Origin of the sequence: Runella sp. CRIBMP, assembly GCF_009905605.1 — a bacterium.
Classification (GTDB): Bacteria; Bacteroidota; Bacteroidia; order Cytophagales; family Spirosomataceae; genus Runella.
This window is the reverse complement of the sequence record NZ_JAAAKZ010000005.1, coordinates 115,344-230,686: the sequence shown is the minus strand read 5'-3', so window position 1 is coordinate 230,686 and position 115,343 is coordinate 115,344. Positions and strand designations below refer to the sequence as shown.

90 protein-coding genes (2 of these 90 cut by a window edge) are annotated in these 115,343 nt (G+C 45.9%); 35 read left to right on the top strand and 55 right to left on the bottom strand.

Features of this window, described 5'->3' with window-relative positions:
• The 5 genes from GVN20_RS15875 to GVN20_RS15855 form a co-directional block, all read right to left on the bottom strand.
• Nucleotides 1-261: the start of an NAD(P)/FAD-dependent oxidoreductase gene (locus GVN20_RS15875; RefSeq protein WP_166559287.1), read on the bottom strand. It extends 648 nt beyond the left edge of the window; only the first 261 of its 909 coding nucleotides appear in the window; the start codon lies at nt 259-261; its stop codon lies off the left edge, out of view.
• A 107-nt stretch (nt 262-368) separates the two neighbouring features.
• Nucleotides 369-1,013, bottom strand: coding sequence for a YdcF family protein (locus GVN20_RS15870; RefSeq protein ID WP_166559286.1), 645 nt, complete (start codon nt 1,011-1,013; stop codon nt 369-371).
• A gap of 7 nt (nt 1,014-1,020) precedes the next feature.
• Nucleotides 1,021-3,441: a TonB-dependent receptor gene (locus GVN20_RS15865; RefSeq protein ID WP_166559285.1), complete on the bottom strand. Its 2,421-nt coding sequence runs from the start codon at nt 3,439-3,441 to the stop codon at nt 1,021-1,023.
• Between the two features lie 36 nt (nt 3,442-3,477).
• Nucleotides 3,478-4,551 carry a DUF4249 domain-containing protein gene (locus GVN20_RS15860; protein WP_166559284.1) on the bottom strand — a complete coding sequence of 358 codons (1,074 nt, stop codon included), beginning with the start codon at nt 4,549-4,551 and terminating at the stop codon, nt 3,478-3,480.
• A gap of 249 nt (nt 4,552-4,800) precedes the next feature.
• On the bottom strand, nt 4,801-6,282 hold the full coding sequence (locus GVN20_RS15855) for a sodium:solute symporter (RefSeq protein WP_166559283.1): 1,482 nt from the start codon (nt 6,280-6,282) through the stop codon (nt 4,801-4,803).
• A gap of 98 nt (nt 6,283-6,380) precedes the next feature.
• On the opposite strand from GVN20_RS15855, the gene GVN20_RS15850 reads away from it, so the two are divergent.
• On the top strand, nt 6,381-6,668 hold the full coding sequence (locus GVN20_RS15850; protein ID WP_166559282.1) for an ATP-dependent Clp protease adaptor ClpS: 288 nt from the start codon (nt 6,381-6,383) through the stop codon (nt 6,666-6,668).
• Nucleotides 6,669-6,778: 110 nt separating this feature from the next.
• On the opposite strand, the gene GVN20_RS15845 is transcribed toward GVN20_RS15850, so the two are convergent.
• Complete coding sequence (locus GVN20_RS15845) at nt 6,779-8,284, bottom strand: thioredoxin-like domain-containing protein (protein WP_166559281.1); 1,506 nt, start codon at nt 8,282-8,284, stop codon at nt 6,779-6,781.
• Nucleotides 8,229-9,659 (bottom strand): TlpA family protein disulfide reductase, encoded by a 1,431-nt coding sequence (locus GVN20_RS15840; RefSeq protein ID WP_166559280.1) that lies wholly within the window; start codon nt 9,657-9,659, stop codon nt 8,229-8,231. Before GVN20_RS15840 ends, GVN20_RS15845 begins: the two co-directional genes overlap by 56 nt.
• A gap of 100 nt (nt 9,660-9,759) precedes the next feature.
• Here GVN20_RS15840 and GVN20_RS15835 point away from each other — a divergent pair, with 100 nt between their 5' ends.
• Nucleotides 9,760-10,527, top strand: coding sequence for a YdcF family protein (locus tag GVN20_RS15835; RefSeq protein WP_166559279.1), 768 nt, complete (start codon nt 9,760-9,762; stop codon nt 10,525-10,527).
• Nucleotides 10,528-10,534: 7 nt separating this feature from the next.
• Here the strand turns inward: GVN20_RS15835 and GVN20_RS15830 are convergent, their stop codons facing one another.
• The 3 genes from GVN20_RS15830 to sbcD are packed head-to-tail and all read right to left on the bottom strand — an operon-like array spanning nt 10,535 to nt 16,408.
• Nucleotides 10,535-13,576, bottom strand: coding sequence for an SbcC/MukB-like Walker B domain-containing protein (locus GVN20_RS15830; protein WP_166559278.1), 3,042 nt, complete (start codon nt 13,574-13,576; stop codon nt 10,535-10,537).
• A gap of 27 nt (nt 13,577-13,603) precedes the next feature.
• The gene (locus GVN20_RS15825; RefSeq protein WP_166559277.1) at nt 13,604-15,160 is read right to left on the bottom strand and encodes a hypothetical protein; all 1,557 of its coding nucleotides are present in this window, start codon (nt 15,158-15,160) and stop codon (nt 13,604-13,606) included.
• Between the two features lie 36 nt (nt 15,161-15,196).
• Nucleotides 15,197-16,408 carry an exonuclease subunit SbcD gene (gene sbcD, locus GVN20_RS15820; protein WP_166559276.1) on the bottom strand — a complete coding sequence of 404 codons (1,212 nt, stop codon included), beginning with the start codon at nt 16,406-16,408 and terminating at the stop codon, nt 15,197-15,199.
• A gap of 231 nt (nt 16,409-16,639) precedes the next feature.
• Between sbcD and GVN20_RS15815 the strand changes: the two genes are divergently transcribed.
• From GVN20_RS15815 to GVN20_RS15795, 5 genes are all read left to right on the top strand, one after another.
• Entirely contained in the window at nt 16,640-16,921 is a 282-nt protein-coding gene (locus tag GVN20_RS15815) for a nucleotidyltransferase family protein (RefSeq protein WP_166559275.1), read from the top strand.
• Nucleotides 16,918-17,253: a DUF86 domain-containing protein gene (locus GVN20_RS15810; RefSeq protein ID WP_166559274.1), complete on the top strand. Its 336-nt coding sequence runs from the start codon at nt 16,918-16,920 to the stop codon at nt 17,251-17,253. Before GVN20_RS15815 ends, GVN20_RS15810 begins: the two co-directional genes overlap by 4 nt.
• A 12-nt stretch (nt 17,254-17,265) precedes the next feature.
• The gene (gene serA, locus GVN20_RS15805; RefSeq protein ID WP_166559273.1) at nt 17,266-19,173 is read left to right on the top strand and encodes a phosphoglycerate dehydrogenase; all 1,908 of its coding nucleotides are present in this window, start codon (nt 17,266-17,268) and stop codon (nt 19,171-19,173) included.
• A 103-nt stretch (nt 19,174-19,276) separates the two neighbouring features.
• Nucleotides 19,277-20,089 carry a 4-(cytidine 5'-diphospho)-2-C-methyl-D-erythritol kinase gene (gene ispE, locus GVN20_RS15800; RefSeq protein ID WP_166559272.1) on the top strand — a complete coding sequence of 271 codons (813 nt, stop codon included), beginning with the start codon at nt 19,277-19,279 and terminating at the stop codon, nt 20,087-20,089.
• A 27-nt stretch (nt 20,090-20,116) separates the two neighbouring features.
• Complete coding sequence (locus GVN20_RS15795) at nt 20,117-20,731, top strand: heme-copper oxidase subunit III (protein ID WP_166559390.1); 615 nt, start codon at nt 20,117-20,119, stop codon at nt 20,729-20,731.
• A gap of 28 nt (nt 20,732-20,759) precedes the next feature.
• On the opposite strand, the gene GVN20_RS15790 is transcribed toward GVN20_RS15795, so the two are convergent.
• Nucleotides 20,760-21,884, bottom strand: coding sequence for a glycosyltransferase (locus tag GVN20_RS15790; RefSeq protein ID WP_166559271.1), 1,125 nt, complete (start codon nt 21,882-21,884; stop codon nt 20,760-20,762).
• A 64-nt stretch (nt 21,885-21,948) separates the two neighbouring features.
• On the opposite strand from GVN20_RS15790, the gene GVN20_RS15785 reads away from it, so the two are divergent.
• The 3 genes from GVN20_RS15785 to GVN20_RS15775 all read left to right on the top strand — a co-directional run bounded on the left by GVN20_RS15785 (nt 21,949) and on the right by GVN20_RS15775 (nt 26,261).
• Nucleotides 21,949-23,769, top strand: a complete 1,821-nt coding sequence (locus GVN20_RS15785; RefSeq protein ID WP_166559270.1) for an alpha-amylase family protein — start codon at nt 21,949-21,951, stop codon at nt 23,767-23,769.
• 167 nt (nt 23,770-23,936) lie between these two features.
• A complete protein-coding gene (locus GVN20_RS15780) occupies nt 23,937-25,046 on the top strand; it encodes a family 20 glycosylhydrolase (RefSeq protein ID WP_166559269.1) in 1,110 nt (369 codons plus the stop codon).
• 18 nt (nt 25,047-25,064) lie between these two features.
• Nucleotides 25,065-26,261: a DUF5009 domain-containing protein gene (locus GVN20_RS15775; RefSeq protein ID WP_166559268.1), complete on the top strand. Its 1,197-nt coding sequence runs from the start codon at nt 25,065-25,067 to the stop codon at nt 26,259-26,261.
• A 148-nt stretch (nt 26,262-26,409) separates the two neighbouring features.
• Here the strand turns inward: GVN20_RS15775 and GVN20_RS15770 are convergent, their stop codons facing one another.
• From GVN20_RS15770 to GVN20_RS15760, 3 genes are read right to left on the bottom strand one after another with little or no spacing between them, the layout of a single operon-like run.
• Entirely contained in the window at nt 26,410-27,564 is a 1,155-nt protein-coding gene (locus GVN20_RS15770; protein ID WP_166559267.1) for a hypothetical protein, read from the bottom strand.
• 53 nt (nt 27,565-27,617) lie between these two features.
• Nucleotides 27,618-28,532 carry a DUF58 domain-containing protein gene (locus GVN20_RS15765; protein WP_114462109.1) on the bottom strand — a complete coding sequence of 305 codons (915 nt, stop codon included), beginning with the start codon at nt 28,530-28,532 and terminating at the stop codon, nt 27,618-27,620.
• An 18-nt stretch (nt 28,533-28,550) separates the two neighbouring features.
• Nucleotides 28,551-28,997 (bottom strand): septal ring lytic transglycosylase RlpA family protein, encoded by a 447-nt coding sequence (locus tag GVN20_RS15760; protein WP_166559266.1) that lies wholly within the window; start codon nt 28,995-28,997, stop codon nt 28,551-28,553.
• Nucleotides 28,998-29,265: 268 nt separating this feature from the next.
• On the opposite strand from GVN20_RS15760, the gene GVN20_RS15755 reads away from it, so the two are divergent.
• Both GVN20_RS15755 and ychF read left to right on the top strand, forming a co-directional pair.
• Complete coding sequence (locus GVN20_RS15755; protein ID WP_013925848.1) at nt 29,266-29,586, top strand: DUF3276 family protein; 321 nt, start codon at nt 29,266-29,268, stop codon at nt 29,584-29,586.
• Between the two features lie 238 nt (nt 29,587-29,824).
• Nucleotides 29,825-30,922, top strand: coding sequence for a redox-regulated ATPase YchF (gene ychF, locus GVN20_RS15750; protein WP_166559265.1), 1,098 nt, complete (start codon nt 29,825-29,827; stop codon nt 30,920-30,922).
• Nucleotides 30,923-30,983: 61 nt separating this feature from the next.
• On the opposite strand, the gene GVN20_RS15745 is transcribed toward ychF, so the two are convergent.
• Both GVN20_RS15745 and greA read right to left on the bottom strand, forming a co-directional pair.
• Entirely contained in the window at nt 30,984-31,469 is a 486-nt protein-coding gene (locus tag GVN20_RS15745) for a hypothetical protein (protein WP_166559264.1), read from the bottom strand.
• 276 nt (nt 31,470-31,745) lie between these two features.
• Nucleotides 31,746-32,219 (bottom strand): transcription elongation factor GreA, encoded by a 474-nt coding sequence (gene greA / locus GVN20_RS15740; protein ID WP_013925845.1) that lies wholly within the window; start codon nt 32,217-32,219, stop codon nt 31,746-31,748.
• Between the two features lie 305 nt (nt 32,220-32,524).
• Between greA and fmt the strand changes: the two genes are divergently transcribed.
• Both fmt and GVN20_RS15730 read left to right on the top strand, forming a co-directional pair.
• Nucleotides 32,525-33,421, top strand: coding sequence for a methionyl-tRNA formyltransferase (gene fmt / locus GVN20_RS15735; RefSeq protein ID WP_166559389.1), 897 nt, complete (start codon nt 32,525-32,527; stop codon nt 33,419-33,421).
• Nucleotides 33,390-34,562, top strand: coding sequence for an MFS transporter (locus tag GVN20_RS15730; protein ID WP_206023279.1), 1,173 nt, complete (start codon nt 33,390-33,392; stop codon nt 34,560-34,562). Before fmt ends, GVN20_RS15730 begins: the two co-directional genes overlap by 32 nt.
• 10 nt (nt 34,563-34,572) lie before the next feature.
• Here GVN20_RS15730 and GVN20_RS15725 read toward each other — a convergent pair whose 3' ends face one another.
• The 3 genes from GVN20_RS15725 to apaG form a co-directional block, all read right to left on the bottom strand.
• Nucleotides 34,573-35,010 (bottom strand): MarR family winged helix-turn-helix transcriptional regulator, encoded by a 438-nt coding sequence (locus GVN20_RS15725; protein WP_166559262.1) that lies wholly within the window; start codon nt 35,008-35,010, stop codon nt 34,573-34,575.
• Nucleotides 35,011-35,092: 82 nt separating this feature from the next.
• Nucleotides 35,093-35,881 carry an O-methyltransferase gene (locus tag GVN20_RS15720; protein WP_166559261.1) on the bottom strand — a complete coding sequence of 263 codons (789 nt, stop codon included), beginning with the start codon at nt 35,879-35,881 and terminating at the stop codon, nt 35,093-35,095.
• 146 nt (nt 35,882-36,027) lie between these two features.
• On the bottom strand, nt 36,028-36,414 hold the full coding sequence (gene apaG / locus GVN20_RS15715; RefSeq protein ID WP_114069547.1) for a Co2+/Mg2+ efflux protein ApaG: 387 nt from the start codon (nt 36,412-36,414) through the stop codon (nt 36,028-36,030).
• Nucleotides 36,415-36,583: 169 nt separating this feature from the next.
• Here apaG and ung point away from each other — a divergent pair, with 169 nt between their 5' ends.
• Entirely contained in the window at nt 36,584-37,249 is a 666-nt protein-coding gene (gene ung / locus GVN20_RS15710) for a uracil-DNA glycosylase (RefSeq protein WP_166559260.1), read from the top strand.
• Between the two features lie 14 nt (nt 37,250-37,263).
• On the opposite strand, the gene GVN20_RS15705 is transcribed toward ung, so the two are convergent.
• The 3 genes from GVN20_RS15705 to GVN20_RS15695 form a co-directional block, all read right to left on the bottom strand.
• Entirely contained in the window at nt 37,264-37,539 is a 276-nt protein-coding gene (locus tag GVN20_RS15705; RefSeq protein ID WP_166559259.1) for a 2TM domain-containing protein, read from the bottom strand.
• A 21-nt stretch (nt 37,540-37,560) separates the two neighbouring features.
• The gene (locus tag GVN20_RS15700; protein ID WP_166559258.1) at nt 37,561-37,833 is read right to left on the bottom strand and encodes a 2TM domain-containing protein; all 273 of its coding nucleotides are present in this window, start codon (nt 37,831-37,833) and stop codon (nt 37,561-37,563) included.
• A 159-nt stretch (nt 37,834-37,992) separates the two neighbouring features.
• Entirely contained in the window at nt 37,993-38,943 is a 951-nt protein-coding gene (locus tag GVN20_RS15695; protein ID WP_166559257.1) for a hypothetical protein, read from the bottom strand.
• Nucleotides 38,944-39,395: 452 nt separating this feature from the next.
• Between GVN20_RS15695 and GVN20_RS15690 the strand changes: the two genes are divergently transcribed.
• A complete protein-coding gene (locus GVN20_RS15690) occupies nt 39,396-41,165 on the top strand; it encodes a DNA polymerase/3'-5' exonuclease PolX (RefSeq protein ID WP_166559256.1) in 1,770 nt (589 codons plus the stop codon).
• A gap of 78 nt (nt 41,166-41,243) precedes the next feature.
• Here the strand turns inward: GVN20_RS15690 and GVN20_RS15685 are convergent, their stop codons facing one another.
• Entirely contained in the window at nt 41,244-42,515 is a 1,272-nt protein-coding gene (locus tag GVN20_RS15685) for a DUF937 domain-containing protein (protein WP_166559255.1), read from the bottom strand.
• A 278-nt stretch (nt 42,516-42,793) separates the two neighbouring features.
• Here GVN20_RS15685 and GVN20_RS15680 point away from each other — a divergent pair, with 278 nt between their 5' ends.
• Entirely contained in the window at nt 42,794-43,810 is a 1,017-nt protein-coding gene (locus GVN20_RS15680) for an NAD-dependent epimerase/dehydratase family protein (RefSeq protein ID WP_166559254.1), read from the top strand.
• Between the two features lie 34 nt (nt 43,811-43,844).
• Nucleotides 43,845-44,771, top strand: a complete 927-nt coding sequence (locus tag GVN20_RS15675; RefSeq protein WP_166559253.1) for a M23 family metallopeptidase — start codon at nt 43,845-43,847, stop codon at nt 44,769-44,771.
• Between the two features lie 60 nt (nt 44,772-44,831).
• Here GVN20_RS15675 and ettA read toward each other — a convergent pair whose 3' ends face one another.
• A complete protein-coding gene (gene ettA, locus GVN20_RS15670) occupies nt 44,832-46,502 on the bottom strand; it encodes an energy-dependent translational throttle protein EttA (protein ID WP_166559252.1) in 1,671 nt (556 codons plus the stop codon).
• A 154-nt stretch (nt 46,503-46,656) separates the two neighbouring features.
• Here ettA and GVN20_RS15665 point away from each other — a divergent pair, with 154 nt between their 5' ends.
• Nucleotides 46,657-47,925 carry a DUF349 domain-containing protein gene (locus GVN20_RS15665; protein ID WP_166559251.1) on the top strand — a complete coding sequence of 423 codons (1,269 nt, stop codon included), beginning with the start codon at nt 46,657-46,659 and terminating at the stop codon, nt 47,923-47,925.
• A gap of 86 nt (nt 47,926-48,011) precedes the next feature.
• On the opposite strand, the gene GVN20_RS15660 is transcribed toward GVN20_RS15665, so the two are convergent.
• The 4 genes from GVN20_RS15660 to GVN20_RS15645 all read right to left on the bottom strand — a co-directional run bounded on the left by GVN20_RS15660 (nt 48,012) and on the right by GVN20_RS15645 (nt 55,196).
• Nucleotides 48,012-49,205, bottom strand: a complete 1,194-nt coding sequence (locus tag GVN20_RS15660; RefSeq protein WP_166559250.1) for a S9 family peptidase — start codon at nt 49,203-49,205, stop codon at nt 48,012-48,014.
• A gap of 69 nt (nt 49,206-49,274) precedes the next feature.
• On the bottom strand, nt 49,275-50,723 hold the full coding sequence (locus GVN20_RS15655; RefSeq protein ID WP_166559249.1) for a DUF3748 domain-containing protein: 1,449 nt from the start codon (nt 50,721-50,723) through the stop codon (nt 49,275-49,277).
• 10 nt (nt 50,724-50,733) lie between these two features.
• The gene (locus GVN20_RS15650) at nt 50,734-52,968 is read right to left on the bottom strand and encodes a hypothetical protein (RefSeq protein ID WP_166559248.1); all 2,235 of its coding nucleotides are present in this window, start codon (nt 52,966-52,968) and stop codon (nt 50,734-50,736) included.
• A 17-nt stretch (nt 52,969-52,985) separates the two neighbouring features.
• Nucleotides 52,986-55,196 carry a hypothetical protein gene (locus GVN20_RS15645; RefSeq protein ID WP_166559247.1) on the bottom strand — a complete coding sequence of 737 codons (2,211 nt, stop codon included), beginning with the start codon at nt 55,194-55,196 and terminating at the stop codon, nt 52,986-52,988.
• A 443-nt stretch (nt 55,197-55,639) separates the two neighbouring features.
• Between GVN20_RS15645 and GVN20_RS15640 the strand changes: the two genes are divergently transcribed.
• Nucleotides 55,640-56,950 carry a DUF4062 domain-containing protein gene (locus tag GVN20_RS15640; RefSeq protein ID WP_166559246.1) on the top strand — a complete coding sequence of 437 codons (1,311 nt, stop codon included), beginning with the start codon at nt 55,640-55,642 and terminating at the stop codon, nt 56,948-56,950.
• A 142-nt stretch (nt 56,951-57,092) separates the two neighbouring features.
• Here the strand turns inward: GVN20_RS15640 and GVN20_RS15635 are convergent, their stop codons facing one another.
• The gene (locus GVN20_RS15635) at nt 57,093-58,481 is read right to left on the bottom strand and encodes a hypothetical protein (protein WP_166559245.1); all 1,389 of its coding nucleotides are present in this window, start codon (nt 58,479-58,481) and stop codon (nt 57,093-57,095) included.
• A gap of 210 nt (nt 58,482-58,691) precedes the next feature.
• Here GVN20_RS15635 and GVN20_RS15630 point away from each other — a divergent pair, with 210 nt between their 5' ends.
• Complete coding sequence (locus GVN20_RS15630; RefSeq protein ID WP_166559244.1) at nt 58,692-59,516, top strand: SGNH/GDSL hydrolase family protein; 825 nt, start codon at nt 58,692-58,694, stop codon at nt 59,514-59,516.
• 92 nt (nt 59,517-59,608) lie between these two features.
• On the opposite strand, the gene GVN20_RS15625 is transcribed toward GVN20_RS15630, so the two are convergent.
• From GVN20_RS15625 to nhaD, 8 genes are all read right to left on the bottom strand, one after another.
• Entirely contained in the window at nt 59,609-60,796 is a 1,188-nt protein-coding gene (locus GVN20_RS15625; RefSeq protein WP_166559243.1) for an exo-alpha-sialidase, read from the bottom strand.
• Nucleotides 60,797-60,944: 148 nt separating this feature from the next.
• Entirely contained in the window at nt 60,945-62,000 is a 1,056-nt protein-coding gene (locus GVN20_RS15620; RefSeq protein ID WP_166559242.1) for a polysaccharide deacetylase family protein, read from the bottom strand.
• Nucleotides 62,001-62,155: 155 nt separating this feature from the next.
• Nucleotides 62,156-64,525, bottom strand: coding sequence for a GH92 family glycosyl hydrolase (locus GVN20_RS15615; RefSeq protein ID WP_229599083.1), 2,370 nt, complete (start codon nt 64,523-64,525; stop codon nt 62,156-62,158).
• 105 nt (nt 64,526-64,630) lie between these two features.
• A complete protein-coding gene (locus GVN20_RS15610) occupies nt 64,631-66,556 on the bottom strand; it encodes a PfkB family carbohydrate kinase (RefSeq protein ID WP_166559241.1) in 1,926 nt (641 codons plus the stop codon).
• A 107-nt stretch (nt 66,557-66,663) separates the two neighbouring features.
• Entirely contained in the window at nt 66,664-67,116 is a 453-nt protein-coding gene (locus tag GVN20_RS15605; RefSeq protein WP_166559240.1) for a DUF3592 domain-containing protein, read from the bottom strand.
• 156 nt (nt 67,117-67,272) lie between these two features.
• Complete coding sequence (locus GVN20_RS15600; RefSeq protein ID WP_166559239.1) at nt 67,273-69,957, bottom strand: PQQ-dependent sugar dehydrogenase; 2,685 nt, start codon at nt 69,955-69,957, stop codon at nt 67,273-67,275.
• A 313-nt stretch (nt 69,958-70,270) separates the two neighbouring features.
• Nucleotides 70,271-71,797, bottom strand: a complete 1,527-nt coding sequence (locus tag GVN20_RS15595; RefSeq protein ID WP_166559238.1) for an aldehyde dehydrogenase family protein — start codon at nt 71,795-71,797, stop codon at nt 70,271-70,273.
• A gap of 79 nt (nt 71,798-71,876) precedes the next feature.
• Nucleotides 71,877-73,142: a sodium:proton antiporter NhaD gene (gene nhaD, locus GVN20_RS15590; RefSeq protein ID WP_166559237.1), complete on the bottom strand. Its 1,266-nt coding sequence runs from the start codon at nt 73,140-73,142 to the stop codon at nt 71,877-71,879.
• 116 nt (nt 73,143-73,258) lie between these two features.
• Between nhaD and GVN20_RS15585 the strand changes: the two genes are divergently transcribed.
• Nucleotides 73,259-74,194 carry a sodium:calcium antiporter gene (locus tag GVN20_RS15585; RefSeq protein ID WP_166559236.1) on the top strand — a complete coding sequence of 312 codons (936 nt, stop codon included), beginning with the start codon at nt 73,259-73,261 and terminating at the stop codon, nt 74,192-74,194.
• 18 nt (nt 74,195-74,212) lie between these two features.
• Here the strand turns inward: GVN20_RS15585 and GVN20_RS15580 are convergent, their stop codons facing one another.
• From GVN20_RS15580 to GVN20_RS15565, 4 genes are all read right to left on the bottom strand, one after another.
• Nucleotides 74,213-75,589: an HAD-IB family phosphatase gene (locus GVN20_RS15580; RefSeq protein ID WP_166559235.1), complete on the bottom strand. Its 1,377-nt coding sequence runs from the start codon at nt 75,587-75,589 to the stop codon at nt 74,213-74,215.
• 254 nt (nt 75,590-75,843) lie between these two features.
• Complete coding sequence (locus GVN20_RS15575; RefSeq protein WP_166559234.1) at nt 75,844-76,158, bottom strand: hypothetical protein; 315 nt, start codon at nt 76,156-76,158, stop codon at nt 75,844-75,846.
• Nucleotides 76,159-76,343: 185 nt separating this feature from the next.
• On the bottom strand, nt 76,344-77,717 hold the full coding sequence (locus GVN20_RS15570; RefSeq protein WP_166559233.1) for a HAMP domain-containing sensor histidine kinase: 1,374 nt from the start codon (nt 77,715-77,717) through the stop codon (nt 76,344-76,346).
• Nucleotides 77,718-78,398, bottom strand: coding sequence for a response regulator transcription factor (locus GVN20_RS15565; protein WP_166559232.1), 681 nt, complete (start codon nt 78,396-78,398; stop codon nt 77,718-77,720).
• A 222-nt stretch (nt 78,399-78,620) separates the two neighbouring features.
• Here GVN20_RS15565 and GVN20_RS15560 point away from each other — a divergent pair, with 222 nt between their 5' ends.
• Complete coding sequence (locus tag GVN20_RS15560) at nt 78,621-79,412, top strand: murein L,D-transpeptidase catalytic domain family protein (protein ID WP_166559231.1); 792 nt, start codon at nt 78,621-78,623, stop codon at nt 79,410-79,412.
• Here the strand turns inward: GVN20_RS15560 and GVN20_RS15555 are convergent.
• From GVN20_RS15555 to GVN20_RS15545, 3 genes are all read right to left on the bottom strand, one after another.
• A complete protein-coding gene (locus GVN20_RS15555; protein ID WP_166559230.1) occupies nt 79,361-80,524 on the bottom strand; it encodes a L,D-transpeptidase family protein in 1,164 nt (387 codons plus the stop codon). The two genes, GVN20_RS15560 and GVN20_RS15555, sit on opposite strands and share 52 nt — an antisense overlap.
• 242 nt (nt 80,525-80,766) lie before the next feature.
• A complete protein-coding gene (locus GVN20_RS15550) occupies nt 80,767-81,267 on the bottom strand; it encodes a hypothetical protein (RefSeq protein WP_166559229.1) in 501 nt (166 codons plus the stop codon).
• A 110-nt stretch (nt 81,268-81,377) separates the two neighbouring features.
• Nucleotides 81,378-82,169, bottom strand: a complete 792-nt coding sequence (locus GVN20_RS15545) for a (Fe-S)-binding protein (protein WP_166559228.1) — start codon at nt 82,167-82,169, stop codon at nt 81,378-81,380.
• Nucleotides 82,170-82,433: 264 nt separating this feature from the next.
• Between GVN20_RS15545 and GVN20_RS15540 the strand changes: the two genes are divergently transcribed.
• Nucleotides 82,434-83,051 carry an inorganic pyrophosphatase gene (locus GVN20_RS15540; protein WP_114069579.1) on the top strand — a complete coding sequence of 206 codons (618 nt, stop codon included), beginning with the start codon at nt 82,434-82,436 and terminating at the stop codon, nt 83,049-83,051.
• Nucleotides 83,052-83,701: 650 nt separating this feature from the next.
• Here the strand turns inward: GVN20_RS15540 and GVN20_RS15535 are convergent.
• Nucleotides 83,702-84,682 carry a carboxylesterase gene (locus tag GVN20_RS15535; RefSeq protein ID WP_166559227.1) on the bottom strand — a complete coding sequence of 327 codons (981 nt, stop codon included), beginning with the start codon at nt 84,680-84,682 and terminating at the stop codon, nt 83,702-83,704.
• Nucleotides 84,683-84,795: 113 nt separating this feature from the next.
• Here GVN20_RS15535 and GVN20_RS15530 point away from each other — a divergent pair, with 113 nt between their 5' ends.
• The 4 genes from GVN20_RS15530 to GVN20_RS15515 all read left to right on the top strand — a co-directional run bounded on the left by GVN20_RS15530 (nt 84,796) and on the right by GVN20_RS15515 (nt 91,795).
• Entirely contained in the window at nt 84,796-87,573 is a 2,778-nt protein-coding gene (locus tag GVN20_RS15530) for a glycoside hydrolase family 2 protein (protein ID WP_166559226.1), read from the top strand.
• A gap of 68 nt (nt 87,574-87,641) precedes the next feature.
• Nucleotides 87,642-89,228 carry an arylsulfatase gene (locus GVN20_RS15525; protein ID WP_166559225.1) on the top strand — a complete coding sequence of 529 codons (1,587 nt, stop codon included), beginning with the start codon at nt 87,642-87,644 and terminating at the stop codon, nt 89,226-89,228.
• Between the two features lie 56 nt (nt 89,229-89,284).
• Nucleotides 89,285-90,151, top strand: coding sequence for a PHB depolymerase family esterase (locus GVN20_RS15520; RefSeq protein WP_166559224.1), 867 nt, complete (start codon nt 89,285-89,287; stop codon nt 90,149-90,151).
• Nucleotides 90,152-90,385: 234 nt separating this feature from the next.
• Nucleotides 90,386-91,795 (top strand): sialate O-acetylesterase, encoded by a 1,410-nt coding sequence (locus GVN20_RS15515; RefSeq protein ID WP_166559223.1) that lies wholly within the window; start codon nt 90,386-90,388, stop codon nt 91,793-91,795.
• Nucleotides 91,796-91,877: 82 nt separating this feature from the next.
• On the opposite strand, the gene GVN20_RS15510 is transcribed toward GVN20_RS15515, so the two are convergent.
• Genes GVN20_RS15510 through GVN20_RS15500 form a run of 3 tightly spaced genes read right to left on the bottom strand, consistent with a single transcriptional unit; the run spans nt 91,878 to nt 94,366 of the window.
• Nucleotides 91,878-92,987, bottom strand: coding sequence for a hypothetical protein (locus GVN20_RS15510; protein WP_166559222.1), 1,110 nt, complete (start codon nt 92,985-92,987; stop codon nt 91,878-91,880).
• A gap of 49 nt (nt 92,988-93,036) precedes the next feature.
• Complete coding sequence (locus tag GVN20_RS15505) at nt 93,037-93,834, bottom strand: hypothetical protein (protein WP_166559221.1); 798 nt, start codon at nt 93,832-93,834, stop codon at nt 93,037-93,039.
• Nucleotides 93,812-94,366 carry an RNA polymerase sigma factor gene (locus GVN20_RS15500; protein WP_166559220.1) on the bottom strand — a complete coding sequence of 185 codons (555 nt, stop codon included), beginning with the start codon at nt 94,364-94,366 and terminating at the stop codon, nt 93,812-93,814. The genes GVN20_RS15505 and GVN20_RS15500 overlap by 23 nt, the downstream gene beginning before the upstream one ends.
• A 158-nt stretch (nt 94,367-94,524) precedes the next feature.
• On the opposite strand from GVN20_RS15500, the gene GVN20_RS15495 reads away from it, so the two are divergent.
• From GVN20_RS15495 to GVN20_RS15475, 5 genes are all read left to right on the top strand, one after another.
• The gene (locus GVN20_RS15495; RefSeq protein ID WP_166559219.1) at nt 94,525-96,963 is read left to right on the top strand and encodes an outer membrane beta-barrel protein; all 2,439 of its coding nucleotides are present in this window, start codon (nt 94,525-94,527) and stop codon (nt 96,961-96,963) included.
• Between the two features lie 38 nt (nt 96,964-97,001).
• Nucleotides 97,002-98,888 (top strand): 7TM diverse intracellular signaling domain-containing protein, encoded by a 1,887-nt coding sequence (locus GVN20_RS15490; protein ID WP_166559218.1) that lies wholly within the window; start codon nt 97,002-97,004, stop codon nt 98,886-98,888.
• 3 nt (nt 98,889-98,891) lie between these two features.
• Nucleotides 98,892-100,745, top strand: a complete 1,854-nt coding sequence (locus GVN20_RS15485; RefSeq protein WP_166559217.1) for a histidine kinase — start codon at nt 98,892-98,894, stop codon at nt 100,743-100,745.
• The gene (locus GVN20_RS15480) at nt 100,742-101,377 is read left to right on the top strand and encodes a response regulator transcription factor (protein WP_166559216.1); all 636 of its coding nucleotides are present in this window, start codon (nt 100,742-100,744) and stop codon (nt 101,375-101,377) included. Before GVN20_RS15485 ends, GVN20_RS15480 begins: the two co-directional genes overlap by 4 nt.
• A gap of 81 nt (nt 101,378-101,458) precedes the next feature.
• A complete protein-coding gene (locus tag GVN20_RS15475) occupies nt 101,459-101,893 on the top strand; it encodes a nuclear transport factor 2 family protein (protein WP_166559215.1) in 435 nt (144 codons plus the stop codon).
• Between the two features lie 3 nt (nt 101,894-101,896).
• On the opposite strand, the gene GVN20_RS15470 is transcribed toward GVN20_RS15475, so the two are convergent.
• From GVN20_RS15470 to GVN20_RS15460, 3 genes are all read right to left on the bottom strand, one after another.
• Entirely contained in the window at nt 101,897-102,709 is an 813-nt protein-coding gene (locus tag GVN20_RS15470) for a DUF6973 domain-containing protein (RefSeq protein WP_166559214.1), read from the bottom strand.
• Nucleotides 102,710-102,944: 235 nt separating this feature from the next.
• The gene (locus GVN20_RS15465) at nt 102,945-106,022 is read right to left on the bottom strand and encodes a PVC-type heme-binding CxxCH protein (RefSeq protein WP_166559213.1); all 3,078 of its coding nucleotides are present in this window, start codon (nt 106,020-106,022) and stop codon (nt 102,945-102,947) included.
• A gap of 109 nt (nt 106,023-106,131) precedes the next feature.
• Nucleotides 106,132-107,214: a hypothetical protein gene (locus tag GVN20_RS15460; RefSeq protein WP_166559212.1), complete on the bottom strand. Its 1,083-nt coding sequence runs from the start codon at nt 107,212-107,214 to the stop codon at nt 106,132-106,134.
• A 198-nt stretch (nt 107,215-107,412) separates the two neighbouring features.
• On the opposite strand from GVN20_RS15460, the gene GVN20_RS15455 reads away from it, so the two are divergent.
• Together GVN20_RS15455 and GVN20_RS15450 are read left to right on the top strand one after the other, a co-directional pair.
• Nucleotides 107,413-109,236: an ABC transporter ATP-binding protein gene (locus GVN20_RS15455; RefSeq protein ID WP_166559211.1), complete on the top strand. Its 1,824-nt coding sequence runs from the start codon at nt 107,413-107,415 to the stop codon at nt 109,234-109,236.
• A gap of 99 nt (nt 109,237-109,335) precedes the next feature.
• Complete coding sequence (locus GVN20_RS15450; RefSeq protein WP_229599082.1) at nt 109,336-111,852, top strand: TonB-dependent receptor; 2,517 nt, start codon at nt 109,336-109,338, stop codon at nt 111,850-111,852.
• A gap of 137 nt (nt 111,853-111,989) precedes the next feature.
• Here the strand turns inward: GVN20_RS15450 and GVN20_RS15445 are convergent, their stop codons facing one another.
• The 4 genes from GVN20_RS15445 to GVN20_RS15430 all read right to left on the bottom strand — a co-directional run.
• Entirely contained in the window at nt 111,990-113,162 is a 1,173-nt protein-coding gene (locus tag GVN20_RS15445; RefSeq protein ID WP_166559209.1) for a sialidase family protein, read from the bottom strand.
• Between the two features lie 109 nt (nt 113,163-113,271).
• On the bottom strand, nt 113,272-114,213 hold the full coding sequence (locus tag GVN20_RS15440; protein ID WP_166559208.1) for a serine hydrolase: 942 nt from the start codon (nt 114,211-114,213) through the stop codon (nt 113,272-113,274).
• 24 nt (nt 114,214-114,237) lie between these two features.
• The gene (locus GVN20_RS15435) at nt 114,238-114,687 is read right to left on the bottom strand and encodes a GNAT family N-acetyltransferase (RefSeq protein ID WP_166559207.1); all 450 of its coding nucleotides are present in this window, start codon (nt 114,685-114,687) and stop codon (nt 114,238-114,240) included.
• Nucleotides 114,684-115,343, bottom strand: partial view of a 2-hydroxyacid dehydrogenase gene (locus GVN20_RS15430; RefSeq protein ID WP_166559206.1) — the 3' portion only. 333 nt of this gene lie beyond the right edge of the window; only the last 660 of its 993 coding nucleotides appear in the window; its start codon lies off the right edge, out of view; its stop codon occupies nt 114,684-114,686. Before GVN20_RS15430 ends, GVN20_RS15435 begins: the two co-directional genes overlap by 4 nt.

The following is a 115,343-nucleotide window of genomic DNA, read 5'->3' as shown; positions in this document are numbered from 1 at the left end:
TTGGGCGCTTTGTACGGTATCGGCCACAAACTGAACGGTGGGATAAACTAGTACTTGGTCTTTGGCTTTTTGCGCAATGGCGGCGGGCGGTTCCCCATCTTGCGTGATGAAATTATGCGAATGAGGAGCGGTTTGATTACAAGGTTTTCCGCTGTCAATAATCAATACTGAGCGTAATGAGCGCCCCAAAGCCATGCCGGCCGAAAGCCCCGCGTAACTGCCGCCAATGACGATAACATCGAAATGGTTAGTTTCAATCATGTGGTTAACGTTTTAATGATAAAAATAGATTGCTTTCATTTGCAACATTGTTGCAAATGAAAAAAGTTCACAGTAAAACGAAAGAGCCACGCCGAGAGCTACCGAATTTAGATCAAATGCGAAGTATAACCCAATGCCACCAATTGGTCATATGCGTTCCAAACATCACTGGGGATTTCCTGATAAATCTGGAAGCCTTTTTCGGGATAGACTTTCACGCGTTGAAGGTCGCCGACCATGATGTGAATTACTTCTTCAAGCGAGATTTCAGCATTGGGGTATTGCTCAAGCGAGATTTGCGGAGAGGTTACAATGAGTTGTTTATCAGGCCAATGCTTCTTAAAAGTGGCATAGCTACGGCGCTCCATGTAAGGCTTTTGGACCACGATAAATGTCTGAGGATTTAGACCGTGGGTGGCGAGGAGTTGCTGCGTAAACAGGATATTTTCGCCAGTGTTTGTAGATTTATTTTCGATGTAAATGGCTTCTCTCGGGACGCCCATTTCCAAGGCGATGGCCGCAAATTTATCGGCTTCGGCGTCTTTCCAAAGGTCTTGGGTGAGTCTACCCAATCCTCCCGAAAAAATCAAGATGGGAGCCCAACCTTGCAGATATAACTCCGCCCCGCGCTCCGCAACCCGCAAATCATGGCTACCCAACACCAAGATGCAATCGGATTTTTGAAGCGTGTGATTGACGTGGTGGTAATCCCAAAGTTTTTGGGCCAAGGCCATGGTGTTGGTGGAGAGCATGGGTGCATTACATGAATTTGAAACTGTACGCCAAAGATACAATCGGTGACGAGAAAATTTGGAGTTGGTACGTGGTATAGGCGGTGCCTTGGGTGCGCATGAAGACCGAGTACTGGTTTTTGCGTCCGTATAGATTATAGACCGTAAAAATCCAGCTTCCGGTCCAACGGTTGTTTTTGAGATTGGGATTATTGATTTGCCACGAGAAGTCGAGGCGGTGATAATCTTTGATTCGGCCTTGGTTACGTTCGGCATAATACGGGTAGGCTTTGCCCTGAAAACTCACAAAACCATTTGGTATCGTGTAGGGCCGGCCGGTGCCGTAAGTAAATGTCAGCGAAATATTGTGGTACTTGTTTTCGGAATAATTGAACGACATGTTGACGTTATGGGGGCGGTCAAAATTGGCGGGATACCATTTGCCGTCGTTGATTTGCTCGGTAAATTGCTGCCCTTCATTGACCTGATTCAGTACCCTTGAATACGTATAATTGACCCAGCCCGTGATTTCTCCCTTTTTCTTCGTGACCATCAGCTCGGCTCCGTAGGCACGGCTTTGGCCTTGAAGTACCTGCGTTTCGATGTATTTTTGGAGTAAAAAATCCGCACCCGGTTTAAAATCCATGATGTTTTGGGTGGTGCGGTAGTAGCCTTCAATGGAAAACTCGTAAATATTATTTTTCAAGTTTTTGAAATAACCCGCTGACCACAATTGACTCACCTGCGGACGGATGTGCGCGTCGCTCATTTTCCAGCGCGAGGTGGGCAGGGGAGTGGTGGTATTGGAAACAACCTGTAAATACTGACGCATGAGGTTGTAGCCAAACTTGATGGAAGATTGCTCGTCGATGTTGTAACGTAGGCCCAACCGTGGTTCAAAGCCTCCGTAGGTTTTGGTCACTTGCCCAGCTCCGTAAGAAACGGAATCAATAATGGTCAACTCGGTGCGGGGGCCGCCGGGCGCGTAGAGACGAACGGTGCTCGGTCCGAGCGCCATAAAGTAAGAGTATCGCAACCCCGCCGAAACCGTCATCTTGGCATTGATGGTCATTTCATCTTCAGCGTGTAAGGCTAGTTCAATCCCGTTTTCGGTCGGAACACTTTGGGGGTTCACACGTTGGTTGCTTCCCGGATTAAGCGTACCTGGTTGCAGTTGATAATGCGTCATGTTGACCCCCAATTCAATTTTATGGCGGGCGTTGGGGGCATAATTAAAATTGGTTTTTAGCTGACGTTGCAGGATTTCGGAGCCAATGCTCACTTTATTGTCGCTGTCTAACTCTGGCAACAAAATACGTGGTCGGTACTTGCTATAAACGCCCGTCGTTTGCACGTTGAGTTTATCGCTAATCGCGTGAAACCATTTTGCCGTGAAGTTGAGCGTTTTGTAATTGTACTGGGTCGAGGTAGAATTAATATCGTTGATGCCGCCCAGAAGGTCGGTCTGAAAGAAATCGGTGCTGTAATAATTGGAGAGCGAAAAGGTGTTTTTGGTATTGATACGCCAAAATAGTTTGGCGGCGGCATCGCCGAAACTCGCCCGAATATTTTTGAGTTTTTGCGGGCCCCACTGAAAAGCAAAGTCATTGAAAGCCCCGCGCCCTGTCACCAAAAGCCCTACTTTGCCTTTGACGAGCGGGATTTCGGCCGTGAGTCTGTTTGCCACAAAACTTACGCCCCCTTGCAAACTGAATTTTTCCAGACTTGGGTTAGACATCGACACGTCCAACACCGCCGCGGCCCGGCCGCCAAACCGCGCGGGGGTGGTTCCTTTGTACAACTCCATGCCAGAGACAGCATCGGGTGGGAAAACCGAAAACAGCCCGAAAAGGTGCGTGGGGTTGAAAATAGGGGCATCGTCGAGCAGAATCAAATTTTGATCAACGGCCCCGCCCCGAATATTGACCCCGTTTGACGCTTCTCCCACCGACGTTACACCGGGTAGCATTTGCAGGCTACGCAGCACATCCACTTCGCCCATGATAGCGGGCAACCGTTTGATGGTTTTGATGTTCATCTGGGTTACGCCCAGCAGTGGCCGCGATACGTTTTGGTCAACGGCTTGGGTCGAAATGATGACCTCCTCTAGCTCTTCGGCGATGTTCATCAACTTGATGTCCAACCGAATGTTTTTATTCATTTTTACTTTAATACGAAACGGCCGGTAGCCCAATCGGCTGACCGTTACCACATAATCGGCATCAATCAGATTGACCGAAAATGTACCCGTGGTATCGGTGAAAAGGCCGATTTTATCAAAATTTACGCGGACGACGGCGTTGGCGATGGGTTCTCCCGTTAGAGAATCACGTACCATGCCACTCAGTTCATTGGGGCGGGCCGCCTGAAATTTGGGCCGTTGTTGTCCCCAAATGCTTAGGCTGGTGCTGAGTACGAATATAAAAAGGAGTAAATGTTTCAAAGTCATCAGATACATGAAATTAATAATAGTCCAGAAAATCATTTACTGCCAGCCTTCGGGGCGAATCGGGGTGCGTGTCCTGCTCAAAACACAAGGATAGGCGGACGGAGGAAAAGAGGTGATTTCATAGTTGGGCGCGCGCCCGAGTAGGGTTTTGACCAGTGGATTGGGGTACAGCGCCCGATTGATCCAATACTGTACTTTACGGGTGCCCGCAGCGCCAAAAAAACCAACCACTTTGTCCTGAGAATCAGCTACGTTTCGGATATTACCGATGATGGCGGCGGGCGGTGTATCGGTCAGCGTACCCGTATTTTGGGCTTGGCTACTCAACAATTGAAAATACTGATATGCCTGTGGAGAGAGCGCCAACTGCTCGATTTCGAGCAGGCACCCCTGAGAAGGAGAATAAAAAGGGATTTTTCCGATGAGCCTGCCCGTAATGCTCCTACCGTTCACAAATTTGTCGTCCAGAATATTAATGGTGCTGTTGTAGATAAGTTCCCAGCATTGTTTGTCGCATTGATAATCGTAGTCGGGAGGATTGCGTGAATTTATCTTTACGCATTGTCCATTCACCAGTCGCCCACCCGTACAAGTGATGCAGATACTTTGCTCTTCGTAGAGTTTCCAGCGCCAGAGATAGTAGTTCTGGGTTTCTTTGGGGTCGTCAACATCGAGGTACACATCTACCGTTGAGCTGACCACGTTTTTGCCCAAGTTGTCTAAAAGCCCGTTTGGGTCAAATTGCTGGTATATCTTTTTGATTTCAGGGGAGGTGCTCAACAGTTCTTTGGACGACTCGTAGGTTTTGCCATCGGGCGTTTTGAAAGTGAGTTGGTAGGTTTGTCCGATTTTTCCTTTAAAATTGGCGGGGGCTGCGTAGATGCCATCGGCTACTTCCTGAAGCTGTATAGTGCTGCCATCGTTGGCTCTGATTTCGGCAACACATTTTTTTAGTGGCTCTGAGTAATAACTGTTGTTTGAATTACGGGCGATGTTAATACTGACGGTTGTCCCTGCTTGGTCAGACACAAAGCCTTCTACGCTCAAGACGTTGGCATTGAGTGAATAGGTAATATCGTAAGGTTCTACGCAACCGTAGAAAGCACTCATTGTCAGCAGCAAACAGATGAAAAGGGTTGTTTTTGGGCGGATATTCATGAATTGCAGGCAGTAGAAAAAAACGGTTGATTAAGGGTATTCGTTGAAAAAAGAGTGTATACCCCTAAAAATACAGCGAATGAAAGTAGAGATTTTCTCAAAAACATCCTGAAAATTAGTGGTTTCAGTAATAAACCACTAATTTATTTCATTTTACCTACAAAACAGGATTAAAATCGACCAACGCCCAAAATTGTGGAACTAACCAGCCAATACCGATTTTTTTGGCTTGGAAATGAGCAACAACCCAAGAAATACAATGGCTCCGTTGAGCATGAGCCGTTCAAAGCCGATTTTGTAGCCGTCGAACCAGACCTCTGAATTTTGATTGAGAATATACGTAATGAGGGGCCCCGCCACGCAAACCAGCGGCGTAAGCCGGTCATTGACGGGGCGTTTGGTATAAAGGCCAAAAGCAAAGAGTCCCAATAAAGGCCCGTAAGTATAGCCCGCAATGTCAAAAATCGCCGTGATGACCTCCTTGCTGTTCATCTGGTTGAAAAGTACAATGACAATATAAAACAACACCGAAAAGCCGATATGAACCCAGTGCTTGATGCGGGCGCGCTCGGTTTCGGGTTTGTTGGCTACGTTCATGAAGTCGATACAAAATGCCGTAGTCAGGGCCGTCAGGGCCGAATCTGAACTAGCGTAAGTAGCGGCCGTAATTCCAATCAGGAACGTAATGGCCACAATGACGCCGGCGGTCCCTTCGTGCACACCAAAGTGGTTAAGCGCCAGCATTGCATACAAATCATCGGTTTTGGCAGGAATTACAATGTTTTTGCTTTGGGCGTAAAAATAGAGCAGCACCCCAAGGCTCATAAACATTAAGTTGACGAACGTAAGCGTGATGGTAAACCAAAACATGTTTTTCTGGGCTTCACCGATGTTTTTGCAGGTGAGGTTTTTTTGCATCAAATCCTGGTCCATTCCAGTCATGGTGATGGCAATGAACGCGCCCGATAAAAATTGTTTCCAGAAATATTTATTGTCTTTTGGGTCATCAAAGAAGAAAATTCGAGAATATTCGCTGTCGGCAATGGCCGAAACCATACCCCCAAACGAAAAATCAAGTTGATTGGCTACCAAATAAATGGTCAGTGCCACGGCCGTTACCAAAAAAGTAGTTTGGAGGGTATCGGTAATGATAATGGTTTTGATACCGCCTTTGAAAGTATACACCCATATCAGCGCAATGGTGATTGCCACCGACACCTCAAACGGAATCCCCAGGCCGTTATACATGGCTAATTGCAGCACTTGCGCCGCTACATAAAGCCGAACCGCCGAGCCGAGCGTACGCGATAGCAAGAAAAAAGCCGAACCCGTTTTGTACGCCCAGAAGCCAAAACGTTGTTCGAGATAACTATAGATTGAGACCAGATTGAGACGATAATACAGCGGCATGAGTACCGTACCGATAAAGAGATACCCCAAAATATACCCCAATACTACCTGAAAATAGGAAAACTGGATTTTGCCCACGGCGCCCGGAACAGAGATAAAAGTAACCCCCGACAATGAGGTCCCAATCATGGCAAAAGCAACCAAATACCAAGGCGACTGTTTATTAGCCGTAAAGAACGTGTTGGTGTCCGCTCCCCGTGAGGTATAAATCGAAACGGCAATCAAAACAATGAAATAAACGATTAAAATACTAAGGGCAATGTAGGGGCTCATTGGTCAAAATGGGTTAAAACTTTTTTTTATTTGCAAACCTATTAAGGTTTTTTGTAAATTTGTTATAACTATATTAAAACCAAAAAAAACTTTGCCCAATGCAACCGTTTGAGATGCCCGAAATTGACGTGTTAGAGGAAATTGAAGATAAGATAGTAGAAACCGACTTGTACAGTTTAGTCGTTTTCAATGATGAAGTTAATACGTTTGACTGGGTGATTGATACATTGATGGAGGTTTGTAGCCACACGCCCGAACAAGCTGAGCAATGTACCATTATCATTCACTACAAAGGAAAATGTAAAGTAAAAAATGGTTCGTGGGAAGAACTCGTTCCCTTGCGTCAGGAAATATGTCGGAGAGGAATTTCTGCGGAAGTGCTCTAATCAGGTATTCGTCGTACTGATTAAAATATACCAAAAAAGTAAAAAAGCCTGCCTTCTTATAAATGTTATAGGAAGGCAGGCTTGTCTATGTCTATACTGAAATCACCGTTTTATTTTACTTTCATAGATTTCTCTCGGGCGAGCCGCTGCTCATAAAAATCCATAAATCCGTCCAATTCTTCGGCAGGAAGGCGACGGGCAATGATTTTTTTGTCTTGGTCTAAGACGTAAATCATAGGCGTATTGATTACGTCAAAATCTTTCCGAAAATCAATACGGAAGCTATAATCATAACCGTGAACCCATTCCTGTACGCCAAACTCCCGAATGTATTTTTTCCATTGGTCGGGCGCTCGTGCCACCGATGCCGCAAAGATTTGAACGTCTAGCGTTTTTTTGTTCTTTTCGTAAAACGTCTTCAATGCAGGGGTAGATTTTCGGCAATGACTGCAGTCGGGATCGTAGAAAACTACGACGGTGTATTTGGCTTTCACATCGGCTACTGAGCGCAGTTGGCCTATCGTATCTGTTAATGAGAGTGCTGGCATGGTTTTGCCCACCAAAAGCGGCTTCATGACGTTGACTTTTTGGCGGATATTCTGCAACGTACTCGAATCGGTCATGGGCATGATGCCCCCCAAGTAATATTTTTCGGCCAAATGCACAAACACCTGCTCAATACCCATCACCGACGGGTTTTCGGCTTTGTTGGTTAAGTACCAAATACAGTAAGCCTGCATTTCTTTACTGCCTCCTTTAAGGGCTTTTTCAATCACCACATCCGACGCTTGAATCAGTGAATCAGGATGCTGAAAGGTGAGCTCGCCCATATACCGGTCTAGCTTTCGTTGCAGGGTAGGGGTACGAACGAGGCGCTCTTCCGAAAAATCAAAATTATCCCAAAAATGGGCCTTATAATATTGGAACAACCAAACTGAATCCACCCGACCGTCGGGACGCTTAGGGGCGGGTGGAAGGTCCACCTCGGCGTTGGCCTTCATGATTTTGCCCGTCAGGGTTGTGGCATTTTCCTGCGCAAAACTGCGGTAGTAGTCAAATATCTGTCGCCGCAGGTTATTGATTTTTGTTTGGGTCAACACATCTTGGCGCATTTTCATTTGCGCCGCCAAAACGTTTATTTCGGTGTTGTAGCCCGCAATTTGCTGTTGGTATTTATAATACAGCTCATTGTCGGGCGAGTTCTCAATCTTCATATTGCCGACCACATTGAGGGTGTCGGAGCTAAACGAAAAATGCTGCTCATTGCCAATGATAAACTCCGCGACGCGGCGCTTGGTGGATGAAAGTAGCATATAAACTCCTCCAGGAAGGGGTTTGTCGCCCGTGAAAGTCAAGTGGCCATTTGCATCGGCAACTGCCGTGTCTTTTACCACGTATTGCGAAAAACCAAAATAATGGGCCAAGGTAAACGGCTCAGGTCGAAGCCCTTTGATGGTTCCTTTGATGCTGTAGCCGCCGTTTTGGGCGAGCGTGGTCAGACCCATCAAAACCAGAAAAGGCAAAAAATACAAAGTGCGCATTGGATACATAAAAGCTTGTTTATTGCCGGCTGCCTGCGGGTTTTGATTCCAACGCAAGGCGCTTTTTATAAACATTCAAAAATGGTTCCAAATCTTCGACACCCAGCCGACGCGCAATAATTTTTTTGTTTTTGTCTAATACATACACCGTTGGCGTTGAAAAAACATCATAATCGTTGCGATATACCACCTGACGAGAAGCCACCAGGCCAAACCCGTTGGTCATACCTTCGAGCTTAAACTCTTTGATAAATTTGCGCCATTCGTCTTCTTTGCCTTCAATGGCAACGGTCATTACGTCGACGCCCTGCGCGTGCATCTTGTCGTGAAAGGCTTTCAACTTAGGGGCCGATTCGCGGCAGTGGCCGCAGGTAGGAGAGTAAAAAAACAGCACCTGAAAGTCAGCTTTGCTGCCGTGAATATACTCCAGCTTGTCGGGGGCACGGTAGCTCATCACGCCCAAGTCGGGAATGATTTTGTTGACCAACAACGGCTTCAACACTTTGATACGCTCAGACATATTTTTGAGGGTGGCCGTATCAGAAACGGGCATGATGCCAGTGAGGTAGTATTTTTCGCCCATGTGCACAAAAACGCCCTCTGTTCCGACGGTCTTCGGCATTTCGTATTGGTTGGTGATGTACCAAATACAATAAGAAATGATGTCTTTTTGATTTCCTTTGATGGCCTTATTGACCACCAAATCAGCTTCTTTGATGAGTGAGTCTTCTGTTTGAAGAGTCAATTCTTTGATGTAGCGGTCCAGCTTTTGGTGGAGAAACGGCGTCTGAAGCATCCGAGCATCCGAAAAATCGAAGTTGTCCCAGTAGTGACTTTTATAGTAATTGAAGACCCAAGCAGAATCCGTTTTGCCATTAGGAAGTCTGGGGGCAGGTGGTAACTCTGGTTCGGCCGACGCTTTGAAGAGTTTGACTGTAAAAGTACCCTCGTTGACCTTCATGAAATTGTCGTAAAAGGCTTTCCGCTGGTCCTGAATATCTTTGTAGCGCTTGTCGCTGTCGGGTACTTTTTGGGCTTTGAGTTTTTGATATTCCGTTTCTTTGTCTTTCATGAAACGCTGGAACTCATAAAAAAGCTCGTTGTCGCGGCTTCCTTTTACGCGCATACTTCCCACGATGTCGACCGTATCGGCGGTAAAACTGAAGTCTTGGTCGTCGGCAATGAGCATTCGGTAGAGCGTTTTTCGGTCGGGCAGTACGATTTCATACACCCCACCCGCAAGTGGTTTGTTGCCTTCAATGACAAAATGCCCGTCTTTGTCGGCTTGGGCGGTGTCTTTGGCGTATATTTGGGCGGCGTAATAGTTGGCTAAAATGCAACTACCTCCGTTGAGACCTTTGATTTGGCCTTCGATTCGGTAGGCAGATTGGGCAAAAACTAAATGCGTAATACAGAAAAATAAAGGAAGAAGGATACGTTTTAATTTCATCGCTTTGTGCGTTTTATAGGCCTCAAAATTAGAACTTTTATTTTAGTCAGTTAAACGAATTTTTTACACTTTTAGCGTCTCTACCCTCAAAACAGACTATATGTTTTATATTCTATCCAAAACCATTGATGTGTTGCTGATGCCGCTGACCATGGCGTGTATTGCTTTTCTTTACGCCATCCTAACCAAAAACCGTGCCCGAAGCCGAAAAGTTTTGATTGGGGCGTTGGTAGGGCTTTATCTGGTCAGTAGTCCTATTTTGGTTAATGAATTGCTGAAATGGTGGGAGCCGAGGGCTTCTAACGAAGAAAAAAAATACGAAGTAGCGGCCCTCTTAACGGGCGGGATTATTAAACGGTATCATCAACCTACCAAACACGTTTGGTTTGGAAAAAGCGGCGACCGAGCATTACAAGCGTTTGAATTATATAAACGAGGTAAAATCAAGAAAATCATCATCAGCGGGGGAGAAGGCTCGTTGAGAGGAGGGAGAATCAACAATTCAGAAAACAACGGTATCCGACAATACCTCATTGAGTCGGGGGTAGCTGCGGCCGATATTGTGCAGGATTCTTTGTCGTTGAACACGCGTCAAAATGCGGTCAATACCGCCAAAATCTTAAAAACACAGTTCAATACCGACAAATGCATGTTGATTACCTCGTCTTTTCATCTGCCCCGGGCCGAGGGTTGTTTTAAAAAAGAAGGCATTACGGTTTTTGCGTGCCCAGCGCATTATCTTCAGGAAGACGGCGGCGCGATTTGGTTTGATAAGCTCTTCCCTTCCGAAGAAGCTCTGGCCCATTTTTACCTCGTTTGGCACGAAATGATTGGGTACGTAGTGTACAAAATAGTAGGGTATATTTAATAATTGTTTACCCTACAATCTCCAGCTTACTGAGGCCATTGACGTTTTTGAACAACCGAATCTGCGTGCCGATGCGCTCTTTGAGGGCCTCCACGTGCGAAATGATACCGATGGTTTTGTCACTTTCTGACTGAAGTCGCTCCAACATACTCAAGGCCATATCGAGCGACTCGGGGTCGAGGGTGCCGAAACCTTCGTCAATAAATAGGCTTTCAATGCTGACGTTTTTGGAAGCCAAATCCGACAGCGCCAATGCCAATGCCAGACTCAACGTAAAAGTTTCGCCGCCCGAAAGCGTGTTTACGGCTCGTTGGGCATTGCCCTGGTACATATCAATCACAAACAAACTCTCGGTATCTTCTTTGGGTTTATCCAAAACATAGCGGTCGGATAGGTGGCTGAGGCGCTGATTGGCCAAGCCAATGAGGTTTGACAGCGTCAGGTTTTGGGCAAAATTGCTGAATTTATTGCCTGTACTGTCGCCAATGTAGCGATTGAGCAAATCCCATTTCCGACGCTGCGTACGGAGTTGTTCAAGCTCAGATTGCAACCCCGAATAGATTTCTTTTTGCTTGGTGTGATTGTCTAATTTTGTACCTATTTCCGACGATTCACTTAAATATTTGTCGCGCAGTTGGCGGCATGAATTGAGTTTAAATTCTGTTTCCTCTGCGTTGAGTTCGGTGGCTCGTTGTTGCGTGAGCAAGTGTAGTTGTTCATGCCAAGTTTTCTGATTGATTTCCAGTTCTTTTTCCCGGTCATCCAGTCGTTTTCGGGTGTTTTTTAGGGTTTCAATCTCGGAGCTTGAAAGCAACAATTCATTGGCGATTTGGATGCTTTCGATGCCTTTTTGCTGCAATTGCTGCGTCAGAGACGCCGCCTCAGCGTCAGTTTTCTGGGTTTCCTCCATGAGCGTTTTGTCCGTTTCAGTCCATGCTTTTTGGGCAATGCTGAGCGCAGTTTGGGCATTGCTCAGTGTACTTTTTAACGATTGACCATCGGCTCTGATGTCTTTGCCTGCGTAGCGCCGTAGCTTTTCTTGCTCTTTATCGACTTTTTGGGTTCGTAACTCAAATAGGGCTGCATAATTTCTCGTTATTTTTTGAATGACATTGTTTAAATCTTTGATTTTTAGCCAATTGTTGACCGTAGATTGCTGTTGTATTAATTGGTTTTGCTCAAGCACTAATTGCTCTAGGGTGGTTTCAAGTGGGAGTTGTAGCGTTCCTAATGCATTTTCACAATCTTCTTTGGCCTTTAAGAAATCTTCGCGAAGTTTCTTCAAATCAGCTTCGGCCTGCGTCACGAGCGCCTCGGCTTTGTTGAATTCAGTGCCGTAATTTTTGGCTTGCGTATCAGCCTCTTTTTTTTGTTTTTCCAACAAATCCAGATCCACCTGCACCTGCGACAAAGCGTTGATGTAGGCGTGTACGTATGGATGGTGCGTAGAGCCACAAAGCGGACATTCGTCGCCGTTTTGCAGGGCGTTTCGTAAGTCTTCCAGATTGAATTTTTGCTGTTCTTTCTCCTTTTTTAACTGTAATTCCTTGATTTTTAGTTCTAAATTTTGAGCCGTTGCCTGTGCCAACTCCCAGAGAGGCTTTTTTTCGGCAACAATTTTGGCGTTTTCGGCAACTGCTTTTCTGGTATCTTGACCCTTGGCCACGAGGTCATTTCTTTTTTCCAATTTTGCGCTCAGCTCAATCAATGCTTTTTCGCGTGTCGACAATCGAGAAAGCTCATTTTGTGCGTCAAAATCAGGTCCGAAGCGTGTTACTTCGGTTTGGATTTCTTGTTGTTTTTGGAGAAGAAGAGCGTTGGTTTCGTCCAATTTTTCCAACCCTAATTGTTGCAGCCAGTCGTTGCTCGCTTGAGCTACTTCCTGACGGATAGTGTTAAAAATGGGTCGAATTTCGGCGTTTAGTTTTTCGATGTCCTTTTCCAGTCCCAAAATTTCTGTTTCAAAGGCGGTCAATTCCTGCTCCAGAAGTGCGTAAGGAACGGTTTTTTGAATCAGATTTTCAATCTTTTCCGCCGTCTCTTTTACAATCGTTTGTTGGGTATCGGCTTCTTCTTTAAGGGCTTTTTGTTTTTTTTGTAAATCGATTAACTGATTTTGTCGTGCCCTAAGTGTTGCTAAGTCAACGGCCCATTCGCTCACGAGTTCGTGGTGTTGAAGGCGGAGTGCCTGCGGGGCAAAGAGGCCCTGTTCCTGCTTCAAAAGCTGTTTGTTGCTTTCGACTTTTTCCAGTTTTTGGAGAAGTTCGGTACAGCGGTCGAGCGTATTTTTTTCTTTTTCCCAAAAAATCAGGTCTTTATCGGCCTGAATACGGTGCGCTTGGGCAATGTTGAGTTCGTCTTTTAGCTGCTTTACCTGTTCATCGGTTAGCATAGATACGAGTTGTAACTCCTTCTCTTTCAGCTTCAACTTTTCTTCGTGTTGGCGGTCTCTTTCAAAAGAGGCCCGGCCGAGTTGGCGGTAAATGTGCTGCCCTGTAATATCTTCCAACAACTTAGAACGGTCGTGGGCTTTGGCGCGCAGAAACTCCGCAAAACTCCCCTGTGCCAGCACGATGGATTTTACAAACTGCTCATAATTAAGGCCGATGATTTCGGCGTTCTTTTTGGGGAAATTCGCCAATCCCTTGATGTCCAGTAGGTTGCCAGAAGGTAATTCCGCAATTTCCATTTGGTAGTTGTTCCACTCGTTGTTGCGGTTGCGGGCAATGCTCCAACGAGAGCGGTACTGACGGCCTTTGACTTCGTATTCTACCTCCGCGTAAGCTTCGGACTTGGGCTCGCCAGCGGCTTTGAGATTGACGATGGAACCGAGGGTTTTGATGTCGGTTTTTGAAATACTCCCAAAGCGTGGAATTTCATTGTACAACGCCAACGTAATCACATCCAGTAGGGTAGATTTGCCCGCGCCCGTCGGTCCAGAGATAATAAACAACCCCGACACCGCCAATGGATTGATGGAAAAATCAACGCAGCAAGGTTCGTTGTAAAACGAATTGATATTTTTAAAACGGGTACGAAGAATCTTCATTTACGGCGAATATTTTTTGGTGGGATTTTACCTTTTCAACTCGTAGATATAATAGTTTTCGTCGTGAACGATTGATTCATTGAAAACTTTTACACAAAGAAATTGGTAATTTTTCCCTTGCAAACTTACAGATTTGAGGTGACCTTCCGTGTAAGCCACGGACGAATTGTACTCACACAGCCAGACTATTTTTTTATTTTTCTGTGCATTTGCCACTTGTGCGGCCCGCTTTAGTAAAGTTGAATCGGTCATGCCATAAACCGAGGGGTTCCACAAGTCGGCCCGCCAAACGGAATAAGCGGTGTTTTGCAAAATATCCAACGAAAATATCTTTTGTCCTAAATAGCCAGCCACGGGGGTATTCAGATAATGATAATTACCCATCAACAGATACGGAGTGCCCGCGTAGTTGGTTTCAAGAAAAGTGGCGGCGGCTTTGGCGTTGGAAAAAGGGTAGGCAAGGTCTTTAGAATAGGCGAATAGACCCGCAATTGCCTGTCCACACAGAATGGCTAAAAATGCAAATCGTGTGTATGGTGCAGAAGTGCCTGCCGGCACATAATTCTTTTTTCGGTCCAAAAATATCCAAAAGCAAAACAATATACTGATGGTATATATTTGATAGTGTCTAACACTGCCCACGTAGGCGCTCAGGTAAATAAAACCACCCAATGCAGCATATATCAATCCTGAAAGTAAGAGCACGGGCCGGTCTTTTCGCAAGTGCCACCACAGGCCTAGCCATGCGGCCATGCCAAGGCTCGCCATCCGGTATTTATTCTCCCTAAAAAACGTGTTCCAAAAGTGAAAATAACCTATTTCGGGAAAAGAAAACGTGCCTTTATACACATTCTTTAACACAAAACCGATGCGTTGCAGGTCAAAATTCAGGACAAATCCAGCTTCAGCTGACGCATCTTTTGGCGGAATAATCGTGATGATACTGATCAACGAGCCGATGATGATAAGCAATGAGCCAATCCAAAGGTTAGAATCTCGGTAATGAAGCCCTTTTTCTGAGACATAAAAAAGGATTACTCCCGCGCTGACCGCACAGGCAAACACGAATGCATAAGCGTTTGTGTTGAACAGTAAAGTCAATAAAAGGCAGATAATCAGGATGTTTTTGCGGAGGTTTTTCCAATAAATGGCAATAAGAAAAATTAGAAAAACGGCCAAGATGTAGTTGCGGCTAATCAACCCAAATTCAAACAACAACGGATAGCTTACCAAGATGAGGATTTTTTCAAACATCTTAAACGGACTCTTGAAAACCACTAAATAGGCCGTTCCCAAAACAAATGCGGTGTGGATGAGCTGCATCCAATGGGGGGCAATAGAAATTTTATTGATAGGCCACAGGATAAGGTGCCACAACAACGGATGCCCTTCATAAGCGGCATTGTGAACCAACGAGGTCAAACTGCCCGAGTACGATAAAATATTCCAAAGGTGCAGCTCGTCACGCCACATTTCGTGGTGGTATACCCCTAAAATAATGAGAAATGAATAGATAAGAAAGATACCCCACTCTAAACCAGACGAAGTTTTTGGTGGATTGAGCGTTGCTTCATCGTTGGACATTAGGGCGTATTTTTAAATGAAAATAATGGAAAATCATTACGTTTCCGATACATCACGCCACAATTCTTCAAACGCTTCTTGTAAAAGTAAACGGGTTTCTTCGTCGAGATTTTCGGACAACAGCCGTTGGTTAAACACGTCGCGCGGGGTTAAATCTTGGATAGAAGTTCCCGTTATGAAAAGCTCGTCGGCCCCTTTGGTTCGGTTGGTAAAAGATAATCTGGGTTTAATAATTTGGAAAGGAACATTGCTGAATTCGCGCAGTAACTCGTTGAAATACATCTCTTTGTGAGGGTCAGCAAACGGCTCTGTTACGTGTATTTCTACGTAAGAAGGTAGTGGATTTGTAAAAACGTAGGCTTTCAAGCCCGCTTCCACTTCGTCGAGGCTGCCCGTAAAGCAACGTAATTCTCGATAAGCGGGTACTGGAAGCGCCTCCACTGACGTGATTTTTGTATTGTCGACGGTCAATTCCAAGACGTATTTACGGTCGTCGCGCTCGCTGAAACTGAGCGGGATGGGAGAGCCCGAATACCTAATAAAATCCGAATTGCTGATGCGTTGGGGTTTATGAATGTGGCCAAGTGCTATGTAGTCAAACCCCGACGGAAAAAATTCTGCTGAAAAAGCGGCCTCGCCGCCCACCACGTGAATGTCGCGTTCGCTTTCAGATGTGGAGGCACCGTTGACAAATAAATGCCCCATGGCAATGGAGGGCAAATCGGCAAATTGGGAGGATTTTAAATCAGCAAGTTGCTCATAATGCCCCCGAATACCCTGCCGAAGGGTCGCGAGTCGGTTTTCGTAACCTTCACCCGAAACAGACTTACGTAAGTCCGCTTCTCGCAGGTACGGCACTGCTGCCACCACGATTTCGCCGCTGGGAGTGGTTAGGTGAAGCAATTCATCTTCAATGGATTCGAGGGCGTTTCCCACTACTTTAATATCCAGAAATTTAAGCAGTTCGCGCGGGGCATTGAGCACACCGGGAGAATCGTGATTGCCACCCGTTACGACCACCTGACAGCCCGTACCGATTAATTTTTTCAGAAAACCGTAGTATTGCGCCAACGCCTGATTGGAGGGATTGGTGGTATCAAAAACATCGCCTGAGATGAGTAAAACGTCAATCAAACGCTCCTGAATCGTGAGAGCCAGCCAATCCAAAAACAAGCGGTGGTCTTCTTCGAGACTGTATTTATGGAGCTGTTTTCCCAAATGCCAATCGGCTGTATGTAGGATTTTCATTTACAATTATTTTTAATTGTCCAATCTGGGACATTTACGTTCTTAAAGTTTCCCAAAACAGCAAGAAGGCATTATTTGCACGCCAAAGTATAGGGTTAAAAGGGTGCTTTTTTGCCTATTTTGGAGGTTTTAAAGATTTAAGGGAATGGATAAATATCGAAACTTCACATAACTCTGCAAAAATGACAAAAAGGAACGGTAAATTTGCAGTAAACTTAGAGAGAGAAGCTAATGGAAGTGCCTTTTGTTTTTTTTGATTCGGTCCGTGGGTATTTGCAACAACGAAAAGTGAGTCGCGCAGCTTTGTTTGGCTCGTTTGCACGTGGAGAAGAAAACATCCATAGTGACATTGATTTATTAATTGAAAAAGAAGGACTAACTTTCTTTGAAGTATTACAGATGGAAGAAGATTTAGAAAAACTAACCCATCGAAAGATTGACATTGTAGAGTTTGGGGCTGTTAAAGCATCGTTGAAACCCCACATTTTCAAGGATATAATCAAATTGCTATGAGAGACGATCGCGTCTATTTGAAAGATATTATCGAAAGTATAGAACTCATTTTTAGCTATATCGGCGATAATTCGAATTATGAATTTAGCCAAAATTTGTTGATTCAAGATGCGGTTTATCGCCGTTTTGAAATAATAGGAGAAGCTTCTGGCAATGTTTCAGAAGAGCTTCGACAAGCATACCCCGAAATAGAATGGCGACTTATGAAAGCAATGAGAAACAAATTATCGCATGAATATTTCGGAATCTCATCTCACACCATCTACAATACAGTAAAACAAAATCTCCCACCCTTGTTGGGAAAACTCCAACATATTTACCTCAGTTTATAATTAATTTGCAGAATGCTCACCACCAACACTATTGAACAAACCTATTACGTCATTGACTTTGATAGCACCTTTACGCAGGTCGAAGGCTTGGACGAATTGGCCAACATTGCTCTTGCCGGCAATCCCAACCGCGAAAAAGTGGTACAACAGATTCGTGACCTGACCGAAACGGCCATGAATGGCGATATGTCATTTGCTGAAGGACTTCGCCGTCGTATCGAACTTTTACAGGCTAATCGTTCGCACATTGATGCTTTAGTTGATTTTTTACGTACCAAAATATCCGATTCCTTCCTGCGGAATCAGGCTTTTTTGCACGACTACGCCGACAGCATTTTGATTCTGTCGAGCGGGTTTAAAGAATTTATTGTGCCGATTGTGACTGAATTGGGAATCAAAGAAGAAAACGTATACGCCAATACATTTCGTTTTGATGCCGAGGACAACATCATCGGGGTCGATAATGACAATGTACTCTCGACCGACAAAGGAAAGGTAAAACTGCTCCAATCTCTCAACCTTGAAGGCGAGGTGTGTGTCATCGGCGACGGTTATACCGACTACGAACTCCGTGAGTCGGGTTTGGCCAGCCGTTTTTATGCGTTTACGGAAAATGTTGAACGGGAAAAAGTGACCAAAGTAGCCGACCACATTGTGCCGTCGTTGGATGAGTTTTTGTTTTTGAACAACCTTCCCCGTTCGCAATCCTATCCTAAGAGTCGTATTAAGATTTTATTGCTCGAAAACGTTCACCCCGTAGCCCGTGAAGCCTTTGAAGGTGAAGGGTTTAACGTTGAGTTTGTGAAAGGAGCGCTGGACGAAGACGAATTGATTGAGAAAATTAAAGACGTAACCATCTTAGGGATTCGCTCCAAAACGATGGTGACACGTCGGGTGCTCGAAAATGCTCCGCGCCTGATTGCGATTGGGGCGTTTTGTATCGGGACCAACCAGATAGACTTGAAAACCGCGACCGAAAAAGGGATTGCGGTATTCAATGCACCTTATAGCAATACCCGCTCGGTGGTGGAGCTCGCCGTGGGTGAAATGATTATGTTGATTCGGAACGTATTCCCCAAAAGTGTGGGAATGCACGCTGGAAAATGGGATAAATCAGCCAATAATAGCTTTGAAGTACGCGGCAAAAAACTGGGCCTCGTGGGATACGGGCACATCGGTACGCAGCTGTCGGTGATTGGAGAGGCCTTGGGGATGGAAGTGTATTTCTACGACGTAGTGGATAAAATGCCCATTGGCAACGCCAAGAAACTCAAGTCATTAGATGAACTGTTGCAAGTAGCCGACGTGCTGAGCCTGCACATCGACGGTCGGAAAGACAATAAAAATGTGATTGGCAAACGTGAATTCGGACTCATGAAAGATGGCGTAGTGTTTCTGAACTTAGCACGCGGTCACGTAGTGGATGTGGAAGCCTTGGTAGAAGCCCTTAAAAGTGGTAAAGTAAGTGGAGCGGGGTTAGACGTGTTTCCGTATGAGCCTAAAACCAACAATGAAGCCTTTGAAAGCGAGTTGCGTGGCCTGCCCAATGTCATTCTTACTCCGCACATCGGCGGTAGCACCGAAGAGGCACAGGAGGGCATTGGTCATTATGTGCCAGAGCGGTTGTTGGAGTACGTAAACAATGGCAGCACCACGGGGAGCGTCAACGTTCCAGAAGTGCAATTGCCGTTGCTGAAAGGCTCTCATCGCCTGTTGCACGTACACCGCAATGTGCCTGGGATATTGGCCAAACTAAACAATATTTTTGCTCGCTACAATGTCAACATAACGGGACAATACCTCAAAACCAACGACCAAATTGGCTACGTTATCATGGATGTGGAGCGCAGTTACGTTGACGGTTTTGTGCAAGAAATCAAGGACATGGAAGAAACCATTAAGTTTCGGATGTTGTATTAAATAAATTCACGCAAAGAAGCAGAGGAGCAAAGACGCAGAGAGTTTACTTTGCTGCAGTAACTTATCGCTCCTTTGCGGCTCTGCGTGAGACACTTTTATAAGTATGGTTGTCTTTCCAAACGCCAAAATCAATATTGGCCTGCATATCACCGAAAAACGTGCCGACGGTTTTCATAATCTTGAATCTTGTTTTTATCCCGTGGGTTGGAGTGATGTGCTGGAGGTAATTCCCGCCCATGAATTCAGCTTTTCATCGTCGGGGATTGACATTCCTGGCGACCCCGCCAAGAACCTGTGCGTGAAGGCCTACGAATTGCTCAAAAATGATTTTGCACTGCCGCCTTTGGCCATGCATCTTCTCAAAATTGTTCCGATTGGGGCGGGGATGGGCGGTGGTTCTGCCGATGCCGCGTTTACACTTACGTTGTTAAATCAAGTCTATAATCTACAACTTCCAACGGAGACATTGGAAAATTATGCGCGTAAATTGGGCAGTGATTGTGCCTTTTTTATTCAAAACAAACCCGTTTATTGCTACGAAAAAGGCGACCAATTTGCCGATATTTCTCTATCTCTCAAGGGGAAATACATTGTTTTGGTCTATCCTAATCTTCATATTTCAACGGCCGAAGCCTATGCGGGGGTCAGACCTCAGGCCCCTTCGGTAAATTTGCTGGAAGCTTTGCAACGCCCGCTGTCGGAATGGCGTCATTGTGTACAGAATGATTTTGAAAGAGGTCTATTTCTGAAATATCCGATTTTGCCTGAATTGAAGAACTTTATGTATGAGCAGGGCGCGGAATACGCCTCTATGACGGGGTCAGGTTCAACAATTTACGGAATTTTTGAGAAAGAGGTCAATTTTCAGAACATTTTGCCACACTACACCGTTTGGCAAGGAGAGTTAACATCGTAAATCAGCCGTTTGGACGCAGGCATCATCATGGGGAAGGCTTCAATCGTTAAAGAAAATCGCTTTACTAAGCGGCGCGAGCCGTTCAACTTTATGCTTTGGTTGGGCATTGGAGGGAGTGTTCTGATTTTTACGATTCTGTTAGCGGTCTACATCATGCGCAAATCGGCAGGTGTATACTGGACAGATGTGCCGCTCCCGGGCCTTTTTTGGGTCAGTACGGTTGCCATTTTGGTTAGTAGTCTCACGCTACATTTGGCCAATCACAGCCTGCGCACCGATCGTTATCCTGAGTTTAGAAGGTACATTGCTGCCACGCTTTTTTTAGGAATTTTGTTTGTGATTCTTCAGTTTTTGGGATGGTATCAACTCATCAAGGCGGGTATTTCTACCCTTAATAACCCCTCGGCGGGGTTCATTTATTTGTTTTCTGGATTGCACATTTTTCATATCTTGATTGGCATTGGTGTACTGAGTTGGGCCGTATATCAGTCGCTCAAAAATAGCAACTATGTCGACGCTTTTGTTTTTAGCGTTAACCCTCCCAATCAACTCAAAATCAAGCTCATTACTATCTATTGGCATTTTGTAGATGTGCTTTGGCTGTATTTGTTCGGCTTTTTGCTGTATCATCACGGGCTGTAATGAACGATAGTGACAGTTTGACTAGTCTTTATTGCCTGTATAATTCCAGTAATTTTTTTGCTTCATTTTCCCAGTTATACGTTGTTTTAACGGCTTTACGACCATTTATTCCCATTGCTTGTAGCGTTTTAGGGTTTTCAATGCTCGATAGCATTACGGCGGCCAATGCTTCTGCGTCGTAGGGAGAAACGCAAAAACCGCATTGATTTGGCTCAATAACCGCCTTCAATAAAGGTAAGTCGGATGTGATAACGGGCAAGCCCAAGGCCATGTAATCAAACATTTTGGTGGGGTAAGAATCGACATAATCGCCGACGGGTTTGAGCAGGGCAATGCCCGCAAGGGCTTTTTGGGCGTACAAAAACGCTTCATCCTGCGGGGCGTATCCGTGAAAAATCAATTGTTCCTTTACTGCTCGGTAGTCGCTTCGTTCCTCCAAGGATTTTTGTGCAATGCGCAGGTGGCCAAAAAGGTGCAACCGTACGCTTGGATGTTTCCTTTTCACAATGACTAAGGCATGCAACAGAGTATCAAACGCCCGCTCAAAACTGATGACACCCGCGTAAAAAAAGGTGGGTTGTTGGACATCTGGTGCGGGAAAAGGCCATGAAAGCCATTCGGAAGACGCAAAATTGTGAACAATGGCGTGGGGCTTCCTAAGATTTTGGTACTCATTCAAATAGGCATCTTCGGTAAAAACAAACTTGAATACGTGCCGCGCTTGGTGGTCGAAATACCGAAAAAGACGCTCGAAAAACCACCCTCGATTGTACGATTTGAGAGGAAATTTTTTGTATAAATTCTCCTGAACTTCATACACCACTTCAGCCCCCAACCACCGAAACAAAAAAGCCAACGGCAACAATTCAGCCACGAAAAGGTGCACAATTTGCGGCCTGATAAATAGGAACTTCCACAGAACGATGGGGTGAACAAAAAACACACGCCAAAGGAGCTGACGGAAGTAGGGCAGACCAATAAAACGTTGGTTGGTCGGAGATTTTCGTTGGTCGTTTTGGTCAACAGCTAAGGCAACAAAAAGGTCAAAATGAGTGGATAAGCTTGGAGCAATTTTCCCCGAAATGCGCGGATCTGTGGCCGTATGAACCGTACTGAGTAATAAAATTCGCGGACGCGGGGTTGGTTTGTGCATGTTGCAAATATGGGTGAATCCCCGTATTTTTGAAAAAAGTACCTATTTTTTTAACCTATGATGAATGAAAACTACAATAAAAGCCGCTTTGTGGCTTGCTGCTAATGTGCTTGTTACAAGTGTAGTAGCTCAGCCGTCACCTAACTCTCAACCTCGCATGAACCCACCTCAGACTGACAAAATTGTACTCTATCAAATCTACACTCGCCTGTTTGGTAACCTGAATTCAACCAATAAATTTTACGGCACGCGTGACGAAAACGGCACTGGCAAATTCAATGACATTACCGACAAAGCCCTGAAAGAACTGAAAAAGTTCGGTATTTCACACGTTTGGTACACTGGGGTGATTGAACATGCCACCATGACCGATTATTCGGCCTACGGAATTCCCAAAGATAACCCGTATGTAGTGAAGGGAATTGCGGGTTCGCCGTATGCCATCAAAGATTATTACGATGTCAATCCTGATTTGGCGGTAGATGTACGCAATAGAATGGCGGAGTTTGAGGCGTTGGTGGCCCGCTCTCATAAAGCCAATCTGAAAGTTATCATTGATTTTGTGCCCAATCACGTGGCACGGCAGTATAAGTCAGACATGAAACCCGAAGGCGTAAAAGACTTTGGGGAAGGCGATAAGGTAGAAGAGGCGTTTAATCCGCAAAATAATTTTTACTACCTGCCCAATCGAAAATTCCTCGTTCCCGACAACGTGCCTGTGCCGCCGGGGATTTCAACTTTTCCGTACGAAGAATTTCCCGCCAAAGCTACGGGAAACGACGTGTTTTCGGCTAAACCCAGCATCAATGACTGGTTTGAAACCGTTAAGTTAAATTACGGCGTCGATTATCTCAACAATCGCAGCCGTCATTTTGACCCGATTCCGAGTACTTGGCTCAAAATGCGGGATATTTTGCTCTATTGGGCGGCCAAGGGTGTCGATGGCTTCCGTTGCGACATGGCCGAAATGGTGCCTTTTGAGTTTTGGGGGTGGGTGATTCCTGAAGTTAAAAAGGCAAATCCTGCGGTGATTTTTATTGCCGAAATCTACAATCCTGCCGAGTACCGCAATTATCTTTTTAACGGCAAGTTTGATTACCTCTACGACAAAGTAGGTCTCTACGATTCGCTGCGCCGCTTGATGGAAGGGCACGGGCATACCGCTGATATAACGCGGGTGTGGCAACAAGAATCGGGCGATTTTGCCAATCGAATGCTACGTTTTCTGGAAAACCACGACGAGCAGCGCATTGCCTCCCAGTATTTTGCTAAAAACCCGTTTTATGCCATTCCCGCCATGGTGGTTTCGGCCACGCTTCATACGGGGCCTTTGATGTTGTATTTTGGGCAGGAAGTGGGCGTGACACCCACCGTTGCCGAAGGTTTTTCGGGAGAAGACGGCCGCACAACGATGTTTGATTATTGGGGCGTGCCCGAATACCAAGCGTGGGTCAACGGTGGAAAATTTGACGGTGGCAAACTCACCGAAGACCAACAAAAGCTGCGTAAATTTTACGCTGATTTATTAAAATTGATTAACAAAAGTGATGCCATCCAAAATGGAGCGTTTTACGACTTGCAGTACGCCAACAACAACGGCCAAAGTGCTGGTTACAACGACGCCAAACACTATGTATACCTGCGTCATTCTGACAAACAAAAATTGTTGATTGTTTGTAATTTTGATTTGCATAATGGCGCACAGACCACCGTCAAAATCCCCGCCCATGCGTGGGAAACAATGGGACTTTCGGCAACGGGGAAATACACGCTGACAGAAATTTTTAATCATCCCCAAACGCTCACCGTCGAAGCCGCGCAGGGTGTACCAGTCAACATGAGTGAAAACAGCGTTCGGATTTTTGAGATAAAATCATCGAAATAATACTTAAAGCGCGTATTTGTCAGGCTTTTCTCCGAGATTTTTTTGGTTGGAGAAAAGCCTGATGTATTTATACAAAGTCCATTTGTTACGAAAAGTGTTAGCAGTAGCTTGCGGGCTATATTCACTTTTATTTTCAGGATTCTTTGCTTGCCAAACCCTTCTCATCAATGAAAAAACGCCTTTTATCTTTCTTCTTTTTTCTTTCCTTTTTTAGCCCAATTCTGAGGGCACAGTCCACAAAATTGGATAGTTTATTGCCCATTCGGGGTTTTTGCATTGGGGCTCCGCAGTCGAAGCAAGTGGATGCTTTCGTTAAATTTATTAACGAAGAATTGGCTCCCCGTCAAGTTAATACGCTGATTCTTCGCGTGGATTTTAATTATCAATTTGAAAGCCACCCCGAGTTGCGGGACAGTATTGCTTTGTCGCGCCGAGAGGTAAAAAAGTTGGTGGCGGCTTGTCGGAAAAATAACATCCAGATTATTCCACAAATCAACTTGCTGGGCCACCAATCATGGGCTACAACGACTTATAACCTGCTGAGGGTCTATCCTGAATTTGATGAAACACCTCACGTAAAAATGCCCGAAAAGTACGTGTGGCCCAACGCCGACGGTTTGTACTGCAAAAGCTACTGCCCCCTGCATCCCGGTGTGCATAAAGTGGTGTTTGATTTGGTCGATGAAATCTGCGATGTTTTTGAAAGCAATGCTTTTCACGCGGGAATGGACGAAGTTTTTTACATCGGCGACGATAAATGTCCGCGTTGCAGCGGCCGCAATAAAGCAGAGTTGTTTGCGGGAGAAGTCAACGCCATTAGGAATCATTTGGCTTTGAAAGACCGAAAACTTTGGATATGGGGCGACCGCCTCATCGACGGCAAAACCACGGGACTAGGTGAATGGGAGGCAAGCATGAACAATACGCATCAGGCGGTTGATTTGATTGCCAAAGACGTGGTCATTTGCGATTGGCATTACGAACGCCCCGACCAAACTGCTGTGTATTTTGCCATGAAAGGCTTCAACGTCATCACGTGCCCTTGGAGAAAACCAAAAATTGCCGTGGCCCAGACCCATGACATGCTAAAATTCAGAACAACGGCCACCAAAGAAATGAAACCGCGCTTTTTTGGCATGATGCAAACCGTATGGTCGCCTGCGGGGGCGTTTTTGGATGAATTTTACGGGATAAAAGTCAACGAAAAGGCGGGTGAAAATACGCCTTCCAATTGCTTCAAAACCATGTATGAAGAAATCAAGAAAGTAAGCCAATAAACAAAACCCATATCTCACGTGCAAGTTGCCCTAAAGCGAGTACCGTCAATCGACGCATTTCGTGCCCTGACCATGCTTCTCATGATTTTTGTCAACGATTTTTGGTTATTGTCAGGAATCCCGTACTGGCTCCAACACGCCAAAGCCGATGAGGATTTGCTGGGGTTTTCAGATGTAATTTTTCCGTGTTTTCTGTTTATTTTGGGAATGGCGATTCCTTTTGCCATTCAAAACCGCATCGCAAAGGGAGACAGCCAAGGGCTGATACTCAAACATATCATTTTGCGCTCCATTGCCCTGATTATCATGGGAGTTTTTACGGTCAATGTCCCTGAAATTAACTCAGCCGCCACGGGTATGGAGAGCGAATGGTTTCAGATTTTGATGGTTGCGGGCTTTTTCCTGATTTGGAATGTGTATCCAAAAAGTGAGGGTGCACAAAAGTACCTCTTTATTGGGCTACAAATCTTGGGAATCATATTGCTGTGTTATCTGGCGTATATTTTCAGAAGCGGTGAGGCCGACGCACTCGTAGGTATGAGGCCGCAGTGGTGGGGTATTTTGGGCCTTATCGGTTGGACCTACCTGACGTGTGCGATTCTCTATTTATTTGCTTACAAAAGCAGCATTGGGTTACTTATTGCCTGGGGTGTTTTTACTTTTTTTACGATTGCGGGTCATGCGGGGTGGTTGAAAGCCCTTTGGCCTTCAGGACCACAAGACTGGATATTGGGCAACGGAGCCTTTCATGCCTTCGCCATGACGGGCTTGTTAGCTACGCTATTGATGGAATGGTTGTACAAAAAAAATAGAAAAATACAGGTTCCTTCCATTTTTACGACGATTGGCGTGGCTATGGTATTGATAGGATTATTGTTGAGAAACTTCTTTATCATTTCTAAAATTCAGGCTACACCTACGTGGGTGTTCTTATGCAGTGGTATTGCCTTTATGCTGTTTGCGGGGATTTATTTTTGGGTGGATTTGCGGGGAAAAGCCAAGTGGTTTGCTCCCATTAAGGTCGCGGGAACTGCCACGCTGACGTGTTATTTGATTCCTTACGTTTATTACAGCGTGGCCAATTTACTGCCGTTCCGCCTGCCCGAAGCGCTCAGTTATGGGGTAGTGGGGCTTCTAAAGTCCTTGATTTATGCCTTTATTGTGATTGGTATTGCGGCAGTTTTGGGAAGAATGAGAATCAAATTGAAGCTATAAACGGTTTGTTCTTATCAAAAAGCCCCCCTCTGGAATCATTTCCAGAGGGGGGCTTTTTGATGAAAATACTTGTGTCCTCGGCTGCTTACAGTGTTGGTGTGCTTGGTTGCTCACAACCCAACGCAATCAAAATTTTTGCTATACCCCCTCAATAATTCTTATAATAATCCCGAATTTTGCTCGTAAGGCGGTCGTAAATGGGCTTACTGAACTCAATGAAAAGCTGTTGTGGGGGCGGAGGGTTGATTTCTCGAACACTGCATAGACGTTTCTGTTCAGCGGTCAAAGCACGCTCATCGCCGTTAAAATTGGCCCATTCGCATACCCACGTAAAATCTCCTCTGAATTTCTCCTGCGTTACCACCGACTTGTTGCGGAAATCCATCACTTGCATGTCCAACAACCCTGACGACAGCACCGATTTACGGGTGCGGGTCAGTTTGGCCGTCACTTTGTTATAAACTGGTATTTTCTTGCCATTAACGGTCGTTTCGCCCACTTTAACGGAGTCTTTGCTGGTCACTAGGTCGGTATTGGATTGAATGAGGGTCTGACCCACTACAAAATCATCAAATTCTAGCTTTATGACGTGGTCGGGTTTGAGGCGCGTACTTGAGGCCTCTTGTGGAGAATAAAACCGTACAAATTTATTGAGACGCTTATTGGTTTGTAAAAACTCGTTGACCTTATTTTGAAAGTATTCGTTGCTCAATTGATACGCCCGCGAGGTGACCAATACCTGCTCTACAACTACTTTAAACGAAGCGTATTCGTACGACTCATCCAGCATAGATTGAACGTTTTTAAAGCCGCCGAGCAAGGCGTTGGCAGATTCAAAATGTTCATACGCCTGACGCGCCATCTGTCGATTTTCTTTGTTCTGCATCGACAGCATACCCGCTTCATAACGTTCAGATGCCGCTTTTTCGCGGGCTTCTCGTTCTTCTGGAATGAAACTCCGAACGGTAACCAAACGCTCGCAAGCTGGGCATTTGCGCAAGGCATCATATAGCCGATTGAGACGTACGTAGGCGTCAACCACTGGCTCAAAATGAAAGGCTTCAGGGGCGTTTTGGTAGCGAGCTACGTCGTCCAAGTTTTGTTGAAGTGCCAATGGATAGGCCTGCTTGAGAATCTCTCCAGCAGATGAATTCGTTGGGCTGTCACGAAGTTTTTCGGCAGCTCTTAGCACCGATTCATCATAATCACCGCGTTTGAAGGCTTTTTTTGCGGATTTACAACCGATAAAACAAAACGTAAATAAAAGAAGGAAGACAAAAATGGCGGTAAAAGAGTGCTTCATATTCGTTGGATGTAAAGGGGCAAAAATAAACAGGTTTTTGGTAATTTCCCTTCTCAACGCATCTTGTTTCTCTTTACCAAATAAGCCGACAGGATTTGGTCGTAGCCTTTGGCTACGTCGGCTTCTATAAAGTCAATTTTATACTGACCGCATTTTAATTTTAACTCCTGATAATATTTTTTGACCGCTTCTTGGTACTGCTTTTTGACTTGTCCGGGCTGAACTTTTACTTTTTCTCCCGATTCCAAATCGATGAACTCGTACGGACGGTCATCAAACGCAAATTCTTCTTCGGTGCGACGGTCAGTAACGTGAAACAACAGTACTTCGTGCAGGTTGTGACGCAGGTGCTGCATGGCCGAAAAAATGCGCTCTGTTTGATTAATATCTTCAAACATATCGCTGAAAATGACAACCAGCGACCGTTTGTGGATTTTCTCAGCAATCAAGTGTAGCACATCAGCCACGGCCGTTTTGCGCTGTTCTTTGGGTTTTTGAAGAATCCCTTCCAAGTCCAAAAAAATCTTATGGACGTGGGAAGGAGTTGATTTAATCGGCGTCTGAATTTCAATTGTATCCGAAAAAGTACACAGACTGACGGCGTCTTTCTGGCGCTGGAGAAGATTGGCAATGCTCGCCGCTGCCATCGCACTGAAGGTAATCTTATCGTGATTAGGCTCAGGATAATACATCGACGACGACGTATCAATCAACAAGTGACAGCGTAGATTGGTCTCTTCTTCGTAGCGTTTTACAAACAGCCGGTCGGTTTTGCCGTACACTTTCCAGTCGATATGCCGTGTACTCTCGCCCGTATTGTAGAGTCGGTGTTCGGCAAACTCGACCGAAAAACCGTGGAAGGGAGACTTATGAAGACCCGTGATAAAACCTTCAACCAACTGCCGAGCTAGAAACTCTAAATTACCGTATTGTCTTACTCTTGCAACATCCAGCGTTCGTGTGCTCATTGGCAGTTTTGGGAAAGGTTAAAGTTTATTGGCCTTTTCGATGATATCTCCAGTATCGGTGATGATTTCATTTTGTCCGAGCAAAATCATTCCTTCCATACCGACCACTCGAAGCTTGACCGAAGCGATACCAGATTTAATAAAATCTAGGTGTTCGGCAGCGGCGCGCGTCAGGTCAATCAGACGTTTATGATGAAAAGGGCCTCGGTCATTAACTCTTACAATCACCGATTTATTGTTTGATAGATTCGTTACTTCAATCATGGTGTTGATTGGGAGTGAACGATGTGCGGCGGTTAATTCTTTCTGGTTAAATTTTTCGCCAGAAGAGGTCTGCCGACCGTCAAACATTTTGTTGTAAAAAGACGCTTTTCCCTGTTCTTCTTTACCTAACAATTGTGCTGAAGCAGAATTTAATGTGAAAAACGACAACAGTAAAATTAAATAAAATGGGGTATAATACATAGGTTTTTTCGGGTTTAATTCCACTAAAAGAATGATTTCCACAGAGCTTTCACCTCGAAGCCTACTCAAAAAAATGCAACCTAAAAAAGGGTTATAGGTTGATAATAAGGCACAAATTTAATATAATCTATGTTTTTTACAAAACCAATTTTAAAAGGCATGTTTTTATCAACGTAAAAGTTGGTAACTTTATTTTACAAAAATTTTGAAAGGCAACAACAAAACATGTACTTTAGCGTTTGCTAAAACTCTAAACCTACTAAGTATAGTGGAAGATAAAGACCGAGAAAAAATCTACTCTAAGCGCGTAAAAGCCGGCAAAAGAACCTACTTTTTTGATGTGCGTTCGACTCGTTCCAATGATTATTATCTTACAATCACTGAGAGTCGCCGTTTTCCTCAGGGAGACGGATTTGCGTATGAAAAACACAAGATGTTTCTCTACAAAGAAGATTTCGACAAATTTGTTGACGCACTTCAAGACACCGTAAATCACATCAAAACAGAATTAATGCCAAATATTGATTTCTCGCAGTACGCCGTACGTGAGGAAGAAGATTATAGCGGTAGCGATTTGAAGTGGGAGTAATACCTGTTTTCTAAAAGTATCCAATAACTTGCCTCTGGTATCTACCGGAGGCCTTTTGGTTTTGTAGGTACGTCTAAATGTACTAATTTTGCAGCCTCACTTAAGTGAGTTATATTATTATTTGTTCATAATGAGGGAGGAGAGGTCGTTGGAAATGAAGTTGAAGATAAGGCATTTGCCTATTGATGAACTTTCTGTCTAACCCGCAACTCAAAACTCAAAACTCAAAACTCCCGGAATGTCTCTCCAATGTGGTATTGTCGGATTGCCAAATGTGGGCAAATCCACCCTTTTTAGTGCATTGTCAAGTGCAAAGGCTGAAGCAGCCAATTATCCCTTCTGTACCATTGAACCCAACGTAGGCGTGGTAGAAGTACCCGACGAGCGGATGAAAGTCTTGGAAGGCCTGGTGAATCCACAGCGTATGGTGCCAACCATCGTTGAAATCGTTGACATTGCCGGCCTCGTAAGGGGGGCGAGCAAAGGTCAAGGCCTAGGGAATCAGTTTTTGGCCAATATCCGGGAAGTGGATGCCATTATCCACGTGGTTCGTTGCTTTGCCGATGATAACATCGTACACGTAGAAGGGCGCGTCAATCCCGTCAGCGATAAAGAAATCATTGATTTAGAGCTTCAATTGAAAGATTTGGATTCCATCGAGAAGAAATTTGCGCGGGTTGAGAAAGCGGCCCGCGTTGGAGATGCCAAAGCCAAGGTCGAGCTTGAAATCATAACGCGCGTGAAAAATGCCTTGCTACACGGTAAAAGCGTAAGGGCAGTAGGGCTTACGGAAGACGAAAAAGCGGCGATTGCTGACTTGCAATTGTTGACCATCAAGCCGGTTATTTATGTGGCAAACGTCGACGAATCGGCCATCATCAACGGCAATGAATACGTGGACCAATTGAAAGCGGCCGTGGCCGAAGAAAATGCCGAAGTGATTGTACTTTGCGCAGCCATTGAATCAGAAATTGCCGAAATGGAAGACCCCGAAGAGCGCGCTGTGTTTTTGGAAGAATACGGTTTGAAAGAATCTGGTCTGAATAGATTGATTCGGGCGTCGTATCACATCTTAAATCTGATTACGTACTTTACGGCGGGCGTCAAAGAAGTACGGGCGTGGACCATTCAGCGGGGCTGGAAAGCACCGCAAGCCGCTGGGGTTATTCACACTGACTTTGAGAAGGGTTTTATTCGGGCCGAAGTCATTAAACTGAGCGATTACGAAAAGTACAAAACCGAGGCGGCCTGCCGCGATGCCGGTAAGATTTCGGTAGAAGGAAAAGAATACGTGGTGCAAGATGGCGATATCATGCACTTCCGTTTTAACGTATAATTATTTAACGTCGGTGAGGGCTACGCATCCTCGCCGACGTTCATTTTCGACGTTTTATAGTTTACCAATCGTCGGTTTCTTCCGCTTTTTTCTTACCAAACAACGCCCGAAAAGTACCTGACATGTGAATCATGTTATCGACGCGATTTTTGGCTTGACTGAGTAGATGCACATTGATGCCTTCTCCAATCATTTGCGTAAGTGAATTGGAGAGCATCCACATTTCTTCGACATTTACCGAAAAATCACTGACAACATACTTCTGAAAGCCTCGGTCTTTAAGGTCAGCAAAGTAGAGAACAAGGCAAAAATCTTGCCCTTCAAAATAGGTAATGACTCGATTTGAATCAAATTGTTTTGGCATTTCCTGATGGTCTACCAATCCATCTACAATCGCAACTTCTTCGTTGGTCATGTATAAATGAGGAGTCAAATATACTGGTGGCTGATAATTCATTTTACTTTTTCTGATTTTGGAATACTTAGCGATATTACTCAATAAACGCGCTTTGTTGAGCAAATCTTGTAAGTAAAACTCATTTATCATAATTTTTTTTAGAATATATTTAATTATTTTGAGATTTTATCAAGTGTGTTTTTAAAGTAATTTTACTTGAAAACACAGTAAAAATCCATAAACCACCGTTAGCCAAATTATATTTGGCAGTATTTAGCAAAAAAAACGAATAAATGGTTTGTTTTTGAAACTAATTATCTAAAATAAGAAATTTTGTTTGGGAATAAAAAAAGTGGGCAGCTTTTGGAAGCCTGCCCACTTTTAGTTCAAAATCTATGCCAGCACGTAACTGGGGTATTTTGAGGTCTACCGTGATATTTCTAATACTTCAAACTCCATAGCTCCCGCAGGAACCTGAAATTGGGCTACATCGCCGACCTTTTTTCCGAGCAGACCTTTGCCGATGGGAGAGCCAACGGAGATTTTTCCGAGTTTCAAATCGGCTTCTTCTTCAGACACGAGGGTGTAGGTTACAACGGCGTTGTTTTTACGGTTTTTTATCTTGACTTTAGACAACACCGCCACCTGCGACGTATCGATTGACGATTCGTCGAGGATGCGGGCATTGCCCAAGACTTCTTCTAACTTAGAGATTTTTGCTTCGTGCAATCCCTGTGCTTCTTTGGCGGCATCATACTCGGCATTTTCGCTTAAATCACCCTTATCGCGAGCTTCAGCTATTGCTCTTGCTATTTCTTGTCGGCCCCGCGTTTTTAAGTCCTGCAACTCAGCCTTAAGCTTGTTGAGACCTTCTTCGGTGTAGTACTGTATTTTAGCCATTTTGCTTTACTGTACGTTAATTGTTATAGAATATTTGTTAGTGGTAAAGAAATTTCTGGGACTATGGACAAAAAAAAAGAACGGTGAAATGACCGCTCTACAAAAGGATGGTAGAATCTGTCACTTCTTCAGCAAGACCGAAAAGTATTCGTCGTGTCGGTTCATAGTCGAGAATTGAATCACAAAATTAGCAATATTTGCAACTGAAATCAATATCTCCAAAGGCTTTATCCTAAAAAATAGCCTTATTGTACTACTTTAAACGTAGAAATTAATTTCTTATGACAGGTCTTCGGATTATTTTTATGGGCACACCCGAATTTGCGGTGAGCAGTCTTCAAAAGCTCGTGGAAAGTGGCTCAAATGTGGTGGCGGTGGTGACCGCCCCCGATAAACCCGCTGGACGCGGTTTGATATTGACGCCTTCGCCCGTGAAGCAGTACGCCTTAACGCAGGGGATTCCTGTTCTTCAGCCCGAAAAACTTAAAAACCCCGATTTTTTGGAGGAATTGCGGAGCTACCAGGCCGATTTACAGGTCGTGGTGGCTTTTCGAATGTTGCCCGAAGTTGTTTGGAATATGCCTCCCAAAGGCACATTTAACCTTCATGCGTCGCTTTTGCCGCAGTATAGAGGGGCGGCCCCCATCAATTGGGCCATCATCAACGGCGAAACGCAAACGGGCGTAACTACTTTTTTTCTACAACACGAGATAGATACAGGTCAAATTATTTTTCAGGAAACCGAGCCAATTCATGAAAATGATACGGTAGGTACCCTTTACGAGCGTTTGATGCAAAAAGGAGCGGATTTGGTCGTCAAAACGGTGCAGGCGGTGGAGCGTGGCAATTATCCCCAAATTCCACAACCTGAGGTTGAGGTGTTGAAAAGTGCCCCCAAAATTTTTAAGGAAACTTGCGAAATCCAATGGACGCAATCAGCCTCTGCTATCCGCAACTTTGTGCGTGGATTATCGCCGTATCCAACTGCTTGGACTACCCTGAATGGAAAAACCTGTAAAGTGTATAAGGCATCAGTGGCCAATCAAGAATCCAGTGAGCGGGAAATCGGAGATTTTGTGACCGATAATAAATCATTTCTTCATTTCAAGACCGGTCATGGTTGGCTGGCGATTGAGGAGTTACAACTAGAAGGAAAAAAACGAATGGGAATTGAAGAATTCCTACGTGGTGCTAAACTATAATTTCATTTTCTTAACCTACATCTTCATGCCTCCGAGTCGAATATCCGTCAGTTTGATCTTCTTCATTTGTGGATTTATTTATACCAATTGGAGTACCCGATTACCCAGTATTCAAACACTTTTTTCGCTCAATAACAGCACTTTGGGCCTGATGCTCCTTTGTGTAGCAGTGGGCTCACTTACGTCAATGCCGCTCACGGGTTGGCTCATTGCGCGTCGTGGCAGCAAATTTGCCACCACGCTGTCGCTTTTGCTGTTTTGCTGTTCGTTATTTCTGTTTCCGTTGCTGTCCTTAAAATGGCACATAGCGGTCTTTTTTTACATAATTGGGGCATTTATGGGGGCGCTGGATGTCGCAATGAACGCCCAAGCGGTGGCGATTGAGCAACGCTACAATGCCCTGATGATGTCTTCTTTTCACGCCATTTTCAGCGTAGGAATGATGCTTGGTGCATTGAGTGGTTCTTTTTTTGTTCCATTTACCACCACGTTTCACTTTACGGTCGTATCGGCGGGGTCGTTGGTGGTGGCGGTGGTTTGTGTATTCTTTTTGATTCCTGATACGGTCAAACCATCGAACGAAGGCGTGGCTTTTCGGTTACCTGACCGCTCCATGCTTTTTATGGGCCTGATTGCGTTTTGTGCCATGTTGGGGGAGGGCGCAATGGCCGATTGGAGCACCAATTACCTCAAGAATGTTCTCCAAACCAATGCCGCGATGGCACCACTTGGCTTGTCGGCGTTTTCGGCTGCCATGACAATTGGGCGTTTCGGAGGGGATAAAATCCGAACAGTTTTTGGAGATAAACGCCTTATTTTGGCAAATTCTGCTTTGGCAATGCTCGGCTTGGTGGTTGCTTTGATGATTCCCTCCGTGTGGGTGGCCATCGGGGGCCTTTTTTTGGTGGGCTTGGGGCTGTCAACCGTTATTCCCATTATTTACAGCAACGCTGGTCACAACACATCCTTACCCAACGGCGTAGGATTGGCTATGGTGAGTACGCTGGGCTATTTTGGTTTTTTGTTTGGGCCGCCAGTCATTGGGTTTCTGGCAGACTCGCAGGGATTGCGGGCCGCGTTGGTGTTTGTGGTGCTACTGTTTGGAGTAATGGTGGTTTTGGGCCGAAAAATTGAAACTTAGAAGAAAGCTGTTATTCGCTGAAATTCTGATAGATAGAGTCCATAATTCTAACAAAATGGGCGTAGTCTTCTTCGTTAAGTTCTCCCCAGCCTTGACGACGGATTTCTTTGACCACGGGCAAAACCATCTCAAATGTTTTGGCACCTTCGGGCATCAAAAAAATGTTGAATTTACGGCGATCTTCGTCCGACATACGGCGCTCTACCAGTCCTTTTTTTACGAGCAAATCCAAAATACGCGTCACCGTGGGGGCGTCTTTGGTGGTGAGCTCGGCTAACATATTTTGACTTATTCCTTGATTTCGGGCTACGTGGTCAATCAATACCCATTGGTCCACCGTCAAGTCAAAGCCCGAATCGTTGAAACGTTTTTGTAAAACGCTGCGGATTTTCTTGATGGTAGTATCAATTTTGAAAAAATAAGCACGAGAATCGGAAGGGTGAGTCATGAGTTAATCATACAAAAGGTTAAAGTATTAGCCTGCTAATAATTGCTCTGCAAATTAAGATAGGATTTTTAAAAGAGCAAACCTAACGCCAAAATCGCCAACGCAATACGAAATTTTGTTTGGGTTGTTTTTTTCGGAAGAAAACCAACCCGACCGAAAACAAATCAATCGTGACCGTAACGGACGAATGTTGGGTGATATACTGCCATGCGGCTTCCATCTCTGGCGACCAATGAATATCATCAAATACAAAGAGGCTGTTTTCGTGGGCTTTGGTCAGGCAGGTTTCGAAGTAGCGGACGGTAGGCTCGTACCGATGATTGGCGTCAAAAAAGGCAAAGTCGATGCTAGGGGTAGCGGCTACCTGAGCATTCAGGGTTTCGTCTAAATTTCCGACAATGACTTCAATCGGGGCCAACGCGTCAATTTTTTTGAAATTACGTCGGGCCAAATTGGCCGTTTCGGGGCATCCTTCAAAGGTAAAAATGTGTGCATCGGGCTTGGCAGATGCCAAGTAGAGGGTGGTCAGGCCCAATGATGTTCCCAAATCAAAAATCGTGGAATAATTAAAATGCTGAATCAGTCGGTAGAAAAGCCGCCCCAACTGAGCTGATTTTTTTGAGTGTTTTGCCACGTCGCGCACTTCCCTAATGGGGGAAGCATTCACCTTTGAACCCGCCCCAAAATCGGTGATGGTGAGGGTTTCACGGCTTTGAAGCATTTCGTTGCGCAGCGCTTCAATGGCTTCAAAACGAGGCTTTAAAGTGTCTTTTTTGATTGTATTTAGATATAGATCGAATACAAAAGGAGAATGAAGGCCGTGTTCGTTTTGGGCAGTAAAAAAATAGCGAAAAATAGGACTAAGGAACAAAATGGGGGAGGTTTAGTAACCAAAAAATGGAAAACTGCAAAATGAAAACTGCAAAAGGGTAAATGGCTTATTTGCAGTTCATTAGATTTTTTCTTTTCGGTTTTCTTTACACAGTGTTTGAGATTGTGACGGAGATCTAATGAGGCCTAATTGAGACGATAGGGGGCAATCATCGTAAACTCGGGTATCGTTACGTTAAATTGTTTGCCGTCCATGATGCGCTCCATCAGGTAAGTGCCGCCCATTTTCCCCATGCTGGTGCGGAGGTTGCAGCCCGATACGTATTCGTGAACTTCGCCGGGCTCAAGCACGGGTTGTTGGCCTACTACACCTTCGCCTTCTACTTCCCGAACGGTGCCGTTTGAGTCGTGAATGAACCAGTGCCGACGCAACAATTGTACTGTATGCTCGCTGTGATTTTCGATGGTAATGCGGTACGTAAACACAAAATGGGCCTGCATCGGGCTCGAATATTCGGGCTGATATTGCGTCAAAACGCTTACTCGAACGCCTTCTGTAATCGCGGATGTCATGGTTTTATGAAGCTTTACTAACTTTATAACCAAAATTAGGTTTTAATCGTTAAAAAAACCAAATCTTTGTCAAAAAAGTATCTCAATGCTTACAACGAACAGTGTTGCCATACTGTTTTAGGCATGGGGTCATTTTAAACCATAAATTTTCAACCCGTCATTATTTTGTATGGATATTAAGATTGAAGCTTCTTGGAAGGCTCGATTGCAGACCGAATTTGAAAAGCCTTATTTTGCCGATTTGGTGGCGTATGTGCGGCAGGAGTATAAAACCCAGCAAATCTACCCGCCTGGTAAACTGATGTTTAACGCATTTGATAAATGCCCTTTTGACAAAACCAAAGCGGTCATTTTAGGGCAAGACCCTTACCATGGTAGAGGGCAAGCCAACGGGCTTTGTTTTTCGGTCAACGACGGTGTTACTATCCCTCCTTCGCTCATTAATATTTTCAAAGAAATCCAAAATGACTTGGGTAAGCCTTTTCCGCGCAGCGGAAACTTGGAGCGGTGGGCTGAGCAGGGAGTACTGCTCCTCAATGCCACGCTTACCGTGCAGGAAGGCAAACCGGGGTCTCATCAAGGGCACGGCTGGGAACAGTTCACTGATGCCGTTATTCGTCATTTAAACGACGATAAAGAGGGGCTGGTCTTTTTGCTGTGGGGAAGATACGCGCAGGACAAAGGCAGAATCATTGACCCAAAAAAACATTTTGTGCTGAAATCAAAACACCCTTCGCCGATGTCGGCCAACTCTGGTGGATGGTTTGGCAATAATCACTTTAGTCAAGCAAATAATTATTTGAAAGCGAGAGGGTTGCAGGAGATTGAATGGTAAGTGATTGAGCAATTTTATAAACCATTCTGTTTTTCTTTCAAGAGCTTTTGATATTCTTGTTCGGCGAGGTCATCGTCGTTGGGGCGGATATAGGCGCGGTAATATTGGGTGACGAGGCCAATACCCCAAAAAACAAGTACCCAACCTGGCCAAAAATGACTCTTGGTTCCAGAAGTAAGGTACCAAATAGTGATTAAAATGGCGTTTGTGAACAGATAAGACATTAAATCGCGCTGGAAATGGGCCCTTCGCTTGGCGATTCTCCAGAGCTTTTCGTCACGAGGTTTCATCTAAAAGCAGGGTTAAAGTTGTCATTCTTTGTTCAAAAGCTTCTGATATTCGCGTTCTACCATGTTTTTTTCACTGTAAGTGTACACCGAAAAATAATGAGACACCAGCCCGATTCCCCAACCAAAAGATGTCCATACGGGCCAAGGATAGGTATTGCCACGGCTCCACACTAGGCCAAAGGCCCACAATGCCCAAAGGCTAGCGTTGACAAAAAGGTACACATAAAGGTGGCTTTTGAACGAAGCTCTTGCTTTTGCCATTTTCCAAAGTTGGGGGTCGCGTTGCGTTTCCATTGCATTTCAGGATTTAAGGATGATTAACCGTTTGTTTGTTTTCGGCTGACTGATGCAACAAAAATAAAATGCGGTTGGGAGTTCCCCAACCGCATTCTGACAGACTTGACTTTCAAGAAGATGAATCAGCCTTTTTAAAGAGTCAATTGCCTTGTCAAGTTATTTAATCGTGAAATTGCTTGAGCCAATGCGGAATCCTTCCGAATATACTTCCACGCTGTATTTACCTGGGCGAAAGCGTTGTGCATTGTCATAGGTCATTTCAACCATCTGATTTGTATTTTGATAAGCTACGCGGTCTTTGGTCGTAAACATCATTTCTTGGCCTTTCCAGTTGAATTTGCCCGAGCCCATTGCTTCGTCAGAGATTACGGCGCCATCTGGATCAAGTACACGTACATAAATCTCTTTTTCTTCTGGCTGCGTCAATGGATTAGAGGGCAGGGTAAACTGTAATTTGATTTTGTCTACGCGCTTTGCCTTATAGCTGTCGTCATTTTTAATTTTTCCTTTAGGAGTCACGGCTAGCACTTTAATATTTTCGGCTTTAAGTGCAGCGCCAATGGCAACTTTTTCGCTCAATTCCCGATTTTGGCTGCTGTAAGTCATTACAGAGTCGGTAAGCTGTTGTTTTACCTGAGTCAAGGCTTCTTTTTCGGTCTTAAGACCTGTATTTTCGGTACTTAAATTTTGATTGGTTGCTGCCAATACACCATTTTCTTCTCTGAGTTTTACGAGTTCGACGTCTTTATCGGCCAGAAATTGCTCGTATTCTTTGATTTTTGCGGTGTATTTACCAATCTCAAATCGCAAGTTTTTCTTCAAGTTGGCTTTGTCTGCTTCTAGTCGAGCCTTTACTTTCATCAGCTCTTCAATATTGCCACCAAGTTGCTGTGTTTCGGCGATTTTCGCGTCTAAATTACGTGATACCGAATCTAATTTCGTTTGAGTAAACGCCAGTTCTTTTGCTTTTTCAACAATCGCGACCTCCTTTGTTTCAGTTTGGCCCTTTTGATCGAAGTACATAAAACCGAATGCACCCGCCGCCAACGTCATGATAACCAGTCCTACCCAAGCGAATGTACCCTTGTTTTGCTGATTGTTTTCCATAATTGTAATTGTTTGATTAGTGAAACATGAGTTAAAATAAAGGTAAAGTGATATATCATACGTAATTTTTGGGGTGATAGTGATGCAATACTTTTATAAAATTCTGTTCCACGGTGTTTCTGCAACTTTTCCGAGGGTTATCGTGCATAAGGTGGGGTGTTTTTTTCCCAAAATGGGCAACTATCGTTGATTTTTCGCCCAAAATGACTGGTTCTATCCTTTAATTGGGTACTATAAAAGATAAATTTACACCGTTGCTAACGAAGGAGTCTGTTGAACTAATATGAAAAAGGTGATGAATAAAGGGACAGCCTACGCTAATGGGGCAGTGTTTTTGGGATTATTTGACCGTTAAATCTTCTTTTACTTGGGTTATCTGCGTTTATTTACAAATATTTTTGCTGGTTAAAAACCCTCGCAATAAGTAAACATCCTTAATTCTTATTTTAGTTATGTCTAACGACGAAATCGTAGAAATCCTTGAACTGACGACCAAATTGCTTGAACTGCACGATGCAGATACTTTTAAAATCCGCACCTATTCGTCGGCGGCTTTTAATCTGAGTCGGCTCAATGACCAAGAATTGGCAACATTGTCGACCGCCGCATTGACGCAATTGCCGGGTGTGGGGAAAAGCATGGCCGCCAAAATTCAGGAAATCGTACAGACGGGCCGCTTGAACGAGCTGGAGCAACTCATGGCTCAAACGCCCGTGGGAGTGCTCGAAATGTTTAAAATAAAAGGAATTGGTGCTAAAAAAATTGGGACAATCTGGCGACAATTGGGCATTGACACCATTGCGGGCTTGCAAGAAGCGTGTGAGACGGGTCAAATTGCAAAATTGAAAGGATTCGGCGAAAGTACCCAGCAGAAGATTCTGGCTTCGATGGCGTTTTTGCAAAGCCAAATGGGCAAGGTTCGTATGGACAAGGCCGCAATTTTGGCGGAGTTAATCAGAGATGAGCTTCAGAAATACTTTCCAAATGTGGTGATAACGGGAGAGGTAGCGCGTAAAAATGAAACGGTTGAAACGATTCAGGTGTTGGTCGGTACGGAGTCGCCTGTGGCGGCTATACGTCAAATCAATGAAATAGGGTGGTTGTTGCAAAATGAAAAAATATCATCTCCTTTTACGTGGCGGGGCAAGATTGTTGACCGCAGTACCACCACCGAGTTGCCACCACAGGGCGAAGAAGTAGAGCAAAAAAAAACGCTGGAAATTCAGGTAGAAATTGTTTTTGTATATCCCGATAAGTTTGAAAGTGAGCGATTTATTTTAGAAAGTACCGAAGCGCATTTAAGTCATCCGACGGCGTTGGGGACTTCTTTGTTGGCAGTAGCCTATACCAATTCCCGTGAAGAATCTGCCGAAGCCATTTATCAAAAAGCAGGGTTGCCGTACGTAGTGCCCGAAATGCGCGAAGGTTTGGGTGAATTTGAGTGGCTGACCCAGCATAAAAATGAAGACCTGATTACGTGGGATGCACTGCGGGGAATTTTACACAACCACAGCACCTATTCCGACGGGAAGCACAGCTTAGAAGTGATGGCGCGGTATTGTCAGGAATTAGGATTTGAATACCTTGGCATTGCAGACCATTCCCAAACGGCAAGCTATGCCAATGGCCTCCGGGCCGACCGTGTCAAATTGCAGCATGAAGAAATTGACCGCTTGAATCAGGCGCTGGCTACTAATGCCTCCAAACCGTTTAAAATCCTAAAAGGAATTGAGTCTGATATCCTTGGCGACGGCTCGTTAGACTACCCAGAAGAGGTGCTGAAAACCTTTGATTACGTGGTGGCGTCGGTCCACAGTAACCTCACCATGAGCCTCGAAAAAGCAACTGGACGTTTGTTGGCGGCGGTTGAAAATCCGTACACTACGATATTGGGCCATCCCACGGGGCGGTTGTTGCTAGCCAGGGAAGGGTATCCGATTGACCATAAGGTAATTATTGAGGCTTGTGCGCGTCACGGCGTAGTCATTGAAATCAACGCGAGTCCGTGGCGATTGGATTTGGATTGGCGTTGGATTAGGTATTGTATGGATAAAGGGGTAATGCTCAGTATCAATCCTGATGCCCACCAAAAAGAAGGCTATTTTGACATGCATTACGGCGTAAACGTAGCCAGAAAAGGTGGCCTGACCAAAGAGATGACATTCAACGCATTGAGCTTGGCGGAAATAGAAGCCTACCTCGATAAACGAAAAAAGGGGTAGAGGCAAAGGCGAATTACCAGAAGTTAAAAAGGGAGAAGCGAACACTCGCTTCTCCCTTTTTGATTACGTATCAGGTGATTATTTTTTCACGAAACGTACATAAATCTCACGCAATGGCTTTTGCCCCGGTGCGCTGTCTTTGCTTATACCCGTGCCGCGCCCTTCGGCATCAATCCGGATGTAACTGATTCCCGATTTAATTAATATGTCTTTAATGGCAAAAACCCGTTTGACCGATAGCACTTTGTTGGTTACGGGTTGCTTGGCATCGTTGGCATAACCTACCAATTTTACCTGCGCGTTGGGGTATTTTTTGAGCAAATCAGCCAAAGCTGCGATGGGTGCATTGGCCTCTGCTTTCAGTTGTGTAGTATTGTCTTCGAAGTCTACATTGTCAAACTTAAATACTTTTCCTGCTGGTGCGGTAGCATTTTCGAGGTAAGCCGACATGGGATTTGCCGTGGCCGTTGCTGGGGGAGTAGTCGCTGCTACGGCCGTAGTAGTATCTTTAACAACCGAATCTTGGGTAACGGGCGGCTCCTGAATAGTTCTTGCCTCAATCATGGTAGAGTCGGTTTCAGAAGCACTATTTTCCAACGCAGTCTGTCGCTGATTCCAGAAATAAACCCCCACCGCAATGGCCCCAATGACCAACGCTCCAATGCCAAACCACTTTAGATAAGGTTGATAGTCAGCTTGTTGTTGCATATCTACTCCTACCAAAAAAGGCTGAGACGCGCTTCCTTTCTCAGTGCCGGCTCCTCTGGATACCACGCCCGATTCTTCGGTACGCGGAACCGAAAAGTTCTGCAATAGGTACTGGATGCCCATTGTTTCAATTAGCTTGTCATTCAAATCGGGAAGTATGGTGAGCATTTCTTCGCGCTGGTCACCTAAGTAAGCAGCGAGCGACTCCGCATCCAGTTTTTTCTCGGTTATTTTTTGTTTAATGACCGACATCACGATGGGCATGGCTACGCCGCAAAGCGAAGCGACCAACGAATTTTGGGTTCCAGCATACTTGGAAACCATACTGCTGATGGCACTTTTGAGGCCGGGCAGCACCGTATTCAAATCTTTTTCTCCAACGGCTTTCAGCTTTTCAAATTCAGCCTCATTTTTTAAAATACCTTCGATATTTTGGGGTCCAAATTCAATTTTCTGCGCTTGGTTGTACACGAGCTTCATGCCAGATTCCGTAGTCACCCGTTTGATTAATCCGCCCACAAGAGAGACGCCCAACGCATCAAAAATCTTTTGTATCTTTTCGGGTTTTTCTAGTTTTTGTGCTGCAATTTGACTTATCACCCCCTCAGTCAAAGCCTCTTTCAACGATGCAAAAAAGTTCATTATAAAAAATCAGTTAATTAATTGGTTAGAGTGTAAGGGTAAAAACGAATGAAACGGCCGAAACTGTTAAAATTGCCGCGATGTTTTTAGACCTTGCTTTTGTTCTCTTTCTGAAAATGGGCGGAAAGTTACTTAAAATAGTAGACAGTCTCACAGACTGGAGCTGACAGTTTTTGTGTATTCTTACGAAACCCTTCGTCAATCCTGAGAAAGATAGGCTGATGTGGAACTAGATTCTTTACCTTTGCGCTACTAAAAATAACCAAACTGCTTGATACTTGAAACACCTAACTGATTCTAATCCGATTGTATTTGTAACGGGCACAAATGGCCTTATCGGCAGCGTCGTGGCTCATCATTTGTTGAAGGAAGGCTATCGTGTCAGGGGGTTAAAACGTCCCGACAGCGATATGCGTTTAGTGAAAGACATTCAGGCGGAGATTGAATGGATTGAAGGGGATGTGTTGGACGTACTATCGCTCGAAGAAGCTTTTGCGGGAGTGACGTATGCCATTCATACCGCCGCAATTGTTTCTTTTATTCCCCGCGATCGTACCCGAATGTACGATATAAATGTAAACGGAACCGCCAACGTGGTCAATGCTGCGTTGGAAGAAGGAATCAAAAAACTGGCCTTTGTAAGTTCGGTGGCGGCGTTGGGAAGACCCGACCCCAACAAGGTTGCTCCGGGGGCTGTGAGTGTGATTGATGAAAATCAAAAATGGGAAGAATCGCCGCTGAATTCAAACTATGGCAAAAGTAAGTATTTGGCCGAACTGGAAGTATGGCGAGGAGTGGCAGAGGGACTAGCGGCGGTGGTGGTCAATCCAAGCATGGTATTGGGGGAAGGCGATTGGCAACGCAGCAGCACGCAGTTGTTTAAATACGTATACGACGAAAAAAAATATTACACCGAAGGGCTAATCAACTACGTAGACGTGGAAGATGTTGCCGAGTCGATTGTAAAGTTGTTGTTTTCTGACATTAAAAATGAACGCTACATCCTGAGCGCTGGTCACGTGACGTACCGGGAGTTGTTTACCAAAATAGCCACGGCCTTTGGCAAGCAACCGCCTTCAAAAGTGGTATCTTCTTTCATGGCCGAGACCATCTGGCGGGTGGAAGCGCTCCGCTCGTGGCTCACGGGCAGCAAACCGCTCATTACCAAAGAAACGGCCAAAACGGCCCGAACCAAACTTGTTTATGACGGGCAGAAAATTAAACAAGCCCTGGGCATTGACTACAAAACATTGGATGAAACCGTGAATCGGGTGTGTGCGTTTCTGACAAAATAACAATCCTCTACTAAACAATCTCTCTTTATTACTTATGCAAAGGACACTTTTAATCCTGATTTTTTTAAGCAATTGGTCAATCACGCAGACTTTTAGCCAATCAAATCCGATTGAAATAACTTATACCAGAGACGAGACCAAGAATGAATACACGTTCCAATACAAAAACCCCAATTACTGCGACTACGCCGTTAGGGTGGAGTTTACGAGTTTGCAGGGAGGAAGTTGCTCTTGTGTATTGCCTTATTTAAACTCTGTTTCGTCGGGCAACGGGAGCTTATTTACCATTAAACCCACGCAGGCTAACCAAGGAGTGTCTTTTCAATTTGGTTACAAAACCCTAAAAGGTCGCTTGCTCAACAAACCGCCCAAACCTTTTATTTACTTATTTCCTTTTTCAAAAAAAGAAGCTCACCGAGCCAATCAGACCCAAAATATTGTTGAAGTGTTGGGTGGGAAGAAAGTGACTAACTTTTATGGGATGTCATTTCAAATGCAAAAAGGAGATACCGTTTTTGCGGCGCGGCGCGGGGTCGTTAGTGAGATTAAAAACGAATTTGCGACGCACTCAGAAGAGGTTTGGTTTTCTACCAATACCAATTTTGTCGAAATCTTTCATCAAGATGGCACTTTTGGACGCTACAATCGCTTCAAAATGGGCACAATCATGGTGAAACCGGGCCAATTGGTGGAAGCGGGGCAGCCGCTTGGTACTGTGGCTGATGATACTTTTGAAGGAAATACGCTTGCGCAATTTACGGTTTACTATTTAGATAAAGCAAAGGCTTTTACCGAAGCCCATTCTTTTAGCTACTTAGTTCCTACTTTTTATACCACGACCCATCCAGCGGGGGTGGTTCTTCAACAGGGGGCTTTTTATACGTCTGATTTCCCAGAAAGCATTGTGACGCAGGAAATGTCGAAGCGCGAATTGAAAAAGTGGAAAGGGGCGAAAGAATAAAAACAAAAGCGCTGACAAGATTCAAAGTTCTGTCAGCGCTTTTTGCATTAATGGGGCATCTTAGGCCATCAATTTTTTGTATTTGATACGCGTCGGAGTGGCGTCGGTGCCGAGACGCTTGCGGCGGTTTTCTTCGTAATCTGAGAAGTTTCCTTCAAACCAATACACTTGAGAGTCGCCTTCAAAAGCCAGAATGTGCGTACAAAGTCGATCCAAGAACCAACGGTCGTGGGAGATGATGACCGCACAGCCTGCAAAATTTTCAAGACCTTCTTCAAGTGCGCGTAAGGTGTTGATGTCCAGGTCGTTGGTTGGCTCATCGAGCAGCAAAACGTTTCCGCCTTCTTTGAGCATCATTGCTAGGTGAACGCGGTTGCGCTCGCCCCCCGAAAGGTTGCCGATTTTCTTTTCCTGATCGCTGCCCGAAAAGTTAAAACGGCTCACGTACGCCCGGGCGTTAGACTGCTTACCGCCCAAGATAATCCATTCGTTGCCTTCCGAAATCTGCTGAAACACCGTTTTTCCCGCTTCCAGTTGATTGTGTTCTTGGTCGGCGTACGCGATCTGGACCGTGTCGCCGATGGTGATGGTTCCTTTGTCGGGTTTTTCCTGACCCGTAATAAGTTTAAAGAGGGTGGATTTACCGGCACCGTTTGGCCCGATGATACCCACAATCCCAGCAGGAGGGAGAGAGAAAGTTAAGTTTTCGAAGAGCAGTTTGTCGCCGTAGGCTTTCGAAACGCCTTCCATTTCAATCACTTTGTTGCCCAGACGCGGTCCAGAAGGGATATAAAGTTCTAATCTTTCTTCTTTTTGCTTGCCATCTTCGTCGAGCAGTTTTTCGTAGGCGCTCAAACGCGCTTTCGATTTGGTCTGACGTGCTTTGGGAGCCATTCGTACCCATTCAAGTTCGCGTTGCAGGGATTTTTGGCGTTTTGATTCCTGCTTTTCTTCCTTGGCTAAACGATTTTGTTTTTGTTCCAACCAAGAAGAATAATTTCCTTTCCACGGAATCCCCTCACCACGGTCTAGTTCGAGAATCCAACCGGCCACATTGTCCAGAAAATAGCGGTCGTGGGTAACGGCAATGACCGTTCCTTCGTATTGGCGGAGGTGCTCTTCCAACCACAACACCGACTCGGCATCCAAGTGGTTAGTAGGCTCGTCGAGGAGAAGCACGTCGGGTTTTTTGAGCAACAAACGGCAGAGGGCCACGCGGCGTTTTTCACCACCCGAGAGATTGGCAATGAGAGCATCTTGTGGCGGACAACGGAGGGCATCCATGGCGCGTTCGAGTTTGCTGTCCAAATCCCATGCGTCGAGGGTGTCGAGTTTTTCCTGAACTTCGCCTTGGCGTTCGAGCAGTTTGTCAAAATCAGCATCGGGGTCACCAAATGCTTCATTTATTTGATCAAATTCTTTCAATAAATCTACCACTTCTTGCGTTCCTTCCTGTACTACTTCCAGAACGGTTTTGGTGGGGTCAAATTGGGGCTCCTGGTCGAGCATTCCGACGGAATATCCCGGTGAGAAAACTACCTCTCCGGTATAATTTTTGTCTACACCCGCAATAATGCGGAGAAGAGTGGATTTTCCCGCACCATTTAAACCCAAAACGCCTATCTTGGCACCGTAGAAAAAGGATAAGTAGATGTTTTTAATAATCTGTCGGTTGGGGGGGATTACTTTACTTACCCCCGACATTGAGAAAATAATAGTTTCGTTACTCATTTTTTGCTTATTTTGTGGAGGCAAATATCGTTAAAAATAGGAGTTAATTGTTAAACAGGGCAGGTAAATGGGTTTTTTCTGATTACATTTAGGCCCGAACGTTTAACTTTACACCCACCAAAACCTTTAAAGCAGATAAAAAAGTAAGATTGCAATGGAAAACGCCACCTTAATGGACGAATACGGCTATGTCAAAGACGGCAAGGTATTCTTAAAAGGGTATTTAGGTAACCCAGATCGCCAAATCGGCGAAGTAAAACGAACAGAGCAGGAAGCCATTGATTATTTCAAAAACCGCTTCAATATTGCTTCCGGAAAAGTAGAACAACTCGAACATGACGTTGAAGAAGCCCAAAACAAGGGCTCTTACCTGACCAAACTGGTACAACTTCGTAAAAAATTACTCAGTTTTGACGGACTGGGAGATTTTATCCCGTTGCTAGAACGCTTGGATAAGCTTGAAACGGTACTCGAAGATTTAATCAAAATTAATCAGGAGAAAAATCTCGAAATCAAACGTGCTTTGTTGGATGAAACCCGAGCCGTAACGGTAATCGGGGATGATTGGCAAGGAGCCACTGACCTGCTTCAGGAAATCAAATCCAAATGGATTCGTACTGGTCCTGTTGATAAAGAGTACCAGGAAGAAATTGAAGGCACATTTCAAACCTTGTTGGATACTTTCTTCCAACAGCGCCGGGATTTCTTCTCGGAGCAAAATCGCACAATTGCCGACCGTATTGAACGCTATACCGAATTGATTGCCAAGTCGGATATGTTGGTACGGATGTATGACGTGGAAGAAGCCAGTCGTCAGTTGCGGCAAATTCGTGCTGAATGGAAAGAAGTAGGCGAAATTCCGGTAAAACGCTCGGCAAAACTGTACAAGCAATTCAAACGGTCTAACCAACGAATCGTTGACAAGTACAACCGCGTCAAAGGTATCGTGGTACAGACCTACGAAAACCCGCTCGTGACCAAGCAGCGTGAAATGTGCCGTGAAGCGGAGCAATTGGCCCGTTCAAGTGATATTATTCAGGCTTCCGAACGTGCAAAAGTGTTGCTTAATCAATGGAAGGAGATTCGCCTTCCACCCCGCGTGGGCGATAAAATGGTGGCGGAGCGTTTTCGTTCGGCCTGTGACAAAATTTTTGAATTAAGCTATCTCGCCCGGGTTATTTCGCGCAAATACCCTGCGTTTGAGATTCGCTCACCTGAAGATCAGCTCAATATCAAAACGCGTGAAATGGAATGGCTCATCAAACGCGAAAAAGCGGATTTGGAAGTGACCATTGCCAGCGCCCAAAACATGCCGCCCGACCCCGAAGCTGAACGCCAGATGATGGGTAAAATCAATATTCAGCGTCGTAAAATTACGATGAAGGAGAAGATTTTAGAAGAGTTTAAGGCGCAGATGAAGTAGTATTTAAAAAAAATTAACTCACGCAAAGACGCAGAGTGGCAAAGTTTATTGCTTTGCTTCTCTGCGTCTTTTTTGTGTGCGTTTTATTACTGTGTTGAAGAGAAAAACTCATACGTACCCAAAAGAAAATCCTGAATGGCCGTGGCGTGATCTTTGCCCTTGAGGGTGATAAGGGATACGTTGGTGGCACCCCGTGCTTTCATGGCATTGAGGGCGTTGACCGAGTTGAAATAAAACACCAATTGGTCGGCGTCTCCGTGATAGAGGCGCGTGGGCGTTTTTGGCTTCCAATCATACACATCGTTGTCTTTGACGGCGTTCAGAAATCCAGTATCGGTCCCGTCCGCGATTCCTTTGGCAAAAGCATCCGTAAAAATGGTGTTGAAACTAACGTTTACATTTGCTTTCTCTTTATCTTTCTGAATCAAGCCAGCCCATGGCTCCTTAAAGTATTGCGTTAAAGGCCGATTCAGGTTATAAATGCGGTCGTAAGTCAGGGTGACCCATATATAAAGCTGGTTGTAATTGACCGTGCCGCCCGTTTTTGTACTGATTAAGTACTTCATAAAGGCGGTTTTGTCATAAGCACCTGCGCCACAACTGGAGGCTCGTAGGTTGAATTCAGTGCCCGTTTCTTCTTCAATTTTCTTTTGCAACGACATGGTGGCGTATCCACCCGCCGAATAGCCCGCAATGTATAACCGTTCATCCCAAGCGATACTCTGCTGACGGATGAACTCCTTGGAAGCGCGTATCATATCCAAAGACGCCGATGCGAGACTTTCGCGGTGCTCGTACGGGTGCGGAACGTTATTGGAAGCTCCAAATCCGATGTAATCTGGGTACGCAATAATATATCCCAAAGCGGCAAACAAAGAACCCGCAATGTTGGCTTCGCTATTGGTAGCGAAGTAAGAGGGAGCTTCTTGGTCGTTGCGAATGGTGCCGTGTTGGATGCTAATCATAGGTGTGGCACCTGATTTTACGGGAAACAAAAACGCCCCCGATGCCTGAATTTCTTTGCCATCGGTGTTTTTCGTTTTGTAAACCAGTTTGTAGACTTTGATGCCATTCTGAAGGAAAGGGGCGATGCCCGCAAGGCTAGGGTCACCAGAAGTGATACGTTGGGCCAATTGTTCCTTGGTAAATTCACCGATAAGGGTGCTGCTGACCAAATATTGGTCTTCAGGAATGAGGTCGTTGGCGTTTCTGTTACAACCACTAACCAGTACAACGACGACAAGGAAAAGAGCGTAAAAGCGTTTTTGGGTAGATTTCATGCGATATTGGGCAATAAACGTTGGTTTATAATCTTAAACTAAACGCATAAACAGCCCCGAAAGTTGCCTCTAATTTCCAACATTTGACGGCTTAATAACGAAAATTTGCTTGGATTTGCCCGCTTTTGCGTCTTCAATGATTCGATTGAAAGCAAGGACGGCGCCATCGTGCGACCAAACAAGATTGGATGGCGATGGATTTGTTGGTTTTGTCAGTACCTGAAACCGATTTTCAAAAGGCTCGTTGCCGATTTTACACAAAACAATGCTGCCTTCCCAAACGTAGCTAATCTGTTTTTCACGGGGATGCCAACGCACGCTGCCTTCTACGTTTTTGTCGTGAAACGTGACTTGAACAGGGGTGCCACCTTGGGGCGAAACAGTAAAAATCTGTTGAATCCCTTGCGCATCTTTTGCTAAAAAAGCCAACATACTACCATCGGCCGACGACCTAACAATGCCTGTACAACCCGCCTGAGGGGTATTGGCCGTAAAAGTAAGTCGGCGCTGAACGGTGCCTTTGGGTGGCATCGGAAAAGTCGTATCTGTTCCTTCCAAAGGACCAAATTCGCTGGGGATGGTGATGTCGTTTGGAATATCTACAACGAATACTTCATCTACGTCTTTGCCGTTTTTGTCTTTCAATTTTCCGATAAACGCCCGGGCGATTTGGTGCGTTCCGTCAGGTTTTAAATAACCTTTTGTTCCGACCCAACTGTCTCCTGCTGCATGGCTGATTTCGTCTGAAGCGGGTCTGGGGTTGGGCGTTACCCGAACCACCAACGCACTGAACCACTCGCCCGAAACATTGTCTCCTTGGGCATCTTTCTCCAATTTTACGGGCATGTTTCTTTTAGAAACGCCGATGGTGCGTAAGTTGTGTTTTACGCCCGTTTTGTCTTCCAATTCTTTTAGAACCGCGTCGTTGTAGGTGTAGCCAATCCACTGCCCGTCGCCGCTCCACTCATGGCGGTGGGTGCCACCGCGCAATGCGCCTTTGGTATAAGGTGGTGTAATATCGCGGGCATCCATAAAGACGGGCACATTGGGAGCAGAATCGTTGATAATGACGCCCGTACGCCGCCATTGTTGATACGGATTTTCTTGGGTTACACTCATCAACCCGTGAATAAACACCACGGCATTATCGACGGGAGAATAACTTACGGCTCCCGCGCCTGGGCCCCATTCTGCGTTGTTAGGAAGTGCATACAATACTTTCTTTTCGCCCGTTTCGACGTTTACTTTTTCAATTTTACCCGACGCCGCAATGCCGCCTTCTTCGGTGCGTGTGTCGTAAGCCAGCCATTGGTTGTCGGGCGAAAAGTTGTCGTTGTTGTCTAAGTCGTGGTTGTAACTTAGGTCATGGGTAAGCTGTTTTTCAGCTAAATAAGTGGAGTCATTGCAGGAATACATAGCAAGGGAGAGGAGTAAGATAGAGACTTTCCAAGACTGGGCGTCCCCTTTTTTAAAATCTTGGAAAGTCTGCTGATTTTGGAAAAATGGTTGAATATTCATTGGTTTTAAATCAACGAGTTGGCGCACTGATTACTTTCAAATATCGTCCCATCCAGTAAGGCAACAAAAACGAATCACCTGCGCTCAACTCGCTTTGTCCGTTGGTGCTACGGTCGAGTTTGAAGAGATTTCGATTGTGTTTTAGTTCTGGACGTTCGTCGGGCGGCAAAACTTGCTTAATGGTTTGACCACGAAAATTAGCAGGAATCGGCTCAATGTCTTTACGGTGGCTGTTTATGACCTGCCATTCAATCATATCCAGCGGAAATTCTTTCAAAAACCAGATGGTTTCGGCTTTGTCAAATTCCTTGGCTCCCGTCATGGCGTAGCAGAGGTTCCATAAACCATTTTTTTCGGGGCGTTCTAGGTTCCAATGTTCTTTGATGGCAGCGGCATATTGCTTCTTCAATTCGGGCGTAAAGGCGTAAGGGTACAGACACCAGTAAGCCAAAAAATACATTTCGTCGTCGGAGTGGTTCCATTCTTCCGAGAGCTCGGCCGCCAGTTTTCCATGGGCTTCGGTCACTTGGCCGAGTTCTTTCATGGGGCGGAGCAAGTTTTCCAGATAGCCATGTTTGTTCATCAATTCGTAGGCTTTCTGCTTGTAGATTTCTTTTTTGGTGAAATGATACGCCGTTTGCAAAAACCCGATGATGTTGGAAGCGTACAGCTTTCGGTCGCCTACATTTTTAGGGAAACCGTTGACGTATTCGGGATTCCATTTGCCCCAGAGGGTGGGTTTTCCGTCAAAATCAATCAAATACCAGTCGTTTTCGATGATGTTGGTCATAAGTTGGTCCATCATTGTCACGGCTTTTTGTTTGACTTCGCCCTCCATGGTTTGAGCCAAAAGTGTCAGCGCAAACATCTGCCCGACGGTTTGGTCACTGCTCGTAGTGCCGCGCCAGTCCCATTCGTCATTCGAAGATTTTACCCAACCGTTGGTCATGCCTCCGTCCCAACGTTCGGGTTTGAATTTGAAGAAACCGCGACGTTCGAACCCCCGTGCAAAATAACCTTTCACACCCGTAATGCTGAAAAGGCGATGCATGGCCTCAAAGGATTCGAGACAATTGTCGAGGGCTTCTTTGTCGCCTGTGACCTTGTAACGAAACAATTGGCTGACCAAATACATAGAGGTCCATAAGTTATCGCTGTCGCGCTGGCCCATTTCGAAGGTGGATAAATCGCCGTGTTTCAGGGTCGATACGTCGCAATTAAACCCGTACCGTATGTGTCGTTGACGAACCTGTTTTTCGTACACCAGGGCTTTATCGTACAGCGTCATGGGTTGAAAATGTATTTCGCCCAATCCTTTGGTGGTCAAGATATTTACGTTTTTGTTTTCACCTGCCGAAATATGAACAACGCGATTGTCAGGAATCCATCGTTCACCAAAATAATAATTAAAACCACCCTCGGGCCTCAGCATAAATGCGCCCAATGTGGAGCCAAACCAAACTTGCCCCTGAACCACGGCTATGGTGGTCAAATCGGTACTGGGAAGTTTTCGCTGAATATCGCCCAGGGGTTTGAAAGAATCCGCCTGAAGCACAAAATAACCGTTATGGGTTCCGACGTAAATCTTACTGTTAGCGACTTCAAAACAGGTAAAATCTTTTCCCTGAAAAACGGTTTTTAGTTCTTTGGTCGCCAGTGAATAAGCTTCAATGGATTGATTGCTGAGAATCAAAAAGCGATTGTTGGGCGCATCAAAACGGATGTCTAAGGCTTCCTTGTCCGAAAGCATTTTTTCATCCCAAACTCTAGAATCCTGAATGATTTTCAAGTTTTTACCGTCAGACACTAGAAAGGTAAAATTAGGGGCGGCACAAAAAAGTCGGGCGTTGGATGTCTCGTGTTTTGCGTACAAATTTCCTGCCCAAGCGTTGCTGAATACGGCTTTGTCGTCCAAATACACAAACTGTTTTTCATGCACAGTCATATCTACGAGTTTCTTTTCGACCATCGGGAGGTACGAACGGTCGGTGCGGAGCGTGCCGGGATATTGAAATTGTCCGCCGTGGGGCTGTAAAATTCCCGCCGAGGAAAGAATCCGCACTTTGCCATTTTTATCGGTAAAAACCCTTTGAAGTTTGACGGAACTGTCTTGTAAATAATGCTTTACGCTGAAATCTTGCAAAAACGGTCGGTCAGGGTAAGCGGTATTGGCCGTAGTTTGGGCAGACATACTGCTCCAAACTACGGCACTGAGAAACACTAAAAAATACTTTCTAAAGTTCATAAACGGTAAGCGTTAAACTACTTTTTGGTTGCCGTTGTGGGGCCGCTGATGACGCCCAGATACCGCCCTGCCCAATACGGCAGCAACCATGTATCGCCAGCGCTTAATTCGGAGCTTCCCCGCCCGTTTCGGTCCAAAAGAAAACGGCTGTTGTTGTGGCGAATCATGCCCACTTCATCGGGTGGAAGCACTTCTTTGGTAAGCTGTTCGATAAAATTGGGCGGCAACATTTCGATGTCTTTGCGATGGCTGTTTTTGACCGTCCAATCAATCATGTCCAACGGATATTCCTGCAAAAACCACACAGACTCCTCCAGATCGAAATCCTGAATGCCCGTCATCGCCGTCAAAATATTCCAAAGTCCGTCTTTTTCAGGACGTTCAAACTGCCAATGGTCCACGATGGCTTTTTTGTAGTTGGCCTTGAGCGTGTCGTTGAAAGCATAGCGATACAGTCCCCAATAGCCCATGTAATACATTTCATCGTCGGAGTGATTCCAGTCGCCGGATAGGTGCTTGCTCCATTCGTCGGCGTTGGCCGGGGCTTGGCCGATGATCTTCATGGGGCGCATCAGGTTTTCGTAGTACCCGTGTTTTTTCATGAGTTCAAACGCCTTGGCTTTGTATTTCTCTTTTTTGGTGAAGTGATAGGCCGTTTGCAGCATGGCCACGATATTGGACGAATTTAGTTTACGGTCGCCAACGTTAATTGGAAACGAATTGACGTAATCGGGATGCCACTTTCCCCACAGCGTAGGTTTGCCGTCCCAGTCCACCAAGTACATGTCATTTTTGATAATGTGACTCATCAGCGTATCAATCAGCGCAATGGAGCGCGATTTGAGGTCTTTGTCCTCAATCAATTCGGCCATGGCCCCAAAGGCAAAAATGTGCCCAATGACCTCGTCACTGCTCGTGGTTGACTTCCAGTCCCATTCGGGGTCAGAAGTGCGACGCCACGGCTTGTCTTCGTATTTATAACCAGTGCGCTCAAATGACCGCGATGGAAAGCCGGGTACGCCGTTGATGGTGTAAAGTCGCTCCATCGCATCCAAAGATTCGCGGCAGTGTTGGAGGGCTTTGTGGTCTTTGGTGACCGCGTAGCGGAAAATCTCGCCGCCCAAATACATGGAAGTCCACAGGCCGTCGTTGTCGGAATCCTGCAAAGTACCCGTGGCCAAATTGCCATTTTTCATGCGGCCCAATGTCCCGTTGAAGCCGTTGCGGATGTGGCGGGTGCGTACCTGCTTGTCGTAAAATTCGGCTTTTTCTTGCAAGGTCATTTTGGTAAACACCAATTTTCCCACGCCTTTGTCGGTTAGGATCAGTACCGAATTTTCGTCACCTTTGGAGATGTGCACCACCTTGTCGGAGGGAATCCAGCGCTCGGAGGCGTAGTAATTAAACTTGCCATCGGGCTTGCGCATAAACGCTCCCATAGTAGAGCCAAACCACAACTGATTGTCAATGACCGAAATACAGGTCAGTTCCGTCCAAGGGAGTTTTTGTTGAAGCGGTGTGACGACCTTGCCCGTTTTGTCCAATTCGAGGTAGCCATTTTTGGTGCCGACCACAATTTTTCCCGAAAACAACTCAAAGCAGGTCAGGTCATTGGCGGAATAGATTTTTTGCAGTTTTTTGTCTTTGCCCGAAACCGAATAAACGGCGTTTTCGGATAGTGCGTAAAACAAATCGCCGCTTGCGTCGTATTTTAAATCCAGCACCTTACCGTTGCTGATGCTCTCTTTCCACGACGTTCCTTCTTTGGGTAAATATTCCAATTGCGAGCCGTTGGAAATCAGAAAGCTGAAATCCTTTCCTCCCGCCAACAGATACGCGTCTGACAATGAATGTTTTGTGTAAAGTTTTCCCGCCCAAGCGTTGCTCAATACGGCTTTGTCGTCAATCATCACAAACTGGTGTTGGTACAAGCCTAAATTGGCGATTTTCTTGTCGGCAATGGGACGGTACGAAACGTCTTTTTCCAACGTGCCTGGGTACAAAAATTGCCCCGCGTACAGTTGGTACAAGCCCGATTTGGTGCTGACTTTGATGCCTCCGTTGAGATCGGTATAGGCTTTGAGCGGTTCGGCGGCGTCTTTGAAATAGTATTTGATGCTGTACTCCTGCACAAACGGAATATCTTGGTGTACAGCTTGCTTGGGTTTTTGAGCAAAAAGTACGGGCGAACTCAGCAGTGCGCCCAAAAGGAGAAAGTGACACTTCATAAAACGGGAGTATTGGTGTTGAATAAAACAGAACGATTCAGCGAATCGCATTTACGTTTATAGTACGCAGTATGCGGGCGTTAGGGCTATTTGGGAGGGAGAAAAATGGGGGGAGGTATGAGGGCATTCGCTCGCTTCTAGCGAGTGACCGGTATTCAAAGGCCTCAGACCGTACAATCATAAAAGAGGCCGGAGGCTTCAAAATAGTCGTCACTCGCGGGACGTGAGCGACTGCGGAGGAGTGAATGCAAGTGAAAAATATTAAATTTAACAAAACGATATGTGTAAGTAATTAAACAGAATTAAACGAGACTTTTCAAGTTTTAATACCTATGATTATCAGCAACTTAAGCCTTAAACTTGGAAAGTCTTATTTTGCTTCAAAACTTAAGTGTGGATATTATAGAATTTAATATTAAAATTGAAATAAATTTTATAATGGAATGAGCATGTTAGAAAAAAAATATCAAATTTTCATAAGTTCAACTTATACGGATCTTATTGAAGCCCGACAAGAAATTATTAAGGTGATACTAAATATGTATCATATACCAATAGGAATGGAAATGTTCAGTGCAGATAATGCCGACCAATGGGAAACAATTCAGGAGACTATTAATAACAGTGACTATTATTTACTTATTATTGGTAATCGTTATGGTTCAGTAACTAATGAAGGGGTTGGATATACAGAAAAAGAATTTGATTATGCTAAAGAAATGGGAGTTCCTATTTACGCATATATCCGTAAGAGGGAAATACCGACTACTCCCAATGAACGCGAAACAAATCAAGATAAAAATGTTAAGCTTGACGCATTTATTGAAAAAGTTAAAAAAAACTCTATGGTTGAATTTTGGGATTATCCAAGTGATTTAGGGCAAAAAGTTTCTATCGCTTTACCGAAAGCCTTTAGAAAATACCCAAGGGTAGGCTGGGTAAAGAGTGACTCTGCTGTCTCAGTAGAAGTTCTCAATGAGATGGCTAAATTGAGCAAAGGATATAGAGAGTTAAAAGAAGAGAACGAGAAGCTAAAACTTAATTTTAGTAATAAGCCTAAATTCAATATTAAATTGAATAATATTGAATCAATAGAACTCTGTTTGTTAAAAAATTTTTCTACTTCTAAGGTTTTAAATAAAGTACCTATTATACCTCCTTCTTATTTGTCTAGTGATGAAAAAGAGTACTATTACCAAGATGATGCCATTAATTATAATAATTGGATTGAGAATAATCCTCAGATAGTATCAGAATATAATAATAAAATTCATCATTATGAGCGTTCAAAAGCAGGTATTGATGAACTTAATCTAAAAATTATCAATGAGGGGAGTTTAAAAGCAAATGATATAAATATTACGATAACATTCCCAGATAATGTCAAATTATTAAATGAAAAGATTAAAGAAAATTTAAAGGATTGGAATTATCCCGCCGATATTCCTGAAAGCCCTTTAAAAATCGCTAAGGATGCAGTAAATAGAAGTCTTGGAATTAATAAATATTCTACATTAGGATCAAGGATTGATACTATGCCTGTTCCTTCATTTCATGATTCTGTAAAGATTGATAAGAATACATTGAAAATATGGATTAAGAGTTTATTACATACAAAAAGTTTTGTTGCCAATAATGTATATATTATGCCAATCAATGAAGGCTTTTTTTCTGCAAAAATAAGTGTTATATGTGAAGAATTTGGCAGCCCAGTTGAATATGATATTCCAATTAATGTTTCCCTTAAAGAGTAATCTTTGATAAAATTAACCAATTAAAGTCCAAGTTGTTCGCAACCTTCCCAAGCCTGACAGTGAACACAAAATAACAAGCCTGTTTATAACACGGTAAATGACAATCAAGTAGCTTAAAAGCAAGGATATTGGCAAAAAAACATTAATCAATTGGCTTTCGAACAATCCCTTTATAACGGTTAGCCACGGAATCCAAATCAGCGCGTTTATCGTTCAGAACACCCTGAAAGAAAGTATTTAGAAGGGCTATGGTGGCAGTATGCGTCTTTGTTGGGATGTTGCCAAATCCTAAAACAGCCCCGGCCAAAAAGCGAGTAGGGGGTGCCAGCAGAAGCGGTGCATCTGTAAAACTATAATGGTCAGCTTCCAATAGCTCATACCGATATCCTCCCCCAAATTGTTTAAAGAACCGTTGATTTCCATTTTCATACCTCCGATAGCGTTCACCTTGCTCTTTGTTACTTTCTATGAGTAGGAAAGGACGCGGACCGGTAGGTGTTGGCAGTTCTCCATAGAGTGTACCGTCTATATTAACCGCCGCTTTCAATCGTGAATCAGACGCCATGGCCACCGCGGCCGTAGCGCCTCCCAACGAATGTCCTGCAATCACCATACGGTTTTGATTAAGAGATCCTAAAAATGGGTCGGGCCAAGCTTTTGGATTGTTCAGTTGATTCAGTACAAATTTTACATCGGCAATTCGGAGGTCGAGGCGACCTTTCATGAATTGAGTGAGGTCAGGAGCATTATTTGGATGATTTTCGATGGTAGTGGCGATTGTGCCATCTGCCAATTGGGTAATCATGGCCTCGTAGGGATGGTCAAGCGCCAGAACAACATACCCATGGCTTGCCAGCCCGGCAATAAGGCTTGTATAAAACGCACGTGAGGCCACATTCCCGGTTAAAAAAATAACCACAGGCCATTGATGTTGTGCTTTAGAGATGGGAGCATTCAGTATCCCATAGGTATTGATTTGGTCATAGTGGTCAAATAGTCGTTTGGGTAGCATACCGATTTTTTCCGGCAAATGATTCAGTCCGTCGAGGTAGGGGGAATGAGCGCCTTTTGCGTTTGCTTCGGTGGGGTACCACGCTTGAACCACCACATTTCTTCTGTCATGAGGGTCTGAAGTTATATGCTCAAACCGATCAACGTCGACCCAACGAAAAATTCTGGTTCCTACCGGGTAATTCCCCTGAGGTTTGATCAATGTGGGAATGGGTAGAAAAATGGCCCACGGAACAATGGAGGCCAAAAGCAAAAACAGCAACGTAAAGCGCAGGAGCCTGATTTTTAGTTTACTGGTGTTTTCTTTTAAGAAAATCGACTGCATGACCATCACCAATAGCAGTAGATAGCTGGGTACATATTGCCAATAGTACCCTTCCGTGAAAAGCTGTACAAGAGCCAAGATGACAGTCAACGCGACTAAGAATTTTAAACTACCATTCGTCCGCTTGGGGAAGATGATCAACCATAGTGCGGTGATTATGATACCGGCTAAAAGAAGTACGTCGATACTTTTCATTGGAAGGGATTCACTTTAGTTAAAACGGCTGTTTTATAAATGACGAGCAGGCGGGGGAAATATTGTTTTTCGGAAAATGAAATAATTTATCAGCGCCCGAAAAAGGACTTAATTGTGCCTTTATGGGGGATAAAACCTGCAAAGTGTGCAAGGATAAAAACGCGCTTGAAGGCTTTTGGGAGAAAGTATACACCCAATTTAACTTTAGGCATGAAAAAAATCATTGCGTTGATTGTCCTCGTTGGACTGTTCAGTTCATTCTCTCCCGAAAAGATCACCTGGGTGGCCATTGGCGACTCCATCACCTACCTGAACGAACACCAAAAGGAAACTGGCAACCGAATTACGAAAGGGTACATGACGCGGGTGGTGGAGAAACTGCCTCATGTTGAGTATGTTAACAAGGGATACAACGGCTGGACGGCTGCCCGAATCGCGGAAAAAATAGAAACGCTCAACCTGACCAAAGCCGATGTGTACACCGTTTTTCTGGGGACGAATGATTGGTGGGGCGGACGACCGTTGGGCACCTTTGCCGACTATGAAAATAACGGTGGCTACCAAACGTTCTATGGTTCGTTTCGCATCATCATTGATAAATTACGCCGCCTTAACCCGGATGCCAAAATTATATTGATGACGCCCATGCAGCGGGTCGATTTTGTGTACATCGCCAATATGAAAAACAACGCGTACGGTTCGTACAAAGAGAAAAAAGGGCAAATGCTCGGTCAGTTTGCGGAGGCCATCAACGCGATTGGGAAGCATGAAAAACTGAAAGTGATTGATTTGTACAACACCAAACGCTTAAGCGTGAAGAAGTTGGTAAAGTACAAACGGCTGAAAGACCCGCAAACGGGCGTGTACAAAAACTACGCTTACCCTGATTTTATTGACGTTCCTTTCAACCCCGAAACCGACGAATATCCTTACCCCGTCGAGTCCATTGCCATGACCTACGACGGCCTCCACCCCTCCGACGAGGGCTACGAAGTGATTACAGAAAAGTTGGTGAAAATTTTGAAGAAGTTGTAGGTTTTTATAACCATTAAGGCACTAAGAATCATTAAGGGGGTTAACCTCTTCTTAATGGCCTTTAGTGCCTTAGTGGTTAAAGATAAAGCCGATTACTTCATCTTCTTAGGGTCAACTACTACGTACTTAATGGACTTGTTTTTGTTATCGGCGTGGGCGGAGTAGGTAATGTGCAATAAACCGTCAGGCGTTTGAATCAGGCAGGGGTACGAATAACCGCCCTTGTCGCGGGCGTGATCTTCGAGGCGTGTTTTCCACTTCCACGTTTTCCCTTCATCATCAGATAGATACAGGCTCACGCGGTAGCGACCGTCGTCGATGTCGTTGCCCAAAAAAGCCCATTTACCGTCCTGTAACGTCAATATTTCAACGCTTGCGGTATTGGGGATGTCGGTTTTGAGGGAAGCCGTCCAACTTTCACCTTTGTCGGAAGATTCGCTGATGTGAACACGCGTAGGCTCGTCGCCGCTGTCGCGCAGGTACGCCACCAAGTTCCCGTTTTTACGTTTTGCCAACGCCGGCTGAATCGGCCCACGCCCTACGAGCGGCAGGCTTGGTTTCCAGGTCGTTCCAAAATCGTCGGAAATAGCCATGAGCGAAAAATTATACCCGTCGGAATACAGCGGCAACACAATGCGACCATTTTCCATCAGCATCGGTTTGATACGCGTCATCCACCCGATGCTGCGTTTGGGGGCATCTTTGGCGGCTTCGATGATCATGTTGTCGTATTTGGGCGCATACCCCGCCCAACCTGCGGTATTTTCGGGCAGTTTCTTGAATTTTTCGGCTACCTCTTTGGCAAAATTATCGTCAGGTTTGAGTAAAATATTGTCCTGCCAACTCCAAATAGGTGGGCCGCTTTTAGCGTAATCGGTCGAAGTTTTAAAACGCAAGATTGATTGTTCCCATTGGTTGGCCTGCACTGCAATCCAGACCAAAAACAATTTGCCCTGTTGGTTTAGAAACAACACGGGGTTGCAATCGGGAAGGTGGGGCGTGTCGGCCATTTCAAATGGCTCACTCCAAACGGTTTCGCCTTTTTTCAACCGTGCACCCATGATTTTGACGTCGTCGGCGGTACGCTCTCCGCTCCCATAAAACCACACGGACAGAAAATCTCCATTGGGTAAATGAACCAAGCTGCTGCCGTGAACGTGTTTTTCCTGACCCGGAAAAATCAGCATGGAGCGGACAATGGGGGAGGATTGCGCAAAGGTGATTTGCAGGGAACCAAAGGTGAAAAGGAGAAAAATGGAGAAAGGAAAACGGAATTTCATTAAGATTTAATTTTTTCATGCTGTAAGCATCTAAGAGCCTTTGCATGGTGGTATAATTTTATATTCTCGGTGAGTATTTAGGTGTTAATTCGTTCGATTTAGACCCGTTCAGCCAGGCGGCCGGTGCCGGTGCCGGTGACAAATCAAATTACTTTACTTTCTTCCGGCGTTCCATCACCTCACGCCATGTAGTGAGGATGACGCCCTGCGATTGAATATAGGCTTTCAGTTCGGGATTCATCATGGATAGCATATCCGCATAGCGTGAACCGCCCGATGCGCTGATGTGCTTGAAGGCATCGGTCACGTCGCTGCTGTGAACGATGAACATGGCCAATCCGGGCTGCATGTTGTTGAGGGTTTCGATGAATTTTTGGGCTTTGTACTTGCCCCATTCTTCGGGTGTTGGGTTGGGGGTAGAGGGTTTCCAATCGCCACTGATGGTATGCAAATCATCCAACACTGGTAAGCCCGATTGCCAGATTTTTTGTCCTACGGCTCCCGACATTTTGGTTAATTCGGGTTCAGGCAATTTCATGCCTTCCTGCCATTTACCTTCGGCCTTCATTCGTTTGATGATGGGGTATTGCTGACATTCAATCAGTAACTTGTTGTTACCGCCCGGAAACATGACTGGAATGCCGTATTCAACGCCGACTTTGATGTAACGCTCCATGAAAGGAATGTGTGCAAAGAGTGTTCCCATGTGCGAGTCCAGGTGGGTGGGTTTTAGGCCCATCCGCAACGCTTTTTCTACTTGCGCTCTGATCTCTTTTTCTACGTCGTCGGCGGTGCCGTTTTTCACGACTTGGGCTACTTCGTGCCACAGATTCCCTTCTTTATCTACCAAACTCGGTACGTTTTGAAAGCCCGCCACGGGGCCCCAACGGTAATCGCGCCACTCCGATGTCAACGTCAAATGCACCCCCGCGTCGAGATTGGGGTTGCTTTTTTGGATATAGTTGACAAAACTCGCTGACCATGAGCACGGAAACATGATGCTGCACGACGTAGCCACGCCCTGCTCTACCGATTTGATGGTTCCTTGGTTGGAAGAATACGACATGCCCGGGTCGTCTACGTGGAAAATCACGACTTTGGCTCCTTTGGGCCAGCCGAGTTTCTCGGCGTAGGTTTGCTGGGCTTGGCTGATGAAGGCCGTTGCCAACAAGAGGAGGATGGTTTTTAAGGTGTTGGTTATCATGGGGTTTGGTTTTTATTAAAAGTAAAGTGCGAATTTGTCATTATACATGGCAGTTGCTCGCGTCCCGCGAGTAATGGCTATTGGTAGGCCTCCGGCCTATTTAATTACTTAGGCCGGAGGCCTGATAATAATCTTCACGCGGTAGAACCGAGCGACTACTTACTCTGCGAATACGGCGCGGCATCTTTCCCAGTTGCCCACGATTTATTGGGTTCGGGGCCCATGACAAACGTCAATTCTCCACCCGCCATGATTTCGGAATGGTCGATCCAACTTCGGTCCAAGGCTTTGCCGTTGAGCGTGGCAGATTGGATGTATCGGTTTTTGGAGGAGGTGTTTTGGGCAATGATTTTGAAGGTTTTATCTTTCCCGACATTAAATTCAAGTTCTTCAAATACCGGACTGCCGATGGCGTATTGGGTACTGCCCGGAGCTACGGGATAGATGCCCATGCTGCTCAATAAGTACCAAGACGATAGCGAGCCCATGTCTTCGTTGCCGCATAGGCCGCCTGGTCCAGTGCGGTAAAAACGCTCCATGATTTCGCGGGCCCAATACTGGGTTTTCCACGGAGTGCCCGCATAATTGTAGAGGTAAGCTACGTGATGCGATGGTTGATTTCCGTGGACATATTGCCCGATGGTTCCCACTACACCCACGTATTTGGGCGTACTGATGGAGACATCCATGGAAAAGAAGGTATCAAGACGTTGGTTAAATGCTTGATTTCCACCCAATAATTGAATCAGACCTGCGGGGTCGTGTTGCACAGACCAGAGGTATTGCCACGCGTTGGACTCGGTGTAATGACGGTTGGGGCGACGGCCCACCAATAGCGGGTCAAAATATCGGTAGTAATGATGTGCTCCCACAGAATCAATGGTTTGTTGATTGGTGCCGATGGCTTCCAACCACGTGCCGTTTTCGCGGCGCGGACGCATAAAAGCCGTAGACGCATCAAATACGTTTCGGTAATTCTGGGCGCGTTTGTAAAACAATGCCGCGTCTTCCTTTTTGCCCAATGCTTCGGCCAATCGGGCAATGCACCAGTCGTCGTAGGCCAATTCCATGGTATTGGGAACGGATTCGGTGGTGCGGTCGGCGGGGGCGTAGCCTAAGCGAATATAATCGGCCAACCCAGCGCGTCCAGCTGAGGCCGGAATGTCGGCAGGGGGCGATTCTAAGGCTTTACGACGCATAGCGGCGTACAACCCTTCAATGTCCCAATCACGGTATCCCTTAAAATACGCATCTACGATAACAGGAATTAGGTGGTCACCGACCATGCTGGGCCGATACGTATTACGGAAATGTTGCGCCGGAAGCCAGCCGAATTCAGTGGTTTTGGCGGCAATGGATTTAACAAAATCGTTGACGTGGTCGGGGGCGATAAGCGTCAACAGGGGATGTTGGCTACGGTAGGTGTCCCAGCAAGAAAACGATGGATAAAAGTCGTATTTTTGTGCGGTATGCACTTTTTTGTCCATGCCCATGTACTGCCCATCCACGTCTTGCCCGATGTATTGGGCCAATAGACTACGGTAAAATGCCGTGTAGAAAATCTGCTTTTGGGCTTCATCGTTGCCTTTGATGGCTACGCGTTTGAGTTCTTCATTCCACGTCTCGCGGGCGTCATTTTTCACTTTGTCAAAATCCCAATGCGCAACTTCGGCCTGTAAATTCTTTTTTGCACCTTCTACACTCACGTGCGAAATGGCCACTTTGACCGTGACTTGGTCGCCTTTTTTTGTTCTGTAACCTACAAAAAAGCCTACATTCAACCCTTTTTCTTCGTTTTTGTACGGCCAATAGCCTTCCGAAGATTCGGGGGTAATGTAGTCATTGTCCCACGTACCGTAATACTCAAACGGGCGGCTGAATTTTGCTACAAAGTAAACCATCGTGCCGTTGGCATCTTTGTAGCCTTCAAGGGTGGAATCATTGGTCATTTTTACCAACGATTCGCCGCTTTCCGCATTGCCGCCGATTTCGTGGCCGATGTCGAGCAGAATAGTTGATTTTCGTGATTCGGGGAAGGTATAGCGGTGTACACCTACGCGTTTTGTGGCGGTGAGTTCGGCTTTGATGTTACCGTCTTTTAACAACACAGAGTAATAACCCGGTGAGGCCGATTCGTCTTTTTTATCGTAACGAGAACGATAACCCGAATCAGGATTCTCTTTGCTGCCAGCTGAAGTTTGGATTTTGTCGCCTACGGTGGGCATCACCAAAATATCACCGCCCGTAGTCATGCCGACACCGCTGAAATGCGTGTGGCTGAAGCCGATGATGGAACTGTCGGGATAGGCATAGCCAGCCGCGTAGGTCCACCCTTTGACGTCGTGGTCGGGGCTGAGTTGTACCATTCCGTAAGGGAGTGTAGCCCCAGGAAAGGTATGACCAAAGAAATCTGTCCCGATAAACGGGTCTACGTAATCAACGGGTTCTTTGTTGGATTCGGAACAGGAAAAAAGGGAGGCCGTCAGAATGCCTAAGGCAACGTATAGTAGATTTTTTTTCAACATTGGAGAGGTGATTGGAACACTGATAATTAAGATTTTTAAGATTAATTATGTGGCTTTTTCAATCATAATTATCTTAAAAATCAGCGTTCCATAGTTGTAGTTATATTATACGGCTTCGGAAACTTCCGCTTCTTTGAAGAGCAAACTCACGAGCTTGCGGTATTGCGAGAAATCAGGAATAATCAACTGCGCACCAGCTTTCACGAGGCGCGGACGCTTGTCGAAATTGTGTCCGTGGCGTTGTACTTCGTTGCTCGTAATTCCTATCGAAATACCGCCAAAACGACGCCCTTCACGGATTTCGTCGGGACCGTCACCGAATACAGCCAATTCGTTGCCATTCAGGTTGTTGTCGCGGATGATTCGCTCAATAATCATCTTCTTGGAAAACTTAGTGTACTCGCGCAAAGCACCGTAAATACCGCCGTCGAACAAATCTGCGTAACCGAGCACAGTGGCTTCGTGGCGAACGTCATCTACGTCGGTGCCGCTGGCCAGATACATCACTACGCCGCGCTCTTTGAGCTGGTGCAAAAAGGAAACCGCGCCCTTCATGGTATAGTCTTCCCAATCCAACTCGCCTGCCTGCAATTTGGCCATGCGTTTGTTGACCAATTCCATCAAGGCATCGTTGTAAATTTGTTTGTACTGAAACTTATCCAAAATTTGGTCTTCGGGTACGTAGCCTGCTTCACGTACCATATTGACCAGTCCTTCCATTTGATAAATGGTCTGAATACCAGTGGTTTTGTGAATAAACTCTTGCGTTTCCCGTTGTACTTTTTTGAAACTTGCCGCGTCGATAGTATCGTAAGAGTCGCCCAAAATCGCCTTCATCATTACGGGCTCCATGATTTCTTCCCAACCGTGGCGGAGGGTGCTGATGGTGCCGTCGTGGTCAAAAACAGCGTATTTGATATGGCCGAGTTTTTCCAACACCGATGGGTCACAGAGCTCCGTTTCGGAGTCGGGTAAATAGACGGCCTGACGCGGATTTTCGGCCAAATCGGCTTGGTAGATATAATTGGGGTCTTGGCTGATGGCTAGGATTTCTTCGCCGTTGGCGGTGCCCGTAATAAACAGTTTTTGAACCGTAACGGCCGCCGCAAAGTTGGCGAATTCAGCGGCTTCGTTGGGGCTAATTCCTGCCGCCAGACACAACGTAATGGCGCTGATGACGGTGTCGCCCGCGCCCACGGTGTCGAGTTGAACGTTCAGCTGTAAACCCAGATGCTCATGATAACCCGTTGAATCAAAGGCGGTAATGCCCCTTGCCCCGCAGGTGACAAAGACGGGTTTTTGGGATTGGGCAAATAAAGCCTGACCGTATTCCAGCACGGTAGTGCGCGGCAACATCGTACGCGGCTCTACCTGAACGCCGTTGAGGTGGGCAGCCTCTACGTCGTTTACTTTGCGGTATACGTTGGAGAAACGGTCGTTGAAATGGCGGGAATCAACCAAGATGATTTTGTTGTTGTATTGCTCAAAAAGTGCATTGGCTTTTTCAATAAAGCTGTCGTTTGTAATACTTCCGACGACTTGCTGATTGAAAATGACAGCATCGTGGGTTTCCAAAGCAGATTTTAAACTGTTTAGAATTAGCTCGTCAATTTCTTCCGAACGTTTGTTGTACACTCCAAAGTCAATACGCGGTTCTTCTACGCCTTCGATGTATCTTTTGAGGTATGCGTAGGTTTGAAAATGCTCTTTTTGAATAAATAGCGAACTTGTATCCGCTCCGAGATTTTGCAACTGTGCGGCCAATTCACGTCCGTGAATATCGTCGCCTACTACGCCGATAACCTTGAGTTGGGCAGGTTGAAGGGCCGAAAGATTAGCGATGACGTTGGCCGCACCGCCCGGCGAATAATAATGCTTGGCCACTGACTCGGCTTGTAGGCCCGTTTCGATTGATACTTCTGATTTGCGCGTATCCATGATCCAGTACGCGTCCAAACAAAAGTCTCCATACACCGCCACTTTGACGGTTTTTATTTTTTCAAGAATAGATTGAATTTGAAGGGTGTCCATAAAATAAAATTGGAATAGCTACTGTACGTTTAAGTAAATACTCCAATTGCACTACTCAAGGCTATTCTTTAATTTATTAAATATTTGGGATGAATCGTCCACGACTTTCAATTGGTTCCCCCCAAAAGCATCAGTTTTTTGATGAGAAACGGGTAACTGATGAGACACAGTGCAATGCCCCAACGAAACAGCGTTTTGGGCAACGTTCCCGCATCTTCGTCGGCTAAAAGCACTTCTCTGATTGATTTGTAGAAATAATACCAAACTTCCACTTTCTGCCCCACTTGATAAGGACAGGGGCTTTGGTAATGGGTAGAATAATGCCGATGCGAGCCATTGTTGGTGACGAAATCTACCACTGGAGCTTGGCCTTCGCCCTCTTTTGAACCAAATAATTCACCAGGGTTTTGACGAATTTCAACCACTGTTCCTACGGTTTTGATGCCTTTAGATTTGACTCGTTCTACCATTTTTGATTTGTCGTAAGCGATGATAAGCAGATACGTGCCAATAAATGCCAAAAGCGGCATCCATTGGATTATATAGGGGAGAGGGTTCATTATTTTCATTCTTTTTGGTGAAAAACAATTTTATTCAAAATAAGAATGGACGCAAAACTTACTGAAAGATTAGTAACAATCTTCTGCTAAGAGAGAGGTTATAAAGTTGAAATACAAGAATAAAGCGGAGAAAAAACGGCTTAGTAGTTCCTTCTGTTAAGGGCATCCTGCAATTTCCATTTTGAAAGTACTGTTGGTGCCAGTAGAAAATGAAGTGCCCGCCGTGGGTTGGATGGTGATAGAACCGCCAGCTCGCAATAAAAGTGATTGATTGGAAGGTGTAACCAACGTAGCTCCCGTCACTGTAAGAGCGGTTTGGGCTTGGTACACGTTATATGCCAAACTATTTACGGTTTGGGTGGAAGGGCAAGGGTATACTACTTGAAAACTCCGATCGAAATAGACCCCGTCGGTGGAGTAAGTGCCTGAGGCATAGGCACGGATTGTTACTTGTCCCGCGGTGCCAGTGAGTGTAACGGTATTTCCGATTACGGTAGCTGGACCAGAGACCACAAGAAACTTAGGGGGGTCTGTTGAGGCTGATGCACTCAGCGTAAAAGGGGCCGCATTGACATTTTTGCTCGAGATAGGCGAAAATGCAAAACTTTGTGAATCCAACGGGCGATTTACCTGAAAACTGCGTTCAACGGGAGCGGCTTGATTGTGGGTCCCGTTGCCGTGCTGGGTTGCCCGAAGGACCACCGTGCCGGGTATGCCAGAAAGAGTCACTTGATTGCCTATTACATACGCGGGCCCCGAAATTGAATAATAAGAGGGCGACAGGCCCGAAGATGTAGTTGCACCTAAGACAAAGGGGGTGTTTGTGGTTTGTTTGTCGTTGATTGTTGGAAAAGTAATGGTTTGAGCAATACCGCCACACTGAGGAAAGAGGTCTTTGATGAGGGTGGTGGTTAGACCTAGTGAGTCTGATACTGTGAGATAAACACGGTACCAGTACGAGGCCGCTCCCAATTCACAATCCAAAGGGGCAAGGGTAGTATTGATATTATTGCCCGAATAAGATGAACTCAAGTGTTGGTGGTCATTGTGGGCAAGGTATATTTTCCAATTCAGACTCAGCGAAGCAGGGCTCTGCTCATTGTCTTGGACTGTTGCATTTAAAGTAATAGGATAGTTTTGATTGAGTGGAAAAGAGGCGATGGCGTCCAACGAAGTTGCTGCAATAACAGGAGGAGTATTGTTGAGAAATATGTATAGCGAGTCGGAGGCAGATGCCCCGTTGGCATCGGTGACCGTCACCTTTACGGTATATTTTTGGGGTGCGCTGGAGTTAGATACAAAACGGTGGTGGGGCTTGAGCCCGCTTTCGGTAGGGCTGCCGTCGCCAAATTGCCATAAATATGTCAGGCTAGTACTGTCGGGGTCGTATGATTTTGCCGCACTGAACCGTACAACTAAGGGGCCCGCTCCGTGTGTATTGTCAGCTTCTATCTTGGCAATGGGGGCACTGTTGGTCGTTGGGAAAATTCGTAGGATTTCGTTAGCAGTACAGTAAAAAATACCGCTAGTGGTAGGTGAAACACTCAACGAAATGACATTGTTGCTGAGATTTGAAGCAAAATTTTCAACAGCGGTTACTTGATTGGTCATGTCTAAATTGACCATTTTAATCCATTTTTGGGAATAGTCGGCAATGTAGAGCTTGTTGAGGTATTGACTCGATAAATCTGTTCTTTTGTAAAAATCACCAATCAATATGCAATGCCCGCTGATTTCTCCAGGAACTTGTATACCCCCTACCGTATACGTAGTACTGCCTACAATGCTGTATCCTGTTGTGGAGTTATAATAAAGCTGAGGTTTTTTTTTGTTGCTGCCGGGGTCCCAAGTAGCACTAGGGTGTTCGGCGCGGGTGTTCTCTCCTTCGTAACGCGGCCAGCCAAAATTTTGCCCCGGGCTAGTAGCGAGATTGACTTCTTCAAACAAAATACTGCCGACATCTCCAATCAACAGGCTTCCTGGGTTTCCCTCATCAGGATTGTGAGAGCCAGTTTCGGGGATGGGCAAGATACCATAAGGATTGCGGAGCCCGCTGGCCCAGATACGCGACCGAGGTGAGCGGGGAGAATCCCCTGAATAATAAGGGTTTGAAGAGATACCGTTGCCGTTGGTAGCGTTTATTCTAAGAATTTTTCCGCAATGGGAATCCAGATTCTGACTGCGGTAAGAGCCGATGTTTTCGGCTGCCGTCATAATGCCCCGTGAAACCGTACGTGAACCATAATCAAACCCTCCAATGTCGTTGTTGGCGGCTGTGGCGGCATCCCCAACGGAGATAAAGAGCGTGCCGTCTTTGGCGAATTTCATACTCCCTCCCATGTGAAAAAATGACGTACAAGGTATCCCCGTGCTTGCCGTTTCTCCAATCAAGATGGTGCGCGTATTGGCTACTATCGTGGTAAACCCGGTGGCGGCGTCTGCTTGGTACCTCGTGACTCGGGCCATTGTCCCGCCATTACCTGCATCATCGTATTGGCTTCCAATGTTCAATAAATGCTTGGGGTCAACGATGTAATAAATATAAAATAAACCATTGCTCAGAAAATTGGGATCTAGTACTAGGCCGATGAGCCCTAAATCAGTGACGTTGTACACTTCCTGATTAATATCCAACAACGTAGTACGTACACCGTTGTTGATAACATACACTTTCCCTTCCTTTTCCCAGCAGAATAATCTTCCACTATTGTCGAAAGTGAAGCCCATCAGCGAATTAAAGTTGGAAGCATAGACTTGCTGAGCAAAACCTGACGGAAGGGTTTGGGATTGGCCTTTCACAAAAAAAAGCGTCAAATACAAAAGTAAACAGCCTTTTTTCATTTCAAAGATACGGGCAAAGGTGAATAAAAGTAGGGTCTTTAGAGCGGAATTGTAACAATGCAAAAATACGGACTACACTCCTGTCTTTTGGAAATTTTATTGCTCAAAAACGACCGTTTGATAACTTTTTATCCAAAAAAGACAACTTTTGTCATTTAAATATATAGTCTATATACTTAAATATTAAAATAAACAACTACGCTGTGTAGTATAAAAAAGATTAAAAATAAAGGCTAGAAAACAGAAATCACCGCTGCTTGGGCCCGTAAATTGGACCGTACAGCGGTGACCTGTAATTGGGGAAGTGGTTTTTTTATATTTCAAATTTAATTCCTTGCGCCAACGGCAACGTGGTGCCGTAGTTGATGGTGTTGGTCTGACGGCGCATGTAAGCTCGCCACGCATCAGAGCCAGATTCGCGCCCGCCACCCGTTTCTTTCTCGCCGCCAAATGCCCCACCGATTTCGGCGCCTGAGGTGCCGATGTTGATATTGGCAATGCCGCAATCAGAACCCGCATGACTCAAAAACAACTCTGACTCGCGCAAATTAAGCGTAAAGATGGCCGAGGAAAGCCCTTGTGGAACGCCATTTTGTAAGGCAATGGCTTCCTCTAAAGTACTGTATTTGATAAGATATAAAATGGGGGCGAAGGTCTCGTGCTGTACAATCGGCCAGTGATTTTCAACTTCGGCAATGCAGGGTTGTACGTAGCAGCCCGACGCAAAATCGGCACCTGTCAAAACGCCAGGTTCTACCACAAACGTACCACCCACAATGCGTACTTCGTCGACCGCCGACTGGTAGTTTTTGACGGCCAGCGTATCAATCAATGGGCCAACGTGGATGTTGCTATCGAGCGGGTTGCCGATGCGCAGTTGACCATAGGCTTTGACCAAACGTTGTTTTACGTCCTCATATATGCTTTCATGGATAATCAACCGGCGGGTACTGGTGCAGCGCTGCCCTGCCGTTCCTACGGCCCCAAACACAATCGCTGGAATTGCCAATGGCAGGTCGGCATGTTGCGAAATAATGATGGCGTTGTTGCCGCCCAATTCCAATAAACTGCGCCCCAAACGGCCACCCACGGCTTGCCCTACGGCTTTGCCCATGCGCGTACTGCCCGTGGCTGAGATGAGCGGTATCCGTTCATCGTGCGAAAGCCATTCGCCTACTTCGCGTCCGCCAACAATGAGGCCCGAAACTCCTTCCGGAACATCGTTGGTTTTCAGTACTTCCTGAATGATATTTTGGCAGGCAATGGCCGTTAAAGGCGTTTTTTCGGAAGGTTTCCACACGCATACGTCGCCGCATACCCACGCCAGCATGGAGTTCCAAGACCACACCGCCACGGGAAAATTGAATGCCGAAATAATACCCACAATGCCCAGCGGGTGCCACTGCTCATACATTCGGTGCGAAGGGCGCTCGCTGTGCATGGTGAGTCCGTATAATTGGCGTGAGAGCCCGACGGCAAAATCGCAGATGTCAATCATTTCTTGCACTTCGCCGAGGCCTTCCTGAAGGCTCTTGCCCATTTCATAACTGACCAAGGTGCCTAGTTCGGTTTTGTATTTGCGCAATTGTTCCCCCATTTGCCGAACGATGTCGCCGCGCTTGGGAGCGGGCACGAGCCGCCACGTTTTGAAAGCTTCCTGCGCCTGACCGATGACGGTATCGTAATCTTCACGGGATGCCGCGTGAACTTTGCCGATGAGTTGACCATCTACCGGCGAAAACGAAGACAACTCTTCGCCCCGACCTTCCCAAGCGGCCAAGCCCGTGCTGATGCCGTGATTTGTGCTGGAAATGCGCAGTGTTTCTAAGATTGTTTGCATCTGATAAATTTGGAAATTGGATTTGTTGATGATAAAAACCGCTTGAAGAGTTCTTCAATTCCCAAAGGTAAATCCAATCTTACACAAACAAAAACACCAGCGCGCCTGCCACGTACCCAATCAACGCCAGAAGGCTGATGCGCTTGAGATACCAGAAAAAGCTGATGCGCTCCATGCCCATCACCGCCACGCCCGCCGCCGAGCCAATGATCAACATACTGCCGCCCGTACCAGCGCAGTAGGCCAAAAATTCCCAGATTCGGTGGTCTTGGGGGTAAGTTGCCAAATCGTACATACCCATGGAGGCCGCCACGAGCGGCACGTTGTCAATGACCGCCGAGGCAATCCCGATGATAAAAACGATGGCGTCGAGGTTGCCGATGGTATCGTTCATCCACGCCGCTAGGTCGGTCAATACATGCGTAACTTCCAAGACGCCAATGGCTAGAAGTATGCCCATAAAGAATAAAATACTGCTGGTGTCAATTTTACTTAATGCATGACTAGCCGTAAAAGGCTTGCGGTCTTCTTCGTCTTTTTTGGAATGGAGGATTTCTGAAACAATCCAAACCACGCCTAATGCCAGCAGAATACCCATGTAAGGCGGTAAGTGCGTCACGGTTTTAAAAATGGGAACGAATAAAAGCATCCCAATGCCCGTCCCAAACATGATGTTACGCTCTTTTTCGGTCACATCGTCGACCTCTGATTTCTTTGAAACCTTTGGGGTAGCAATTGATCCTTTGAGTTTAAATGAAAGATAAATTAGCGGAACAATCAACGCAATAAGGCTCGGAATAAACAGTGTTTTCATAACATTGATGGCCGAAATCTGCCCGCCAATCCACAACATCGTCGTGGTGACATCTCCCAGCGGTGACCATGCACCGCCTGCGTTGGCGGCGATGATGACAATCCCTGCAAAAAAACGCCGCATTTCATCATCCCGAATGATTTTACGCAGCAACGATACCATCACAATGGCCGTGGTAAGATTGTCTAAAACCGCCGACAGAAAAAAGGTAAGAATGCTGATAATCCACAGCAAAGCGCGGCTGTCTTTGGTGTGAATACGCTCCGTAATTACGCCAAACCCTTGATGAGCGTCGACCAACTCCACAATGGTCATGGCCCCCAACAGGAAAAAGGCAATCTCGGATATATTGGCTAAATGATGGGAAAGCTCTTCGACAATGTGGTGTGAATCACTACTTCCGAGGGCATAGAGGGTCCAACAGATTACCCCTGTCAATAAAGCAGTTGCGGTTTTGTTGAGATTAATGTTATGCTCAAGGGTAATAAAAAGGTAACCTATGACAAAAATGATAATAATGGCAGTAATCATAATTGATAATTTAAGACTGGGTTAAAACAACAACTGAATCCTTAAAAAGTCGTTAAAAACTCGCTATTTACGCAAAAAACACCGATTTTGCAGAAATATTAAGCAAAAGAAAAACGATGCTTCTTAACTGGATTTTACTTTTTGTGGGCAGCCTAACGGTTTTGTTGGTTGCGGCCCGTTTTTTTACCAATGCCGCCGAAAGTGCAGGCCGACTCCTCAACCTCCCTCCATTCGTTACGGGTATTTTTATCGTAGGCATCGGCACTTCATTGCCCGAACTAGTGACGGCGCTTTTGTCCATTTCGTCGGGGCAGGCGGAGATTGTGGCGGGAAATCTCATCGGGGCCAATATCTCCAATATTTTCTTGATTGTAGGCTTTACGGCCTTGATGAATCGTCGAACGATTGATTTGGGCAAACGTTATCTTATGATTGACCTTCATTATCTGTTGGGCTCCGCGCTGGTCTTTTATTTGTTTTTACAAGACGGCATCCTTACGTGGAAAGAAGGGGCTTTTTTGATTCTTATCTTTGTGATATACAGCCTTTATCTACTGAGGGCTGGCAATGAAGACGAACCCGAAGAAACGACCGAAAGTACTCCTACATGGGGAAAAGTGGGCCTGATTCTGGCTTTGGCGGGCGTTGGAATTTACTTTGGGGCCGATTATACGGTGTTGAGTATTACCCGGATTGCCGAAATTCTGACGATTCCTCCGTCCATCATTGCCCTCACTGTGTTGTCGTTAGGAACGACGCTGCCTGAGTTGGCGGTCAACTATTTTTCGGTAAAGCAGGGTAAAGCGTCGTTGGCAATTGGTAACGTGATGGGCTCGTGTATCTTCAACGTTTTGGTCATTCCGGGCGTGGCAAGTTGGGCAGGAGACCTAACGGCCAGCGGCCAGCTTCTGTCGCTTGCGTTGCCGATACTCGTGGCTGCATCGGCCTTTTTTTATCTTTTGGCCCAAGATAAGCGCATCTCTACTTGGGAAGGTGCTTTGTTTTTGGTGTTGTATTTCATCGTAATGTTTAAAATCTCTGGGCTGATTTAATCAGCCCAGCGTGGATGCTCAGACCAGTTTTAAAATGGGACGAAAATAGGGCTTGCTGAGTACCACATCGGCGCTGTTTTCTAAAATTTGGTTTTTGGTACAAAACGAAACGCCAATGCCTGATTTGCGAATCATGCAAATGTCGTTTTCTCCATCGCCGATGGCCATTATGTTTTCAAAACCCACGTGGTAGATTTCTGAAAGGTAAGAAAGGGCGTTGGTTTTGCAGAAATCATGCCCGCAATGGGAAGTGGTGCGTTTGAAAAAATACGACGGAATTTTGACTTGACCCGTGGCCACACTTCGCGAAAATTCAAGCTCATTGGCCAGCGTAAAATCCAGCCCAAATAGATTTTTGAGGTGATTAGTGACGCAGGTATAACTGTCGCTGATAATGCCCGTGATGAATCCTTTTTGTTTTAACTCCGCCACAATTTCCCCGAAATCAGCCACAACGGGAATCGACTTGACAACTTCAATGATTTCGCCGAAGGTTTTTCCGTGTAGCAGTTGGGCAATTTGCTTGGTACGCACCACGGGGTTGGTTTGTTCGGCCACGATTTGCCAAAGTTCCTTTTTGAACCCAAAGGCATCAGCGGCGGTGTGAATAAAACCCGCCCGCAGAATGGTATTGTCCATGTCAAAAACCACCATTTTGCGCAATCCCACCATTGATTCTTTGATGGCGTCGGTCATCTCACGCCGAATGACGTTGATGTTTTCGAGATTTTCGAGGGAGGGTTCCGTGATTTGATTGGTGCGCGCCAGAATGGCTTTTGTCACTTCCCTCGACATTTTTCCGAGCTCCTGCCAAGGCTTCATTTTATTTTCGACAGTTCCGATGCTCACTTCGGCAATGCGGGTTTCGAGACGATGCATATCCAACAAAATTCCGATGTCAACGCCGTAATCATTTTCAAAATTAATTTTTTCAAAGAATGATTTTCGGCCCGCAATGATGCCGCTCAACGGTTGTTTGAAATGCGTGAGGGCGGGAAATAAAATGCTCAGCAGCGGCTTGGCCACCAACTCCGTTACGCGCCCCGCCTGACGGTCAAAATAAGATTTTACAAAGTCGGCTTCATTTTTTAGAAGCGGCTCCACGAGAATGTCCACGACGTTTTCGGGGTAGGTTGGAATGTCGGCATCCAAAAAAACGACGATGTCAGATTGGGTCATCATAAGGCCTTCGCGCATAGACGCCCCTTTTCCCAATTGTGTACTCGTAAAGGCCGTTGCGCCAGAGAGCATGGCTACGTCAACCGTATTGTCGTAAGATTGATCGTCGATGACGATGACTTCCCGAACATGGGCGCAATTTTGGGCTTTTCGAATAACGTTGGCAATGGTGGCTTCTTCATTGAGGGTAGGAATGATAACGGTAACGTTGTTCATAGAAATGATGTTTGGAAGATAGATTAGGAAGAAAACCCAAGCGGAGACGTTCCCGCTTGGGCGAGGCAAACACTCAGGACAATTAACAATCAAAGGTCTTCCGGCAATCTTAACAACACCTTAAGCAGCAATTAAAAAAAAATAATTTTGGGGAATGGTTGAAAAAAAATGTCGTAACGGCAATAAAGTAGGTAAGAATGACGAGTGAGGATACCTCGCTCGTCATTGCTAGTCAACCAAATCGTATGTTACCTTCATTTTCCGCTTTTTTTGAATGTAAATTGCTGTTGTTGCAGGTATAGGTTTGCCTGTCTTAGTTGATTGATGGTATCTTTCATCAAAAAAATAACCTTATCCTGCGACAACTTAACGGCTTCGAGCGAGTCTTGTCGCAAAAGCGCTCGGTTCGTCATTTCGGTCATGTTGCGCTGCGCCATCCATTGGTAGAAGCAGACGAAAACCATGCCCGCCAAAATGGCCAAAAGACTGATAATTACACTGCGTCGGTTGTGTTTTCCGCGCTGACGGTCGTACGTGTTGCCGTATCTTGGCAAAATTCGTGTCTTCATTCAGAGCTGCGCATTGAGAATACTTTATTGTGGCAACCGCCACTGCAGCAATCGCTTGTTTTACAATGACAAAGAAACAGGGCAATCCTTAAGAACTTATGAAGGAATGATTAAAAAGTCACTAAAAATGAAGAAAATCGAAAAAGTAAAAACGACTGATAGAGACTAGAAATCGGGGCAAAAACTCAATGGCGGTAGGGGATGAGTAAGGAGAAAAAAGTGGTTTGAGCGGGGGCATCGGAAGTGACTTTGATGTTGCCATTGTGCAGTTTGGCAATACGCTCAACCAACGACAATCCCACACCGTAACCTTTGATATTGGTTGTGTTATCGCTTCTATAAAAGGGTTGAAATATATAGGGTAGATCTTTGGGCAAAATGACGGTGCCCTTGTTGGTAAATCGAATTTCAACGTCAGTTTTCATCGGAAATACATCGACCGCTACGGTTGAATCTGGGGAAAACTTGCACCCATTCTCCATCAGATTGACGATGGCGGTTTTCATCAGGTGGGCATTGGCTTTGACAATGAGCTGATTGTCGTCTTCAATCGTGCTCAGGAGTCGAACCTGCACTTGATACGAAGGCTCGGCTTTGAGCAATAAATCACGGGCTTCCCAAACGATTTCGTCAATCCGGATGTCGTTGTAAATCAAACTGCGGTTTTGGTCGTTTACTTTGGCCAGTTCGAGCAGGGTTTCTGAGAGTTGACCCAAATCCCGAATATCCTCTCGTATAGATAGCAGTGTTTGCCGGTATTCGGCTTCGGTTCGTTCTTTGAGCAGGGCCACGTCGAGTTGTGCTCCAATGCGCATAAGGGGATTTTTGAGTTCATGCGACACGTTGGAAATGAACAGGTTTTGCAATCGAAATACCTCGCCGATGCGGTCCAGCAGTTTGTTAAACGTACTGGTCAGTTGCCCCACTTCGTCGCGGGGGTTTTGGACGGTCAGGCGTTGCTCCATGAGTTTAGGGTAAATTTGATTCACCTGCCCGATGGCGTTGGAAACGGGCTTCATGGCCTGCCCCGCAAAATACCAGCCCGCAACAATCACCAGTCCAATCACGCCAAAGTACATACCCGTCAAAATTCGCCAAAGGCTATGCAGTTCTTCGTCGCCGTATTTATCTTCGGCCCCCGCAATGCACACTACGCGGTTGAAGCGGTCGGTGTACACAATTCCGATGATTTTGGCTTTTCCTTCGGAAAACTGAACTTCTTTTTCGAGCCTTATTTGGTCGAGAAGTTCGGGGTTTATGGCATAGTAAAGGGTCTCATTGCTGGTGTAAAGCTCTTCATTTTGGTGGTCATAGATGGTTAAGTTTTCGTTGTACAATACATCGTAGTTGGTCTTGTCAATTTTTCTAAGGAGTTTAGAGTCAACGCCTTCAACTTTTACCAATAGCTCACAGGTAGTGATGGCTTTGTGTCGCAACCGTTTGTAGAATTCCTGCTCTACGTAGGTCATTCTTATCAAATAAATGGTGATAAACGCCATCAGCATAATGGCCGATACGAGCAGCGCGAATTGGGCGGTGAGCTTGGTCCGAATCTGCATTTATGCCTCCTGTTTGAGCACATAGCCTACGCCGTAGTGCGTGTGGATGAGTTTGACGGGAAAATCTCGGTCTATTTTTTTGCGCAAAAGGGTGATGTAGACTTCGATGATGTTGGTGCCCGTGTCGAAACGAATGTCCCAGATTTTTTCGGCAATGTCTACTTTTGACAGAACCCTTTCGGCGTTGCGGAGCAAAAATTCGAGAAGGGCGTATTCTTTGCCCGTCAAATCAATGCGTTGGCGGCCGCGCGTTATTTCGCGGGTGGAAAGGTTCATTTCGAGGTCGGCGTAGCGGAGCACGTTGGCGGTGACGGGCTCCGACTGAATGCGTTTGGTGACGACTTTGATGCGGGCCAATAACTCCAAAAAATCAAACGGTTTGACCAAATAATCGTCGGCGCCCGCATCGAAGCCCACGAGCTTTTCTTCCAACGCACCCAAGGCGGTCAGCATGATGAACGGGGTGCGGACGCCCGCGCTTCGGAGTTCACGGCAAAGCTGCACACCGTTGATGCCCGGAATGATGATGTCGGAGACGATCACGAAGTAGTCATTCCGACGGGCAAGCAGTTTTCCAATCGTGCCGTCGTAGGCAATATCTACCTCATATCCGTTCTCTTCGAGGCCTTTACGTAGCGATTGAATGATTTTTATATCGTCTTCAATTAATAGAATTTTCATGCAAAGGGAATTGAATTTATAGAAGGGTGTGTGAGGAAATATCGTCAAAATTAAGCCAGAATCGTCAATCTTGAACTATTTTTATACAGAAATCAAACACCTACGCGTTGAAGTATGTAATGGTCCGATGGAACCAAACCTATCAAAAGCGGTGTTTTTTCAAAACCGTCGTGTAAGAATCAAGGTAAAGTTGTGAAGTAAAAACTTAAAAAAGAATACCGGATGAAAAATGTGTTGTTGGTAGTGAGCGCTTGTGCAACGGCTTTTGTGGCGTTGGTTGGTTTTCAAAAGTTAGAACATCCCTTACAATTTCCCCAATTTACTACCCAACATTTGGTAGATTCCACGCAACTAAAGCCCGATTCTCTGCCCCAATGGCAACGGGTCTATAATTCGCTCCGTCTCAAAGAAGCGGGCCTATCTCTCGAAGGTTTTCGGTACGCATGGGCGGGTTTTCAAAAGGAAAAGTTTACAAAATCCATTCTTGCCATTGCCGATTTTAGTCAATCTTCCCGCCACAAACGTTTGTACGTGATTGACCTAAAGGAAAATAAACTTTTGTACAATACCTACGTGGCGCACGGCCGCAATTCGGGTGAGGAATTTGCCCGTCAATTTTCCAATAAAAATTCTTCTTACCAATCCAGTTTAGGCTTTTATCGGGCTATGAGCACCTACCAAGGTAAGCACGGACTGTCGCTTAAATTGCAAGGATTGGAGGAAAACATCAATCACCGCGCGCTGGAGCGGGCCATTGTGATGCACGGCGCAGACTACGTAAGCGAGGAGTTTATTAGGCGTACGGGCCGCTTGGGGCGCAGTCAAGGCTGCCCCGCCGTATCGGTAGACGACACCAAAAAACTCATTCCGCTACTGTGCAATGGCGCAGGGCTATTTTTGTATTATCCCGATAATTCCTACCTCAAAAATTCAAAGCTGTTGGCGGGTTTGGAGGAAGAAACTCAAACGGGTTTACGTTCCCAACCGTATACGTCGTTGAAAAATACCAACTGACCCACGTCGTTGATGTCGGCCCCTAAATACAGAATAAATACGGGCACTTTTTGCTTTAACTTATCCGATTTTGGCTTCTGATTGGTGATGGGTTCGTTGATGAAATCATCGTCTAATAGGTGTTTTCCCGCCAAAAAATTGGCCAATTGCGCGGGGCTTTGCAACCGCACACAACCGTGGCTTCGCCAGCGTTGGTCGCTCACAAAAAGGGTGCGAACGTTGGTATCGTGCAAATAAATTGCGAGCGGGTTTTTGATGTTTACTTTCATCAAACCTAGAGAATTATCTTCGCCGTTGTCCTGCCGAAAACGATACGGAAAATTATCTTCCGAAATTTCGTCCCAGTTGATGGAGTGGGCGTCTACGCTATCGCCTTTGGTATCAATGACGGCCATCCCGTTGTCTTCCAAATAGTCTTCATCCTCCCTGATTTTTGGTAACATTTCCTGAAGCGCGATGTTGGTCGGGACGTTCCAATAAGGATACATAATGATGTTGGTCGCGTAGGTATCAATGCCCGGCGTGGGAGAGTCCGCTTTGCCCACAATCACCCGCATACTCAGTTTTTGGGCACCCGTTGAGTCAAATCCTTTCAAATACGCACCGCGCGTGTTTACCAGTACCATGCGTTCGGCTCCTTGCGCTTGTCGGTTCATCCAACGATAGGCATTGAGCGATTCGGCAATGATGGCCGCGCTGTCGGCTTGCCCGTCTTTGATAAATCGGGTGTAGTGGCTTTTTAGTTGAGAATAAACGGGGAATGAAGGCTCTAAACGCGCTAGCACGTCGTCAATGTTTTTGTTTTTACCTTCCACCACCTCCCAAGCGGCTTCACGAATTCGGGCGGAGTCGGGGAGTAAAACCTTCGCCGTATAGCGAATATAGCGCGGTTTGTGGCCATAACTGATTTCTTCCAATAGCCCCAAAGGACCTTTTTTTGCAGCCCGTGCGGTATCAATTCCGATGGCGTGAGAATAGCTGAGAAGCGTTGCGTATGTTTTTTTGTCTTGTAACTTTTCTAGCAATAATTCTTCGGTTCTTTCGGGTTTACGACAACCGTTAAAGATAAAAATAGAAAGCGAAAATAGGGCGTATCTGATGATTGGTTTCATAAGAAAGGTAAGTATTTAAGTAAAGTGCAATCGTTTAAATAGTCATGCCAATACAAGCAAATAGAGGTTAAAGGTTTAATAATAAGGGTGATGTATTTCTTGTGCGTTGAAGATGGCATCGGTAGAATGAACAAAGTGGGTAATTATTTCTACACTTTTCGGATCGGGAAATTTTGTAAATAGGGCATAAAAAATGCCATGCTTTGGGGCATGGCACATAGTATTTGGGGATGAATAATGGCTCAGGAGGCTTGCTGCGCCGCAAAATAGCGTTTAAGCCATGTGGCATCAGCGCGTACTTTCCAGCGTTTCATCCATTGCGATTTTGTGGTAACGGTATTGTCGAAAACCGTAGTGTCAGGAGCTAATTCTTCGGCGTTAACCGCACTTTTAATACCTGATACAGGGATGCTTTGAAGTTCTCCTCGGTCGTCAATGTACATCAGCGAGCGGTCGAAAAAGTCGACGCCCAAACGAGGCCCGATTTCCTGCAACCAATGCACAGACTTGTCGATAGAACAGCCACTCGGCAACTCTTTGCTTTCATCCACGGCAATGACTACAAACCGATTATGAAAGATTTTTCCCGACGCCGTGAGCTTCATGCCGTGGGCTTCCCACTCGTCCAAGGCGGCTTTGAGGGTTTCGGTGAGGGTGCCAACTTCGTCGTTGGTCAGCGGGCGATTTGCCTGATAAATCCAGACGCGCGCTTCAAAATCTATTTGATCAAAAGGAATATACATTGGTGAATGGTGATTAGTGAATTAGTGGTTGGTAAATAGGGCTGTCAGGTATTGCTATGGGTTATCATAGAGTTGAATAAATCTGCCAACACAGCCATCTCATGACACCCTTATAAACCTTCGGCCTGCGCCACAAGTTCCGCCAAGTCGAATACTTTGACAGAGTCTTCTTTTTCTTTGTTTTTGACACCGTCGCTCATCATCACCATACAAAACGGGCAACCCACCGCAATCGTGTCGGCACCCGTGGCGAGGGCTTCTTCAATGCGTTCAATGTTGACGTCTTTTTTCCCTTTTTCGGGTTCTTTAAACATCTGTGCGCCGCCCGCACCGCAGCAGAGACCTTTGGCTTTGGAGCGCTTCATTTCAATCAAATCGGCATCTAGGGCTTCCAAAACCGCGCGGGGTGCCTCGTATACATCGTTGGCGCGCCCGAGGTAGCACGAATCATGAAACGTGATTTTACGGCCTTTGAATGTACCCCCCCCCTCGATTTTTACTTTGCCCGCGTTGATGAGTTGTTGCAGAAACTCCGAATGGTGAATCACTTCGTAGTTACCGCCGAGGTCAGGGTATTCGTTTTTGAGGGTGTTGAAGCAATGCGGACAAGCCGTCACAATTTTTTTGATGCCGTACATATCCAACACCTGAATGTTGGCCATGGCCTGCATCTGAAACAAAAACTCATTGCCGGCGCGGCGGGCGGGGTCGCCGGTGCAGCCTTCTTCGGTGCCTAGTACGGCAAATTTTATCCCTACTTTGTTTAGGATTTTGACAAAAGCAATGGTCACTTTTTTATAACGGTCGTCGAAGGAGCCCGCGCAGCCGACCCAAAACAACACTTCGGGGGTTTCGCCAGCGGCGGCCATTTCGGCCATGGTTGGTACTTTCAGTTCGCTCATTGATTTTTAGAATTGATGAAAAAAAGTAAGAGGCTTGGTTTGATAAAGGTTAAAGTACAAAAGCTACACCGAGTGATTGACGCTTATTTTTCCTCTTTAAAACCCCCGATGGAGGAACCTCAGAAAAAAGTAAAAATAGACGTAATTTGTTTTTGTTAAGCACGGCGAATGCGGTTATTTCACTAATGATTTGGATTTTTACCTATGCAAAGTCGGTAATTCTCTAAAATTTTCCAATGTTTGTCTAAAGATTCAATTTAACAAATGAAAACAGTCTATAAATCGCACCCTTGGCACGGAATCCCCATCGGGGAAAAGGCCCCCGAAGTCGTGACAACCTTTATTGAAATTGTACCGACCGACACGGTTAAATATGAAATTGATAAACTGACGGGTTACCTTAAAATAGACCGCCCTCAGAAATACTCAAATATTGTTCCGGCGCTGTATGGTTTTGTGCCCAAAACCTACTGCGGCGATGCCATCGCGGAGTTTGCCCGACAGCAATCTGGCCGTAGCGACATCAAAGAAGGCGACGGCGACCCGCTTGATATTTGCGTGCTGTGTGAAAGCACCATCCCCCACGGTGACATCATTTGCCAGGCCATTCCCATCGGCGGTTTGCGGCTGATTGACAAAGGTGAGGCCGACGATAAAATCATTGCCGTGTTGAAAGACGACCTGTTGTACGGAAAATACAAAGACATCGCCGATTTGCCCCAAAGTGTTGTGAACCGTTTGCAACACTACTTCTTGACGTACAAGAACTTACCCGGTGAGCCGATGACCTGCGAAATCGCCAACGTATACGGGAGAGAAGAAGCCCACGAGGTGATTCGTAAATCTATCACCGATTATTTGAATAACTTCGGGATGTTGTAAATAACAACTGCCTGTGCTTCTGGAAAGTGACCTATTGGAAAGTGCTAAGTCTAAATTTACACAACCAATCGGTTATTTTCCCTGAAGCAATCTATCGTTAATATAAATAATTTTTACCAAGCGCCCGAGTTTTTGGCTTTTGTGAGTGAAACAACTAACGAATCGTTTGACAGAATAAACCAAGTGTTTGAGTTGTCACTTGAATGTTTGTCGTTTTGCCTCTCCAAACAAATGACTTACACCGTCGGGAAACCGCTCGCCACTGGCAAAATCATGAAAGCCGAGGTTGACCGTCACTGTTTTTTGCGCTTTCCAACCGCCGATTTTCTACACGAGATGTAGCGGGAAGGAGACCAAATGTTAGCGGGCATGTTGCCTAGTCAGAAAAGCTCCATCGTGGGTATTATCGTAGGATAGACAAAAGTAAGAACGGTAACGGCTTCATTTTTAGTGGGAACAATGGCTTATCTTTTGGTGGCCCGCATTCAAAAAGAGGCTTTCGCCAGTAAATGGAGCATTCAGGAACTATCTTCTTTTCTTTATCTACTTGTTGACGGTGACATAACTACCCAACTCAATTACAAGGATTTCGAAACCCTGGGATTATCTTCACTTTTTATTAAATCATAGAGCCTGTAGTTGCAATTTCATTATTTAAAGACGATTTCCTTTAAAAAAATGTCGGTTTCGCGAAATACGCCTTCCAAGTCTTTGGAAGTAAAATGCGACGCAATCACGTGCTCGCCCGCATTTGGAAACGCCACTTTTCGCTTCTGAGCAGCGGGAGTTCCTAGTTCATCAAAGGCTTTGAGCATGGCTTCGACCGAGACTACTTTGTCTTGATTTTCTTCATCTTTGTAATAATAGGCCATAAAAACGGGCATTTTTATTTTGGCAAACGTTTCTGGTTTTACGATGGCGTCCATCGTCTTTTGCAGCGTCATGACCCCGTTGGTATGGTAGCGCGTTAGCCAGTAATTGGCGCGCTCCGGGGTATAATGCGTGAGGTCGCGGTGGGAACCGCCCAATAGGGCCAACAATTGCTTGCCCCAAGGCCCCGTTGCCACTTCTAGCCCATTGACTTTGAAGCAAGGTGAATACAGCACAAGTGCCTTGATGTCAGGGTGTTCGGAGGCGATGTAAGAACTGAGCAGTCCACCCGCCGAGCACCCGATGACAATGACACTGTCGCCGAGGGATTTGGCCACGGCAATGGCGTATTTTGCGCTTGATAGAAAGTTTTCAGGGGTTAGGTTTTGAAACGCGTCGGGACTTTTTACGCCAGCATCGTACAAGCGAGCGAGGTAGAGATTACACCCGTATTTTTGGGCTAGTTGCTTATGTATAGGGTCGCCTTCCGCCCAACTGGCCCCAAAACCGTGGATATAGACCATGCTGTATTTGGTTTTTTGCTTGTTGGCAGTATCGGCCCAAATGATACGGGCTTCGTTGTCGGGTTTAAGCTCAAACTGTGATTCGGTTTCTTGAATGTCTTTTTCGAGTTGGACGACATCGGTCGTCACGCTCGTGAGGGTAGGAGATAACATGGCTTTTTCGGGACGGGGGCCGATAAAATAAATAATCACCAAGGCGACGAGCGTGATACCCGCCCATTTAAGGAATTTTTTCATCTGGTTTTAAAAAGTTGATAGGAAGGCTACAAATGTAAGGAAAGCATTAGTTTAAGGGATAAAATTGCTTTAAATAATAGTTGCGTTTTTTGTCATAAACATATCTATTCTATATGCTTCGTTTCTCTATCTACCTTTGTTTATTGCTTTTCGGGATGCAGACCCTTACTGCCCAAACCAATATACCACTGCCCGAGCACCCGCGTCCTGATTGGGAACGTACCAATTGGCTCAACCTCAACGGCGACTGGGAGTTTAGGTTCGATAAAGAAGATGCTGGCCTGAAACAGGGTTGGGGCAAAGGTACCCAAAAATTTCCTCTGACCATCCACGTGCCGTTTCCGTGGGGAGCGCCGCTATCAGGAGTAAAAGATGAAGCCGACATTGCGTGGTATCAGCGCACGATCTCTATTCCCAAAGACTGGAAAGGGCAGCGCGTTTTTGTGGTCATTGGGGCCAGTGATTACAAAACCACCGTTTGGTTTGGTGGCAAAGAGCTCGGCTCGTTTGAAGGGGGCTATGTGCCTTTTGAATTTGAGTTGCCTGCGGCAAGCCTGAAAGCAGGAGCGAGTCAAAAAATGGTGATTCGGGTAGACGACGTACGCCGTGACTATGCACTATATGGTAAACAGGGCTACGGCAACGCCCGGGGCATTTGGCAAACCATTTATCTGGAAGCGCGGGCCAATGATTACCTCGAAACCCTGCATTTTACGCCCGATATTGACAAAGGCAAGGTTCAGGTGACGGCCACTTTGCCCAAACCTGCTTCGCAAGATTTGGCGCTGAAACTCAACATCGCGGGTGTATCTGCGCCTGTTTCTCAAACCATTGGAAAGGGGCAAACGCAACTGATGTTTGACGTTTCTATCCCTGATTTTAAACTTTGGACGTTGGAAAATCCGCACCTTTACGAAGTGGAGGCGGAGTTGGGAGCAGATAAAATTAAAAGTTATTTCGGAATGCGTAAGATTTCGGTGGTCAATCTGCCCGGGACCAATTTTCCGTATGTCGCGCTTAATAATCAGCCGATTTATCTCCAACTCGCGCTCGACCAGTCGTACCATCCAGAGGGTTTTTATACCTTCCCGACGGATGAGTTTATGAAAAATGAGATAAAATTGGCCAAGGATATTGGCCTAAACGGCATCCGGACGCACATCAAAATTGACGTACCGCGTAAGTTGTATTGGGCGGATAAAATGGGGCTGTTGATTATGTCTGATTTACCCAATTTCTGGGGACAACCCAACGCCGAAGCCCGGGCTGAGTCGGAGCGGGTGTTGCCCCAACTCATCAAACGAGATTTCAATCACCCTGCCATTTTTTCGTGGATTCTCTTCAATGAAACCTGGGGATTAAAGACCAAAGTAGAAGAAAACGGCAAAAAAGTAGATAAATACTTACCCGAAACCCAGCAGTGGGTGGTAAGCATGTACCGCAAAGCCAAAGCACTGGACCCCAGCCGTTTGATTGAAGACAATTCAATCTGCTGCGGTGCGGGCCACACCGAAACCGACCTCAACTCGTGGCATGAGTATCTGCCCGGCTACGGATGGGAAGACTACCTTAAAAACTTGACCACCAAAACGTACGAAGGTTCTACCTTTAATTTTGAAAAGGGCTACAAAGTGGGCCGACAGCCCAACATCAACTCCGAATTTGGCAACGTGTGGGGCTATGATGGTAGTTCTGGCGACGTGGATTGGACGTGGGATTATCACCGCTCGGTCAATACGTTTCGTAAATATCCGTTGGTGGCGGGGTGGTTGTACACCGAGCACCACGACGTAATCAACGAGTGGAACGGTTATTTTAAATTTGACCGTACCCAAAAGTTCACGGGCTTGGAAGCCTTTGTGCCGGGCATGAGTCTCAAGGATTTGCACGCCGATATTTATGTCACTACGGGTCAGGATATTTCACACAGCGTGCGCCCGACCGAAGTGGTGCAAGTACCCCTAACGATTTCGTCGATGACGGGGCGCACTGATTTGGGCAATGAACTGACCCTAAAAGTAGAACTGAACGGCTGGGATGCTTTTGGACAGGCCAAAAAGTGGCAGAGTTTTACCAAAAAAGTCCCGTACAGCCCGTGGATTCAGCAGGCAATCGCGCCGTTGTACGTGGTAATGCCCTCCGAAAAATCGGTGGCTGTGTTGGCGCTGACGTTGCAGGATGCCAAGGGCAATATCTTGAGTCGCAATTTCAATATGTACATCATAGAGAAACCCCAAGCTGTCGAAATAGTGACGGGCGGTGGAGAAAAACAACGATTATTGACCATTGCACCCAATAAATTTAGCGATGCAAAATGGTCAATGAAGCAGTGGGATGTGTTGGACGGATTGAAAGTAAACGGCGCAGGTAGCGGTTATTTTGAATACAAAATTAAATGGCCAACCGACCTAAAAGCTGACAACGTCAACGGGGCGTCGTTCATCATGGAAGCCTCCGCCAAACAGTTGTTTGGTAAAGACAAAAGCGGTGACGTGAAAATTGCCGACAACTACATGCTCGGTGGTGGTACATTTGACAATAGCCTCAATCCTAATTCTTATCCTATGACCGATGAAACGAAGTTTCCGAGCGATGTGGCCATCAGTTTCAACGGGGTAGCAGCAGGAAAACTCAACCTGCCCGACGATCCCGCCGACCACCAGGGGGTATTGTCGTGGCACTATCAACCCCAAAACCGTAAACTGCGCGAAGCGGGCAGCTACGGCTATCGTTTGGAAGTAAATGTACCCAATGAGGCCATCCAGAAAGCCATCCAATCGGGCGAATTGGTGTTGCGTTTGGCGGTAGAAGGCGATGGTGGCTTAGCGATTTACGGCGAAAAATTTGGCATGTACCCCTTTGACCCGACGGTTATCGTGAAAGTAAAGTAAGGGCGTGATTTTAACGCAGGTTTTGAGAAAACTGCTTCTCAAAACCTGCTTTTTTTCAACCGATTTTTATGAAAACAAAATATAAATTTACCGTCGCGTTGCTGGTCTTCTTGGGCCTGAGCGGATTAAGTTTTGGCCCACTTACCGCCACCGTTAAGCCCAACATCATCGTCATCATGGCCGATGATCTGGGTTTTAGCGACATCGGCTGTTACGGTTCGGAAATTCCCACGCCTCATTTGGATAATCTGGCAAAAAATGGCACCAAATTCACGCAATTTTACAACGCGGCCCGTTGCTGTCCTAGTCGGGCGGCGTTGCTGACGGGGGTGTACCCACATCAGGCAGGAATGGGCGAAATGGTGGTGACCAAGGTAAAAGACCGTGTGCAAGAAAACCCCTACCAAGGCTGGCTAAGTAGGCAAACTGCCACCGTGGCCGAAGTGCTAAAAACGGCAGGTTATCAGACATTTATGTCGGGAAAATGGCACGTGGGCGAAGAGCGCGTCGATTGGCCGTTGCAGCGCGGTTTTGATAAATATTTTGGCCTCATCAGCGGAGCCACGAGCTATTATGAGGTGTTGCCAGGTCGGTTGATGTTGCAAGACAACGAGCCGTATACCCTGCCCAAGGATTTTTACATGACCGACGCCATCAGCGATAAAGCCGTGGAGTATATTTCGTCCAACGAAAAAACGAAGCAGCCTTTCTTTATGTACGTTGCTTACACCGCGCCGCATTGGCCGTTGCACGCGCCCGATGAAGAAATCCAAAAGTTTCGGGGTAAGTACAAGCGAGGTTGGGATGAATTGAGAAAAGAGCGGTTTTTGAATCAACAAAAAATGGGCCTCTTTGGCAAAAAATACGCGCTGCCCGAGCGTGATGCTGACATTGCCGCTTGGGAAAACACCACTAACCAAGACGAATGGGATTTGAAAATGGCTACCTACGCCGCCATGGTGAGCCGCATGGATGCGGGCATTGGAAAAATCGTTGAAAAACTGCGCGCCAACGGGCAGCTCAATAATACGATGATTGTGTTTTTATCGGACAATGGAGCCTGCGCCGAAGTGCTGGATGCCCGCGCTAAAAAAGATTTGGGTGAGGCAGCGTACACCATTTCGTTGACAACACCAGCGGGCCAAAAAGGCTCTTATACCACGTATAGTAAAGAATGGGCCGCTTTGGGCAATACCCCTTTCCGGATGTACAAGCAGTTTACGCACGAAGGAGGCATCGCTACACCCATGATTGTCCATTATCCAAATGTCATAAAAAAGCCTTTCCAAACCTCGCAAGTTGGGCACATCATCGACCTCCTTCCGACAATTTTGGAAGTTGCGCAGGTGAAACAACCCCTTACGATGAACCAACAGAGCCTTAAGCCCATCGAAGGCAAAAGTTTGATGCCCATTTTGCAGGGAAAAACCCGCAAAGGACACGACTATATCGCGTGGGAACATTTCGACAACCGCGCCATACGACAAGGAAAATGGAAGTTGGTGGGAATGAAAGGCAAAAGTCAATGGGAACTCTACGACATAGAAAACGACCGTACCGAAACCCAAGATTTGGCGCAATTACACCCCGAAATTGTTGCCCAGTTAACCGAAAAATACCGCCAATGGGCCGAAAAAGTGGGAGTGAGAAAATGAGAGGTTGTTTGCTAATAAATTGATTATCAGTTGAATTTGTGTAGAAAATCTTCTTTATGAAAAAAAAACTATTTCTCTTCTTCTTAGTGTTACTCGTCCATACTGCCCACTGCCAACTCGTGAGCGACTCGGTGTTGATTGAAGGTCATTACCGTACTTTCCATTTTCTAGCACCTGCTGATAAGCAGTCTTCTTTGCTGTTTGTTTTGCACGGCTCAGGGGGCAACGGTCGCCGAATGCGCAGTGGTGCCCAAAAACTGGAAGCCATTGCTCCCAATGAAAACATTTTAATGGTATATCCCGACGGCTACAAAAACTACTGGAATGAATGTAGGAAAACGGCGCAATCGGCGGCAAACATGGAAAACATCAACGACAATGCCTTTTTTCAATCCATGATTACCTATTTCGAGCAAAAATACGTCATCAATCCTAAAAAAGTATTTGCGGTAGGTAGTTCGGGTGGCGGGCACATGGCGTATAAGTTGGCGGTGACGATGCCTGAACAGTTTAGAGCCATTACTGCGCTTATTGCCAACTTACCCGATACCAACAACATGGATTGCACCGAAAAGCGCATGGCGATTCCGGTGATGATTGTCAACGGTACGGCCGACCGCACCAACCCCTACGCTGGTGGAGAGGTGTTGACCAACGGCATCAGTCTTGGTTTCGTTCGCTCTACCGACCGGACGTTCAAATATTGGTCTGAACTGGCGGGATATGCAGGCCGTCCCAAAATGGAGGCGCTGCCCGATACCGACCCAACCGACGGCCGCACCATTGAGCGCTATACGTATAAAGAACCTGGAAAGCCCGAAGTAACCCTTTTAAAAGTACTGAACGGTGAGCACAATTCCCCGCGTGATATTGATGTGTATCTGGAAGCATGGGCGTTTTTTAAGCGGCAAATGGTGGAGTGATGTTTGTGCCTATTCGTGCATTAGGGCGGTACGCCGCAGCGATTCTTAAAACCTGAATCTTTTCCATCATCGTGCTTGGAAGGGAGATTGTTGGTGAAAAAACACCAACAACGGCAAGCGATTTTTAACCCATTCTTTTGCGTGGGGCTTGGAAACCAGGACATAGATCGGGCTTTAGCCTTGAACTTTACAGTATTTTAAAACGAAAATTATTCCCTCCCCCTCCCTAAAAAAATGAAAAAAATCTCCTTCCTTCTCCTCTTTCTTCCCCCTCTCTTTGCCGTTGCCGATGTGTACTTGCCGGCTATTTTTAGTAGTAATATGGTGTTGCAGCAGCAGGCCAACGTAACGGTATGGGGATGGGCGCAGCCAGGCGAAAAAGTGACGGTTTCTGGAAGTTGGCAAAGTGAAACGGTCAGTGTGGTGACCAACGAAAATGCCGTTTGGAAATTAACCCTTGTTACCCCCAAAGCAGGAGGCGGCCCGTACACGTTGACCATTCAAGGAAGAAATAAAATTATGTTAGAGAACGTCCTGATGGGTGAGGTGTGGTTGTGTGCGGGCCAATCCAACATGGAATGGAGCGCCGACCACGGCGTAAAAGATGCCAAGGCTGAACTGCCTACGGCCTACAACGCCAACATTCGCTTCTTTAAAATGCCCAAGCTCACCGCCGAAACTCCCCAAACCGATGCAAAAGGTACATGGACAGTCTGCGATTCTCTGACGTTGAAGCGGTTCAGTGCAGTGGGGTATTTCTTTGGCAAAAAACTCAATCAATCGCTCAATGTGCCCATCGGCCTGATTGACGTGGCATGGGGCGGTTCGTACATCGAATCGTGGATTCCCGAGCATTTGGTCAATCTCTTCCCCAATACCCGTACCTCGGCCGAAACCATGATTCCGAGCAAAGGTTGGCCGCGACAGGCGGGATATATTTACAACGGCATGGTGGCTCCGCTCACCTCGTTTGCCATTGCGGGGGCTTTGTGGTATCAGGGCGAGTCCAATCGCCATTATCCTTCTACGTACTACCAACTTATGCACCTGATGGTGGATACGTGGCGGGGCGCGTGGCAGAAAGACTTTCCGTTTTATTACGTTCAAATTGCCCCGTTCAACTACCGCGATACCACCGAATTTAAAGCCCCCGCCGTGCGCGAGATGCAAACCCGCGCCATGGATATTCCAAAATCAGGGATGGTGGTCATTACCGATTTAGTGGATGATTTGAATAACATTCACCCCGTGTATAAAAAAGAAGTCGGCAATCGGTTGGCGGGTTGGGCATTGGCAGAGACCTACCGTCAGAATAACGGAAATTACAAAAGCCCGCAGTATAAATCTCTGCAAGTAGACGGTGCCAAAGCCATTGTTTCGTTTGACCACGCTGAAAGTGGCCTTACCGCCAAAGGAGGCCCGTTGACGGAGTTTGAAGTGGCGGGGGCAGACCGCGTATTTTACAAAGCACAGGCCCGAATTGTTAAAAACAACGCCGTTGAAGTGACTTCCGAAAAGGTTAGTCAGCCCGTTGCGGTGCGTTTTGCGTTTCGGGATACGCCCGTTCCCAATTTATTCAACAAAGAGGGTCTACCTGCCATTCCCTTTCGAACCGATGGGTGGAAATTGGGCGCGACTAAATAATTAATTATGGTTATGGGATTTTTAGGCCGTCACCATAATTTTGATTTTAAACAGGTTGTTTTCTTCACGTCAATACTAATTTTTACAGCCCGATCTGTACCCGAATTCCTGGCATTACATTTTTGAAAAAACCGTTGAAATAGATTTCGGGTTGTACCTTAAACATTCCTTTGGTGGTAATGGTCATGGAAAAGTTCCAGGTGTTTTTATCGAAAATATCCCCGCTTCTTAAAACAGAATGGCCCAAATATGCACCAAAAAGAATATGGTTGGTGTTGACAGCGCCGGTTTTCGGTCTCCGGAAATCGTAAAAGGTGATTCCAACGCTTACAAACCTATTACTTTGGGTTGAGTTCCGCCCGGTTAAATCGTTGCGCTCAGTAAAAAACATACTGCGCCAGCCTAAAGTGTACCCTATGTTTTTGTATTTATTGGGTACAAAAGAAAAATCGGCCTGAAAGTTAGGAACCCATTGATTACGAAACACGCCCAACCCAAAGGAGGGGTGAATGGCAATAAAGGGGGAGTTTTGCGTTTCGACGGCTTTGAAAGAAGGTTTATCGGAATCAGGAGCATACGTAAGATTGTAGCGAAAACCCGTTTTCTGCAAATTATGGTGCGGGTATTGGGCTACATCTTTCAATGCCAGGCTGATTTTAGCATTGGCAATCCCATTTTTGGCAAGGGTTTCTATATCATCTAAGTAATTGATAACCAAATAAAAATATACGTGCTCGTTGAGCTGTACCGTCTCTGACTTTTTCTGAATGGGCTTGAGAAACGTATGAATAATCAGCAGCGTATCCTGCACATCTTTGATGAGCAAAGGCTCACCACCGTTGGTTCTGAATTGAAACCGCTGTTTGGCAGCCACTTGTTCTCTCAAATCAAGTTGGTGTTGGTTATCATCCAAAAGTTTGTAGGTCGCAATTCTTGCATTTGTATTTTCTGCCAATGTTGACTTAATCTCTTTGTACTCTTTTGCAAACAGAGCCAGAACAGAATCAATATTTTGAAATTTCTGCAAGTCCTGCACCGTTCGGGCATAAACCAGCATTTTATTTCCTTTTCCCAGATCAAAGCTATACTTACTGTGACGATCCAGAGCGCTTGGCAAAACGCCGGGCAACTGTTGGGCAAAAGCGTGGCTAAGGATGCTCACATAGAGCATCGCGGCAATAATGATTTTCATAGTATTTGGGAGTTGCGGTACGCCGCACCGGTTGGTTGAAAAATGGCTGCTAATCAGCCTTTGAAGATTTATTTTTGAAATAAGACATTAGACTGCTTTCAGATTGAGAAGTGGCATTGGCTTTCCAATTGATGACCACAAATCCTTTGGCTTTCGCTTCTTTTTCTCGTACCTCCGCCAGTTCAGCTTTCTGATAATCAGTCAACTCATTGGCGTGGACGATTTTAAATTTGGGTTTAGGGGGGATTTTTGCAGTTGATTGATTTGTTGGGTTTGCAGGCACTGCAACAACTTCGGCAATTTCAGAGGTTTCAGTTATATTTTTCTGAGCCTCGGGAACGTCGGCAGGGTTCCAAACCCTGCCGACGTTAGTAGTGGTACCAACATTATTATCCGATTCAGAATGGATAACCATCGGCGCTTGTGCAAGGCTAATTTCGGTTTGCTTCTCTTTTGATTGCTTCTTGAAAGACTCCTGTTTTTTTAACGTCGCTTCTATCAAAACGTCTTTCTTTGCTACGAGAATACTTCGTTTTTCCTGTATAATAGGGTTGTTTTGTGGCTTATTTTCTGCCTGATGAACAACCGAAGGAATAGGAGTTGATTGGATACTCCACCAAACTCCGCCCGCCAGTAATAACAATCCAACTGCCGCTGCCATACGGAGTTTAGACGCCTCCAATGTGAAAAATCTGCTTCTGCCAAAGAAAGATTTCTTTACTGGAATAGGGTGTAATTCCGTTTGCAGTTTTTGCCAAATGTCCGCTTGCCGAAAATGTTCAGGCGAACCGTCGAGGTTGTCCATTTCCCCTCTTATCCATTCATCAAACTGTTCCGTATTGTTCATAACCTCGCTGTTTTAATAGTTGTTGCAGTATGACCCGCGCTTTGCTGAGTTGTGACTTTGATGTTCCTGCACTGATGTTTAACTGTTTGGCAATCTCTTCGTGCGTGTATCCTTCCACAACGTACAGGTTGAATACCGTCCGATAGCCCGTTGGCAATTCCAAAATCGCGGCGTAAATGGCCTCGGTATCTATCGAATGATGGGGAACATAAACCGTTGCTAAATCTTCCGTTTCGTCAGCATCTGTAAATACAGGCAGGGCTTTTTGTTGGCGCAAGTACATAAGCGACTCATTGACCATGATGCGTTTGAGCCAAACCTCCAAGCTGTTGTCGTCGCGGTATTCAAAATCAGGCAAGCCTCGAAAAAACTTCAAAAAACCATTCATCAGTACCTCTTCAGCTTCTTCCTGCTGTTGTACGTAGCGCATACAAAGCCGAAACAGCCGCCCTGAAAAGCCTTCGTACAGCCGATTCTGCGCGAAACGGTTGTTTTCTTTGCACATTTCAATGACTTGTTGCCAGCGGTACACGGTTGTGATTTTAGGTTTCAATAACAGAAATGCAGAAAAAGAGAAAAGGGTTGCCTGAGAGTGAAAAAAGTTACTAAACAAGACTACCAGAATTGGGGATGGTACAATCATTCGTAATTCGAGAACTTTGATGTATCAATTAAACAATCTACATTGATATGTCAGCCATTTCTCGCCTCCTTTGTTTATTGCTCCTTCTGGAAAGTAGTTTTAGCTTTGCCCAACGTAGCCTTACGGGTAGGGTGCAATCTACCAACGGGCAACCTCTGGCCTTTGCCAATGTGCTGTTAATCAACGCCAAAGATTCTTCGATGGCCAAGGGGGCTGTGGCCAATGAGGCGGGCCTATTTGCTTTTGAAGGCCTTAAAATCGGGCAGTATTTGGTCACGGCGAGTATGGTGGGCTACCGAAATGTCTACTCCGCACCTTTTGTACTAAAGGACGCTGAAGGAACGCACCAATTGGCTACCCTCACGGCAAATGCCCTCGAAAAGCAACTCAACGAGGTGACGGTCATTGCCCAAAAGCCAATTTTTGAACAACAACTTGATAAGTTGGTCATCAATCCCTCGGCCATGATGACGGCGGCGGGTGGTTCGGTCTTGGACGTACTCGAACGCTCGCCGGGCGTGCGGGTAGACCGCCAAAACAGTAACATTGCCCTTGGCGGAAAGTCGGGGGTGATGGTGATGCTCAATGGTAAACTCTCGCGGCTACCGCTGGAAACATTGGTACAAATGCTCAGCGGAATGAACGCCGACAACGTCGAAACAATCGAACTCATCACTAATCCTTCGGCGCGGTATGATGCGGAGGGAAATGCGGGTTTGATAAATATTGTCCTCAAACGCAAACAAGGCGAAGGAACCAACGGCAGCTTTTCGCTGATGGCGGGCTATGGCAAATTCGAGAAAACCAACGGTAGCTTTTCCATTAATCACAATCAAGGAAGGGTGAATTTGTTTGCCAATACTTCTTACAATTACGACCGCGGTTGGTTTGATTTTTTACCGATTCGTAACCAACCCGTGCAAGGGGCAATTTGGCGAAACGAACAATACTCCGACCGCTACCCCATCACCAAAAACGCCGATTTTAGGGTCGGAGCCGATATTTTACTGACCAAACGAACCGTGCTTTCGGCACAAGTGCAGGGCTTACTAAACAAGCGTGATGTCATTTCTTACAACTCTTCCAACACCCGAATTGCGGGACAGTCTCAGCCGTTTACTACGTCGGAATTGACGTGGATAGAAGATGCGCCGTGGCGAAATTGGGGCGCAAGCGTAGGGCTTTCGCATACCACCACCCGCCAACATACCCTTACCATTGACGCTGATTATCAGTCTTTTGAAAACAATGGACTCAATACTTTTGACATTAACCAATTTATGACAACCGACCCTTCGGTTTTGCCCATCAAGTCCATGAAAACCACCAAAGATACGGGCATTCGGTTTGGGGTATTGCGCGCCGATTACGCGCGACCGTTGGGTAAAAAATGGAAAATGGAAAGTGGTTTTAAAATCAACGTATCGCACATTGACAACGCCCTCGGCGTGGAGCGCAACATAGACGGAGTGCTCACCATGGACCCCAACTTGACAAGTAAAGCCCTTTTCCGCGAGACAATCGGGGCGGTTTACGCCAATTTTACGGGAAAGCTCGGCCCTACAACCGATTTTCAAGGCGGTCTCCGGGCTGAAAATACGCATACCAACATCCAATCGGTGGACGGTAAACCCCTCCTCGACCGACGCTATCTCAATCTGTTTCCGAGTGCGTCGCTCAAACATCAAGTCGGAAAACTGCATACCCTCAACTTGGCTTACAGTCGCCGCTTGACGCGCCCCGTCTTTACCGAACTAATTCCTAATTTTTTTATCACCGACCCCAATACCTACTACGTGGGTAATATCGCCCTAAAACCCGCCTATAACAGCAGTCTTAGGGCGGGCTATGGGTTCAAAGGAGCTTATTTTTTCTGGGTCGGGTATAGCCACGAACGAGATATCATCAACAAACACCAACCCATTACGTATCCTGGTCGCCCCGAATTGATTCACATTACCCAAAATTTCGACCGTTCTGATGTCTTGTCAGTAGAAGTAACCTTCCCGCTCACGCTCACGTCTTGGTGGAAAGTTCAGAACAACTTGGCGGGTTATTACCGCAGTTCGCAATCGCAGTTTGACATTGGGCCTTTTAGCCAACGCATCTATTACGGCAATGCCAATTCGGTGCATACTTTCAACCTCGGTAACCATTGGACGGCTGAATTAAACGTGCAGTACCTATCACTTATTCCAGCAGGTGTCATGAATTTACGCAGCAGAACCAACGTAATTGCGGGTATTCAGAAAGTATTACCCATTAATAAAGGCACGTTTCGGCTGAATATCAGCGATATTTTTTGGACAAACACGCTACGATGGTACACCTCATTTCCAATTCAACAATTTGATTTTCAGGCCAAAATGAAGTTTGAGCCGCGCGTAGTGAAATTGACGTACTCCCGTAATTTTGGCAATCAAAAAGTCAAAACCACCCGCCAACGCCGAGGTGCCGATGAAGAAAGGGGACGAGTTCAGTTTTAGAACTATTATCTCTACCTTGTACAACAAATCTGCTACTAATGCGAACCCTGCTCTTCTTCCTACTCATTGGTATCCACCTCCCGGCTTGGGCACAACCAGTGCTAACCATCAGTGATGCTCAACGCATACGGACGGTGGCACCTGGTGCCTATTATTACGAAGACTTAACCCACCAACTTACCTATGAACAGATAGCACGTTATCCCTTAGACTCCTTCAAACCTATGAACCGACAGGGGGCCATTCAATTGGCAATTCGATTGGGAACAGTATGGCTAAGATTTAACGTCAATAATCAGACCGATAGAGAATTAGTTCTCCTTTCAACCCAATGGAAATTTACCAAGCTGGAGGTTTATACAGTAGATGAAAAAGGTCTATTGACCATTCAAAAACTACCCTCAAACACCCCCTTTGATAAGCGCATAGCTCCGATTTCGCAAGCCTTAGCTTCCATAGGTAAACATCCGCGCACGGTTTATCTTGCGGCTGAGTTTTCCATCGTTGACTTTTTCAATGACTATCTGCAACTCACCGACATGGGCAATGCTCTTCTTTATCAAAAGCAAATCGGTTTTTGGCATGGTGGGTTGGCCGGCGTTTATTTTTTGGTTTTTTTGTACGCACTTGTCTTCTATTTTCAGCTCCGCGACCAACTCATCGGTTGGTATGCGTTATTTGTTTTCACCAATACTCACTGGTTTATAGACCGCAGTGGATATCTTTTAGAATTTTTCGGACAGGACTCGTGGTATACCCAATTCCGTCCATATTATCCTATTCATTTGGTCTTTTTGGGTGTGTGGACTATTTTTTTAATCAAATTTATCAACCTCAAAAAATACTCTAAGTTTCTTTATTACTCACTCATTTTTTGGCTTGGGTTGGACGTAGCAGCTTACCTGCATCAGATGATTACTGGTTTTTTCGGGCCGCCCTACTCGCTGATGCGTATTGTAACGCATTGGTTAGGTATTGAATATGTGGGGTATCTGGCTATTAGTTTACTTATCTTATTGATTGCCGTAGTCTATGTAAGTATCAGAGATTTTCAAAAAGTACGGTGGTACGCACTGGCGTTTAGTATTGGGTTGACTTCGATGATTATCGCTATCTTAGCCCTTTTTGACATTTCTTGGCTGCCTCATTATCCATACAACAATTTCTATTTTATTGGCTCATTACTGGAAATAGTTCTGTTGGGATTTGTGTTAGCCGAACGCGTCAGCCAACACCGCAAAGAGCAATTCCAAACCCAACAGCAACTCATCGCCCAACTTCAAGAAAACCTGCGTCAGCAGAACAAACTCCTCCAAATCCGTGACGAAATTGCCCGCGATCTTCACGACGAAGTCGGCGCTACCCTCACCAGCATTGCTACTTCAGCCAGGGTGATTCAGAAAAAAAATGGCAGGACTCATTCGCAGACTAACGCTATTTTAGCTCAAATCAAAACCGATTCTGAAGAAGCCATTCACACCATTCGAGATACCGTTTGGGCTTTGAATCCCGATAACGATGCCCCCGAAAAACTCCTCGAAAAGATGAAAGCCGTAGGTTTCAAACTGCTAACACCCCATGACATTGCCTTTGTTTTTGAAAACGATGTCCCCATAGCACAACTACCCATGTTTAACATGGAACAGCGACGCAATATTTACTTAGTCTATAAAGAAGCCATTCACAATATCGCCAAACATTCCCAAGCAACCAACGCCCAAGTGCGTGTCTATCAACAAACCAATGCCTTACACATCCGAATTTCGGACGACGGCCAAGGCTTTGATTGTTCGAAAAATACCGATGGGAATGGTTTGAAAAATTTTCAAAAACGGGCAAAGGAAGGTGGGTTTGAGGTGAATATTTCGTCGGGAGAAGGAATTGGAACGACAGTTTTATTGGTAATTTCTCAATTAGACTTTTGATTTATGCGCCTCCCTATTTTCATATTGCTAATTGTAGGCTTAACACCCACTTGGGCCCAGAAAATACTCACAATTACTGATGCCCAAAAAGCCAACCCTATTGCTACCTACGTTTACTTCTTAAAAGATGCCACGCATACACTCACAGCCGAGCAAGTTGCCCGCTATCCATTGGATTCCTTTCAGGCGTTGAACCAAAAAGAAATTGTGGGATTCGGTTACTTTACCGAAAAGATTTGGTTGCGTTTTGAAGTAAAAAACAGCACCTCAGAAGACCTTTACCTTATTCACAGTTTTCGAGGATTTCGTAGAATAGAAGTCATCATAATGGATGAAAAAGAGCAACAACGGGCGTTTCAGGCAGGATTAAAAACCCCTGCTTTCTATCAACAAGTACTTACGAGACCACCCATTTTTCCCATGGGTAGTTACCCCAAAGTTATCTATATCTCAATTGTATCAGGAAATGCCTACGGCGATTACATACACATTGGCAACTTAGAACATGCACTCGCTTATCAAAAAAATAACACCATTTGGCAAAGTTTTTCGTTGGGCATTTTTGTTCTCGTCTTTGTCTATGCTTTTATTTTTTCTATTCGTCTCCGTGATTCCTTGATTGGCTGGTATGCGTTACTGATGTTCAGTATTATTACCTTTTACTTGGATTTTTACGCGTTTCTGCCAGTCAGTAAGTATATTATTGCTCCACCATTTATATATCAATTATGTTGGTCGCTTTTCCACGTTAAGTTTCTCAATTTGCGTTTCTATTCAAAAACGCTCTATTGGGCAATCATGGGCCTCAACGGGCTTTATTTTATGAATTGGATAGTTACCAAAATGATTCGTCTTGTTGATAATAACTTCCCATCGTTACTTTACCGTCTACTCTTTTGGCTCAAAATTGACTGGGGAGGGTATATCTTAATCGTATTATTCATGTTGTTGATTGGGCTCGTTTACGTGTCAATTAAGAATTTTAAGCAAGTCTGGGTTTATGGAGTTGCTTTTAGTATCAGCCTCATAGCCATGATTATTAGCATGTTTGCCCTTTACAATATTTCTTGGCTACCCTTCATCCCTTACAACAATTTATTTGTCCCGGGTACCTTGATTGAAATCACCATGCTGGGGTATATTTTGGCTCAACGTGCGGGTCAACAGCGAAGAGAACAGGCCCAAACCCAACAGCAACTCATCGCCCAACTCCGAGAAAATCTGCGCCAACAAAACAAACTCCGCCAAATCCGTGACGAAATTGCCCGTGATTTGCACGATGAAGTAGGTGCCACCCTCACCAGCATTGCCACTTCGGCCAAGGTGATTCAAAAGAAAGTCGGCACTAAAAATCTGGAAGCAAATTCTATTTTGAGCCAAATCAAAACCGATTCCGAAGAAGCCATTCACACCATTCGAGATACCGTTTGGGCCTTAAATCCTGATAACGACACACCCGAAAAACTCCTCGAAAAGATGCGAGCGGTGGGTTTTAAATTGCTCACAACCCACGACATCTCCTTTGTTTTTGAGAACGAAGTCCCAGCTACTCAATTGCCCATTTTCACGATGGAGCAGCGACGCAACCTGTATTTGGTCTATAAAGAAGCCCTCCACAACATCGCCAAGCACGCCCACGCAACCACCGTTCAAGTACGTATCTATCAGCAAGACAACGCTTTGCACATACGAATTTCGGACGACGGCCAAGGCTTTGATTGTTCGAAAAATACCGATGGGAATGGTTTGAAAAATTTTCAAAAACGGGCAAAGGAAGGTGGGTTTGAGGTGAATATTTCGTCGGGAGAAGGAATTGGAACGATTATAGAGATGATAGTAAACAATATTAAAAAATGATCAGCATTGTACTTTTTGAGGATAACAAAAGCCTGCGGCAAAGCCTGAAATTGTATTTTGACAATACGGAAGGTGCGTATTTGGCCGGTGCGTATGAAGATGCCAACGATGCCGTTGCCAAAATCCGCAAGCATTGCCCCGATGTGGTACTGATGGACATTCAGATGCCAGGGCTGTCGGGTATCGAAGCATTACAGCGCATAAAAGCTGTTTACCCCGAAACGAAAGTACTGATTCATACCATTTTTGAAGACGAACACCGTATTTTTTCGGCAGTTTGTGGCGGTGCATCAGGCTACGTACTCAAAAGCCCCGACCCCGACGACGTGTGGCAGGCTATTCAAGATGTTCACAAGGGAGGAGCGCACATGTCGCCCGCTATTGCGGTCAAGGTAATGCAAATGTTTCAAAATCAGTTTGTACAGTCGCAACCTACCTATATCGAACTCACGGGGCGCGAGCGCGAAGTACTGACTTGTTTGGTAAAAGGCATGAGTTACAAAATGATAGCTGACGCGTGCTCGTTGAGTGTACATACGGTTCACTACCACATCAAGCATATCTACGAAAAACTCCACGTCAATTCCGCCCCCGAAGCCGTGGTGAAGGCCATTGAGCAAAAGTTGGTTTAAAAACTACCCAAATTGGGGATGGTGAGGCTTAGGATTATGACCGACCTTTGTCTCAATCATTCACTAAACTTATCTGCTTCAATGAAAACTTTACCAGTAAAAATCGCTTTTTGTACTTTCCTTTTTCTGAGCATTCACTCGTTCAGTTTTGCCCAAAAAGACAATACGGATGATCCTGAAAAAGTACTCCAATTGTTTATCACAGAATACAACACCGACCCGCACAGCTTTTTCAACAGCCGCATTCCGAGTGATTTTAGGTATACCAATACCAAAGGTTTGTTTTCGTACCGAGAGTCTGTGGTCAAAGGGGCTGAAGGACGAAAGAGCACCAACAGCGAAGTCTCTGATCTAAAATTCATTAAGTCAGGTGATTTGATTGTAGCCAGTGGTATCCATACGTTTGGAGGAAATCCAGTGGCGTTTACTTACACCATCCAAAAGCAAAACGACCGATGGATGTTTGCCGCCTCGCATCATTCCACTGTTGAAAAAGCAGCAGAAGCAAAAAAATAAGCCCTACTTATTTCCGCATCCATCCACATACGCAGAAAAAGTACTTCCTTCGTCTGCTTTAAATCCTGGATTTAGTAATACATAATTTTGGGCATCATAAGTCACTTTGGCCGAAGGCGAAAGGATATTTTGGGCTTGGATATGGGTACTAACCTCAAATTTGACCGTATCTGTAATGGTGTGATTCAACACCAACGAAACCGTACAGGGGTCAATTCTAACCAAAAATTTACTAACGTTCAGGACGGAGCTATCGGTGTTTTCCAACAAATTCCATGCGGTATTGACATCCGCATTGTGGCTCGCCAAAATCTGACTGAGGGTAGACGTAATCACTTTGGGTTCAATGGCTTTTAGAAATAGACTGTCCAATAATTGATTTACCGTTGTGTAGTTTTTAAAGGAACGTCCCACTAAGTTATTGTGCAAATCCATGGCCGAAGCAGCCGTTTTGACCAGCGCCGTTCCTGCTTCATTGTACTCATAAGCCGACGTGAATTGCTGCACAATGTCGTTGGCCGTGGCATCGTTGGCACCCGCATCTTTCAGTTTTTTGACCGCAAGCGCATTCCAAAGCGAATGTCGGAAAGCGTTGGAACTATTGTCATTTTGGCTTTGTGCGCCTGTCCCAAAAAATTGGTCGGTGTAGGCATTGGCTTCGTTGCCCGCATCAAAAATGAGCTGTGCCTGCGCAGGGTACATGAATGCCAACGCCTGCACGCGGAGATTTAAGCCAAGTAGATGATGGGGGTTTGTCCCGAACGTAGTGGCGGTGGTGAAGAAACAAAAGACAATTGTTGATAAATGGTATTTCATAGTAGGGAGATAAATTCAAGTTTTTCACTGAAACTTCTTTAAAGTATAGGGCTATCCGTCTTAATAAAATACCCGACGCGCACTTGGATTGGCACGTCGGGTATCTGAGTATATATAACACCACAAAAAACGAAAAAGAATTTCGACTTACGTGATAGCTTTTCGTTTGATTAGGTCAAATGTCCAAATTAATCCTTAAAAAGTACTTAAATGTGGCTTAAACTTTGCTTAAAAATTACTTTCGTTTTAAGCTGGATAAATATTCTACCAAGTCCACCAATTCTGGTTGGCTCATGGCTTCGTGTAGGCCTGCGCTCATGAGCGACTCATCCATTTTTTTCATCGATACCACTTGGCTCATTTTGTAGCTTTGGGTGGTGCCTCCGGGAAATTTGAGTAGTAAATCGGTCTCGGTTTTGCTCGAAACAATCCCCACGGTGGTCGTGCCGTCTTTGAACTTTACTTCGTAGCCTTCGTAGCCGAAACTCACCCCCGCACTTGGGTAGAAAATAGCCATATATTGACCATCTTTGCCCAGTTTGCTGCCAATTTCCGATAATTTAGGCCCAAAATCGTTGCCTTCACCATTGACTTGGTGGCAGATGGCGCAGTAATTGGCAAACACTTTTTGCCCGTTGGCGGCGTTGCCTGTCATGGCCATCAGTTCACTTACGGGTGGCAGTTTTTTGCCTGCTTTGCTGGGGGCGGCATCTAAGTATTTGGCGGCTTCTATTCTTACATTTTTGCGCCAAGCACTGCTCACGCCTTGTACGGCAGCGGCTTTTAAATCACCGCTAAATTTGCCTTCTTTCAACAGCGCCAATACCAAATCTTCGCCGTCCATGCTACCGCCCAACGCCCGCGTTGCTTCGGCCCGGAGGGCTTTGGGGCGTTTGGGGTCAAGGGCAACCGCCTTGAGTATGTCGATGGATTGCTTGGTGCCCACACTCCGTAAAGAAGTGACCACACTCTGCGCTTTGGCGGCATCTTTACCGTTGATGGTGGCCCACAATAGTGGTGCCTGTTCTTGCTTCAACAGCTGACGGGCGGCGTCGCGGCCGTCGCGTTGCATGGGTTTTTCGGTGGCCACTTGTAAAAGACGTTTTGACTCCGAAATTGGCTCAAAGCGTTGCACCAAATCCATGTACTCGGAGGTGCCAAAACTGGCATCCAACAGTTTTTGCAGGGATTGCTGCGCCACGGGCGACGTTTTAACAAAGCCAGGATCCAAATGGCGCAGGCACAATTTAGCCACGTCGTTGTCGGTGTTGCCCTTCATGATGTCCAACAAAGCGTTTGATTTTTCGGTTGCGCCAGGGTTGAAGTCAAACGCCCGGAAATAGCGCAAACGGTCGTTGAGCGGCACATTTTTATCACCTGCCAGCGAGGCCAACAGCGGCACCGAAGCGGCCGTACGCGCCCGCCATACAATGTCACGGTTTTTGGGGGTGGCCGTTGGATTAGACCCCGCCATTTTGAGCCATGCGTTGTAGAATTTATCCCATTGACCATCGGCCGACACCCCGAGGGCTTCTAAATACCAACGGTCCTTTCCGTCGTAACGGGTGGCCAATTGTGCCCACACGTCGGCGGCCAAATCGTCGCTGATGTGACGAATCGCCAAAGCTACTTCGCGGCGCACCTGCGCGTCGGGGTCAGCCGCTAAAGTGTTCAAATGTTCAATCGACAACGGCAATACGCCTTTGGCAGTAATCTGGCGCGCTGCGCGGATAGCCGTGATTTTGATGTCTGGATTGGTATCTTTTAAGGCAAGTTCTACGTATTTAGTGCCGTTGGAAAGTTTCGTCAACAACCACAACGCCCGGGCTTTCATGCGGGGATTGGGGGAGGTTTGATACATTTTTACGAGGTCACTTTCGGCACTTTGCCCAAGGCTACGAATTTTGTTCCAAGCCATGTAACGTACCGAAACATTGGGGCTCTGAATTGCTTTTAACGCTCCTTCTAAGGTGCTGAAATCCGACGTAGGCACTTTGTAAGCCGTATTGGCAGGTGCTACGCGGTAAATGCGGCCTCGGTTCAAATCTCCCGCTTGGTGGCCGCCCACGCCTGGATCGTACCAGTCGGCGGCAAAGAGTGAACCATCAGGGGCTACGCACACATCCGACGGGCGAAACCACTGATTGCGCTTTCCGTAGAGTACATTTACGATGCTGGCTTTGAAACCAGCGCCATTTTTTTCAACGGGATATGAGCGAACCACGTTGGGGCCTGCATCGCAGTGAATCATCTGGTTTTGAAATACTTTGGGCAGCATGTCTCCTTCGTAAATCAACATGCCCGTGGGCGAGCCCGCACCCGTTTGGAGCAGGTTGGGGATGGCGCCGGGGTCATTCAAGTGCCAGTGGCGCAGCGGGATTTCTGATTCGATGTTGGTCCGGTTGGCGCTCCAGCTTGCACCCGTCATTTCGTCGGTGTAGCCGTAGTTGCCGTATTCCATTACGTAGTTGATACGCACCCCTTTGTTGCCGTCGTCGTCGTTGTCTGACTGCCACATGGTGCCGTAGCTGTCTACGGCTACTTCGTAGTTGTTACGGAAGTTATGTCCCAATACCTCTACATTTTTGAAGTCTTGGTCGCATCGAAACACCATTCCCTGCTTGTATTTTTTGCGGTCAATAGGCTGTCCGTCTTGGTCCAGCACGGGTTGGCCTTTGCCGTCGAGTAGCTGATTGCCTTCGTTTCCGAAGTTAAAATATAGTTTACCGTCGTGCCCAAAGGTGAAAGCGTGCATTCCGTGGTCGTGCTGCTCGCCTTTAACTCCTTGAAAGATGATTTCTTTTTTGTCGGCTTTGTCGTCCCCGTTTTCGTCCGTAAACAACCACACGTACGGGCTTTGCGAAACCAACACGCGGTTGCCCATCACCAAAATCCCCAAGGGCGCGTTGACTTCGGGCCCCTGATAAAACACCTTGCTGGCGTCGGCTTTGCCGTCGCCGTTGGTATCTTCCAGAATCATGATGCGGTCGCCTTCTTTGTGGGTAGCATTTCCTGTAATGTGCGGACGGTAGTTGTAGGCCTCCAACACCCAGATTCGACCTTTGTGGTCGATGTCGATGTTGGTCGGATTGGTAATCATCGGTTCTGAAGCAAACAGATTGGCTTCCAACCCGTCGGCCACTTCCAAGGCCCCCACGGCGTATTTCAATTCATGTTTTTGTTCCTGCGTGAGGGTAGCGTATACACTGTCGAGGGTCGTTTGAGCCCCGCGACTTGGGTTGTCGTTTTGATAAGTTGCCAACAAAGAGCCGGCCAGCGCCAACCCACCCAGTCCCCAAAGGTATTTTTTCATAAGTATCCGGATTTATAAAATGTCGTTTGAACAATTAACTGTTAAAGCAAAATGTTTGGGGATTATAATGTGTTTGGTGTATAGCTTCTGGGAGACGTGGATAGGAATATCATTTTCGGGCGTAATACATCGCGATATTTTTCAGCCGATACCAATGCCGGGCGTTCACCCACGGGTATTTTCGTTGGGCAAGGGGCACAATGTCGGCCTCTGTAATGTCGCCGTTGAGTTCTTTTTCGCCCATGGCGTAGATGTACGATTCTGCTTCACGACAGTGTCTTTGAATTTTTTCGGCCTGCTCGGCGGTGATGTGGGGATATTTTTTGCGTAATCGTTCATAAATGGGCTTGCGGTAATTCTCGCCCCATTCGATGCTCAATTCCATGGCATCATTTAATAGCTCATCGCTGAAACCTAATTCGTTGGTGCTCATCACAGTGTTGGAATGGTTGGATAAATCATACTTGGAAAGGTCGAACCCAATTTCAGGAATCGGCGTAAAAACGGCGCGTTGGCCCGAGATGGCGGAAAATTGATCCGAAAAAGGGTACTTTTCTTTTACTTCTTCGGGATAATGTTTGATGAGGTCGATGCTGTAATACCAGCCGTTGGTAAATTGAACCTGGACTTCGTAAAAGCCAAACATAATGTGGCTGAATTCACAGCTAATGATCCATTTTCCATTTTCGTTTTTTGGATTGGGAGCATAATAACATTCTACTTCAAGGCCCTTTACTTTATGGAAAACGCTGATTTGTTCTATTTCAAAAGGCTCAGAATTCAGTTCAATGAGGAGCCGCTGAAAATGGATGTTCTGAAAAACAGAAACTTGATTGCGGGTCACTATCCCCACCGGAGCGTTGGACGGGGCGGGGGCATCGGGAAACCGTACACTTTTGGTGGTGGCTTTTGTTACCTGAATTCGTCCTTTGAGGGGAGAGAAATTTTGAGAAAAGGGGGCGCAAGCGATGACTTTTTCTTCGGGCAGAATTGCTTGAACACCGTCGCCCCGGTCGGGCAATAAATAACCTTTGGTTTCATATTCCCAATCGGCAATGTCCCTCATGCGTTCATTGGAGGCTTTGCTAATTTGTGCGTGGCTGTAGAGTTGATTTTCTAACTCAAAGAGGGTGCCATCGGAAAAATCCGCGAGGTCTTTGACAAAGAATAGTTGATAAGTTTTGGTATCCATGGCTTGTGCCTCTGCGCCCATTGATTTCCCAAAGCGTAGAGGGCTTCTTGTTTTATACGTTTCTTTCTAATTTTTTTACTAAAGTAATTCAGATAACCTGTTCGTTAAGAGGCCCGTTTATTTTTCGGCACTAAATGCGACGGGTTTCTGTTTCTGTAAAGTCAACATTTGCCCCTTGGCAATTGAAAATCACCTACAATGGCTCAAAAAAATAAACATCAACTCCCTACCATCAAAGCCAGAATACAGGCACTCAAATACTTACCACTGTTTTTAAAAGAAATTTGGCATACGCAGCCGTGGATGACGGCGACCAATGTGGGCTTACGACTCATTCGGTCGGTGATTCCGTTTTTGACGCTGTATTTGGGAAAGTTAATCATTGATGAAGTGGTTTTGCTTATTAATAACCACTCTACTGATACTCGACATTTGTTGGTGTTGATTGGGATGGAATTGGCGTTGGCGATGAGCTCCGATGTTCTGAACCGTATAACAGGGCTATTGGATGGACTTTTGGGCGATTTGCACGCCAATCGGTCGTCGATTCAAATCATGCAACACGCGGCAACGCTCGATTTGACCCAATTTGAAGAGCCTGTTTTTTACGACAAGCTCGAACGCGCCCGTCAACAGACCGTAGGGCGGACGGCGTTGTTGGCTCAGACTTTGGCGCAGGTGCAGGATATAATTACCATTGGTTTTCTGGCCGCAGGTTTGGCGGTGTTTAGCCCATGGTTGATTTTGATTTTAGTGTTAAGTATTATTCCGGGCTTTTTTGGGGAGTTTTATTTCAATTCGCAGAGTTATGCACTGTCTTATCAATGGACGCCCCAACGCCGCGAATTGGACTATATACGTTACATTGGAGCGAGCAATGTCAATGCGAAAGAAGTAAAATTGTTTAGTCTTTCGGGGTTTTTGACGGAACGTTTTCGCGAATTATCAACGGCTTACTACTTGCAAAACAGAAAGTTAGCCATTCGGCGGGCGGTTTGGGGGGCGCTGTTGGCGGCCATTGGTACGGCGGGTTATTACGGAGCCTACGCTTTTATCGGGATTGAAACCATCAAGGGAGCCATTACGATTGGAAGTTTGACGTTTTTGGCGGGCTCGTTTAGGCAGTTGAAAGCGTCCCTTGAAGGTATTCTTAACCGGTTTACGACCATCTCGCAGGGGACTTTGTACCTACGAGATTTCTTTGAGTTTTTTGACTTACAACCCGAAGTGATTTCTCCTCCCAAACCGCTTCCATTTCCTTCTAATATCCAAAAAGGGTTTGTATTCGAAAACGTCAGTTTTAGGTATCCAGGTGCTGAAAGATGGGTTTTTCAAAACCTTAATTTTACGTTGAAAGCGGGCGAAAAATTGGCAATTGTAGGGGAAAATGGGGCAGGAAAAACAACGCTCGTTAAGTTGCTCACCCGCTTATATGACCCCACCGAAGGGCGTATTTTGCTCGAAGGGCGCGATTTGCGGGAGTATGAATTAGGAGAATTACAGCACCACATTGGGGTTATTTTTCAGGATTACATCCGTTTAATGATGACAGCCCAGAGCAACATTGCGGTGGGAGATATTAACGAACTCAACAACCTTGACCGAATTGCAACAGCGGCCGACCGCAGCTTGGCGTCGGCGCTAATTAAACGCTTTCCTGACGGTTTGCAGCAGGTGTTAGGGCGGCATTTCAACGGGGGCGTGGAGCTTTCGGGGGGAGAATGGCAAAAAATCGCCCTTGCCCGGGCCTACATGAGAGATTCTGAATTGTTGATTTTGGACGAACCTACCGCATCTCTTGATGCCCGCGCCGAATATGAAGTTTTTCAGCGGTTTGCGGAGTTGACCAAAGGGAAAATGGCGCTTTTGATTTCGCATCGTTTTTCTACCGTTCGCATGGCCGACCGTATCATCGTGATTGAAAACGGCCAGCTCATCGAGTCGGGAAGTCATGAAAATTTGATGGAAAAAAAAGGACGCTACGCCGAACTGTTTCAATTGCAGGCTAGGGGATATTTGTAATCGTGTTTTGATTTTGCCTTTTCAGAAAAGCGTTATATCTTTGAAAAAATAACGCTTTTCTGAATGAGACTTGGGCGGTTCATAACGTTTATTGGAATTTTGGTATCCTCGTTAAGCGTTGGCGCGCAGACGCAAGATACCACCTCTCTACAAAACCGTATTTTTCGGTTAGACGAAGTGGTTATTTCGGCTTCGCGTTTGCAAGAAAGCCTGCTGAAATCGCCCGTAAGTATTGAGAAAGTGACGATGCAGGATTTTCGTCGTTCGGCACAACCGTCGTTTTTTGATGCCCTCGAAAACATCAAAGGTGTTCATTTGATTGTGCCGAGTTTAGGGTTTAAAGTGCTTAATACCAGAGGTTTTGCCAATACCACAAACGTGCGCTTTGCCCAGCTCATTGACGGAATTGATAACCAGTCACCGCACATTGGCGCGCCAGTCGGCAATGCCCTCGGGCCGAGCGATTTGGATATTCTGAGCGTTGAAATTATTCCCGGAACAGCCTCGGCGTTGTATGGAATGAACGCCATCAACGGCTTGGCAAATTTCCAAACCAAAAATCCTTTTGAACATTTGGGGTTGAGTTTTCAGCAAAAATTAGGGGTAAATCACCTGAATGATAAGGCGATAACGGCCAAATTGTTCAACGAAAGCAATCTGCGTTACGCCCACGCTTGGAACGACCGTTGGGCGTTTAAAATCAACGGGACGTTTACCAAAGGTTACGATTGGCAAGCCACCGACCGCACTGATATATCGCCCACCATCAATGCCTCGGCTGGACTGACGGGCGCTGATAACCCCGCCTACGACCCCGTAAGCGGCTACGGCAATGAGTCCGCCAATCGGCGCACGCTGACTTTGGCCAACCGCAACATTGTCGTGGCGCGTACGGGGTACCATGAATCGGACGTGGTTGATTATCATTTTCAGAACCTAAAGGCCGATGCGGGCCTGCATTTCCGTCCTACGAAAGCCGTTGAACTGAACTACACGTATCGGATTGCCTATCTCAATAATGTCTATCAACGCTCTAATCGCTTTCAGTTAGTCAACTATTTGTTGCAACAGCACGCTTTTCAACTGCGCGGTCGGGTGTTTCAGGTTCGGGCATATGTTACGTCCGAAAATACGGGAGATTCTTACAATCTTCGCTCGATGGCAGAAAATATTGACCGTGGATATAAGTCAGATAACCAATGGTTTAGTGATTTTCAAGCGCGTTTTCGGCAGGTACAAAACCAGTCTTCGTTGGCCGATGCTTTGCTTGAAGCCCGTACTTTTGCCGATGCTGGCCGCCCGCAGCCGGGCACTGAGGCTTTTACGAACAGTTTAGCTCGTTTGCAGAATATCAACAACTGGGACGTAGGCGCGGCGTTGCGGGTCAAAGCCAAGCTGTACCATGCCGAAGGCCAATGGAACCTGACGGAAGAATGGCTTGAAAAATGGCGAAAACAAACGGGAATTGAAATCTTGGCGGGCTTTGACCACCGCACCTACGCCATTGTGCCAGATGGAAATTATTTCATCAATCCAGTCAGTGATAGCCAAAATCTAACGTATGGAAAAACGGGTGGATTTGTGCAAATCACCAAGGTACTTTTTGGTGAAAAGCTCAAACTCGGGACTACGCTCCGCGTCGACAAAGCCGATTATTTTACCACCAAACTTAATCCGCGTTTTACGGCAGTTTATTCCCCAAGCCAAAAACACCATTTTCGGGCATCCTACCAAAGCGGGTATCGCTTTCCGAGTATTTTTGAGGGTTTTTCTAACATTAACAGCGGCGGGGTCAAACGCGTAGGCGGCTTGCCGGTAATGTCGCAGGGGATTTTTGAAAACTCATATATACGCACGTCGATTGATGCATTTCAGGCGGCAGTAAATGCGGGCGTGAACAGGTTGGGCGTAAGCAAACGTGACAGTTTGGTCAAATCCAACCTCGGACTTCTGCAACGCAATACGTATACCTACCTCCGTCCGGAGTTTATTCGTTCTTTAGAAATCGGCTACAAAGGGCTGTTTTTTCAGAAACGTTTGTTTGTTGACGCCGACTTTTATTACAATCGCTACCAAGATTTTATGGCGCAAGTAGAAGCCAATATTCCGAATGTTTCTACGCTTGACTCGCTGGGCTATATCATGCTCGACCGGTCTAAACAGCAGCGTTATCGCCTCTGGACCAATTCCAAAACCATTGTTCGCAATTATGGGGCGAGTCTTGGCGGTCGGTATCGGTTTATGCAGGGGTGGTTTGTTGCGGCCAATGCTACTTACACCCAACTTGACCGCAAAGAAGCAAATGACGGCTTAGAAGATGGATTTAATACCCCCAAATGGATGACCAATGTCTCCGTTAGCCACGCCAATTTGTTTAAAAATATCGGTTTTGGACTTAGTTACAAACACCAAAGCCAATTCTATTACCAATCGTTTTTGGTCAACGGCAATGTGCCTGCCATCAACGTTTTTGACGGACAGATTACGTATTCTTTACCCAAACAAAAAGTGGATTTCAAACTCGGCGGCACCAACCTCCTCAACCGCTATTATTTCTCCATCCTCGGCGGTCCGCAAATCGGTGGTTTTTATTACGTGACAGTGACGTATCGGTAGGGCTATAGAAGTTAAGTGCCAATATCACCAGTACGAATTAAATTTTGAATAACAGGTTCCAATGCCATCCCAATAATTGCCATCAGAATTGACCATAATGTAAATAGTAGCCAGTTATTTTTTACGATTTCAAATTTTTATTCCTTCACCCCAATCTTCCGAAATTTCTTGATTCGGTGGAAAGTGAGATAATTGGCGTCGTGGTTGTTGTGGGCCCCGCCTTGGCCGTCGTCGAAGGCGGTGCGAGAAAGGAAGATGATGTCTTTGCCTTCAAAAAGCCAATCTACGTACTGAAAGCCGTGTTTGATAATTTCGGGATGTTGTAATAAAATTATTCGTAAGTCCCAATTACGCAAATCTTCGGAACTGAAAAGCGCCTGGGTATTCCGAATACTCGCGGGGTTTTTGCCTGGATTAGCGGCTTTGATTTCCTGCGGAATATAATTGGCAATGGTCCAGTATAGTTTGGATTTGGGGTCGTACCGAATGCCGAATTTTTTGCTCCCGCCCGGGAATTTGACAAAGCCTGTGTTAGAATCAAACGTGGCCGTTTTGCCGTCGTCGCTGATTTTTACGAAGGCGGCTTTTTCTTCTAACGTTGATTTATCATCTACACGCAGCACATCCCACAATTGTCCTGTGGGGTCAACGACGGCGTTTCCTTCAATCCAAGCGCCAAAATTTCCGTTAAGCAAGGTCGAATCATAACGCAATACGTTGCTGCTTGTCCAGTTGGCAGCCTTCATGGGGTCGGCCCCCAAGGGGATAGACATCATGAAAGCACCGTAGCGTTTTCCCCATTTTTTGACGGAGCCCATGGCATCTTCCATGGCGCGCCAGAGGCGGCTGTTGTGTTCAATCAGTGGCATGGGCGCGCAGTGGTATTCGCCCGCTAAAAGTAGGCCGTTTTCACCGTCGGTGGGTTCGGTCCAAGTCACGCCGCCGTCGGTAGATTTCCGGATGATGGTGTTGCCGTGGTGCTTGCTTGTTCCCATGAAATACAGCCCTTTTTCGTGCACAAAGAGTTTTGACCAAAATTGGCCGTTGATTTCAGAAATCTGCGTCCATGTTTTGCCTTTGTCCTTGGAGCGATAAATTCGGGAGTTTGGACGTTCAAACTCATTGGATTTCGGGCCAAACAAATCGTGAGATGCCAGATAATCACCGTTGGATAAAATACAAATACTCGGTGAGCCGATGTACAAACCCGAGGCCGCTGGACTGTACGCAACCACCGAGCCAGGAACCTGTGCGGTGGTAAAAATCCATGAAATCAGGAAAAATAAAATCAACGAACAGTGTTTTTTCATTGTCGGGTGGAGTGGTTTAAGCAAAAAAGATCAACACCTTTAAAAGGCAAAACCCTCCTGAAAATACCGACATAAACCCACATGAACATCTAAAAAGCGGCTCCCAATGCTATTCTACAGCTTCCTGATACCATTTTTCAAAATTGAGGGGAGGCTGCCATTTGGACTTGGGTTCGTAGTAATTCCAGAGTAGTTTGCTGATTTTGCGTAGCAAAACGTAGCCTTCATTCTGAGAAGTCCAGCTTTCATCGAGGTTGTTTTTGGTAATAACGCAGTAGACGTATTCGCCGTGGGGAGCATGGACGAGCACGGCCTCAGAGCGCGAGCGATTGACGGCTCCGTTTTTGGAGGCTGTTTTGATGTCGGGCGGGAGTTGTGACAACCCCTCTCCGTCCCAATATTGGCGGGTGAGGTTGCGGTACATCCGGTCGGAGGCGTCGGGGCTGATGGCGCGGCCTTGTCGAATCATGGCAAATAGCTCAGCCATTTCACGCGGGCTGGTTTGGCCCCAGCCGTAGCGAGTACGGTTGGCTTCGCGCCCAGGTGTGCGCGAGTTGACGCGCGTGGCCGTAAAACCGTTTTTGTCGAGCCATTCGTTGATGGATTTTCCGCCTCCTGCCAAGGCTTGACACCACAGGCTGCCCGTATTGTCGCTGACGGTTTCCATGAGCATGACCACTTCGCTGAGCGGAATTTTAGCGCCGTCTTTCAACGAACCCACGATACCGTCGTCGTAGTGCAAGGAGTCTTTGTAGGTAAGAATAGCGTTGTAGCGAAGCTCGCCTTTGGCGATTTTGTCAAACAGCCCGCACTGAATCGGTACTTTAATCATGCTCGCCGTAGGGAACAGCGTATCAGCATTGATTTCGACAATTTTGTTGGTTTTTAGATTACGTACATATACGCCTACATCGCCCCTAAATCCTTTGATGGCTTCCTGAAGCTGGGTCGTTAGTTTTTTATCCACCCTTGCATTTTGTACGGCCGAAGGTTGGGCATTTGTTTGCAAAGCAATTACAAACAGGAAAAAGAGAAATAGGTGTTTTTTCATTGATAAAATGCGAGTTGGAATCTTTCATTGATTCAAATTTTTCTCCAAAACAATCTTAGGCGCACCTGGATTATCTGCAAATATACCTACAATGTTGAAGTTGTGTTTTAGGTTTAAAATCAACATGTTACGCCATTTGTTGTAGGTCATGGTACGCACAGTATGGTAGCCATTGGCGCGGCACCACTCGTGTTGTAGCTCCATTAAATGACCCGCAATTCCCTGTCCTCGGTGAGTGGGCAATACGCAGCCCAACCAACTGTAAAAATGCCCTTCCTTGCGTCGGTAGCCCATTTTGTAGCCAACGACATCGTCGTTTTCGTACGCAATGAGGGTCAAAAGATGAGGCGTTTCGTTGATTTCTTGAATGAGTTGGGAGCGTTCTTGCCCCTCAAAAACCTGAAAATGAAGCGTTAGAACGGCTTCTAAAACAGCCTCGGGAAGTTGATTTGTAAAGGTTTTGTACTCAATCATGGTTGTACCAATGTGGTGGCGGGATTTAGTTGACCAGCTTCAAAATCGCGGATGTTTTGAAACGTAACCTGCGCTATTTGACACAGGGCTTCTTCCGTAAAAAAGCCTTGGTGAGAAGTGATAAGGACATTCGGAAACGACATCAGGCGCATCAGCATATCGTCTTGAATGACACTTTCTGACAAATCATGAAAAAATAAATCGGCTTCTTGCTCGTACACATCAATGCCAAAATAACCCAAATGTCCCGTTTTGAGGGCTTTTATCACCGCGCTCGTATCCACCAACCCACCCCGACTGGTATTAATAAGCATGGCGTTGGGTTTCATTTGTTGCAAGGTATCGGCGTTGATGAGGCGGTTGGTTTGTGGCGTAAGCGGACAGTGCAGCGAAACAATGTCGGAGGCGGTAAACAAGGCCTCCAAAGCAACGTATTCAATGCCAAGAGCAACCAAATCAGGGTGGGGTTGCAGATCATAAGCCAATACTCGACAGCCAAATCCCTTCATAATCTTGGCAAAGGCTTCGCCGATTTTTCCCGTTCCGATTACGCCTACTGTTTTGCCAAACAGGTCAAAGCCCGTCAATCTTTCGAGCGAAAAATTCCCTTCACGTACGCGGTTGTAGGCTTTGTGGGTTTTGCGGTTGAGCGTCAG

Excerpts from the sequence above, each read along its gene's own strand:
- GVN20_RS15815 (WP_166559275.1), top strand. The coding sequence starts at position 16,640 with ATGGAAGTGCCTTTTGTTTTTTTTGATTCGGTCCGTGGGTATTTGCAA.
- GVN20_RS15570 (WP_166559233.1), bottom strand. The coding sequence starts at position 77,717 with ATGCAGATTCGGACCAAGCTCACCGCCCAATTCGCGCTGCTCGTATCG.
- GVN20_RS15510 (WP_166559222.1), bottom strand. The coding sequence starts at position 92,987 with ATGAAAATCATTATTGCCGCGATGCTCTATGTGAGCATCCTTAGCCAC.
- GVN20_RS15565 (WP_166559232.1), bottom strand. The coding sequence starts at position 78,398 with ATGAAAATTCTATTAATTGAAGACGATATAAAAATCATTCAATCGCTA.
- GVN20_RS15465 (WP_166559213.1), bottom strand. The coding sequence starts at position 106,022 with ATGAAAAAATACCTTTGGGGACTGGGTGGGTTGGCGCTGGCCGGCTCT.
- GVN20_RS15620 (WP_166559242.1), bottom strand. The coding sequence starts at position 62,000 with ATGATAACCAACACCTTAAAAACCATCCTCCTCTTGTTGGCAACGGCC.
- GVN20_RS15560 (WP_166559231.1), top strand. The coding sequence starts at position 78,621 with ATGAAAAATGTGTTGTTGGTAGTGAGCGCTTGTGCAACGGCTTTTGTG.
- GVN20_RS15470 (WP_166559214.1), bottom strand. The coding sequence starts at position 102,709 with ATGAAATACCATTTATCAACAATTGTCTTTTGTTTCTTCACCACCGCC.
- GVN20_RS15675 (WP_166559253.1), top strand. The coding sequence starts at position 43,845 with ATGCAAAGGACACTTTTAATCCTGATTTTTTTAAGCAATTGGTCAATC.
- GVN20_RS15520 (WP_166559224.1), top strand. The coding sequence starts at position 89,285 with ATGAAAAAAAAACTATTTCTCTTCTTCTTAGTGTTACTCGTCCATACT.
- ung (WP_166559260.1), top strand. The coding sequence starts at position 36,584 with ATGGATATTAAGATTGAAGCTTCTTGGAAGGCTCGATTGCAGACCGAA.
- GVN20_RS15550 (WP_166559229.1), bottom strand. The coding sequence starts at position 81,267 with ATGTATATTCCTTTTGATCAAATAGATTTTGAAGCGCGCGTCTGGATT.
- GVN20_RS15530 (WP_166559226.1), top strand. The coding sequence starts at position 84,796 with ATGCTTCGTTTCTCTATCTACCTTTGTTTATTGCTTTTCGGGATGCAG.
- GVN20_RS15705 (WP_166559259.1), bottom strand. The coding sequence starts at position 37,539 with ATGAAACCTCGTGACGAAAAGCTCTGGAGAATCGCCAAGCGAAGGGCC.
- GVN20_RS15610 (WP_166559241.1), bottom strand. The coding sequence starts at position 66,556 with ATGGACACCCTTCAAATTCAATCTATTCTTGAAAAAATAAAAACCGTC.
- GVN20_RS15785 (WP_166559270.1), top strand. The coding sequence starts at position 21,949 with ATGAAAACTACAATAAAAGCCGCTTTGTGGCTTGCTGCTAATGTGCTT.
- GVN20_RS15760 (WP_166559266.1), bottom strand. The coding sequence starts at position 28,997 with ATGTATTATACCCCATTTTATTTAATTTTACTGTTGTCGTTTTTCACA.
- GVN20_RS15650 (WP_166559248.1), bottom strand. The coding sequence starts at position 52,968 with ATGAACTTTAGAAAGTATTTTTTAGTGTTTCTCAGTGCCGTAGTTTGG.
- GVN20_RS15830 (WP_166559278.1), bottom strand. The coding sequence starts at position 13,576 with ATGAAGATTCTTCGTACCCGTTTTAAAAATATCAATTCGTTTTACAAC.
- greA (WP_013925845.1), bottom strand. The coding sequence starts at position 32,219 with ATGGCTAAAATACAGTACTACACCGAAGAAGGTCTCAACAAGCTTAAG.
- GVN20_RS15515 (WP_166559223.1), top strand. The coding sequence starts at position 90,386 with ATGAAAAAAATCTCCTTCCTTCTCCTCTTTCTTCCCCCTCTCTTTGCC.
- nhaD (WP_166559237.1), bottom strand. The coding sequence starts at position 73,142 with ATGATTACTGCCATTATTATCATTTTTGTCATAGGTTACCTTTTTATT.
- GVN20_RS15695 (WP_166559257.1), bottom strand. The coding sequence starts at position 38,943 with ATGGAAAACAATCAGCAAAACAAGGGTACATTCGCTTGGGTAGGACTG.
- GVN20_RS15690 (WP_166559256.1), top strand. The coding sequence starts at position 39,396 with ATGTCTAACGACGAAATCGTAGAAATCCTTGAACTGACGACCAAATTG.
- GVN20_RS15490 (WP_166559218.1), top strand. The coding sequence starts at position 97,002 with ATGCGAACCCTGCTCTTCTTCCTACTCATTGGTATCCACCTCCCGGCT.
- GVN20_RS15480 (WP_166559216.1), top strand. The coding sequence starts at position 100,742 with ATGATCAGCATTGTACTTTTTGAGGATAACAAAAGCCTGCGGCAAAGC.
- GVN20_RS15780 (WP_166559269.1), top strand. The coding sequence starts at position 23,937 with ATGAAAAAACGCCTTTTATCTTTCTTCTTTTTTCTTTCCTTTTTTAGC.
- GVN20_RS15460 (WP_166559212.1), bottom strand. The coding sequence starts at position 107,214 with ATGGATACCAAAACTTATCAACTATTCTTTGTCAAAGACCTCGCGGAT.
- GVN20_RS15485 (WP_166559217.1), top strand. The coding sequence starts at position 98,892 with ATGCGCCTCCCTATTTTCATATTGCTAATTGTAGGCTTAACACCCACT.
- GVN20_RS15505 (WP_166559221.1), bottom strand. The coding sequence starts at position 93,834 with ATGAACAATACGGAACAGTTTGATGAATGGATAAGAGGGGAAATGGAC.
- GVN20_RS15765 (WP_114462109.1), bottom strand. The coding sequence starts at position 28,532 with ATGAGCACACGAACGCTGGATGTTGCAAGAGTAAGACAATACGGTAAT.
- ychF (WP_166559265.1), top strand. The coding sequence starts at position 29,825 with ATGTCTCTCCAATGTGGTATTGTCGGATTGCCAAATGTGGGCAAATCC.
- GVN20_RS15825 (WP_166559277.1), bottom strand. The coding sequence starts at position 15,160 with ATGTCCAACGATGAAGCAACGCTCAATCCACCAAAAACTTCGTCTGGT.
- GVN20_RS15555 (WP_166559230.1), bottom strand. The coding sequence starts at position 80,524 with ATGAAACCAATCATCAGATACGCCCTATTTTCGCTTTCTATTTTTATC.
- GVN20_RS15855 (WP_166559283.1), bottom strand. The coding sequence starts at position 6,282 with ATGAGCCCCTACATTGCCCTTAGTATTTTAATCGTTTATTTCATTGTT.
- GVN20_RS15790 (WP_166559271.1), bottom strand. The coding sequence starts at position 21,884 with ATGCACAAACCAACCCCGCGTCCGCGAATTTTATTACTCAGTACGGTT.
- GVN20_RS15860 (WP_166559284.1), bottom strand. The coding sequence starts at position 4,551 with ATGAGTGCTTTCTACGGTTGCGTAGAACCTTACGATATTACCTATTCA.
- GVN20_RS15870 (WP_166559286.1), bottom strand. The coding sequence starts at position 1,013 with ATGCTCTCCACCAACACCATGGCCTTGGCCCAAAAACTTTGGGATTAC.
- GVN20_RS15635 (WP_166559245.1), bottom strand. The coding sequence starts at position 58,481 with ATGAAAAGTATCGACGTACTTCTTTTAGCCGGTATCATAATCACCGCA.
- GVN20_RS15475 (WP_166559215.1), top strand. The coding sequence starts at position 101,459 with ATGAAAACTTTACCAGTAAAAATCGCTTTTTGTACTTTCCTTTTTCTG.
- GVN20_RS15745 (WP_166559264.1), bottom strand. The coding sequence starts at position 31,469 with ATGATAAATGAGTTTTACTTACAAGATTTGCTCAACAAAGCGCGTTTA.
- GVN20_RS15655 (WP_166559249.1), bottom strand. The coding sequence starts at position 50,723 with ATGAATATTCAACCATTTTTCCAAAATCAGCAGACTTTCCAAGATTTT.
- GVN20_RS15535 (WP_166559227.1), bottom strand. The coding sequence starts at position 84,682 with ATGAAAAAATTCCTTAAATGGGCGGGTATCACGCTCGTCGCCTTGGTG.
- GVN20_RS15605 (WP_166559240.1), bottom strand. The coding sequence starts at position 67,116 with ATGAACCCTCTCCCCTATATAATCCAATGGATGCCGCTTTTGGCATTT.
- GVN20_RS15445 (WP_166559209.1), bottom strand. The coding sequence starts at position 113,162 with ATGAAAAAACACTGTTCGTTGATTTTATTTTTCCTGATTTCATGGATT.
- GVN20_RS15840 (WP_166559280.1), bottom strand. The coding sequence starts at position 9,659 with ATGAAATTAAAACGTATCCTTCTTCCTTTATTTTTCTGTATTACGCAT.
- GVN20_RS15845 (WP_166559281.1), bottom strand. The coding sequence starts at position 8,284 with ATGTTTATAAAAAGCGCCTTGCGTTGGAATCAAAACCCGCAGGCAGCC.
- GVN20_RS15580 (WP_166559235.1), bottom strand. The coding sequence starts at position 75,589 with ATGAACAACGTTACCGTTATCATTCCTACCCTCAATGAAGAAGCCACC.
- GVN20_RS15435 (WP_166559207.1), bottom strand. The coding sequence starts at position 114,687 with ATGATTGAGTACAAAACCTTTACAAATCAACTTCCCGAGGCTGTTTTA.
- GVN20_RS15615 (WP_229599083.1), bottom strand. The coding sequence starts at position 64,525 with ATGTTGAAAAAAAATCTACTATACGTTGCCTTAGGCATTCTGACGGCC.
- GVN20_RS15585 (WP_166559236.1), top strand. The coding sequence starts at position 73,259 with ATGCTTCTTAACTGGATTTTACTTTTTGTGGGCAGCCTAACGGTTTTG.
- GVN20_RS15495 (WP_166559219.1), top strand. The coding sequence starts at position 94,525 with ATGTCAGCCATTTCTCGCCTCCTTTGTTTATTGCTCCTTCTGGAAAGT.
- GVN20_RS15600 (WP_166559239.1), bottom strand. The coding sequence starts at position 69,957 with ATGAAAAAAGGCTGTTTACTTTTGTATTTGACGCTTTTTTTTGTGAAA.
- GVN20_RS15595 (WP_166559238.1), bottom strand. The coding sequence starts at position 71,797 with ATGCAAACAATCTTAGAAACACTGCGCATTTCCAGCACAAATCACGGC.
- GVN20_RS15640 (WP_166559246.1), top strand. The coding sequence starts at position 55,640 with ATGAGCATGTTAGAAAAAAAATATCAAATTTTCATAAGTTCAACTTAT.
- GVN20_RS15795 (WP_166559390.1), top strand. The coding sequence starts at position 20,117 with ATGGGGAAGGCTTCAATCGTTAAAGAAAATCGCTTTACTAAGCGGCGC.
- GVN20_RS15665 (WP_166559251.1), top strand. The coding sequence starts at position 46,657 with ATGGAAAACGCCACCTTAATGGACGAATACGGCTATGTCAAAGACGGC.
- GVN20_RS15525 (WP_166559225.1), top strand. The coding sequence starts at position 87,642 with ATGAAAACAAAATATAAATTTACCGTCGCGTTGCTGGTCTTCTTGGGC.
- GVN20_RS15630 (WP_166559244.1), top strand. The coding sequence starts at position 58,692 with ATGAAAAAAATCATTGCGTTGATTGTCCTCGTTGGACTGTTCAGTTCA.
- GVN20_RS15660 (WP_166559250.1), bottom strand. The coding sequence starts at position 49,205 with ATGAAATCTACCCAAAAACGCTTTTACGCTCTTTTCCTTGTCGTCGTT.
- GVN20_RS15850 (WP_166559282.1), top strand. The coding sequence starts at position 6,381 with ATGCAACCGTTTGAGATGCCCGAAATTGACGTGTTAGAGGAAATTGAA.
- GVN20_RS15645 (WP_166559247.1), bottom strand. The coding sequence starts at position 55,196 with ATGAAGTGTCACTTTCTCCTTTTGGGCGCACTGCTGAGTTCGCCCGTA.
- ettA (WP_166559252.1), bottom strand. The coding sequence starts at position 46,502 with ATGAGTAACGAAACTATTATTTTCTCAATGTCGGGGGTAAGTAAAGTA.
- GVN20_RS15575 (WP_166559234.1), bottom strand. The coding sequence starts at position 76,158 with ATGAAGACACGAATTTTGCCAAGATACGGCAACACGTACGACCGTCAG.
- GVN20_RS15865 (WP_166559285.1), bottom strand. The coding sequence starts at position 3,441 with ATGACTTTGAAACATTTACTCCTTTTTATATTCGTACTCAGCACCAGC.
- GVN20_RS15625 (WP_166559243.1), bottom strand. The coding sequence starts at position 60,796 with ATGAAATTCCGTTTTCCTTTCTCCATTTTTCTCCTTTTCACCTTTGGT.
- fmt (WP_166559389.1), top strand. The coding sequence starts at position 32,525 with ATGGGCACACCCGAATTTGCGGTGAGCAGTCTTCAAAAGCTCGTGGAA.
- GVN20_RS15545 (WP_166559228.1), bottom strand. The coding sequence starts at position 82,169 with ATGAGCGAACTGAAAGTACCAACCATGGCCGAAATGGCCGCCGCTGGC.
- GVN20_RS15685 (WP_166559255.1), bottom strand. The coding sequence starts at position 42,515 with ATGAACTTTTTTGCATCGTTGAAAGAGGCTTTGACTGAGGGGGTGATA.
- GVN20_RS15540 (WP_114069579.1), top strand. The coding sequence starts at position 82,434 with ATGAAAACAGTCTATAAATCGCACCCTTGGCACGGAATCCCCATCGGG.
- GVN20_RS15810 (WP_166559274.1), top strand. The coding sequence starts at position 16,918 with ATGAGAGACGATCGCGTCTATTTGAAAGATATTATCGAAAGTATAGAA.
- GVN20_RS15700 (WP_166559258.1), bottom strand. The coding sequence starts at position 37,833 with ATGGAAACGCAACGCGACCCCCAACTTTGGAAAATGGCAAAAGCAAGA.
- GVN20_RS15725 (WP_166559262.1), bottom strand. The coding sequence starts at position 35,010 with ATGACTCACCCTTCCGATTCTCGTGCTTATTTTTTCAAAATTGATACT.
- GVN20_RS15455 (WP_166559211.1), top strand. The coding sequence starts at position 107,413 with ATGGCTCAAAAAAATAAACATCAACTCCCTACCATCAAAGCCAGAATA.
- serA (WP_166559273.1), top strand. The coding sequence starts at position 17,266 with ATGCTCACCACCAACACTATTGAACAAACCTATTACGTCATTGACTTT.
- GVN20_RS15440 (WP_166559208.1), bottom strand. The coding sequence starts at position 114,213 with ATGAAAAAACACCTATTTCTCTTTTTCCTGTTTGTAATTGCTTTGCAA.
- GVN20_RS15770 (WP_166559267.1), bottom strand. The coding sequence starts at position 27,564 with ATGAAGCACTCTTTTACCGCCATTTTTGTCTTCCTTCTTTTATTTACG.
- ispE (WP_166559272.1), top strand. The coding sequence starts at position 19,277 with ATGGTTGTCTTTCCAAACGCCAAAATCAATATTGGCCTGCATATCACC.
- apaG (WP_114069547.1), bottom strand. The coding sequence starts at position 36,414 with ATGACATCCGCGATTACAGAAGGCGTTCGAGTAAGCGTTTTGACGCAA.
- GVN20_RS15835 (WP_166559279.1), top strand. The coding sequence starts at position 9,760 with ATGTTTTATATTCTATCCAAAACCATTGATGTGTTGCTGATGCCGCTG.
- sbcD (WP_166559276.1), bottom strand. The coding sequence starts at position 16,408 with ATGAAAATCCTACATACAGCCGATTGGCATTTGGGAAAACAGCTCCAT.